This window comes from Blastococcus sp. TF02A-35, from assembly GCF_004571075.1.
Taxonomy (GTDB): Bacteria; Actinomycetota; Actinomycetes; order Mycobacteriales; family Geodermatophilaceae; genus Blastococcus.
This window is the reverse complement of sequence record NZ_SPQP01000010.1, coordinates 1-107,837: the sequence shown is the minus strand read 5'-3', so window position 1 is coordinate 107,837 and position 107,837 is coordinate 1. Positions and strand designations below refer to the sequence as shown.

The following is a 107,837-nucleotide window of genomic DNA, read 5'->3' as shown; positions in this document are numbered from 1 at the left end:
CCTGGCCGCAGGTGCGCCGGCGGAGGCGGCGTCGACCGCCGCGGCCGGCACGGCGACCGCGCCGGCCCCCAGCACCACGGCCCCCAGTACCACGGCCCCTGCTCTCCAGGAGGTGGCCGGCGAGGGCCTGCCCGAGGCGGCGGACCCGACCAGCGCGGGGGAGTGGGATGCGCTGGTCGGCGAGCTGTACCAGCGCCGGGCCGAGGCGTTCGAGGCGGCCGACCCGGCCCGCCTCGGCGAGGTCTACGCGCCGGGCAGCGCGCTGCTCGCCGCCGACCAGCAGCACGCCCGCTCCCTCGCCGAGGCCGGCGAGCGGCTGAGCGGGTTCGCACCCGTGGTCCGGGAGGTCACCGTCGAGGCCGCCACGGCCCAGCGGGCGCAGCTGCGGCTCACCGACCGCTGGCTGGACTACCTGGTGGTCCCGGCCGGCCACCCGGAGGGGCCGGTGCTGCGCACGGTGCCCGGCCGGTCCGACGCCCAGGTGCAGCTCGTGCTGGTGCGCACCGCTGAGGGCTGGCGGATCGACTCCGCCGTCCGGACCGGCTGAGTCAGCCCCGCGCGACCGCGGCCCGCAGGGCGGCCTCGACGTCGGTGTGGGTGAACCGGTAGCCGGCAGCGGTGAGGGCCGCGGGGACGGCCCGCTGCCCGGCCAGCACGCCGACCCGGGCGAACTCGCCCAGCGCCAGGCGGAGGGCCGGGGGCGGCACGACCAGCACGGCCGGCCGGTGGAGCACTCGGCCGAGCGCGGCGGTGAACTCGGCGTTGGTGACCGGCGCCGGACCGGACAGGTTCACCGGGCCCGCCACCGGTGCGGTGAGCAGGAACCGGATCGCGTCGACCTCGTCCCGCAGGCTGATCCAGGGCATGTACTGCTGCCCCGAGCCCAGCCGTCCGCCCAGGCCAGCGCGGAAGATCGGCAGGAGGCGGCCGAGCAGCCCTCCCCGGCCCAGGACCAGCCCGGTGCGCAGCCGCACCACCCGCACGCCGGCCTGCGTGGCCGGCTCCGTGGCGCCCTCCCACTCGACGCACACGCGGGCGAGGAAGTCGTCGCCGGCGGGGGCCGTCTCGTCGACCACCCGGTCACCGGTGTCGCCGTACCAGCCCACGCCCGACGCGTTGAGCAGCACGCGCGGGCGGCCCGGGTCGGCGGCGACCGCGTCGGCGAGGCCCTGGCTGAGGGTCGCGGTGGTGTCCACCCGGCTGGAGAGCACGGCCTGCTTGTGCTTCTCGGTCCAGCGGCGGTCGCCCACACCCACGCCGCCCAGGTTCACGACGGCGTCGACGTCGCTGAGCAGGCCGGCGTCGACCCGCCGGTGCTGCGGGTCCCAGCGGTGCTCCTCGGCCGTCCGCGGCGTGCGACGGACGAGCTGCAGGACCTCGTGCCCGTCCTCCCGCAGCGCGGGCAGCAGAGCGCTCCCCACGAAGCCGGACGCGCCGGCGACGGCGACCTTCATGCGGCACTCCCGGATGCGGAGAGGGGGCAGAACGGGCTCGGGGCCCCGGTGGTCACCGGGGCCCCGAGCGGGCGTGCATCAGGCGAGGCCGAGCTCGCCCTCGAACTGTCCGGCCTCGAGCCGCTCCTTCACCGTGGTGAGGAAGCGCGCCGCGTCGGCGCCGTCGACGATCCGGTGGTCGTAGGTGAGGGCCAGGTAGACCATCGACCGGATCGCGATGACCTCGCCGAGGTCGGCGTCCTGGACGACCACCGGTCGCTTCACCACCGAGCCGACACCGAGGATGGCGACCTGCGGCTGGTTGATGATCGGGGTGTCGAACAGCGCGCCCCGGCTGCCGGTGTTGGTCAGCGTGAACGTGCCGCCACCGAGCTCGTCCGGCGTCACCTTGTTGGTCCGGGTGCGCTCGGCCAGGTCCGCGATCTTGCGGGCGATCCCGCCGAGGCTGAGGTCGCCGGCGTCGTGGATGACCGGCACGAGGAGGCCGCGCTCGGTGTCCACCGCGATCCCGAGGTTCTCGGTGTCGTGGTAGGTGACGGTGCCGGCCTCCTGGTCGATGGAGGAGTTCACCGACGGGTGCACCTTCAGCGCCTCGATCGAGGCCTTGGCGAAGAAGGGCAGGAACGAGAGCTTGACGCCCTCGCGGGACTCGAAGTCCGACTTGGCCCTCTGCCGCAGCCGGGCGATCTTGGTGACGTCGGCCTCGACCACCGTGGTCAGCTGCGCGCTGACCTGCAGCGACTCCACCATCCGCCGGGCGATGACCGCGCGGAGACGGGAGAGCTTCTCCGTGCGGCCGCGCACCGAGGTGTCGGGCGTGGCGGCCGGGGACGGGGTCCGCGGAGCGGGGGGAGCGGCCTGAGCGGCAGCCGGCGCCGCCGCGGGAGCGGACTTCTGCTCGGCCGCGGCGAGGACGTCCTGCTTCCGGATCCGCCCGCCGACACCGGTGCCCTTGACGGTGGAGAGGTCGACGCCGTTGTCGGCCGCCAGACGGCGGACCAGCGGGGTGACGTACTGGCCACCGCCGTCGCCACCGCCGTCACCCGAGGGCGCCGGGGCCTGCGGGGCGACCTGGGGAGCGGGGGCGGAGGTCGGGGAGGTCGAGGGCTGGGCGCCGCTGGCGCCGTAGTCGCCACCGGGCTGGGCGGTCGAGGTGGCCGGTGCGGCCGGCTTGGCCTCGGGCGCGGCCTGCGGCGCGGGCTGGGCCGGGGCCTCCTGCTTGGGGGCCTCCTGCTGGGGAGCGGGGGCAGAGCCGCCGACGGCGGCACCGGTGCCGATGACGGCCAGCTGCGCGCCGACGTCGACCGTCTCGTCCTCGTTGACCGTGATCTCCAGGAGCGTGCCGCTCACAGGCGCGGGGATCTCGGTGTCGACCTTGTCGGTCGAGACCTCGAGCAGCGGCTCGTCGGCGGTGACCTCGTCGCCGACGGCCTTCAGCCAGCGGGTGACGGTGCCCTCGGTGACGCTCTCACCCAGCGCCGGCATGGTGACCGGGGTGCCCTCGCCGCCGCCGGAGCTGCCAGAGCCGCCGGAGTCGCTCTGCGCGGGAGCCGGCTCCGGCTCGGCCGCCGGCTCCTCCTGGGCGCCCGCACCGGTGTCGTCGACCTGCTGCGCCGGGGTCTCGGGCATGTCGGCGTCGTCGGCGGACGCCGCCTCGCCGCCGCCCCCGCTGCCGCCGTCGCCCTCGCCACCGATGACGGCGAGCTCGGCACCGACCTCGACGGTCTCGTCCTCCGCGACCAGGATCTTGGTCAGGACGCCGGCGGCCGGGGACGGGATCTCGGTGTCGACCTTGTCGGTCGAGACCTCGAGGAGGGGCTCGTCGACTGCGACCTGGTCACCCTCCTGCTTGAGCCATCGGGTGACCGTGCCCTCGGTGACGCTCTCGCCCAGGGCGGGCATGGTGACGGACGTCGGCATCGGGGCAGTGCTCCTTCTGGCGCTGGGTGATGGGGGGAAGAGCTGGTTCAGCCGTGCACGTGGAGCGGCTTGCCGGCGAGGGCCAGGTGGGCCTCGCCGAGCGCTTCGCTCTGCGTCGGGTGCGGGTGGATGAGGCTGGCGACGTCGTCGGCCTCGGCCTCCCAGTTGTAGATCAGCTGGGCCTCGGCGATGAGCTCGCCGACGCGGCTGCCGACCATGTGGATGCCCACGACCGGGCCGTCGGGGGCCTGGACGAGCTTCACGGCACCGGTGGTCTTGAGGATCTGGCTGCGGCCGTTGCCGGCCAGGTCGTAGGTCAACGTCTTGACCTCGCCGTAGCGCTCCTTGGCCTGCGCCTCGGTGAGCCCGACGGAGGCGACCTCCGGGTCGGAGTAGGTGATCCGCGGGACACCGGCGTAGTCGATGGGCGCGGGCTCCAGGCCGGCGACGCGCTCGGCCACGAGGATGCCCTCGCCGAAGCCCACGTGGGCCAGCTGGAGGGTGGGCACGAGGTCACCGACGGCGGAGATCGTCGGGATGTTGGTCCGCATGTACTCGTCGACGAGGACGTAGCCGCGCTCCATGGCGACCCCGACCTCCTCGTAGCCGATGCCCGAGCTGACCGGACCGCGGCCGACGGCGACGAGCAGCAGCTCGGCCTCGATCTCCTTGCCGTTCTCCAGCGACACCTTCACGCCGTTGTCGGTGGTCTGCACGCCGGAGAACCGGCTGCCGAGCTCGAAGCCGATCTTGCGACGGCGGAACGCGCGCTCCAGCAGCTTCGAGGAGCTCTCGTCCTCGAGCGGGACCAGGTGGGGGAGGCCCTCGACGATGGTCACGTCGACCCCGAAGGACTTCCAGGCGCTGGCGAACTCGCAGCCGATGACACCGCCGCCGAGGATGATCGCCGAGCTGGGCACCCGGTCGAGGTTCAAGGCGTGGTCGCTGGTGATGACCTTGGTGCCGTCGATCTCCAGGCCCGGCAGCGAGCGCGGGTAGGACCCGGTGGCCAGCAGCACGTGCTTGCCCTCGTAGGTCTGGCCGCCGACCTCGACGGTGGTGGCCGACGTGAGCCGGCCCTCGCCCTCGACGTAGGTGATCTTGCGGGCCTTCACGAGGCCCTGCAAGCCCTTGTAGAGCTTGGAGATGACGCCGTTCTTGTAGCTGTTGACGCCGTCCATGTCGATGCCGGCGAGCGACGTCTTCACACCGAACTGCTCGCCCTCGCGGGCGAGGTCGGCGACCTCGCCGGCGTGCAGGAGCGCCTTGGTCGGGATGCACCCGCGGTGCAGGCAGGTGCCGCCGACCTTGTCCTTCTCGATGAGCACGACGTTCAGGCCCAGCTCCGAGGCCCGGAACGCCGCGGCGTACCCACCGGAGCCACCCCCGAGGATGACCAGGTCGGCGGGGGAGGCAGGTGCGCTCACGGGTGCTCCTCGGGTGCGTCGGGCGGCGGCCCCGCTCGAGCGGGCGGGGGCTGAGGCCCATCCTGCCACTCCGGGAACGACCTGGCCGGGACCACCGTTGCTCTCGCGAGCGTCGTGGTGATCACGGGGCCGGGGCGGGGAGGGAGGCGGTCATGGGTCTGTTCGACCGGCTGCGCGGTCGGGGTGCCCGGCGGCGGGGCGCCGCCGAGGACGGCCGGCGCGCGACCCTCGACCGGGGGTCGGCACGGAGCGACCTGGCGCACCTCGAGCAGTTCGTCGGCACCCGTCGCGGCGTCGAGGGCTACGTCGAGCCGCGGACCGCCGTCACCGAGACGACGATCGTGCTGGTGGCGGCCGACGGCGAGTGGACCCGCCGCCGGATCGCCGGCCCCGAGGTCGCCCGGCGGCTGTCCCGCGAGCTGGGCATCCCGGTCTACGACGCGCAGGTGACCGGCTACCCGCAGCGGATGCGCGACTACTCCGCCCGCACCAGGAGCGGGCCGTCACTCGGCGATGAGCGCCTCGATGGTGGCCAGCAGGGTGCGCACGGGGACGCCCGTGCCGCCCTTGGGCGTGTAGCCCCACGGCCCACCGGTGTTGTAGCTCGGGCCGGCGATGTCGATGTGCGCCCACGGCAGCCCGGCCGGGACGAACTCGGCCAGGAAGTGGCCGCCGACGAGCATGCCGCCCATCCGGTCGGCGTTGGCGTTGACGAAGTCCGCCACCGTCGAGTCCAGGCCGCGGCGCAGCTCCGCCGGCAGCGGCATCGGCCACATGCTCTCGCCGCTGCGCCGGGCGGCGGCCACGACGGCGTCGCGCATGTCGTCCGATCCCATGACGCCGGCCGTCCGCCCACCCAGGGCCACCAGCTGGGCGCCGGTCAGGGTGGAGGTCTCGAGCAGCACGTCGGGGCGGTCCTCCGCTGCGCGGGAGATCGCGTCGGCGAGCACCACGCGGCCCTCGGCGTCGGTGTTGGTGATCTCGGCCTTCTTGCCGTTGCGGAAGGTCACCACGTCGGCCGGGCGGTAGGAGGTCCCGCTGGGCAGGTTCTCCGCGATCGGGACGGTGGCGGTGACCTCGACCGGCAGGCCGAGCTGGGCGACGAGGCAGACGGTGGCGATCACGGCCGCCGCGCCGGCCATGTCGCTCTTCATGTCCTCCATCTTGGCGGCGGGCTTGATCGAGATGCCGCCGCTGTCGAAGGTGATGCCCTTGCCGACTAGCGCGACCTTCTTGCGGGCGCCGGCGCCGGTGTAGGTCAGCCGCAGCAGCCGCGGCTTGCGGGCCGAGCCGCTGCCGACGGCCAGGATGCCGCCGTAGCCGCCCGCGGCCAGGGCCTCCTCGTCGAGGATCTCCGTGGCCAGGCCCAGCTTCTCGCCGGCCGCGGCCCCACGGGCGGCCAGCTCGGCGGGGAAGAGGTCGTTGGGCGGGGTGTTGACCAGGTCGCGCACCAGGGCGACGGCGTCGGCCACCGCGCGCACCCGGCGGAGGGCGGACTCCGCGGCGGCCGCGCCGGGGACGACGACGGTGAACTCCTGCGGCGGGGCCAGGCGGTCCGCCGGCAGCTGGGACTTGTAGGCGGTGAACTCGTAGGCCCCGAGCAGCGAGCCCTCGCCGACGGCGTGCAGCCGGTCGGCGTCGGGCGTGCCACCCACCGCGGCCAGCAGGGAGACCACCGAGCGCCGGCCGCGCAGGGCGCGGCTCGCGGCGCCCGCGGCGCGGCGGATCGCCTCGGGGGCGTAGCCGCCTGCGGCGTCGGGGGCACCGAGGCCGGTCACGGCGACGACGGGGAAGGGGCCCTGGCCGAAGGAGGGCAGTTGCGTCACCTCGTCCTCGCCACCCTTGGCGCCCAGGTCGGCCAGCGACGCGAACAGCCGGCCGCCGAGGAGGCGGTCGACGGCCTCGGCCCCGGGGGTCGGGAGCAGCCCGTCAGGGCCCTTGCCGACGGCGACGACGACGGCGTCGGCGGTCAGCTTCTCGAGCGGTTGGTCGGTCGCGGAGATCGTCGGAGGCACCCTGTGATCGTAGAAGGACCCCGTCGCCGTCCCGCCCTCGACGGGGCCGTTCCCGTCCGTCGCCACGCACTAGCGTGTCGCGGGTGACCCCCCTGACCTCGCCCCTCCACGACCGGCACCTCGCTGCCGGGGCCAAGCTCGCCGACTTCAGCGGCTGGTCGATGCCGCTCGAGTACGCCGGCGGCGGGGTCCTCGCCGAGCACGCGGCGGTCCGCGAGGGCGTGGGGCTCTTCGACGTCTCCCACCTGGGCACCGGCACCGTCCGCGGCCCCGGCGCGGCGGCGTTCGTGGACAGCTGCCTGACCAACGACCTGTCCCGCATCGGCCCCGGCCAGGCCCAGTACACGCTGTGCTGCGTCCCGGACGGCGAGCCGCAGGCCGGCGGGGTGGTCGACGACCTGATCGTCTACCTGCACGGGCCCGACGACGTGCTGCTCGTGCCCAACGCCGCGAACGCCGGGGAGGTGCTGGCCCGGCTGGCCTCCGCCGCGCCGGCCGGGGTGGCCGTGGAGGACCGGCACGCCGACGTCGCCGTCCTGGCCGTCCAGGGGCCGCGGTCGCTGCAGGTGCTGGAGCTGCTGGGCGTGCCCGGCGAGATCGGCTACATGTCGTTCGTGACCGGGACCGGCGGCGGCTCGGCCGAGGTGACCGTCTGCCGCACCGGCTACACCGGCGAGCACGGCTACGAGCTGCTGGTGGCGGCCGACCAGGCGGGGCAGATGTGGGACGCGCTGCTCGAGGCCGGCGCCGACCTGGGCATCCGCCCCTGTGGCCTGGGCGCCCGCGACACGCTGCGCACCGAGATGGGCTACCCGCTGCACGGTCACGAGCTCTCCCGGGACATCTCACCGGTGCAGGCGCGGGCGGGCTGGGCGGTCGGCTGGCAGAAGCCGGCGTTCTGGGGGCGCGAGGCGCTGCTGGCCGAGAAGGAGAGCGGGCCGGCCCGCCTCCTCTGGGGGCTGCGGGCCACCGGCCGAGGCATCCCGCGCGCCGGTATGGCCGTGCTGGACGCCGCCGGCACGCGGGTGGGGGAGACCACCAGCGGCACGTTCTCCCCGACGCTGCGGAGCGGGATCGCCCTGGCGCTGCTCGACACCGCGGCCGGCGTCACGGAGGGGACGGAGCTCGCCGTCGACGTCCGGGGCCGGCCGCAGCCGGTCGAGGTCGTCCGGCCGCCGTTCGTGGAGTCGCGCGTCCGCTGAGGACGCGGCCCTCCTACTTCCGGGTCGGGTCCGCCGCGTCCTTCCCCGGCTCGGGCGACTCGGGGAGGGTGTCGGCGACGACGGCGCCGCGGTCGCCCATCGGCTCGGGGTCGCCGTCGGTGGTGTCCCTCGCGGTCTGGTGCTCTGCCTCGGCGTTGATCTCCGCGCCGAGGAGCACCAGGTAGCACGTGAGGTACAGCCACAGCATCAGGACGATGACGCCGGCGATGGCGCCGTAGGTCTTGTCGTAGGACCCGAAGTTGTCCACGTAGACGGCGAAGCCGACGCTGACCGCCGCCCAGATCACGGTGACCACGACCGCGCCCAGGCTCACCCAGCTTAACCGCGGGGAGTCCCGGTCGGGCGCGACGCGGTAGAGCACCGAGAGGGCGCCGGCGAAGACGGCCAGCAGCAGCGCCCAGCGGGCGACCTGGGCCAGGACCGTCCCGACGACCCCCAGGGGCAGCGACTCGATCACGGAGGGGACCACCGCGACGAGGCTGAAGGTGATCAGCACGAAGACGATCGCGCCGAGCGTCAGCGCCAGCGAGAGCGCCTTGAGCTTGATGAAGTTCCGCGCCTCCACCTCGTCGTAGGCGATGTTCACCGCGGTGATCACGTTGCCCACGCCGCCCGAGGCGCTCCACAGCGCGGCCAGGATGGAGACGACCAGGCTGATGCTCAGCGCGCTGCCGCTGTTGTCGACGATCGCGGTGAGCTGGTCGGCGATGAGGCCGGCGGCGTCCTCGGGCAGCTGGGCGGAGAGGTCCTCGACCTGCCGGGCGACGGTCTCCTCGGAGGCGACGAGGCCGTAGATGGAGATGAGCGCGATCAGCGCCGGGAAGATGGAGAGGAAGCCGAAGAACGCGACGCCGCCGGCGATGATCGGCATGTTGTCGGCCTTGTTCTCGGCCCACGCCCGCTTGACGATCTGCTTCCAGCCGCTCCACGGGATCTGCGTCGGCTTCTCGGCGTGGATGCCGGGGAGCTGCTCGGGGGAGGGGGCGCCCGGGGGCACCTCGTCGGGGTGGGACCGGGTCGCCGGGCGGCGGGCCGCCTCCGCGGCGGCCGCGCGCCGCGCGGCCTTCTCCTCGACGCGCTGACGGATGCGCTCGACCGCGCTCTCGTGCTGCTTGGTGCCGGTCATCGCCATCCCCCTGGGTCGGTCACCGCCCGGAGGCGGCCTGCTGGTCGTGCGGGCTGGTCGGCGGTGGGCCGGGGGAGGCCCGGCCCACCGCCGGCGTCCTCAGTCGCCGGGCCAGGCGCCGGTGAGCTTGGTGAACCCGCGGGCGCCGGCGCGGTCGATGGCCGCCTTGGTCGCCGCGAAGATCGCGCCCTGGATGGCGGCGGCCAGGACGACCTCCCGCATCGGGTACTCGCTCTGCAGCGCCGAGGGCGCGTCGTCCTCGTTGGAGACGGCCTTCCAGATCTGCTTGAAGACGATCCCGGACAGGGACCCGGCCAGGATGCCGCCGATCAGGCCGATGGGCCGGTAGGCGAACTTGGCTCCCTTGCTCAACGCTTCCTCCTCCTCGTGGCGCGCCCGGCGCGCCTCTTCCGCAGCACGACGATCCCGGCGACCACGCCGGCGACGGCGAGGAGGCCGGCGATGGTCAGCGGCGGGCTCTCGCGGTAGGTCTCCACCGCGGTGTCCTTGGCCCGGAGCGCACTCTCCTTGGTGCGCGCGGGCACGTCCAGCCGGTGGCTGAGCTCGTCGACGGTGCGGGCGAGCTGGTCACGGGTGGCGTCGATGTCGGCCTTGATCGCGTCGACGTCGGTCGGCCCCTCGACGTCGGGTGCCCCGGGCCCGTGCGCGCCCTCGGGACGGGTGCTCATCGGCCGACCCCCCGCTTCACCGCGGCGATGTCCTCCTGGACGCTCGCGATCGTCTCGGTCGGCAGCGGCGGGGCCGCCTGCTGCACGTCCTTCTTCCCGACCAGCGCGAGCACGCCGGCGACCGCGAAGAGCACGAGGGCGACGGCGATCGCCGCGAGCCAGCCCGGCATGACGTTGGCCAGCCCGAGGACCGCCGCGGTCACCAGGGCCCCGAGGCCGAGGACGGCGAGGAGGCCGGCGCCGCCGAACAGGCCGGCACCGAGGCCCAGCCGCTTGGCCTTGGACGTGACCTCGGCCTGCGCGAGGCGGACCTCGTCGCGCACGAGGCGGGTGACGAGGTCGGGGAGGGCGCCGATCAGCTCACCGGTGGAGGCGGTGGCCGGGTCGGGCGGTGGGGTCTGCGCGCGCGTGGCGCCCGTGGCGGGCTGGGGCGTGGCGGTCATCGGTCCTCCGGTCGGCGGGTCGATGCACTCCCATGCCCCTCCGGGTGGGCCGGTAACCGGCGGGTGGATCACAGCGCGGCAACGACTCCCGGCCCGCTAGCCTCCGCCACATGACGTGGCACTGGCGCTTGGAGGACCCGTCCGGCTCGACCATGGACCCGGCGGCGGTCGGCGTCGAGGTGCCGGAGTCGGACAACCAGGGCGACGCGGAGTCGTGGCTGGGCGAGAACTGGCGCGAGCTGCTCGACCGCGGCGTCGCGACCGTGACGCTCTTCGACGGCGACGAGAAGGCCTACGGCCCCATGGGCCTGGCCGCGACGTGACCCTCAGGTAGAGCCTGAGGGTCACGTCGCCTCGGTCAGAACCCGCGGGCGGTCTTGCCCGGGTCCCGCTCGACCGTGTCGCCCAGGACCTCGTCGATGCGCGCCAGGACGTCGTCGTCGAGGGTCACCCCGGCGGCCTTGACGTTGTCGTGCACCTGCTCCGGGCGGGTGGCGCCGACGATGGCGGCGGCCACGTTGTCGTTCTGCAGCACCCACGCCAGGGCGAGCTGGGCCATCGACAGGCCCAGGTCCTCGGCGATCGGCCGGAGGTCCTGCACGCGGGCGAGCAGGTCGTCGCGCATGAACCGCTGCATCGACTGGCCCGCCTCGGCGTGCCCGGCGCGGCTGTCGGCCGGCGGCTGCTCGCCCGGGCGGTACTTGCCGGTCAGGATCCCCTGCGCCAGCGGAGACCAGACGATCTGGGACACGCCCTCGCGCTGCGAGGTCGGCACGACCTCGCTCTCGATGACCCGCCAGAGCATCGAGTACTGCGGCTGGTTGCTGATCAGCTGGATGCCGAGCTCCCGGGCCAGCGCGGCGCCGGCGGCGATCTGTTCGGCGTTCCACTCCGAGACGCCGATGTAGAGCGCCTTGCCCTGGCGCACCAGGTCGGCGAAGGCGGTCATCGTCTCCTCGAGCGGCACCGTGGTGTCGTAGCGGTGGGCCTGGTAGAGGTCGACGTAGTCGGTCCGCAGCCGGCGCAGCGAGGCGTGCGCGCTCTCGATGATGTGCTTGCGGCCCAGGCCGCGGTCGTTCAGGCCGGGGCCGGTGGGCCAGTAGACCTTGGTGAACAGCTCGATCGACTCCCGGCGCACGCCGGCCAGGGCCTCGCCCAGCACGGTCTCGGCGCGGGTCCCGGCGTAGACGTCGGCGGTGTCGAACGTGGTGATGCCGGCGTCGAGAGCGGCCCGGACGCAGGCGTTGGCCGCGTCCTCCTCCACCTGCCCGCCGTGGGTCAGCCAGTTGCCGTACGCGATCTCGGAGATGGTCAGGCCGGAGCGGCCGAGGCGTCTGAATTCCACGGAGGGCGACGTTAGGCGCCGCGCGGGACCGCCGCCCGCCCGGCCCCGACCCGGGCCCCGTCGGGGACCAGCCGCGCACCGCACGCCGCCAGCCGGGCGGCGAGCCGCGCGGCCGGTGGGTTGTGGTGGCTCAGGTGCACCGCGACGACGTCGGTCCGCCGCGTGACGGCGCCGACCGCGCGCAGCCGGTCCAGCTGCTCGGGGAAGGTGGCGAGGTCCAGGTGGCCGGTCCCGTGCCCGAGGTGGTCGCCGAAGGTCTCCTCCAGGAGGACGACGTCGAGGTCCGCGCCCCGGACCGCCTCGACCGTCTCCTCCGGCAGCGGGCCGGTGTCGGTGGCGTAGAGCAGGCGGCCCCCGTCGGGGCCGGAGACGTCGTAGAGCAGCGTCGGGACCTCGTGCGCGGCGGCGAGGGCCCGGACGGCGTACCCGTGCCGCTCCCACCGGTCGCCGGGCGCCAGCGCCACGAGCTCCACCGGGTCGCCGGGGGCCAGCCACGGCCGGACGGCGTCGAGCACCGGCGGCGGCCCCGCGACGGTGAGCGGCTGCTCGCGGCGCACCCACTGCCGCGCCAGGAGGACCAGCGGGGCGCAGTGGTCGGGGTGGTCGTGGGTGACCAGGACGGTGTGCACCCCGCCCAGCAGCACGTCGGCCGGCGGCGGGGCGGGGGAGAGGTCGAGCAGGAGCGCGTCGTCGACCAGGGCGGAGGTCGGGCGCCGCGCCGCACCGGTCAGGCGGGCGTCGGCGCACGACGCGCAGCTGCACCAGGGGTTGGGCCAGCCGTCCGCGGAGCCGGTGCCGAGCAGGGTGACGCGCAGGGCGGCGTCCCTCAGACCTGGGCGCCGAGCTCGACCTCGGGCTTGGGGAAGCGCCACCTGCGGACCATGGTCGAGCGGCTGATGCCGTACCAGACCAGGCCCTTCATCTTGTGGTCCTGGTCGGGGAACCGGGCGGTCACGGCGCGCTTCACCCGCCGGCCGAGCACCACCGAGTCCGCGATCAGCAGGAGGAAGTACCCGAACAGCACGAAGCTGGAGTAGCTCTTCACCGCGAGGCTCGGCACGAAGGTGCCGATGAGCGCGACGGCGGCGACGGCGAGGAAGAGCCCGCCGACGTTGCGGCGGCTGTCGACGACGTCGCGGACGAGCTTGCGCACCGGGCCGCGGTCGCGGGCGGGCAGGTAGGAGTCGTCACCGCGGGCCGCGCCCTGGCGCGTCTCGGCGCGGCGCAGCGCCTGCTGCTCCCGCATCCGCTTGTACGCCTCCTTGCGCGTGGTGGGCGGCGGCGGGGGCGGGCCCTGGCGCCGGCCCTGGGCCTCGCTGCGCTTGGGCGTGGGGCGCCCCTTGCCGCCGGCCTTGACCAGCTGCTCGGTCAGCTCGCCCGTGTCGCCGGAGGGGGCGGCGGGCGTCTGGTCGGGGTCGCGGCGGCCGGGCAGGCGGAGCTTCACGGGCCGGAAGTCTACGTGTGTGAGCAACGAGGCCCCGTGCGTCGCGCGCGGAGCCGTACAGTGGGGGCACGGGAAGAGGAGCCGTCCGGGCGGCGTTCGTCCGCCACGGAACGCGCGTGCGCGGACACCTCGGAGGGAGAGGACAGGAAAATGACGGTGCAGGACACTGCGGCCACCGGCGTCGTGCTCAGCGACCCCGCCGCTGCCAAGGTCAAGGCTTTGCTGGACCAGGAGGGCCGTGACGACCTGCGGCTGCGCATCGCCGTCCAGCCCGGCGGTTGCTCCGGTCTGCGCTACCAGCTCTTCTTCGACGAGCGGTACCTCGACGGCGACCAGACTTACGAGTACGGCGGCGTCGAGGTCATCGTCGACCGGATGAGCGGCCCCTACCTGGGCGGCGCCACGATCGACTTCGTCGACAGCATCGAGAAGCAGGGCTTCACGATCGACAACCCCAACGCGGGCAGCTCCTGCGCCTGCGGCGACAGCTTCAGCTGATCGCAGGACGCACGCAGCGCCCGGTTCCCCTCTCGGGGAGCCGGGCGCTGTCGCGTCCGGGGGTCAGAGCCGGACGGGGTAGACCGTCGCGGGGATCTCGGGCCGGATCCGCCCCTCGACGAAGATGCCGTGCCAGATCATGAAGACCAGCAGCGTCCAGAGCTTCCGGGAGTAGTCGACCGGGGAGCCCGACCGCTGGTTCTGCCGGTGCGCGTCCAGCATCGCCAGCACCTGGTCCCTGTCCAACCACTCGTCGGTCCCGCTGTCGGTGATCACCTGGCGGGCCCAGTCGTGCAGGTCCTCGGCCAGCCAGTGGCGGGTGGGGACGGGGAAGCCGAGCTTGCGGCGGTTCAGCACGTGCGCCGGCACGATCTGCTCCAGCGCCCGCCGCAGCGCGTACTTCGTCGTCTCCTTGGTGACCCGCTGGTCGACCGGGATCGTCGAGGCCACCCGGAAGACCTCCGGGTCGAGGAAGGGCACCCGCAGCTCCAGCGAGTTCGCCATGGTCATCTTGTCGGCCTTGACGAGGATGTCGCCGCGCAGCCAGGTGAAGAGGTCCACGTACTGCATGGCCGTGACGTCGTCGTAGCCGGCGGCGCGGGTGCGCTCGTACAGCTCCCGGGTGACGGTGGCGTGCGACAGGTCGGCGTCGCGGGTCCGCAGGAAACCGAGCTCGTCGTCGCGGAAGAGCCGCGCGTTGCCGTAGTACCGCTGCTCCAGCGGGATGGAGCCGCGGCGCAGCAGGTCCTTGCCGCGCATGCCGTCGGGCAGCCGCGTGGACAGCGCCCCCAGCGCCCGGCGCACGCCCCGGGGCAGCTTCTCGAACGCCGCCAGCGACAGCGGCTCCCGGTAGATGTTGTAGCCGCCGAACAGCTCGTCGGCGCCCTCCCCGGAGAGCACGACCTTCACGTGCTTCCGGGCCTCGCGCGCGATGAAGTACAGCGGCACGAGCGCCGGGTCGGCGACCGGGTCGTCGAGGTACCAGACCACCAGCGGGATCTCGGCCGCGAACTCCTCCGCCGTCACCACCTTGGTGATGTGCTCCACGCCGATGGCGGCGGCGGACTCGGCCGCGACGTCGATCTCGGAGAAGCCGCTGCGCTCGAAGCCGGTCGTGAAGGTGAGCAGCTTGGGGTTGTACCGCTTGGCCAGCGCGGCGATGGCCGTCGAGTCGATGCCGCCGGAGAGGAACGAGCCGACCGTCACGTCGGCGCGCATGTGCATGCGCACCGAGTCGTCGAGGACGTCGGCGATGCGGTCGTAGAGGGCCTGCTGCTCGTCCTTCGCCACCGGCGTGACCGGGAAGGTCGGGTGGAAGTAGCGCTTGGTCGTCAGCTCCCCGTCGACCACGGTGAAGCTCGTCCCGCTCTCGACGCGGCGGATGCCGCGGTGGAGGGTCGCCGGCTCCGGGACGTACTGCAGCGTCAGGTAGTGCTGCAGGGAGGCGGCGTCCACGCCACCGGCGGCCTCGCTGCCACCGAGGAGCTCGAGGACCGCCTTCTTCTCGGAGCTGAAGACCAGCCCGCCGTCGGCCATGCGCGCGGTGAACAGCGGCTTGATGCCGAACGGGTCGCGGGCGCCGAAGACCGCCTTCTCCTGGGTGTCCCAGATGAGGAAGGCGAACATGCCGCGCAGCCTCGGGACGACGTCCTCGCCCCACAGGTGGTAGCCGGCGACGATCGCCTCGGTGTCGCCCTCGGTGGCGAACGTCGCGCCGGCGGCCTTCAGCTCCTCGCGCAGCTCGAGGTAGTTGTAGATCTCACCGTTGAAGACGATCCGGTAGCGGCCGTCGGCGTAGGCCATCGGCTGGTGGCTGTGCTCGATGTCGATGAAGGACAGCCGGTTGAAGCCGAAGACCGCCCGGGTGTCCCACCAGGCCTCGTTCTCGTCCGGCCCGCGGTGCCGCACGCAGTTCTGGGCCGCCCGCACCGCCTCGACCGTGCCGTCGTCGACGCGGTCGGCGTCGGTGGAGAAGTAGGCGATCAGGCCACACATGAGGCGAGGGACTCCGGGGTGGTGAGGGGGCGGGGGACCGCCACGGTCAGACGCGCTCGCCGGCGCGCATCTTGGCGGTCGCGCGGCGCTCGGCGAAGAAGGACAGCACCGGCACCGTGCCGGCGACCACGGTGACCACGAAGCCCTTGAGGCTCCACTTGGCGCGCAGGGCGAGGTCCACGGTGGCGAGGAAGAACAGGCCGTACAGCCAGCCGTGCGCGGTGCCGAGCACCGTCGAGGGGCCCGGGATGCCCGCCAGGTGGTTGAGCGGCACCGCGACGAAGATCAGCGCGATGAGCAGCACGCCGACGATGTTGGCCATCACCCGGTAGCGCGTCAGCGCCGTCGGGACGTCCCGCCCCTGGGCGCGGGTCGGCTGCTCAACGGCCATTGCTGCTCCTCTGTCCCAGCGCCCGCTCGTTGAGCTCGGCGAGGTAGGCGTTGTAGGCGGCCAGCTCCGGGTCGCCCGTCGTGTCGATCCGCGGCTTCTGGTAGAGCACCAGGGAGTTGCCCGGGAGGTCCTCGTCGGGGTCGCGGCGGAGCTCGTCGCGCACCATGCGCACGTAGAACCACAGGCCCATGAAGCCGTAGAGCGGCCACTGCAGCGCGTAGCTCCAGTTCACGGCGCCGCCGCCGTCCTCGGCCTTGCCGAGCTGCCAGGCGCCGAGGAAGAACGTGGCGACGAACAGGGCGGCCACGAGCAGGTGCAGCAGCACCCACTTGGGGGTCAGCAGCCGGGTGTACACGCACCTGACTCTAACCGCCGTCGCCCGTGGCCCCGCCCGGCTCGCGGTCGCGGTGGCGGGGGAGGGGCCGCGACCCGCCGCAACCGTCTCCGGTGGTCGGCCCCGGAGGCGGGTCGGCTAGTCTCGGCCCACACTGTGATCGGCGTGGATCCGCTCCCCCGAGCACCGGTGGAGGACCCGCTGGAACGACCGCCCGGGACCGGGCGGAGGACGAGGAGGCAGCGAGCAGTGGCTCGAGGCAGCAGGCTCGCGCGGCTGGCCGCGCTCGGTCTCCTGGGGGTACTCACCCTCACTGGATGCGAGATGCCGAACAACGAATTCTGGCGCTTCGGGTGGCCCGAGGGGATCACCGAAGAGGCCACGGCCATGCGTGAGCTGTGGACGGGGTCGGTCATCGCCGCCCTGGTCGTCGGCATCATCGTCTGGGCCCTGATCGGCTACTCGGTGGTCCGCCACCGCAAGCGCGGCGACGAGCTCCCGCGCCAGACGGCGTACAACCTGCCGCTGGAGATCGGCCTGACCGTCCTCCCGTTCGTGATCATCGCGGGGCTGTTCTTCTTCACCGTGGTGACGCAGAACAAGGTGATGGAGCGCAGCGCCGACCCGGACGAGACCATCCAGGTCAACGCGTTCAAGTGGAACTGGGAGTTCGTCTACCCGGAGACCGCCAGCGAGGCCGACGGCGAGCCGGTCAGCACCGTCGGCAGCAGCACGGACATCCCGATCCTCGTGGTGCCGACCGACCGGTCGATCCGCTTCCAGGTCGCCTCGGCCGACGTCATCCACTCGTTCTGGGTGCCGGAGTTCCTCTTCAAGCTCGACGTCATCCCGGGCAACGAGAACGGCCGCGACAACGTCTTCGAGGTCACCGTCCAGGAGGAGGGTGCCTACGTCGGCCGCTGCGCCGAGCTGTGCGGCACCTACCACGCGTACATGAACTTCGAGGTCCGCGCGGTCTCCGGCGACGACTACGACGCCTACCTCGCCGCTCGCGAGGCCGGCCAGAACACCTACGAGGCCCTCGAGTCGATCGGCCAGCCCGGTGACGCCGGCACCACGACGCCGCTGGACCTCGCGCAGAACAAGACCGCCGACCAGCAGTCCGCTGGTGACTGACGCTCCCGTTCCCCGCACGGGCAACATGCACGAGGAGGCACGACCGTGAAGGTCGAGGCGCTGATCTTCAACTTGATCACGGTGTTCTGCATCGTGGCGGCGATCGTCTACGGCCTCTGGGCGCGTGAGCCCATCGGCACCACGGCGCTCGCCCTCTCCGGAGGGCTGACCGGTCTCATCGGTGGGTTCTTCTGGTTCATCTCGCGCCGCATCGACGCGCGACCGGAGGACCGCAAGGACGCTGACATCGCCGAGGGCGCGGGGGAGCTGGGCTTCTTCCCGCCGGCCAGCTACTGGCCGTTCACCCTGGCGCTGTCCGCCGCCCTCATGGGCCTGGCGCTGGCGTTCTTCTACTCCTGGCTGATCCTCATCGCCGGCGCGGCGCTGCTGATCAGCGTGGGCGGCCTGCTCTTCGAGTACTACGTGGGGCAGAACGCCCAGCAGAGCTGACCGGCTGCTCGGCACGACGAGGGCCCCTCCCGCCACTGGCGGGAGGGGCCCTCGTCGTCCACGGGGTCGTGCAGCGCGCGTCCTGAGGGGCGCTGAGGGGCGGCGACGCACTGCCAGGAGCGCCGACACGCCACCGCCGGCCGCTCAGCCGGCCCACTCCTCCACGGGGCGGGGGCCGTCGCCGGTGTGCAGGTGGATGCGGTGGCCCGTCAGCTCCGACTGGAGGTGCCGGGCCAGCCGTACCGTCAGCGGGCTACCGGGCCGGAACTGCCCCAGCGGAGAGCCGGTGACGGGGTCGTGGTCCCAGCCCTCCGCCCACGCCCGGAGGCGCTCCACGAGCGGGAGCGACACCCCGAGGGCCGCCAGCTCCGCTGCGCTGACGTTGCCGGACTCCTCGCTGTCGGGGCCGTGCCAGACCGGCACGTCGACCCCGTGCTCGGGCATCAGCGTGAGGCCGGGTCGTCGCTCCTCGACGTCGTCCGCATCCACCCACCCAGTCTGCGGTCCCTGGCAACCCGGTTCCTGCTCGGCGGCCGCCGGCGGACCCTCGGCCTCACCCCCGTCCCGGAGGCGCCGCGAGGGGTACAGGGAGCCTCAGGTCCGCTCAGGGCGGCTGGGGAAGCGGAGCTGCCGGGGGAGACCCGGCAACGCAGAAGGGCCCCGGTGGAAACCACCGGGGCCCGACTGGTCGTGCGGTCGGTCAGTCGCGCGCGTCCTGCGGGCGCCCACCGTCGGACGGGCGGCCACCGTCGGAGGGGCGGCCGGAGCTGGTCAGCTCCCGCGACGCCTCACCGGCGGCGAGCCCACGACCCTCACCCAGCTGCTCGAGCTCCACCGCGGACGGCTGCTCGATGGGGGAGAAGAAGCCGCGGATCGCCCGGCGGGCACCGCCGACCTGGTTCATCCGCTTGGGCACCGGAGCGCCGCCGTAGGCCAGCTGGCCGTGGCCGTGCTCGTCCACCGGGCCGAGCGGCTGGTGCACCTCGATGAACTCACCGTGGGGCAGCCGCCGGATGACGCCGGTCTCGATGCCGTGCTCCAGGACCTCGCGGTCGTGCTGCTGCAGGCCGAGGCAGATGCGGTACGTGAGCACGTACGCGATCGGCGGCAAGATGATGACGCCGATGCGCCCGACCCAGGTCATCGCGTTCAGGCTGATGTTGAACTTGTCGGCGATGACGTCGTTCCCACCCGCGAGGAGCAGCCACACGTAGAACGTGAGGGCCATGACGCCCAGCGAGGTGCGGACGGGAACGTCGCGGGGGCGCTGCAGCAGGTGGTGCGAGGCCGTGTCACCGGTGAGCTTGCGCTCGATCATCGGGTAGACGGCCAGGACCGTGAACATCAGGCCCGCGACGACGACCGTCGGCCAGAAGAGCGCCGGGATCGTGTAGTCGCCGGGGAGGTTGATGTCCCACGCCGGGAAGATCCGGGTCGAGCCGTCGAGGAACATGATGTACCAGTCGGGCTGCGACGCCGCCGAGACCTGCGCCGGGTTGTACGGGCCCCAGAGCCAGACCGGGTTGATCTGGACGAGGCCGGCCAGCGCGGCGCAGACACCGAAGACGACCAGCAGCAGCCCGGTGGCCTTGCCCGCGAAGGTCGGGAAGAGCCGGTTGCCGACCACGTTGTGCTCGGTGCGGCCCGGGCCGGGGAACTGGGTGTGCTTCTGCTTGACCAGGATCAGCAGGTGCACGGCGATCAGGGCGAGCAGGATGGCCGGGAAGATCAGCACGTGGGCGATGTAGAAGCGCCCGATGATCTCGGTGCCGACGAAGTCGCCGTTGAAGACCGCGAAGTGCGCCCAGGTCCCGATGACCGGGATGGACAGCAGGATCGCGCTGATGATGCGGAGCCCGGTACCCGAGAGCAGGTCGTCGGGGAGGGTGTAGCCGGTGACGCCCATGAGCAGCGACAGCACGAGCATGACCACGCCGATGAGCCAGTTGCTCTCACGCGGCCGGCGGAAGGCGCCGGTGAAGAAGATGCGGAGCAGGTGCACCACGATCGCGGCGACGAACAGCAGCGCCGCCCAGTGGTGCATCTGGCGCATGAAGAGGCCGCCGCGGACGTCGAAGGACAGGTCCAGCGCCGAGGCGTAGGCCGCCGACATCTGCGTGCCGCGCAGCGGGTCGTACTCGCCCTGGTACTCGACCTCGACCATCGACGCGTCGAAGAAGAAGGTCAGGTACGTGCCCGACAGCAGCAGGATGATGAAGCAGTAGAGGGCGATCTCCCCGAGCAGGAACGACCAGTGGTCGGGGAAGACCTTGTTCAGCGTGCGCCGGACCGGGCCGGCGACGATCATGCGGTCGTCGAACTCGGTCGCGGCCTTGCCCAGTCGGGAGGTCGGCGCACCCGGCGTCGTGGCGGTAGCAGCCATCAGATGCGCTCCCGGTTCCAGTAGGTGGGGCCCACGGCCTCAGGGTAGTCGCTGCGGGCGACGAAGTAGCCCTCGTCGTCGACAGTGATGGGCAGCTGCGGCAGGGACCGCGTCGCCGGGCCGAAGACCGGCTTGGCGCCCTGCGTGACGTCGAACTGCGACTGGTGGCACGGGCAGAGGATCCGGCTGGTCTCCTGCTCGTACAGCGACACCGGGCAGCCGGCGTGCGTGCAGATCTTGGAGTAGGCGACGTAGTCGCCGTAGCCGTAGTCCGCCTGGCCCTCGCGGGGACGGTCGGCCGCCACCTGCTCCGGGCGGAGCCGGATGAGCATCGTCGCGGCGTCGGACTGGAAGTTGCCGCCGGGGACGGCCGGGAAGACCGTCTCCAGGGAGCCGGGCTCCTGGTCGCCCGGGCGGACCGGGGTGCCGTCGTCGCGCACCAGCCGCACGCCCTCGGCCCAGCTGGTGCGGCCCAGCGGGTTGCCCTTGTTCGGGTTCTTGATCAGACCACCGAGCGGGGCGACGAGCATGAGGCCGAACGCGGCGCCCATGAAGCCGAGCGAGCGGGTGAGCAGCTTGCGCCGGGCCAGGCCGCTGTTGTGCAGGCCGCCGACCAGGGTGGCGCCGGTGGTCACGCGGTCGAAGTGGGAGCCGTCGTGCTTGTCCTGCACCGCGGTCTCGTGCGGGAGCAGCTTCTTCGTGTAGAGCACGAGGCCCACGCCGGCCAGGGCGAAGGCCAGGCCCATGAACAGACCCAGGAGCGGGTTGAACAGGGCGCTCCAGGTCGTCCCCTCGGTCGCCCAGTTCCACTCGGGGAGGAACCAGCCGGAGCCGGCGTAGACGACGAGGAAGAGGAACGCGGAGATGCCGGCCGCGGCGAAGGTCCAGCCGACCTGGCGGACCGCGCGCTTCTCCAGGCGGGAGCCGGGCTCGGGGCCCGGGTCGACGTGGAGGATCTCCACGCCGTCGTACCGGGCACCCAGGATGTCGAGCTCCTCGCGGCTCATGGCCGCGAGCTGCTCCGGGGTGTAGTCCTCGTCCGGGCCGCCGTGCAGGGGTCCCGGGGTGTCCGCGCCGCCGGCCGAGCCGGGGCGGGTGTCGTGCGTGGTCACGCCTTGCTCCCCATCCAGAAGATTCCGAACATCAGGGCGCCGATCCCGACGACCCAGATGACGAGGCCCTCGCCCACCGGGCCGATCCGGCCGATGCCGGCACCGCCGGGGTCGGCCTGGAACTTGACCGTCTGGACGTAGTTGATGATGGAGCGCTTCTCCTCGGGGGTCAGCTGGTTGTCACCGAAGACCGGCATGTTCTCCGGTCCGGTCAGCATCGCCGTGTAGATCTCGAGGTCCGTGGCGTCCTTGAGGCTCGGGGCGTACTTCCCGGAGGAGAGCGCACCGCCCTCGCCGACGAAGTTGTGGCACGAGGCGCAGTTGAGCCGGAACAGCTCACCGCCCTCCGCCAGGTCGCCGTCGCGGAGGTTGCCGCCCGGGGGCAGCTCCGGGCCGCCGCCGTTGGCCTGGACGTAGGCCATCAGCTGCTCGATCTCGGCGTCGGAGAAGACGGCCGGCTTGTCCGGGGCCTGGGCCTCCTGGCGCACGAGCGGCATGCGCCCGGTGTGCACCTGGAAGTAGACGGAGGCCTCGCCGACGCCGATGAGCGACGGGCCGCGGTTGGGCTCGCCCTCGAGGTTCTCGCCGTGGCAGGTGATGCAGCTGCGCTCGTACAGCTCGCGGCCCGCGGCCTCGGCGGCGGACTCGGAGGTGGTGTCCTCGGCGGCCTGGGCCGGCGCGAACACCGAGTAGAGCGAGCCGGTCAGCACGAGCGAGGCCATGAGGCCGGCGACGTTGGCGACGCGGCGGCGCTGCTTGGACCGGCGGCGGGCGCGGGCCCGGTCGACCGGGCGGCTCGTGGCGTCGGTCGGGGCGTCGGACTGCGGGTTCGTGGTGGACACCGGTTCCCTAGCGGATCAGGTAGATCGTGGCGAAGAGCCCGACCCACACGACGTCGACGAAGTGCCAGTAGTAGGAGACCACGATCGCCGAGGTCGCCTGCGCCGGCGTGAAACGGCCCATGGTGGACCTGATGAGCACGTAGACGAACGCGATGAGCCCGCCGATCACGTGCAGGGCGTGGAATCCCGTCGTCAGGTAGAAGACGGAGCCGTACGTCGACGAGGAGATCGTCGTGCCGTGCTCCATGACCAGGACGCGGTACTCGTTCGCCTGCGCGAGCACGAAGACCAGGCCCATCACGAAGGTGATGGTGAACCAGCGCCGGAGGCCGTAGACGTTGCCGTTCTCGGCCGCGAACACACCGAACTGACAGGTCACCGAGGACAGCACCAGGATGACCGTGAAGACGGTGGCGTACGGGAGGTTCAGCTCCGTCGGCTCCGGGGGCCACCCGTCGGTGGCCCGGGCTCGCGCGGTGAAGTACATGGCGAACAGTCCGGCGAAGAACATCAGCTCGCTGGCGAGCCAGATGATCGTGCCGACGCTGACCATGTTCGGTCGGGTCAGGGAGTGCACCCGCGAGGTGTCGAAGGTGCTGCTCGCCACGGGGGCCGTTGTCACGAGGGTCATCATGGCATCGGCAGGCCCCGGTCACGACTGCGGGTGGTGACGGCGTGGCGCCGATGTGACCAGCTCGATACCGACGCGCCGGTGGTGGCCTGCGGGGACGCGCCCGGGCACTAGGCTCGGCCGTGTGAGTGCCGCCGAGACGCCCGCCGCACCGGCCACCGTGCTGCTCTACAGCCACCGCCCGGAGGTGCGCGACGCCGTCCGCACCGCGGTCGGCCGCCGACCGGCCGCGGACGTCGGCCCGCTGACCTGGGTGGAGTGCGCCACGGCCGCCGAGGTCGTGGCCGCCGTCGACGCCGGGGGCATCGACCTGTGCGTCCTGGACGGCGAGGCGCAGCCGACCGGTGGCATCGCGCTCACCCGCCAGCTGGAGGTCGAGGTGGCCGACCGCCCGGCGGTGTGCCTGCTGATCGCCCGCCAGCCCGACCGGTGGCTGGCGCACTGGTCCCGCGCCGAGGCGACGCTCCCGCTGCCGGTGGACCCGCTCGTGGCTCCCCGCGTCGTCGCGGACCTGCTGCGCAGCGCCGCCCGGCGTCCGGCCGCGCGCCCGTGACGGCGACGCCCGCCGCTCGCACCTGGCCGGCTCTGCTCAACCGCCTGCTCGCGGGGGAGGACCTCACCGCCGAGGACACCCGCTGGGCGATGCGCGAGATCATGACCGGTGAGGCGACCCCGGCGCAGGTGGCCGGGTTCGCGGTGGCCCTGCGGGCCAAGGGGGAGTCGGCGCAGGAGGTGTCCGGGCTGGCGACCGAGATGGTTGCCCAGGCGACGGCGGTGGACCTGCCGCTGGACTGCGTGGACATCGTCGGCACCGGTGGGGACGGCGCGCACACGGTCAACATCTCCACGATGGCGGCGGTGGTGACGGCGGCGGCCGGGGCGCCGGTCGCCAAGCACGGCAACCGCGCCGCGTCGTCGTCCTCCGGGGCGGCGGACGTGCTGGAGGCCCTCGGCGTGGTCATCGACCTGCCGGCCGCGGCCGTGGCGCGCTGCGTGCGCGAGGCGGGCATCGGGTTCTTCTTCGCGCCGGTCTTCCACCCCGGCTACCGGCACACCGCGGCGGCCCGCCGGGAGATGGGCATCGCGACGGTCTTCAACTTCCTCGGCCCGCTGACCAACCCGGCGCGGCCGGTGGCCGCGGCCATCGGCTGCGCCAACGCCCGGATGGCGCCGGTCCTCGCCGAGGTGCTGGCGGCCCGCGGCGCCCGTGCCCTCGTCTTCCGCGGCGACGACGGGCTCGACGAGCTCACCACCGCCACCACCTCGGCGGTCTGGGTGGTCCGGGACGGCGCCGTCCGGCCCGACCGCGTGGACCCCTCGGCCCTCGGCATCGGGACGCCCGGCCCCGACGCCCTGCGCGGTGGCGACGCCCGGGCCAACGCCGACGTCTTCCGGCGGGTCGTGGACGGCGAGCGCGGGCCGGTGCGCGACGCGGTCCTGCTGAACGCGGCGGCGGCCCTGGCGGCCTTCGACGAGCGGGACGTGCGCCTGCACGACGCGCTGGCGGCGGGGCTGGAGCGGGCGGCCGTGGCCGTCGACGACGGGCGGGCGGCCGCGCTGCTCGACCGCTGGGTCGAGGTCAGCCGGAGCGCGGGGGCCGCGAGCTAGTCGGCGGTCTCGAAGCCGATGGAGAACGCGGCCTCGAGGTCGTGCTTGGAGTAGGCCCGGAACGCGATGTGCGTCTCGGTCTCGAGCACGCCGGGGACCTTGTTGATCCGGCCGGCGATGACCTCGGCGATCTGCTCGAACTCGCGCACCCGCACGACGGCGATCAGGTCGACCTCACCGGCGGTCGAGTAGACCTCGCTGACGCCGTCGAGGTCGGCGATCGCGCCGGCCACCTCGGGGATCGAGTCCGTGGCGGCGTCGATCATGACGATGGCGGTGATCACGCCGGGGATGCTATCCGCTCCGGCCGGGCCCGGGTCCCGAGCGCGCGGCCGTCGGCGAACGGGTCCCGCTCGGTGCGGCCCACCTCCACGCGGTCCAGGAAGCCGCTGTAGGCCCCCGTGCCCGGCGCGGGGCTGGCCAGGGTGCCGGTGAGCTGCACCAGCCGGGTGCCCGGCTTCTCCAGCCAGCGGAGCACCAGCTCGGTCTCGTCGACCGACGTCGTCGCCGCCCCGTCGGTGCCGGGGAGGGTCTCGGCGGTGGCCAGGAGGACCGGCAGCACGCTGCGGACCGTGGTCCCCCGCGGGGCGGTGCCGGCCGCGACCAGGCGGCCGTACCGGACGACCGACAGCTCCCAGCCGCCGGAGCCGTCGGGCCGGGCGAGCACCAGCTCGGGGACGGCGGCCAGCGACTCCAGCCGCTGGCGTCGCCGGACGGCGCGGACGAGCACCGCGACGCGGTCGCGCAGGACGGCGGCGTCCTCGTAGCGCTCCTCGGCGGCGAGCCGCTCGACCCGGTCCAGCAGCGGTGCCATCAGGGGCCGCGGGTCGTGGCTCACGGCTGCGGCGAAGACGGCGGCGATGTCGGCGTACTCCACCACCGTCTGCGCGCCGGTGCACGGTGCCCCGCAGCGCCCCATGCCGGCGAGCACGCAGGCGCTGGCCGGGGAGCGCGGGCTGAGCCGCGTGGTGCACTGCCGCAGGGGCAGCGCCTCGTGGACCGCGGCGACCGCGGCGTCGGCGGCGCGGCGGTCGGGGAAGGGCCCGAGGAAGACGCCGGCGTCGGGCCGGACCCGGCGCACCACGGACAGCCGCGGGAAGGGCTCCTCGGTGAGCCGCACCCAGAGGGCCCGCTCGGGGAACCGGGAGCGGCGGTTGTACCGCGGCTTGTGCTCGGCGATCAGGCGGAGCTCGCGGACCGCGGCCTCGAGCGCGTGCGCGCAGGAGATGGTGTCGACGCGCTGGGCCAGGCCCACCATCTCGGTGATGCGGCTGCGCTGCTCGCTGGAGGAGAAGTAGCTGCGGACGCGGCTGCGCAGGTCGGTGGAGGTGCCGACGTAGAGCGGCTCGTCGCGCGGGCCGCGGAAGAGGTAGACGCCCGGGCCGTGCGGCACGCCGTCGGCCAGGTGCCGCTTGCGCCGGCGCTCCGGGTCGATCTGGCGGGTGATGCCGGTGAGCTCCTCGAGCGTCGTGACGCCCAGCGGGCCCAGCCGCTCGAACAGGCCGTGCAGCACGTCCACGGTCGCGCGGGCGTCGTCCAGGGCGCGGTGCGTGGGGGAGGTGGAGGCGGAGAAGAACGGTGCCAGGGTGCCCAGCTTGCAGTTGGGGACCTCGTCGCGGCTCAGCAGCCGGCGGGCCAGCACGGCGGTGTCGACCGATGCCGGCGCGGGCCACGGGATGCCGCTGCCGGCGCAGGCGGCCTTGAGGAAGCCGAGGTCGAACGGGGCGTTGTGCGCCACCAGGACCGCGCCGTGGGCGAACTCGAGGAAGGCGGGGAGGACCGCGTCGATCCGCGGCGCCGTGGCGACCATCATCGAGGTGATCCCGGTGAGCACGCTGATGTAGGGCGGGATCTCGTGGCCCGGGTCGACCAGGGTCTGGAACTCGCCGAGCACCTGGCCGCCGCGGACCTTCACCGCGCCGATCTCGGTGATGGCGCTGTCCTTGGGCGAGCCGCCGCTGGTCTCCAGGTCGACCACGACGAAGGTCACCTGGGACAGCGGCGTCCCGAGCTCCTCGATCGAGACCTGCTGGAAGCCGGGTGCGGTGGAGGAGGGTGGCACGGGCCGGACGCTAGGTCGGGGTGCTGACAGTCCGGGGGACGCGCGCCGCGCGCGGCGTCCCTCGCACGGGGGGTTCGGCGGCGGAGCGGGACCCCCCGCCTGGCACTAGCGGCGTGAGCAGGACAACATTCCTGCTGGTGGCGGTCGCGCACGGGGCGGCCGTCCGACAGGTGAGGGTGGTCCGATGCTCGCGCGCTCCTGGAGGCGCCCCTCCGTCCCGTCGGGACACCGGGCCGTGGTGGCCGCCGCGGTCTCGCTCGCCGTCGCCCTCGCCGTCGCGCCGTCGACCGCCTCGGCCGCCCCGAGCGACCAGCCGGGCGGCACCACCGGCGTGCTCGACAGCCGCGACCTGGACCGCCTCCAGGACCGCGCCGCGGAGGTGCAGGACGACCTCCGCGCCCAGCAGGACGACGTGGCCGCCGCCCGGGAGGAGCAGGCGGAGGCCGAGCGGGCGGTCGAGGAGGCGCAGGCGGTCCTGGCCGACAAGCAGGGCGAGCTCTCCGTCCACCAGCGTGCCGTCGCCGGCTACGCCTCCGCCCTCTACCGCGACGGCGGGGCGCTGAGCCCGCTCACGCTGCTGCTGGCCAGCGGGGACCCCGGCGACGTGCTGTCGGCCATGGGCTTCCTGGACGCCGTGGACGCGCACGCGGCGCAGGTGATCGCCGTCGCCGAGAGGCACCGGCGGGCGGCGGTGGAGGAGCAGGAGCGCGCCCAGGCGGCCCTGGACCAGGCGGCGAGGCGGGCCGAGGAGGTCGCCGCGCGGGTCGCGGAGCTGGAGGCCGCGGCCGACGCCGTCACCGCCGAGCTGGACGAGGCGCTCGAGGTCGTGGACGGGCAGCTGGCACGGCTGCAGGCGGAGCAGGTCGACGTCAACGAGCGCACGGCCGCCAACTGGCGCGCCTACGTCGACCAGCTCGTCGCCGAGGGGCTGGCGGCCACGCCGGCGACGGCGCTGCGGGCGCCCGAGGGTGGTCTCCCCGCGGGGCTGGTGCCGGTCGCGGCGTCCGGCGGCGGGGCCCAGGCCGGCGCCGCCCAGCGGCCGGGGCAGCCGAGCTCGGTGCTCGTCCTCCCCGGCGAGACGCTCACCGCCGTCAGCGCGGCCATGGAGGCGTTGGGGAAGCCGTACGCCCCGGGGACGGCCGGGCCCGACTCGTGGGACTGCGGGTCCCTGGTGCAGTCGGCCTACGGGCGGGCGGGCATCGCGCTCCCCGGCACGCAGGGCGAGCTGTTCGCGACCACCGCACCCGTCGCCCCGGCCGACGTCCTCCCCGGGGACCTCGTGTTCCTCGGCACGGCCGAGGCGGGGCTGGGGCACGTGGGCATCGCGCTGGACCCCCGCACGATGCTGGCCGCCGACGGGCGGGCCGGAGCCGTCGTCGTGCGGACCCTGCCGGGGGACCAGGTGCTGGGGATCGGCCGGCCCAGCCTGCCGCGCCGGGCGGCGGTGGAGGTGCCCGGGCCGACCGGTGGCGCCCTGCGGGTGGAGTGCGGCAACACCGTCTACCCGCCGAGCTACGACGGCGCCCGGTCCTGGGGTGGCTACCCCAACGGCCTCATCCCGCCGAGCGCGATGTGCCCGCTGGGGGCCGCCGGGCACGTGCTGCGCTGCGACGCCGCGGCGGCCTACCGGGCCATGTCGCAGGCCTACGCCGCCACCTTCGGCGGGCCGATCTGCATCACCGACTCCTACCGCACCTACAGCAGCCAGGTGCGGCTCTACGGCGAGAAGCCCGCCCTGGCCGCCGTGCCGGGCACGAGCAACCACGGCTGGGGGCTGGCCGTGGACCTGTGCGGGGGCATCGAGCGCTTCGGCACGCCGCAGTACGCCTGGATGGTCGCCAACGCGGGCCGGTTCGGCTACCTCCACCCGACCTGGGCCGACCCGGGCAACGGGCGCGAGGAGCCGTGGCACTGGGAGTACGCCGGGACCTGACCCCGGTCCTCCGGACGGCGCGGGGACGGAATTGTCGGTGCCTCCTCCTAGCGTGCGGGACGACTCACGGAGGAGAAGAAGCGATGCTCATCGACTGCGACACCTGCACCGCCCGCGGTACCGGCTGCGCCGACTGCGTGGTCACCGTCCTGCTCGGTGCCCCTCCCGGCTGGCAGGGCGTGGACCCGGTGGTCGTCCCGATGACGGGGCGGCCCCGCACCGGCCCCGCGGAGGTCGCGGCGGAGGACGTCGTCGTCCCCCCGCCCGGCGTCGTCGTGGAGTTCGACGACGTGGAGCGGCGGGCGGTCCGCGCGCTGGCCGAGGGCGGTCTGGTGCCGCCGCTGCGGCACCGGGACGGCGCCGACGAGGGTCCCCGCGGCCGCCGGATCGGCTGACCGCAGCCCCCGCCGGAGGGGGCCGCGACCCCTACACCCGAGCGGCCCTACCACGGCGCAGGAACGGTGCGACACGCGGGCGCCCGTCACACGGGTATCTGCAGCCCCGGTTTGTCACGGTCGCATCACGGTCGTAGGGTCGTCGCCGTTCGGTCGGGCGGTCGTCATCCGCAGAGGGATGGCCTCGACCGGGCACCGCCTAATCGCCAGACGGCGCGCAGCACCGGCGCCCGAGGTGAACCGGGGACCCACCGCAGTTCTGGGGTGAGTTCTCCCGCGGCCGGCTCGCCGGTCCGGGGGATAGGGCCAGTCTTCCCAGCCCGAACCCGTCAGCTAACTCGGTAGGCGGTCGCAGAGGAAGAAACGGAGAGCCGCCGCTCGTGGCGACCCCTCACGCACTGACGCACGCCCGTGGACAGCTCCATACCGATCGCCTGGCCGGCTCCGCTCGTGGACGCCGCTTCGGGCCGCTGCGCACGAGCCTGCTGGTCGGCGCCACCGCCGCCCTGACCTTCACCGTCCTCCCCGGCACCGCGTCCGCCGTCCCCGGCGACGCGACGACCGCCGACCAGGCCGCCGCCCGCGTCGCGGAGGCCAGCCACCAGCTGGAGGTCGTCTCCGAGCAGCTCAACGAGGCGCGCGTCGTCCTCGCCGGGCACCAGGACGCCGCCCGCGCTGCCGACGAGGCCGCGGACGAGGCCGAGCGCCGCCTGGACGGGCTCGACGGGCAGATCCGCCAGCTGGCCCGGAGCGCCTACACCGGCAGCAAGACCTCCCGCCTCGACGTGCTGCTGACCAGCGACTCCGCCGACCAGCTGGTCTCCCAGCTGGGCACGCTGGACGCGATCGCCGGCCACACCAACGAGGTGCTGGCCGAGGTCTCCAGCGCGGCCGAGGACGCCGAGCGCTCGCGCGAGTCCGCCGAGCGCGAGGCCGCTGAGGCGCAGCGCAAGGTGGAGGAGATCAGCGCCGCGCAGCGGGACCTCGAGTCGAAGATCGCCGACTACCAGCGCCAGTACGACGCCCTGGCCGCTCCGCAGCGGGCCGAGGTCGACCGGGCGCACGGCGGCGACGCCGTCGCCGCGCCCAGCGGGGTCGTCGCCTCGAGCGCCGCGGCGCAGAAGGCCGTCGACACCGCGCTGGCCCAGGTGGGTGACCGCTACGTCTGGGGCGCCGGTGGGCCGGACGCCTTCGACTGCTCGGGCCTGACGTCCTACGCCTACGCGGCCGCCGGGGTCAGCCTCCCGCACTCCAGCCGGTCGCAGTCGCAGATGGGCACGCCGGTGTCCCGGAGCGAGCTGCAGCCCGGCGACCTGGTGTTCTTCTACAGCCCGGTCAGCCACGTGGGCATGTACATCGGCAACGGCCAGATGGTGCACGCCTCGACGTCGAGCCAGCCGGTGAAGGTGGCGAGCCTGGACTCGATGGGCGGCTACAACAGCGCCCGTCGCATCGCCGGCTGACAGCCGTCCGCACTGCCGGAGGCCGGCGGCCCCACCTGGGGCCGCCGGCCTCCGTCGTCGGCGGGGGCGCCGTCCCGCCGCCTTCTAGGATCGCCGGGTGAGCGCGGGAGATCGGCCAGCTGCCCGTGCCGCACTCGTGGTGGCGGCCCTGCTCGGCGTCGCCGCCCTGGTCGTCGTCGCCCTCAGCACCCCGTGGGACGTGCTCCCGGAGCCGCCCGGCGGCCACGCCGCCCTGGACCCGACGGCGGGCCTGTCCGCCGACCAGCTGGACCGCGCCGAGGCCTTCGCCGCGGCACTGCGGCCGGCGTCGCTGCTCTCCCTGGTGCTCGGGCTGGCCGTCTCCGCGCTGCTCGGACTGACGCCCCTCGGCGGCCGGCTGGTGCGGGCCGCCGGTGCCCGCGTGGGGGGCCGCTGGTGGGCCCAGGTCCTCCTCGGCGTCCCGGCGCTGCTCCTCCTCGGACGTCTGGTGACCCTGCCGGTGTCGGCCTACGCCGAGAGCGTGCGCCACCGGTACGGGCTGTCCACCCGCAGCTGGTGGCTGTGGCTGCGCGACGTGCTGGTCTCCGTGGCGATCAGCGCCGCGCTGACGGCTTTGGTCGTGCTGGCCGTGCTCTGGCTGGTCCGGCGCGCCCCCCGCACCTGGTGGGGGTGGGCCGGGGGCGCCGCCGTCGTCCTGGTCGTCGTGGGCTCGTTCCTCTACCCGGTCGTGATCGAGCCGGCGTTCAACCGCTTCGAGCCGCTGCCGGCGGGCGCCCTGCGGTCGGACCTGCTCGAGCTGGCCGAGGAGAACGGCACCCCGGTCCAGGACGTGCTGGTCTCCGACGCCTCACGGCGCACCACCGCGCTCAACGCCTACGTGTCCGGCTTCGGCTCCACCCGGCGGATCGTCGTCTACGACACGGTCCTCGACCGGCTGCCCGATGCCGAGATCGAGTCGATCGTCGCCCACGAGCTCGGCCACGTGGCCACCGACGACGTCCTGACCGGCACGCTGATGGGCGCGCTGGGCGCCGGCGCGGCGACCGCGCTGGCGGGCTGGCTGCTGTCCTGGGCGCCGCTGCTGCGCCGGGCCGGGGCCGAGTCGCCCGGTGACCCGAAGGTCGTGCCGCTGGTGCTGCTGCTCGTCTCCCTCGGCGGCCTGGTCGGCACCCCGGTGCAGAACCTCGTGTCCCGGCAGATCGAGGAGCGGGCCGACCTGCACGCGCTCGACCTGACGCGGGACCCCGACGCCTTCGTCGCGATGCAGCGACGGCTGGCCGGCACCAACCTGGGCGACCCCGACCCGCCCGCAGCGTGGCACTGGTTCTTCGGCAGCCACCCCACCGTCGCCCAGCGGATCGCGATGGCCGAGGACTGGCAGCGCCTGGAGGAGGCCCGGTGAGTCGCACGCTGGTCGTCACCAACGACTTCCCGCCCCGCCAGGGCGGCATCCAGACCTTCGTGGCGGCGCTCCTGGAGCGCCGCCCGCCGGAGTCCCTGGTGGTGCTGGCGTCGGACTCGCCCGGCTCCGCCGAGCACGACGCCGCGCTCCCGTACCCGGTCGTCCGCCGGCCCACGGGCATGCTGCTGCCGACCCGCGCCACCGCGAGTGCGGCCGTCGAGCTGGTGGGCAGCCACGGCTGCGACACCGCGTTCTTCGGCGCCGCGGCACCCCTGGGCCTGCTCGCACCCGCGCTGCGCGCGGCGGGTGTGCGGCACCTGGTCGGGGCGACGCACGGCCACGAGACGGGCTGGGTCGCGCTGCCGGGGAGCCGTCAGGTGATGCAGCGGATCGCGGGCGGCCTCGACGTGCTCACCTACATCAGCGAGTACACCCACCGGCGCCTCGCGCCGTCCTTGGCGGGCCGCACCCGGCTGGCCCAGCTCTCACCCGGGGTGGACGTCGACAGGTTCACGCCGGCGGTCGACGGCTCCGCGGTGCGGGCGCGCTGGGGTCTGGGGGATGCGCCCGTCGTCGTCTGCGTCTCCCGGCTGGTCGCCCGCAAGGGCCAGGACGTGCTGGTGGAGGCCTGGCCGCGGGTGCTCGCCCGCCACCCGCGGGCGCGGCTCCTCCTCGTCGGGGGCGGGCCGGACGAGCCGAAGCTCCGCCGTGCCGTCGCAGCCCGCGGGCTGAGGGAGTCGGTGGTGCTCACCGGGCCCGTCGGGCACGACGAGCTGCCGGCGCACTACGCCGCGGGCGACGTGTTCGCCATGCCGTGCCGCACCCGCCGCGGCGGCCTGGACGTCGAGGGACTCGGCATGGTCTTCCTCGAGGCGGCGGCCTGCGGTCGCCCGGTGGTCGCCGGGACCTCCGGCGGTGCGCCCGAGGCGGTCCGGGACGGCGTGACCGGCCACGTGGTCGACCCCCGGTCGCCCGACGCGGTGGCGAGGGCGCTGTCGGGGCTGCTGGACGACCCGGCGCGCGCCCGGGCCATGGGGGCCGCCGGCCGCGCCTGGGTGGAGGAGCGCTGGTCCTGGACGACCATCGCCGAGACGTTCGCCGCGCTGCTGCGGCCCGGGAAGCACTGAGCCCCCGCCCCGCGGGTCGCGGGACGGGGGCTCGGTGACGGTGGCTCAGCGGGTGTAGAGCGCGTCCACCTCGGAGCCGAACTCCTTGAGGACGACGTTCCGCTTGAGCTTCAGGCTCGGCGTCAGCATCCCGTTGTCCTCGGTGAAGTCGGTGGCCAGCACCGTCCACTTCTTGATGGCCTCGGCCTGGGACACCGCCTTGTTGGCGTCCTTGACGGCTGCCTCGATCTCGGCCAGCACCTCGGGGTCCTCGCGCAGCTGGTCGGCGGTCAGGCCGGCGTCCTTGCCCTTGGACTGCAGCCACTGCGGCAGGGCCTCCTCGTCGAGGGTGATCAGCGCCGCGATGAACGGGCGCTGGTCGCCGACGACGATGCACTGGCTGACGAGGCGGTGGGCGCGGATCCGGTCCTCGAGCACGGCCGGGGCGACGTTCTTGCCGCCGGCGGTCACCAGGATCTCCTTCTTGCGGCCGGTGATCTTGACGAAGCCCTCGTTGTCGATCTCGCCGAGGTCACCGGTGTGGAACCAGCCGTCGGCGTCGATCGCCTCCTTGGTGGCGTCCTCGTTCTTCCAGTAGCCGCGCATCACGATGCCGCCGCGGATCAGCAGCTCGCCGTCGTCGGCCACGGCGAAGGAGACGCCGGGCAGGGGCTGGCCGACGGTGCCGATCTTCAGGGCCGCGTCGTGGTTGACCGAGGCCGCCGCCGTCGTCTCGGTGAGGCCGTAGCCCTCGAAGACGGTGACGCCGATGCCGCGGAAGAAGTGGCCCAGGCGCTCGCCCAGCGGCGCACCGCCGGAGATGGCGCCGAGGCAGCGGCCGCCCAGCGCGGCGCGCAGCTTGCCGTAGACGAGCTTGTCGAACAGCGCGTGCTGGACCTTGAGGCCGAGCCCGGCACCGCCGTTGTCCTGGGCGCGCGACCAGTCGATGGCCACCTGGGCGGCCTTGTCGAAGATCTTGCCCTTGCCGTCGCCCTCGGCCTTGGCCTTGGCGGAGTTGAAGACCTTCTCGAACACGCGCGGCACGGCCAGGACGAAGGTCGGCTTGAACTCGCCGAGGTCCTCGACCAGGTTCTTGACGTCGGGGGTGTGCCCGATGACCGTGCGGTTCTTGATGGCCCCGACCTGCAGGACGCGGGCGAGGACGTGCGCGAGGGGGATGAACAGCAGCAGCGAGCCCTGCACGCCCATGAAGCGGTCGAGCAGCGTGATGCCGTTGTCGATCTCGAAGAGGAAGTTGCCGTGGGTGAGCTCGCAGCCCTTGGGCCGGCCCGTGGTGCCGCTGGTGTAGATCAGCGTCGCCAGGCTCTCGGCGCCCAGCGTCTTGCGGCGCGCCTCGAGCTCGCTGTCGGGCACGTCGCGCCCGGCCTGGGTGAGGGTGCCGACCGCGTCGTCCTCGATGACGTAGACCGACCGCAGCTCCGGCGCCTGGTCGCGGACGGAGTCCACGGCGGTGGCGTGCTCCTCGCGCTCCACGACGATGGCGGTGGCGCCGGAGTCGGAGAGGATCCAGGCGACCTGGTCGGCGCTGGAGGTCTCGTAGATCGGGACGACGACCGCGCCGGCGGTCCAGATGGCGTAGTCGAAGACCGTCCACTCGTAGCGGGTCTTCGCCTGCAGGCCCACGCGGTCGCCCGCGGCCACGCCGGCGGCGACCAGCCCCTTGGCGACGCCGGTGACCTGGTCGAGGAACTCCTGCCAGGTCACGTCGCGCCACTGGCCGTCGACGCGGCGCCGGAGCCCCACCTCGGAGCCGTACTGCCGGGCATTCGTGAAGATCATGTCGGTGAGGGCCGCGTCGGGGGCGACCTCGGTCCGGACGGGAACGCTGAACTCGCGCACGCTGGGTCCTCTCTTCCCCGTCCGCCACGTGGCGCCGTCGCCCGTGGCCCCGGCACGGGGTCGTCGGCGTCAATCTAGCGGCTTCTCCTACTGGGCAGTAGCCGAGGATCACACTCAGGACTCCCTGGTGGGCCGCGAGCCGCTAGCCTGCTGCCATGGCCGACCAGTCCACCCAGTCGATCGTCGTCGAGGCGCCTGCGGCCCAGGTCATGGCCGTCATCGCCGACTTCCCCGCCTACCCGCAGTGGGTCGCCGCCGCCAAGCAGGTGGAGGTGCTCGAGACCGGGGACGACGGACGCGCCCGTCGGGTCCACTTCGTCCTGGACGCCGGCGCGGTCAAGGACGACTACGTCCTCGAGTACACGTGGGACGGCGACCACCGGGTGTCCTGGACCCTGGTGAAGGGCCAGATGCAGCGGCGCCAGGAGGGCTCCTACACCCTTGACGAGCGCGACGGGCGCACCGAGGTGACCTACTCGATCACCATCGACCTCTCGATCCCCATGCTCGGGATGATCAAGCGCAAGGCGGAGAAGGTCATCCTGGACACCGCGCTCAAGGAGCTCAAGAAGCGCGTCGAGAGCTGAGCGGCGTGCGCACTCTCCTCGTCACCGGCCCGGGAGGGGCGGGCACGTCCACGGTGGCCGCGGCCGCGGCGGTGCGCTCCGCCCGTGCCGGTCGCTCCACGCTGCTGCTCGGCACCGGGGCCCCGCCGGTCGCGGGCCTCGACGCCGAGCCGCACCTGGAGGTCCGCCGGGTCGGCGGCACGCAGGCGACGGCGGCGCTGTGGGCCGAGCACGTCGAGACGCTGGCGGGCGCCGTCCCCTTCCTCGACCTCCCACCGGCGAGCTCCGTCGTCCCGATCCCCGGTGCCGACGCCCTGGCCCTGACGGCCGCGCTGGCCGGTGCCGAGGCCGAGGTCGTGGTGCTGGACGCCGGCCCGCTCGAGGGCGGCCTCGCGCTGGCCGCCCTGCCGTCCACGCTGCGCTGGTGGCTGGACCAGCTGCTGCCCCCGGCGGTGCGGGCCCTGGGCGCCGTCCGGACGGCCGGGGTCTCCGCCGGCGCGGTCCGCCGGGGGCCGGTCGACGCCGTCCTCGCGGCGCTGCCCGCCCTGGAGGGGCTCCTCGCCCGCGAGCGGCTGGCCGACCCCACGGGCACCGCGGTCTGGCTGACCGGTGAGGCCCGTGGCCCGGCCGCCGCCGCGCTGCGCCGAGCGGTGACGGTGCTCGGCCTGCACGGGATGCGGCCGGCCGCCGTCGTCGCGCGGGCCCTGCCGGCCGACGGCCCGGGGGACTGGTGGCGCGAGCGCTCCGCGGCGCAGGAGGCCGCGCTCGCCGCGCTGGCCGAGCTGGCGCCGGTGCACGCCGTGACCGAGGCCCCCGAGGGCCCGGCGGACGTGCCGGCGGCGCTGGCGCTGCTCGACGGCCTCGACCTCCCGGCGGCGGGCGGACCGGCCGCGCCCGGCCCGCGACGGGCCGAGGGGGGCTGGCAGCTGGACGTCCCGCTGCCCTTCGCCGAGCGCGCCACGGCGACCCTGACCCGGTGGGGCGATGACCTCGTGGTCGGGGTGGGGGAGGATCGACGCTCGCTGCGGCTGGACTCGCTGCTGCGCCGGTGCGTGGTGACCGGGGGCCGGCTGGCCGACCCGGGCACCGCCGCCGCGCGGCTCGAGGTCAGCTTCCGCCCGGATCCGCAGCAGTGGCCGGCCGATCTCCTGGCCGCCGAGGGGAGGACCTCATGACGACCGGTGCCGAGTGGCTGGACCAGGCGCGCCGCCTGCTGGACGCCGTCCGCGGCCCCGAGCCGGCGGCCGGTGGCGAGCACGCGTCCGACTGCCGCTGGTGCCCGGTGTGCCAGGCCGCGGCCGTGGTGCGCGGTGAGCGGCCCGAGGTCACCGAGGCGCTGGCCGACCTGCTGACCACCGCCGCGGCCGCGCTGCGCGAGTTCGCCGACGACGTCGCGGCTGCCCGGCCCACGCCGGGCGAGGAGCCGCCGGCCCGCACCGAGGCACCCGAGGTGCAGCGGATCGACATCGCGTGACCGTCGACGCTGGAGCGCTGCCCGCCCTCGGCATCGACATCGGGGGCACCAAGGTGGCCGGGGGCCTGGTGGCTCCCGACGGCATGATCCTGGCGACCGCCCGCCGGGCCACCCCGGGGGCGTCGGTGAGCGACACCGAGGACGCCATCGCCGCGGTCGTCGAGGAGCTCGCCGACGGCCACGACGGCGAGCTGGTGGGCGTGGGCGTCGGCGCGGCCGGGTGGTTCGACCGGACGGGGGACACCGTCCTCTTCAGCCCGCACCTGGCGTGGCGGAACTCGACGCTGCGCAAGGACCTGGGCGCGCGGCTGCAGCGGCCGCTGTGGGTCGGAAACGACGCGGACGCGGCGGCCTGGGCGGAGTACCGGTACGGCGCCGCCCAGGGCGCGGACCTGGCGCTGATGATCACGCTGGGCACCGGGATCGGCGGCGGCATCGTCCTCGACGGCCGGCTGCGCCGCGGCTCGCACGGCGTGGCGGGGGAGTGGGGGCACATGCGCGTGGTCCCCGACGGCCGGCTGTGCGCCTGCGGCAACCGCGGCTGCTGGGAGCAGTACGCCAGCGGCACCGCGCTCGGGCAGACCGCGCGGGAGGTGGCCCGCACCTCGCCGGCCGCCGCGGCGCTGCTGCTGGAGCGGGTGGACTGCGAGCCCGACCGGCTGACCGGCGAGCACGTCGCCCGGGCCGCCTACGACGGCGACCCGCTCGCGCTGGAGCTGGTGACCGAGGTGGGCTACTGGCTCGGCCAGGGCATCGCCGACCTCGCGGCGGCGCTCGACCCGGAGGTCGTCGTCATCGGCGGCGGCGTCAGCGTGCTGGGCGAGATGGTGCTGCGCCCGGCTCGGGAGCGGCTGGACCGCGCCCTGCCGGGGCGCGGCTTCCGGCCCGGCCCGCGGGTGGTCGCGGCGGCGCTGGGCGCGCAGGCGGGCATCGTGGGCGCTGCCGACCTGGTGCGGAAGGCCGTCGCCGAAGGCGAGGCGTGACGGCCGAAGGCGAGGCGTGACGGCCGAAGGCGAGGCGTGACGGCCGAAGGCGAGGCGTGACGGCCGAAGGCGAGGCGTGACGGCCGAAGGCGAGGCGTGACGGCCGAAGGCGAGGCGTGACGGCCGTCCCTGCAGCGGCAGCGGGTCAGACGACGGCGCCGTCGTCCCCGTCGTCGGAGCGGTCGCGCATGCGGGAGACGAGCATCGCGACCCCGCCGGCGACGACCGCCACCCCGAGCACGAGGCCGACGTCGGCGGAGAGCCCGAGCACCGCGGGCGCACCGATGAGCAGCACGCCGGCCACCACGAGCAGGACGGCGTAGAGGACGGCCGGGGCCGGGACGGGGAGCGGCGGCGGGGGCGGCGGCTCGTAGTGCTCGTCGGGCCGGTCGAGGACCGGCACCTCGTGCGGTGGCGGCGGCGGGGCGTCGGAGGGGGCCTCCTCGACGGTGGTGCGACCGTGCTCGGCCTCGAAGGCGGCAACGATGCGCTGCCACTCGGCGTCCTCGTCGACCTCCGGGCGGGGGGCGCGGGGCGCCGGCCGGACCGGTGCGGGGTGGTCGTCGGCGTGCTGCTCGATCAGCCCGTGCGCCTCCTCCCGGCGGGACCGGTCGACGAAGAGGCGGTCCGAGGGCGGGCTGGGGAGGGACACCTCGCGGGTGTAGGGGCCCACGTCGGCGGACGGCTCGAGGTAGGCGGCGATGCCGGCGACCTCGAGCACGTCGAGCAGGTACTCGCCGACCCGCGGGTCGACGTCCCGGATCGGGCTCCAGAGCGTCGCGTCGAGACCGTTGTCGCGGCGGCCGCGTCCCCGTCGGTCGGTCACCGGTGCTCGGCCGACGGGGTGTCGGGCTCGCCGGCCCGCACGTGGGCGCGGATCCACTCGGCGGAGCGGGCGAAGATCAGCGGGGCGTCGTTGTCCAGGGTGGCCACGTGGTAGCTGTCCTCCAGCACGACCTCCTCGGTGTCGGTGCTGGACACCCCCGCCAGCAGGATCGTGCTGTTGACCGGCTCGACCACGTGGTCCTCGGTGCTGTGGAAGACGATCACCGGTGCGGTGACCCGGCCGAGGTCGGCGCGGGTGAGGCCCCAGAGGGCGCGCAGCTGCATCATCGCCCGCGTCGGCAGCTTGGGGTAGGCGAGCTCGGTGACCCCGGGCTTCTTGATGTCGCTGGCGATCGGCGCCCAGCTCGGCGTGATGCGGGCCAGCAGCGGCAGCAGCTTGGCGTCCAGGCGCTGGGTGAGCAGGGCGGGGTTGACCAGGAGCAGCCCGGCGACGTCGGTGGGGCGGACCTCGGCCAGGCGGGTGGCGAGCGTGCCGCCCATGGACAGCCCGGCGACGAAGACCCGGTCGCACCGGGCCGCGAGGTCGTCGAACGCGCGCTCCACCGTCGCCGTCCACTGGTCGTGGGTGCTGGCGTTGCAGTCCTGCCAGCTGGTGCCGTGGCCCGGCAGGAGCGGGCAGCTGACGGCGAAGCCCTCGGCCGCCAGGTGCTCGCCCCAGGGCCGCATGCTCATCGGGTTGCCGGTGAACCCGTGCACGAGGAGGACGCCGGTGCGGCCGTCGGGACCGTCACCACCGGGGAAGTGGAAGGCCTCGGCGCCGGGCATGACCTCGGGTGCAGGGGTCGTTCCGGGCACGGTGGTCCTCCTCGGCGTCCGGCGGAACGCCGGTGTCGGATACGTCACGGTAGGTGCCCGATTGTGATTCGGACCCCAGGCTCCCTAGTCTGGCAGTCCCCGAGGGAGGCGTGTTGTTCTACTGGTTCCTGAAGTTCGTCGCCATCGGCCCGGTGGTGCGCCTGGTGTTCCGCCCGAAGGCCGAGGGCACCCAGCACGTGCCGGCGACGGGCGCAGCGATCCTGGCCAGCAACCACCTCTCGGCTGCCGACTGGATCTTCATGCCGCTGCAGCTGAAGCGGCGGGTCACCTTCCTCGCGAAGGCCGAGTACTTCACCGGCACCGGTGTGAAGGGCTTCCTCCAGCGGGCCTTCTTCACCGGCGCGGGCCAGGTGCCGATCGACCGGTCCAGCGCCTCCGCCGCGGAGAACGCCATCCAGACCGGCATCCGCACGCTCCGCGAGGGCAAGCTGCTGGGGATCTACCCCGAGGGCACGCGCTCGCCCGACGGCCGCCTCTTCCGCGGCAAGATCGGCGTCGCCCGGATGGCGCTGGAGACCGGCGTCCCGGTGATCCCGGTGGCGATGGTCTACAGCTCCCGGAAGCTGCCGTTCGGCAAGAGGATCACCCGGGTCTGCGTCCGCTTCGGCCGGCCGCTGGACTTCTCCCGCTACGAGGGGCTGGCGGGTGACCGCTTCGTCGAGCGCTCGGTGACCGACGAGATCATGTACGAGATCATGACGCTGTCGGGCCAGGAGTACGTCGACGTCTACGGCGCGACCGTGAAGAAGTCGATGGACGCCACCGGCGCCAGCGCCAACGAGGTCGTCGCGACCCTGCAGCCGCCGGCCGCCGAGGCCGCCGACCGCGCCCCCACGTCCCTCGCCGGCTAGCTGCGGCCGGTCCCGCGGCCGGTCATCGCTCGGTGACCTTGCGCAGCACGTCGCGCAGCAGCTCCAGCAGCTCGGGGCGGGGCGTCGTCGGCTCGTGCACCCACTGGCCGACCAGGTCCTCGGTGAAGGCGAACCAGGCGAGGAGCAGCTGCCGCCGCAGGGCGTCGTCCGGCAGCTCCAGCGCGGCCAGGGCCACCTCGACGAGCCGGCGCCGCGTCTCCTCGTAGACCTCCGACACCCACGGGTCCCCGCCCCCGGCGCCCCGGACGAACGCCAGGTGGCTCTCCCGGAAGGTCTCCACCCAGCCGACGTAGCGGTCGAGCATGCCGACGACCTGCTCCTCCGGCGGGGTGCCGGGGGCGGGGAGCAGGTGCTCCCACATCAGGTCGGCGGCCGCCCGCGTGACGGCCGTGTAGTACTCCCGCTTGTTCGCGAAGTAGTGGAAGAGCAGGCTCCGGCTGATCCCGGCCCGCCGCGCCACCTCGTCGATCGTGAGCTCCTGCACCGGCGTCGTCGGCAGCAGCTCCAGGCCGATCTGCACGAGCTGCGCCCGCCGGTCCTGCGCCGTGCGCCGCTCGCGCGGGTGCGGGGGACGGGACGACGCCGTCACCGTGGCGTCCTCAGCTCGCGTCCCGTCCGCCCGTGGCCTCGCCCACCAGGCGGAGCAGCCCGTCGACGACGAGCTGCGGCCGCTCCTGGGTGATCATGTGCCCGGTGCGCTCCGCCCGGTGCAGGCGGGCCTCCGGCAGGACCTCGGTGAGCTGGATGCTGTGCCGCTCGGGCGTGAGCTTGTCGCTGTCGCCGACGAAGATCTCGACCGGCACGCGGGAGAGGGCCGCCAGCTCGGTGCGCTTGTCGTGGTCGCCGAGCGCCGGCATGAACTCCAGGAAGGACCGCAGCGTCGACGCGTGCATGATCTTCGCGCCCTCGAGCACCATCTCGTCGGTCGCGTCGGCGCCGTAGAGCAGCTCGCGGACCATCTTCTGGTGCCGGGGGTGCGTCGGCGGCACCAGGTTGCGCAGCCGCTCGAGCACGCGGGCGCCGGCGAGCAGCGCGCTGAGCATGCCCGGCCTGAGCTTGGCCATCCGGCCACCGGCCGACCTCGGGTCCGAGGTGAGGTCGCCGGCCGACGTCGCCACCAGGGCGACGCCGCGCACCCGGTCCCCGAAGAGCTCGGGTCGGGCCGCCGCCAGGCACATGATCGTCATGCCACCCATGGAGTGCCCGCCGAGGACGACCGGGCCGGTGGGCGCCAGCTGGTCGAGCACCTCGGCGAGGTCCGAGCCCAGCTGGTCCACCGAGATCTCCGCCTCGCCCCAGGTGGAGCGGCCGTGCCCGCGCTGGTCGTAGCGGACCAGGCGGAGGCGGCCGTCGGCGACCTGGTCGGCCAGCAGGGTGGACACGTCGTCCCAGGCGGCCTGCGACAGGGTCCAGCCGTGCGCGAGGACCACGGTCACGGGGGCGTTCTCGGCCCCTTCGACGGTGGCGTGCAGCCGGGCGCCGTCGGCCGTCGCCACCGCGGCGGTGCGCTTGCAGACGGTGCGGTCCAGGGTGGCGGTCACGCTGCCTCCTCCGTGCCGGCCGGCGCCGCGGCGGGGACGCCGACGTAGTTCTCGCGGTCCAGGGACCGGGTGAGCTTGCGGAACCGGAAGGTGAAGTCCGGCCACAGCGTGGTGTTGTGCCCGTGCTTGTCCAGGTACCAGCTGGCGCAGCCGCCGCCGAGCCAGACGGTGCCCTTGGACTTCTCCGCGATGAGGGCGCGCCAGGCCTCCTGGGCCTCGGGCTTGGTCTCGAGGACGGCGAGGCCCTCGGCCTCCATCGTCCGCAGCGCGTCGTCGACGTAGGCCACCTGCGACTCGATCATGTAGACCATCGAGGTGTGCCCGACGCCGACGTTCGGGCCCACGAGCAGGAACAGGTTGGGGAAGCCGGCCACCGTGGAGCTGCGGTTGCTCACCATGCCCTCCTCCCAGACCTGGGCCAGGGAGCGGCCGCCGCGGCCGCAGATCTTCTCCGCGATCGGCAGGTCGGTCACGTGGAAGCCGGTGGCCATGATGAGCGTGTCCGTGGGCCGCTCGATGCCGTCGACGGTGACGATCGAGTGCGGCCGGATCTCGGCGATGCCCGCGGTGACCAGCTCGGCGTTGGGTGCGGCGACGGCCGGGAAGTAGTCGTTGCTGATGAGGATGCGCTTGCAGCCGATGGTGTAGTCCGGCGTGAGCGCCTCGCGCAGCTTCGGGTCGCGGACCTGGCGCTCGAGGTGGGCCTTGGCCAGCGCGCCGACCGGCCTGAGGAACATCCGCTTCTTGGCCATGCCCAACACCAGGAACTCGCGGAACGTGTAGAGGGCGCCGCGGATCGCCCGCTGCAGGCCCGGCAGCACCCGGTAGAGCCGGCGGGCCCAGGGCTTCACCGGGTGGTCGGTGCGGGGGACCACCCAGGCCGGGGTGCGCTGGTAGACGGTGACGCTCTCCACCTGCGGCTGGATGGCGGGGACGATCTGGATGGCCGAGGCTCCGGTGCCGATGACGGCGACCTTCTCGCCGGTGATGTCGTGCGAGGAGTCCCAGCGCGCCGAGTGCATCTTCGTGCCCTCGAAGGTCTCCAGGCCCGGGATCGCGGGGTAGGTCGGGTCGGCGAGCGCGCCGGCGGCGGAGACCAGGACCTGGGCCCGGAACTCGCCGGCCGTCGTCGTCACCAGCCAGCGGCGGGCGGTGTCGTCCCAGCGGGCGGCGGTCACCTCGGCGCCGAAGACGCAGTGCTGCCGGACGCCGTACCGGTCGGCGGTGGCCTGCAGGTAGGCCTGGATCTCCGGCTGCTCCGAGTAGGAGCGGGGCCAGTCCGGGTTCGGGGCGAAGGAGTACGAGTACAGGTGCGACTGCACGTCGCACGCCGCGCCCGGGTAGGTGTTGTCGCGCCAGGTGCCGCCGACGTCGTCGGCGCGCTCCAGCAGCACGAAGTCGGTCTCGCCGCGCTCCCGCAGCTTGATGCCCATGGCCAGGCCGGCGAACCCGGAGCCGATGACGGCGACCCGCACCTCGCGGGTCGCGGACGCCCCTGCTGCGGGGGAGGCCGCGGGCTGCTTCTCGATCGTGCTGGTCACCTCGGTCTGCTCCTTCCTCCGGCTTGCTGAGCAACGGTCAACAAGCTACAACGGCGGTTGAGCAGTGCTCAATTCGAGCGCGACGATCCCCGAGGAGCAGTCCCCATGGCGTCGGTATTCGGCAAGCGCACGCGAACGTCCCTGGCCGGGAAGTCGGTCCTCATCACCGGCGCCGCCCGCGGCATCGGCGCCGCCCTGGCCCGCAAGGCCGCGGCCCGCGGCGCCCGCGTGGCGCTGGTGGGGCTGGAGCCGGAGGAGCTCGCCCGCGTGGCCGACGACCTGGGCCCCGAGCACCTCTGGGTCGAGGCCGACGTCACCGACCCGGAGGCGCTGCGCGCCGCGGTGCAGCGGACCGTGGACACCTTCGGCGGGCTGGACATCGTCGTGGCCAACGCCGGCATCGCCCCGCTGACGACGGTCATGACCAGCTCCGCCCACGCGCTGGCCCGCACGATCGAGGTGAACCTCATCGGCACGATGCTGACCACGCACGCCGCGCTGCCGGAGATCGCCAAGCGCAAGGGGCACGTGCAGCTGATCAGCTCGGCGGCCGCCTTCACCGTGCTGCCGGGGATGAGCGCCTACTGCGCGTCCAAGGCCGGCGTCGAGCGCTTCGGCGACGCGCTGCGCCTCGAGGTCGCCCACCGCGGCGTGACCGTGGCCAGCGCGCACCCCACCTGGATCGACACCGACATGGTGCGCGACACCGAGGCGGCGCTGCCCACCTTCAAGGAGACGCGCAGGCAGCTGCCCGGCCCGCTGGGCGCCTTCACCTCGGTCGAGGCGTGCGCCGAGGCGCTGGTCGAGAACCTGGAGACCCGGGGCCGGCGCGTGTTCGTGCCGCGCTCGGTCGGCACGGTCGCGGCCCTGCGGCAGCTGGTCACCGGCGTCGTGGCGGAGAAGGTCGCGATGGCGGTCTCGGCCAAGCGGGTGCCGCAGCTGGAGCGCGACATCGCGGCCCTGGACGGCCGGGAGTTCGGGCCGAACTCCGTGGGCAACCGCGCCAAGGGTGCCGCCTGAGCCGCGGCTCCGCCGAGCGACGCCGGCCGACGTCGCCCAGACTGGTCGGGTGCTGACCACCGGCCGGTCCTGACGCGTGGAACCGACCGGGGTCGCGTACGCCGCCGCTGGCGGGGCGGCGCTGCTGGCGGCGCTGCTGCCGCGGCTGACCAGCCGGGCACCGGCGTCGATGCCCATGGTCTTCGTGGGGCTGGGCGTCCTCGCCTTCGCCCTGGTGCCCGGGCTCCCGTCGCCCGATCCGCTCGAGCACAGCACGACGACGGTGCACCTCACCGAGCTCGTCGTGATCGTGAGCCTCATGGGCGCCGGTCTCGCGCTGGACCGCCCGCTCGGGTGGCGGGGATGGGGCTCGACCTGGCGGCTGCTGGCGGTGACCATGCCGCTGACCGTCCTCGCCGCCGCGTGGCTCGGCAGCTGGCTGCTCGGGCTCGGCGCGGCCGCAGCGCTCCTGCTCGGTGCCGCCCTCGCGCCCACCGACCCGGTGCTGGCCACCGAGGTGCAGGTGGGCGAGCCGACCGACGACGAGCAGAGCGAGGACGAGGCGCGCTTCGCCCTCACCTCGGAGGCGGGGCTCAACGACGGCCTGGCGTTCCCGTTCACCTACGCGGCCATCGCCGTGGCGGGCGCCGGGCTGGCGCCGTCGGGCTGGCTGGGGGAGTGGCTGGCGGTCGACGTCCTGTGGCGGCTGGCCGCGGGCATCGCCGCCGGTGCCGCGACGGGGTGGGTCCTGCGCCGGCTGTTCTTCTCCCGCGCCGGCGAGCGGGCCCGGCTGGCCGAGCGCGCCGAGGGCTTCGTGGCGCTCTGCGCGATCTTCCTCGCCTACGGCGTCGCGGAGGTGGTCGAGGGCTACGGGTTCGTCGCCGTCTTCGTCTGCGCGCTGACCATCCGGGCGGCCGAGCGCACGCACGACCGGCACCAGGTCCTGCACGCCCACGTCGAGCAGCTCGAGCGGCTGCTCACCGTCCTCCTCCTGCTGCTCGTGGGCGGGGCGGTGGCGCGGGGGATCCTCGACGGGCTCGGCTGGCGGGAGTGGGTCTTCGCGGCCGTCTTCCTCCTCGTCGTCCGCCCGCTGGGCGGGCGGCTGGCGTTCCTGGGCAGCTCGACCGGGACCCGGGAGCGGTGGGTGGTCTCGTTCTTCGGGGTCCGCGGCATCGGGTCGCTGTACTACCTGGCGTACGGACTGGCGGAGGCCGACATCGCCGGGGCCGAGCAGCTCTGGCGGGTCACGGTCCTGGTGGTGGTGGGCTCGGTCGTGCTGCAAGGCGTCACGGCGGGCCCGGTCATCCACCGGCTGGACCGGATGCGGGAGCGCCGCGCCCGCGACGTGCACGGCTCGGCGGACCGGGCGCCGGTCACGCCGGTCTGACGGCTGCGCACGACACCGGCCCGCCGGTGCCCCATGATCGGCCGGTGACCATCGAGCTGGTGCGCCCGCCGGGCCTGACCGACTCCGCATCCCACGCCCACGCGGCGGTGACCGACCCGGGCCGGATGGTCTTCACCGCGGGCGCCCGCCCCATCGACGCCGGCGGCGGGACCGTGTCGGTCGGCGACGTCGCCGGCCAGGCGCGCCAGGTCATGGTCAACCTGGCCGCGGCGCTGGAGGCGGCCGGCGCGACGCTGCGCGACGTGCTCCGCACGACGGTGTACGTCGCCACCACCGACCGCGCGGACCTGCTGGCCGCCGCGGAGGTCGTCCGGGAGGCGCTGGGCACACACCTGGCACCCAGCACGCTGGTCGGCGTCACGGTGCTGGCGGGCCCGGACCAGCTGGTCGAGGTGGAGGCGGTGGCCGTCCGGGACTCCTGGCAGGAGCCGGGGCCACCCGACGACGCGGCTACGTTGGACGAATGACCGTCCGCCGCTTCTTCTACGACACCGAGTTCATCGAGGACGGCACGACGATCGACCTCGTCTCCATCGGCGTCGTCGACGAGACCGGCCGCGAGTTCTACGCCGTCAGCACGGAGTTCGACGAGCGCAGGGCCATCCCCTGGGTGCGGCGCAACGTCCTGGACCAGCTGCCGCCGCCCGCGGACCGGGCGTGGCGCAGCAGGGAGCGGATCCGCGAGGACCTGCTGGCCTTCCTGACCGGCCCGGGGGAGGAGATCGAGCTCTGGGCCTGGTTCGCCGCCTACGACCACGTGGCGCTGTGCCAGCTGTGGGGTGCGATGCCCGCCCTGCCGCGGCCGATCCCGCGGTTCACCCGCGAGCTGCGGCAGCGGTGGGACGACCGCGGGCAGCCGCCGCTGCCGCCCAAGCCGGCGGGGACGCACGACGCCCTGGTCGACGCCCGGTTCAACCTGGCCCGCTGGAAGGCGATCGAGGCGGCCGGCTGAACGCGCGAGAGCCCCTCCCCGGGCGGGCCGGGGAGGGGCTCTGGTGCGTGGTGCGGTCAGACGGTGAAGGCCGCCAGCAGCCGGTTGAGCTCCTTGGACAGCCCGTCCAGCTCCTGCGCCGCCGAGCGGGCCCGCTCCACGTCGGCCGCGCTGTCGTCGGCGTCCTGGCTGACGGTGGTGAGGGTGGTGGTCACCGTGCCCGCGCCCTGGGCGGCCGTGGCCACGCTGCGGGTGAGCTCGCGGGTGGTCGCCGTCTGCTCCTCGACCGCGCTGGCGATCGTCGTCTGGTGGTCGTTGATGGACCGGACCACCTCGGCGATGCGGGAGATGGAGCCGACCGCGGCCGTGGTCTCGGACTGGATGCCCTGGACCCGCTGCGCGATCTCCTCGCTGGCCTTGGCCGCCTCCTGGGCGAGCTCCTTGACCTCGTTGGCGACGACGGCGAAGCCCTTGCCGGCGTCACCGGCCCGCGCGGCCTCGATCGTGGCGTTGAGCGCGAGCAGGTTGGTCTGCTCGGCCACCCCGGAGATCACCTTGACGACGTCGCCGATCTCGGCCGAGCTGGCGCCCAGCGCGGCGATCGTGCTCTCGGTCTGCTCGGCGAGCGACGCGGCCTGGCGGCCGACCTCCGCCGCCTCGGCGGCGCTGCGGGCGATCTCGGTGATGGAGACGCCCATCTCCTCCGCGCCGGCGGCGGCCGAGGAGACGCTCGCGCTGATGTCCGCCGCGACGCCGTGGGCGCCCTGCGCCTGGTCCCGGCTGCGCGCCGCGCGCTTGGCCAGCCCGTCGGCCACGGTCGAGACGCCGGCGGCCGACGAGGCCACCTCCTGCGCGCACCGGTGGATGTCGCGGACCGTGGAGGCCACCTTCTCGACGAACCGGTTGAACGCGCCGGACAGCTGGCCGACCTCGTCGTCGCGGGAGTCGTCCATGCGCTGGGTCAGGTCGCCCTCGCCGTCGGCGATCTCGGCCATGCGGTCACGCAGGTCGGTCAGGGGCTTGGTCAGGCGGCGACCGACGAGCTGGGCGATGACGCCGCCGAGCAGCGCGATCAGCACGGCGGCGACGACCAGTGCCCAGACCATCGAGGAGCGGCCGTCGGCCAGCGCGTCCTTGGGGCCGGTGAAGTCGGCGTCGCGGGCGTTGGTGACGATCACCCAGTCCCACGGCTTGTAGTAGGACACGCGGGCCGTCGTCGGGCCTGCCTCCGGGTCGACGTAGCGGACGGTCGCCTGCGCGCCGGGATCCAGGGCGACGGCGGCCTCGACGATCTCCTTGACGTAGGGCCGGCCGTCGGCGTCGGTCGCCTCCAGCATCGGCTCGCCGTCACGGGCGCCACCGGGGCTGATGAGCACGGTGCCGGTGATGGCCCCGGTGCCCCCGTAGACCTCGACGTGGCCGGTCTCGCCGACCGCGGTGGACTCGAGGCTCTCCCGCAGGGCGGGGAGGTTCTGCTGCTTCTGGCCGACGTAGAGCATGCCGATCACGTCGCCGGCGGGGCCGAAGATCGGCGTGTAGGCCGAGACGTACCAGGAGTCGACGACCAGCGCGTTGCCGCGGTAGGTCTGCCCGCTGGTCACGGTCGACACGACGGCGTTCGGCTTCCCCTCGGGCGTGGTCGCCGGGATGTAGGTGCCGATGGCCCGGGCGCCGCTGGCGGCCACGACGTTGGTGGCGACGCGGAGCATGTCGCCGCTGGGCAGCCGCTGGAAGATCGTCGCGGTGCCGCCGACCATCTGCTTGATGGTGTCGACGACCGGCGTCGGCACGTTGACGTCGCTGTTCTTGCCGAGCCACTCGGGGCCGGCCAGCATCCGGGGCACGGTGACCGGCGTGACCTCGCTGGTCAGCTGGTTCTTGGCGTCCCAGGTGACCGAGTTCCGCGGGTCGAGCTGGAGCCCACCGGACTGGCCCACCACGTACTGGGCGACGTTGAGGTCGGAGTCCACCTTGGCCGAGGTGGAGGCGCCCTGCGTGGAGACCACGTCGTAGACGCCGTCGGCGACGCGGGTGATGTCCTCCTGGACGAGGGCGTCCATGTCGCGGCCGGCGTCGTCGGCGAAGCCGCTGCTCTGCCAGGCGCTGACCCCACCCATGGCCACGCCGGTGACGGCCACGCTCGCGACCGCGAGCGCGACCACCTTGGTGCGGATGCCCCAGTGAGAAGGAACCGCCCAGGTGGGCAGGCTCGTCCGACGCATGTTCGGCCTTCCGTTCGACTGCTGCGGTCCGGCGCCGCCGCTCACCTCCCTGTCTCGGCAGGTCGGCGACGTATCGGCACGGAACCGGCCGTTCGTGACCCGTTCGACACCGGATGTGGCTGGTGGTGCGCAACGGTGGGGTGGCTCCACCGTGGTGCAGCTCGCTTGCGCACCTGCTCACGACTTGGGACGCGTCTCTCGGAGCGGGACGGCGGCGCCGTACCCTCGGGGTCGTGAGCCTCGCCGAATCTGCCCAGCTGGTACCCGGTCTGGACCGCTGGCGGGAGCTGCCCGCCGCCCAGCAGCCGCGCTGGCCGGACCGGGCCGCCCTCGACGCCGTGCTCGGCACGCTGTCCACCGTGCCGCCGATCGTGGCGCCCGCCGAGGTCGACGCGCTGCGCGCCCAGCTGGCCGACGTCGCCCACGGCAAGGCGTTCCTGCTGCAGGGCGGGGACTGCGCGGAGACCTTCGACCTCAACACCGAGCCGCACCTGCAGAGCACCACCCGGACGCTGCTGCAGATGGCCGTCGTCCTCACCTACGGCGCCAGCGTGCCGGTGGTCAAGGTCGGCCGGGTCGCCGGCCAGTACGCCAAGCCCCGCTCGTCGGACACCGACGCCCTCGGGCTGCCCTCCTACCGCGGCGACATGGTCAACGACCTGGAGCCGGTCCTGGAGAAGCGCATCCCGGACCCGAACCGCCTGGTCCGCGCCTACGCCAACTCCGCCGCGGCCATGAACATGATCCGCGCCTACGCCCGCGGCGGCCTGGCCGACCTGCACGCCGTCCACGACTGGAACAAGGACTTCGTCGCCAGCTCGCCGGCCGGCGTGCGGTACGAGGTCATCGCCCGGGAGATCGACCGGGCGCTGGCGTTCATGAAGGCCTGCGGCATCGACTCCGACGCGCTGCGCGGGGTGGAGCTCTACAACTCCCACGAGGCGCTGATCCTCGACTACGAGCGGGCGCTGCTGCGCATCCACGAGGGGCGGCCCTACGCCCTGTCGGCCCACTTCGTGTGGGTGGGGGAGCGGACCCGCCAGATGGACGGGGCGCACATCGAGTTCGTCTCGAAGCTGGCGAACCCGATCGGCGTGAAGATCGGCCCGACGACGACCCCGGAGCAGGCGACCGAGCTCGTCGAGCGGCTCGACCCCGATGGCATCCCCGGCAGGCTCACCCTGATCAGCCGCATGGGCAACGGGAAGATCCGCGACGTGCTGCCCGGCATCGTCGAGAAGGTCACCGCCAGCGGCCACCAGGTCGTCTGGCAGTGCGACCCGATGCACGGCAACACCCACGAGTCCTCCACCGGCTACAAGACCCGGCACTTCGACCGCGTCGTCGACGAGGTGCTCGGCTTCTTCGACGTCCACCGCGCGCTGGGCACCTGGCCGGGCGGCATCCACGTGGAGCTGACCGGCGAGGACGTCACCGAGTGCCTGGGTGGCGCCATGGAGATCAGCGACGAGGACCTCAACAGCCGGTACGAGACCGCGTGCGACCCGCGGCTGAACACCGGTCAGTCGCTGGAGCTGGCGTTCCTCGTGGCGGAGATGCTGCGCGGCTGATGTCGGAACTCATCGATCTGCGGTCGGACACCGTCACCCGGCCGACCCCCGGCATGCGCCGGGCCATGGCCGAGGCCGAGGTGGGCGACGACGTCTACGGCGAGGACCCCACCGTCACCGCGCTCGAGGAGCGCGTCGCCGCGCTGTTCGGGCACGAGGCGGCGCTGTTCGTGCCGTCCGGGACGATGGGCAACCAGATCGGCATGCGCCTGGTCTGCGAGCCCGGCCAGGAGGTGCTCTGCGACGCCGACGCCCACGTGGTCACCTACGAGATGGGTGCCGCGGCGGCGATCTTCGGCATCTCCACGCGGACCGTGGTGTCCGACCGGGGCCTGCTGGACGCAGGTGCGCTCCTCGCCCAGGTGCGCCCCAGGGACGACTGGCACCTGACCGCCACCGCCGCGATCGCCGTGGAGAACACCCACAACCGCGGCTTCGGCCGGGTGCAGCCCCTCGCCGAGCTGCAGGAGCTGTGGGACCGCACCCGCGAGGCCGGGGTCGCCGTCCACCTCGACGGCGCCCGCATCTGGAACGCGCACGCGGCCACCGGTGAGGACCTGGCCACCTACGGCCGGCTGGCCGACACCGCGTCGGTCTGCTTCTCCAAGGGCCTCGGGACGCCGATCGGCTCGGTGCTCGTGGGCTCTGCGGAGCGCATCGCGGCCGGCCGCCTCTGGCGCAAGCGGCTGGGCGGCGGCATGCGGCAGGTCGGCGTCATCGCCGCGGCCTGCCTGTACGCGCTGGACCACCACCTGCCCCGGCTGGGCGAGGACCACGAGCACGCGCGGCTGCTGGCCGAGCGGCTCGGCGTCGACCCCGCGACGGTCGAGACCAACATGGTGGTGCTCGACGACGTCGCCGCGCCGCTGGTCGCCGAGGCGGCCAAGGCCCAGGGCGTGCTGGTCGGCCGGGTCAGCCCGCGCCGCATCCGGCTGGTGACCCACCTCGACGTCGACCGCGCCGCGGTGGAGCGTGCCGCCGAGGTGCTGAACGGCCTGCTCGACCGCTGACCTGCGCGGTGCCGTAGCCGGTGCCACCGGGCCTCCGGCGAGGCCGAGGACGTGCAGGGTGCCGGCCCGTCACCGGTCGCCGGTTCCCACCCGGGCGGACACAATCCGAGGATGCAGGGGCGCGTCCGGGGGCACCCGTCCCCACGCGGCCGGCTCCGCCCGTCGTCCCACCCGCACCCTGCCCGGCTGGGCCCGGGCCATCGTGAGCGCCGTCGGCTCCCTCGGCCGCGACCTGGGTCTCCTCGTCGTGGCCGAGGGCATCGAGACCGAGGACCAGCGGATCCTGCTGCTGTCTCTGCACGTCACGCAGGGACAGGGGCTCGGGCTGGCCCGGCCGCTGCCGCGGGAGGAGGCGTACGTCCTGGTGGCCCAGGTCGCGACCTGCGCCTCCCGCCGGCCGGGAGCCGGTCGTGAGCCGGTCGCTGGTGACCGCGACGGCGCCGAGTCGCACGATGTCGTGGCGATCAGGGGCTGACGGCCCCGAGATCGTGTGACCCGCGGCCGGCCCGGGGCTCAGCCGGGGAAGCCCTCCGAAGGGTCGCCGATCAGGGAGTTGAGCAGCTTGATGTCGGCCGCGTGCCCGCCGCACGGGTCGCCGTCGCGCTCGCTGGGCGTCTCCACCACCATGGCCACGCCGGCCGTGGTGCGGTGCCGCAGCAGCTCGGCGAACGGCCCGGTGCCGTAGGGCCCCGAGCCGATCGTGCCCTCGCCGATGGTGGTGTGCCGGTCGCGCTTGGAGCCGCACGGGTCGAGCGAGTCGTTGACGTGCACCAGCCCGAGCCGGCCGGGGCCGACCGTGGCCTCCAGCGCGTCCAGGGTCGCGCTCATGCCGCCGGGGACGGACAGGTCGTGCCCGGCCGCCCACGCGTGACAGGTGTCGAAGCAGACGCCGAGCAGCGGGTGGTCCTCCAGCGCCGCGAAGTAGGGGCCGAGGTCCTCGACGGTCGCCGCCAGGGCCTTCCCGCCGCCCGCCGTGGGCTCGACCAGCAGCCGGGGCCCGTCGGGGTCGGCGGCCTCGAGCACCGGCAGCAGCTTCTCGTGCAGCTGGCGCAGCGCGTCCTCGTAGCGGTCCTCGCCGACGGAGGACCCCGCGTGCACGACGACGCCCTCGCAGCCGAGCTGCGCGCCGCGGCGCAGGTTGTGGGCGATGGAGGCGATCGACTGCTCCACGGTCGCCTCGGTGGGGGACCCGACGTTCACGAGGAACGGCGTGTGGATGAACGAGGGGACGCCGCGCTCGGTGCAGCCCGCGGTGAACAGCGCGTCCTGCTTCGGGTCGCCGTCGGTCAGCTTCCACCCGCGGGGGTTGCCGACGAAGACCTGGACGGCGCGGGCGGCGACGGCGTCGGTGTAGGCGAGGCCGCCCTTGGCCAGGCCGCCCTTGATCTGGATGTGCGCGCCGACGGGCGGCACACCGGGGGAGGTGTTCGACACGAGAGAGGGGAGCGCCTATCCGAAGGTGAGCAGGATGGTGACCGACGTGCCGAGCTCGACCTGCTCGCCGGCGGCGGGCGTCTGCCGCAGCACGCTGTTGCCGAAGAAGCGGGTCGCCTCGACCTGGAGTCCGGCGGCCTGCAGGATCTGGGTCGCCTCGTCGCCGCTCTTCCCGACGACGTCGGGCACGGTGACCAGCGGGACGCCGGCGGACACCTGGATCCGCACGGTGCTGGCGAAGGGGATCGGCCCGGCCGCGGGGCCCGGGTCGATGGCCATGACCTCGCCCTTGTCCACGGCGTCGCTGCGGCCGTCGGGGACCCGCTCGACGGTGAAGCCGAGGTCCTGGAGGTTCTTCGTCGCCTGCTCCGGGGACTGCCCGGTCACGTCCGGGACGGCGACGGGCGCGCGGCCCTGGCTGACCACGACGGTGACCACCTGGTCCCGCTTGAGGTCGGTCCCGGCCGCGGGGTCGAACCGGATGACGTGCCCCGCGGGGATCTCGTCGTCGTAGTCCTCGCCGCGGGTCACCTGGAGGGGGAGGTCCTCGAGCTCGGCCTCTACCTGCTCGACGGGCAGGCCCGCGAGCTCGGGGTCGACCGAGTACCGCTCCTGGCCCTTGGAGACCACGATATCGACGTCGGTGCCGCGGATGACCTCGCCGGTGGCGGGGTCGGTGGAGATGACCACCCCGGCGGGCACGGTCTCGCTCCACTCGCCGACCGGCTGCTGGGGGTCGAGCCCGGCGTCCCGGAGCAGGTCCAGGGCGGCGACCTCCTCCTTGCCGGCCACCGAGGGGACCTGGGTCCACCGGCCCTCGCCGAACCACCAGCCGATGGCGCCGGCGGTCACCGCCAGCAGCAGGACCACGGCGATCGCGAGGCGGGCGCGGCGGCGGCGGATGTGGTCGGGGACACCGGGGCGCGGGCGGGCGGGCCCGGGCCGGCGGCCCTGCACGTCGGTCGTGGGGCCGGCGCCCATGCCCGGCAGCATGCTGGTGCGGCCACCCCGCGGCGCGCGGCCACCGAGCACCTCGGTGCCCGGGTCGCTGGGGTGCCGGTCGTGCGGGCGCGGGCGCGTGGGCCGGTTGGTCGGGCGCAGCGTGTTCGGGCCGGCGGTGCTCTGCCCGGTGGGCACCGGGACCGGGTCGATGCCCAGGTCGCGGCGGACGTCGTTGAGCTCGGCGAGGAACGCGCCGGCGTCGATCGGCCGGCCGGCCGGGTCGCGGCGGGTGGTGCGGGCGACGAGCTCGTCGACCTGCCAGGGCAGGCCGGGGACCTCGGCCGACGGCGCCGGGACGTCGTGGTGGACGTGCTGGTAGGCCACCGCCAGCGGGGTGTCACCGCCGAACGGCGGGTGCCCGGTCAGCATCTCGTAGAGCACGATGCCGGCGGCGTAGATGTCGGAGCGGGCGTCGGCGCGGCCGCGCTCGAGCTGCTCGGGGGAGAGGTAGGCGACGGTGCCGATGAGCACCCCGCCGGTCTGGCTGGTCTGCCCGGTGCCGACGACGGCGCGCGCCAGGCCGAAGTCGGCGACCTTGACGACGCCGTCCACGCCGATGAGCACGTTCTCGGGCTTGATGTCGCGGTGCACGATGCCGGCCCGGTGCGCGGCGGTGAGGCCGCTGAGCACGGGCTCCAGCACGGCGAAGGCCTCGGCGACGGTGAGCCGGCCCCGGGCGCTGAGCAGGTCGCGGAGCGTGCGGCCCCGCACCAGCTCCATGACCAGGAAGACCAGGCCCTGGTCGCTGCCCTGGTCGCTGACGCCGACGACGTTGGGGTGGCTCAGCATCGCGGCGGCGCGCGCCTCGCGGGTGAACCGGTCGACGAACGTCGGGTCGTGGGCGAGGTGCTCGGCCATGACCTTGACCGCGACGGTCTTGTGCAGCCGGAGGTCCGTGGCGGCGTAGACGGTGGACATGCCGCCGCGCGCGAGCCGCTCCTCGAGGCGGTAGCGCCCCTCGAGGACGACCCCGACCACGGGGTCGGTCACGGCAGTCTCCACAACGGATGAGTGTAGGAGCGCCTCGGCCGGGGGGCGCCCCACCACGCGGCACGGGGGGCCGCCGTGGCCCGTGGTGCGGATGAACCGCGGAAGGGCCTCCCTGCCGCCCACCGCTCGCGAGCTCGCGGCGGGCCCCAGCAGGGAGGCCGCTCACGCAAGATCGAGGCCGGGATACAGGGGGTGCTCCGCCAGCAGCTCCGCCGCCGCCGAGCGGGTCCGGTCCGCCACGCCGTCGGCGATCGAGTACCTGGCCTGGGACGGCGTGCCCGCCGAGGTGGAGGTGGGGGTGGTGGCGCCCAGGACGTCGGCGATGAGGCCCGCGACCCGGTCGAACTCCTCGGCCCCGAAGCCACGGCTGGTCAGCGCCGGGGTCCCGATCCGGACCCCGGAGGTGTACCAGGCGCCGTTCGGGTCGGCCGGGACGGCGTTGCGGTTGGTGACGATCCCGGCGTCGAGCAGCGCCGACTCCGCCTGCCGGCCGGTGAGGCCGAAGCCGCTCACGTCCAGGAGCACGAGGTGGTTGTCGGTGCCGCCGGTGACCAGCCGCACGCCGCGGCGGGACAGCCCCTCGGCCAGGGTGAGGGCGTTGTCGGCGACCGCCCGGGCGTACCCGGCGAACGCCGGCTGGCGGGCCTCGGCGAAGGCGACGGCCTTGGCGGCCATGACCTGGGGGAGCGGGCCGCCCAGCACCATCGGGCAGCCGCGGTCGACGGCGTCGGCGAACTCGGGCTGGGCGAGGACGAAGCCGCCGCGCGGCCCGCGCAGCGACTTGTGGCTGGTGCTGGTGACGACGTGCGCGTGCGGCACCGGGTCGAAGTCGCCGGTGAGGACCTTGCCGGCCACCAGCCCGGCGAAGTGCGCCATGTCGACCACGAGCGTGGCACCCACCTCGTCGGCGATCTCGCGCATCGTCGCGAAGTTGACCCGCCGCGGGTAGGCGGAGTAGCCGGCCATGAGGATCAGCGGGCGGAACTCCCGGGCCCGGGCGCGGACGGCGTCGTAGTCGAGCAGCTCCGTGGCCGGGTCGGTGCCGTAGGAGGACTGCTCGAACATCTTGCCGCTGATGTTGGGGCGGAACCCGTGGGTGAGGTGGCCACCGGCGTCGAGCGACATGCCGAGCATCCGCTGGTCGCCGAGCGCGTGCCGCAGCGCCGACCAGTCCTCGTCGGTGAGGTCGTTGACGTGCCGGACGCCGGCCTTCTCCAGCGCGGGCAGCTCGACGCGCTGCGCCAGGACCGCCCAGAACGCCACGAGGTTGGCGTCGATGCCCGAGTGCGGCTGCACGTAGGCGTGCGGGGCGCCGAACAGCGCCCGGGCGTGCTCGGCGGCCAGCGCCTCGACGGTGTCGACGTTCTGGCAGCCGGCGTAGAAGCGGTGGCCGACGGTGCCCTCGGCGTACTTGTCGCTGAACCAGTTGCCCATGGTGAGCAGCACCGCGGGGCTGGCGTAGTTCTCGCTGGCGATCAGCTTGAGCGAGGCCCGCTGGTCGGCCAGCTCGGCGCTGATCGCGTCGGCCACCCGCGGCTCGACGGCGCCGATCACGGCCAGCGCGTTGCGGTAGGCCGCCGACGCGGCGCCGGCGTCGAACGGGGTGGCGTGGGAGGGGGTGGTGCGGACGGTGTCGGTCATGAGGGCTCCTGCGCGCGACGGTCGTTAGGTGCCCAGGCGCACGGCGTCGGTGGTGCGAGCCGCTCCCCGGTGGTGGCCCACCTCGACGCGCCAGTCACGGCCCTCCCCGAGGTTATCGCGCCGGCGTCACCGAGTCGCGGGGCACCGAACGGACGTCGTCCAGCCCGCACAGCGCCATGGTGTGCGCCAGCTCCTCGGTCAGCCCGGCCAGGACCCGCGCGACCCCCTCGGCGCCGCCGCCGGCCAGCCCCCAGATGGTCGGCCGGCCGACGAACACCGCCGAGGCGCCGAGCGCGAGCGCGGTCAGGACGTCGGACCCGGACCGGATGCCGCCGTCGGCGTAGACCTCGACGTCGTCGCCGACGGCGTCGACCACCTCCGGGAGGGCGTGCGCGCTGGCGACGGCGGGGTCGACCTGGCGCCCGCCGTGGGTGGAGACCTAGACCGCCGAGGCCCCGGCCTGCACGCAGCGGACGGCGTCGTCGCCCCGCAGCACGCCCTTGACCACCACCGGCAGCCCGGAGAGCTCGCCGAACCGGGCGATGTCGTCGAACGTCCAGGTGGCCGTGGCCAGGTCGTCGAGGGTGGGCCGGTCCTCGCCGGTGGCCGGGTGGTTGGCCATGCGCAGCCCGGCCGGCAGCGCGAAGGAGTGCCGCAGGTCGCGGTGGCGGCGCCCGAGGAGGGGCAGGTCGACGGTGAGCACCAGCGCCCGGTATCCGGCGTCGCCGGCGCGGCGGGCGAGGTCGTCGGTGTGGCCGGGGGAGTGCAGCCGGTAGAGCTGGAACCAGGCCGGCGTCCCGGTGGCCGCGGCGGCGACCTCCTCGAGGGTGTGGGTCGCGCTGGTGGAGGCGGTCATCAGCGCGCCGGTGGCGACCGCACCGCGGGCGGTGGCCAGCTCGCCGTCGGGGTGCGCCATGCCCTGGTAGGCCCAGGGGGCGACGCCGACGGGCGTGCGGACGGCGCTGCCGAGGAGCTCGGTGCCCAGCGCCACGGTGGAGACGCCGCGCAGGACCCGGGGCCGCAGCCGCCACGACCGCCAGGCCCCGGGGGCCTCGCGCAGCGTCGTCTCGGTCTCCGAGCCGCCGGCGTAGTAGTCGTAGACGTCGGCGGGCAGCCGGTCGCGGGCGGCTGCCTCCAGCCGGTCCAGGTCGAGGAAGGGCGGCTCGGCGCCCGGGTCCTCGGGCGTGGCATCCCCGGGGGCACGCCGTCGCTGCCCCGGCAACCGGCTGTCGGTCCCGCTGTCGCTCGCCATAGGCTGGCACCCTATGGACACGCTCACCCCCGCGGAGGTCGCCCAGCTCCTGGGCACCTCGCCCAACCGGGTCCGCCAGCTCCTGCGCGACCGGAAGCTCATGGCCGTCCCGGGCAGCGGCAACGGCAAGATCCCCGCCGACTTCGTCCAGGACGGCGTGATCCTCAAGCACCTCCCCGGTCTGCTGACGGTCCTCCAGGACGGCGGCTTCACCGATCAGGAGGCCTTCGACTGGCTCTTCCGCGAGGACGAGTCGCTGCCGGGTACGCCGGTCCAGGCCCTGCGCGACAACCGGCACACCGAGGTCACCCGCCGCGCCCAGGCCCTGGCCCTCTAGGCCCCGGCCCGCGCGATGGAGCGGTTCACCTACCTCGGCCTGCTCGTCGGCTGCCTGGTGGTGACCGCGCCGCTGGAGCTGTTCCTGCGGGTGCGGGTCTACGCCCGGTGGCGCCGGCTGCTGCTGGCCGTCGTGCCCGAGTTCGCCGTCTTCGTCGTCTGGGTCCTCTACGCCATCGCGCAGGGGCACTGGGACTACTCGGCGACCCGGACCCTCGACGTCCGGCTGCCCGGCGGCATCCCGGTCGAGGAGGTGCTGTTTTTTCTCGTCGTCCCGCTGTGCTCGGTGCTGGCGCTGGAGGCGGTGCGCAAGGTGACCGGCTGGGACGCGGGCTACCCGGCCGAGGAGGCCGGGAGCGGGCGATGAGCTACTCGGCCCTGGCGGTGCTGGCGGTGCTGGCCGTGCTCGTCGTCGACCTGGCCGTGTACCGCACCCGGATGGTCACCCGGCCGGTCTTCTGGGTCGCCTACGCGATCGTGGTGACGTTCCAGCTGCTGATGAACGGCGTGCTCACCGGCCTGGACGTCGTGGTCTACGACGAGCGCACCATCTGGGGCCCGCGGATCGCCTACGCGCCGGTCGAGGACCTGCTCTTCGGCTTCGCGATGGTCACCCTGACCCTGGCCAGCTGGGCCGCGGTCAACCGGCGGGCGAACACGGCCAGGCGCCGTGGCCTGGACACCGACACCCGCCGGTCGAGCACCCGGTAGTCGGCCCTCTCGATCTCGGTGAGGATCCCGCCGTAGAGGGCGGTCGCGGCGCGCACGCAGTCCCGGCTCTCCGGCGCGAGCATCGGGGTGCCGGGCGCCGCGTCGTCGTAGCGGCGGCGCACGATCGCCACCATCTCGCGCATCAGCTGCCGGAACCGGTCGTCGAACCGCTTCTCCGCCAGCTGCTCGCGCGTCACCCCGTGCGCGGCCATGAGGTCGGCGGGCAGGTACACCCGGCCCCGGTCGACGTCCTCCCCGACGTCGCGCAGGAAGTTGGTCAGCTGGAAGGCCTCGCCCAGCGCGATGGCGTGCGGGGCGGCCTCCTCCCGGGGCACGCCGGGGGCGGTGCCCAGCACGGGCAGCACCTGGAGCCCGATCACCGACGCCGAGCCCCACATGTACCGGTCGAGGGCGTCCATGTCCGCGTAGCCGGTGACGTCGAGGTCGCTGGTCATCGCGGCGAGGAAGTCGACCAGGTGCTCCAGCGGGATGTCGTAGCGACGGTAGGTGTGCACCAGCGCCAGCCGCACCGGGTCGTCGGACCACCCGGTCTCCAGCTCCTCCAGCAGCGCCTTCGACCAGGTCATCAGGTCGCCGGCCGGGTCGGCGCCCGGGTGGTCGACGAAGTCGTCGGCGACCCGCGCGGCGGCGTAGAGCGCGTGCACCGCCGGGCGCCGGTCGGCGGTGAGCAGGCGGGTGGCCAGGTGGTAGCTCTTCCCGTGCTCCGCGGCGATGGCGGCGCAGCGTCGGTAGGCGGCGTCCAGCTGCGCCTGCCGGTCGTCGGCCGCGGTCATCCGGTGATCCTCTCCGCGGCGAGCCGGCCGCTGATCAGCACCATGGGCACGCCGACGCCGGGCTGCACCGACGAACCGGCCAGCACGACGTTCTCCGGCCCCCGGCGGGGGAGGGTGCTCGGCCGGAAGGGGCCGGTCTGGCCGAACGTGTGCGCGAGCGCGAACGGCGTCCCCGCGGCCATGCCCTGGGCGGCCCAGGAGCGCGGGGTGTCCATGTGCTCGACCTCGACGTGGTCGCCCACGCCGCGGAAGCCGCGCGCCTCCAGGGTGGCCAGCAGCTCCTCCCGGTAGCGCGGGGCCAGCTCGTCCCAGTCCAGGTCGGGGTTGCCGCCGCTGCGCCGGTCGAGGTTCGGCGTCGGCGCGACGACGCTGAGCACCTGGCCGTGCTCCCCGTCCGCGGAGCCGGGCGCCAGGGACCGGTCGGTGACCGACGGCATGCTGATGAGGAGGCTCGGGTCGCTCATGGGCCGGCCGTCGCGGGTCAGCTCGTCGAACACCCCGCGCCAGGAGTGCCCGAAGCTGATCGTGTGGTGGGCCTGCCCGGGCAGCTCGGCGCGCACGCCGAGGTGCAGCGCGACGCACGAGGGGGAGTAGACGGGCCGACGCGGCCCGCGCAGGCCGGGCACCAGGGTGTGCGGCGCGTCGGTGGTGACGACGACGGCGTCCGCGGGCAGCCGCTCGCCGTCGGCCAGGAGCACCCCGGTGACCCGCGACCCCGACGTTTCCAGCTCGGCGACGCCGGAGCCGTACCGGAAGGTGACCCCGGCGTCGGCCGCCGCGCCGGCCAGCGCGCGCGGCACCGCCCCGATGCCGCCGACCGGGTGCCAGACGCCCGCGCCGATGTCGAGCTGGGCGATCACCGCGTACGCGGCGATGGCGCGGAAGGGGGAGACGCCCGCGTAGAGGGCCTGGAAGCTGAACAGCCGGCGCAGCCGGTCGTCGGCGAAGTACCTGGCCACGTGCGAGGACAGCCGGCCGAAGCCGCCGCGGCGGGCCAGGGTCAGCAGCTGGGGTCCCAGCAGGTCCAGCGGCGAGTCGAGGTTCCGGTCGATGAAGGTGGTCAGCTGCAGGCGGTAGAGCTCGGCGAGGTCGGCCAGGTACCGGCGCAGGGCCGCGGCCTCCGCCGGGCCGCACAGCGCGGCGACCTCGTCGGCGAACGCCCCGGGGTCGGCGTGCACGTCCAGGTGGCTGCCGTCGGCGAACTGCGCCCGGTAGCTGGTCTCCAGCGGCCGCAGGTCCAGCCGGTCCTCCAGCTTCTCGCCGACGGCGGCGAGCGTGTCGGCCACGACCTCGGGCGCGGTGAACACCGAGGGGCCGGTGTCCAGCACGTAGCCGCGCTCCTCGACGCGCCCGGCCCGGCCGCCGGGGCCCCGCCCCCGCTCGACCACGGTGACCTCCCGGCCGGCGCCGCGCAGCCGCAGCGCCGCGCCCAGCCCGGCGAGGCCGGCCCCGACGACGACGACGCGGTCGGTGCGGCCCGGGACGGTGCGGACCATCAGGCGGCGCGGGTGGTGGCGGCGACGGCGAGCGCGTCGAGGGCGGCCCGGGCGTCGTCGGCGATCGGCGCCTCGGCGATGGCATCGCGCGCCTCGGCGGTGCGGCGGGTGATCCGCTCCTCCACCCGGTCGCGCGCGCCGGTGCTCACCAGCAGGTCGCGCAGGGCGTCGAGGTCCTCGGTCCGGGCGTCGGGGTTGCCGAGGAGGTCGGCCAGCAGCCGGCGGCCGGCGTCGTCCGCGGCCTCCTCGGCCAGCGCGATGAGCAGCGTCTGCTTGCCCTCGCGGAGGTCGTCGTCGGCGGACTTCCCGGTCACCGCCGGGTCGCCGAATACGCCGAGGACGTCGTCGCGCAGCTGGAAGGCCTCGCCCAGCGGCAGGCCGATGGCCGTGCACGCCTCGACGACCGCCGGCCCGCCGCCGGCGAGGGCGACGCCGAGCTGGAGGGGGCGCTGCACGGTGTAGCCGGCGCTCTTGTAGCGGGCCACGGCCAGGGCGCCGTCCGGCCCGGGGAACCCGCCGGCCGCCCGGAGGAGGTCGAGGTACTGGCCGGCGGTGACCTCGGTGCGCATGGTGTCCCACACCGGCCGGGCCCGGCCGAGGGCCGCCTCGGAGATGCCGGAGCAGCGGAGCAGCTCGTCGGACCACACGAGCGCGAGGTCGCCCACGAGGATGGCCGCGCCGGTGCCGAAGAGCTCCCGGTCGCCGTTGAGCTGCTCGGCGGCGTGCTTGGCGGCGAAGCCGACGTGCGTGGTGGGCCGTCCGCGCCGGGTGCCGGCGGCGTCCATGACGTCGTCGTGCACGAGCGCGCTGGCGTGCACGAACTCCAGGGCCGCGACCGCCCGCAGCACCGCCGCGTCGTCCTCCCCGCTGCCCTGGCCCTGGCCGCGCGCGGCGCGCCAGCCCCAGTAGGCGAAGGAGGGGCGCAGCTTCTTGCCGCCCTCGGCCAGGGCGCAGACCTCGTCGGCGACGGGGGCCAGCCGGGGGTCCATGGCGGCCAGCGTGGTCCGCTGGCCCTCGAGGAAGGCGGTGAGCGCCTCGGCGACCGCGCCGCGGATGCGGTCGAGGTCGGCGGCCGCCAGGCGGGCGGCGGGGCGGGCGGACTCGCGCTGCTGCGCCCCGGCGATCATGTGGTCAGTATCGCCCAACCCGGTGGTGGTCCACCCCGCGAGCGGGGCAACTGCCGTGCTCCGGTCCATCGCCGATCTCCTGTCCGCGCTCCGACGTGCTGCTGCTGGGGGTCCTTCCGTCCCGGACCGCGCCGTGGATGCACCCCGCGGGGGGAGATCCGGCGGCCGCCGCGCCGCACGCCCGTACGCTTCGGTTCCGTGACCCCGACCGTGCGCGAGCTGCTGGCCACCGAGCGGCCGACGTGGTCGTTCGAGTTCTTCCCGGCGAAGACGCCCGAGGGGGACGTCCAGCTCTGGACCGCGCTGCGGGAGCTCGAGCGGCTGCGGCCCTCCTTCGTGTCGGTGACCTACGGGGCCGGCGGCTCCACCCGCGAGGGCACGCTCGCGGTGACCGAGCGGATCGCCACCGAGACGACGATGACGCCGCTGGCGCACCTGACGGCGGTCGACCACAGCGTCGCCGAGCTGCGGCACATCGTCAGCCGGCTGGCGGCGGCCGGCGTCCGGAACGTCCTGGCGCTGCGGGGTGACCCGCCCGGCGCCGACCCGCAGGCCGACTGGGTCGCCCACCCCGAGGGGCTGCAGTACGCCGCCGAGCTCGTGGAGCTGATCCGGTCGATCGGGGACTTCTCCGTCGGCGTGGCCGCCTTCCCGGAGCGGCACCCGCGCTCGCCGGACCTGGACTCCGACGTCGACCAGTTCGTGGCCAAGTGCCGGGCCGGTGCCGACTTCGCGATCACCCAGATGTTCTTCCGGGCCGAGGACTACCTGCGGCTGCGCGACCGGGTCGCCGAGCGGGGCTGCGACGTGCCGATCCTGGCCGGGGTCATGCCGGTCACGAACGTCCGCCAGATCACCCGCATCGTGCAGCTGTCCGGCCAGGCCTTCCCGGCCGACCTCGCCGAGCGGTTCGCGGCGCTCGACGGCGACCGCCCCGAGGACAGGGCGGCCGTCCGCGCCCTGGGCGTCGAGGTCGCCACCGACCTGTGCCGCACCCTGCTGGACGAGGGCGTGCCGGGCATCCACTTCATCACCATGAACCGGTCGACGGCGACCCGTGAGGTGTTCACGAACCTCGTCGACCGGTCCGAGGCCGTCACGCCCTGACGGGGCCCTCCAGCAGGTCCGCCGCCCGCGCCGCCGCGCGGCGCAGGCCCTCGCGCTCGGCCAGGTAGCCGCCGGCGAGACCGACGACGGGCAGGTTCGACAGCGCGCGGGCGGCGAGCCCGCCCTTGGGCCGCACGTCGAGGGCGTCGTCGATCCGGCCCAGCAGCCGGGCGGCGCGCCACAGGGTCCGGGCAGCGCCGGAGACCCCGCTGCGCTCCTCCCGCGGGCCCAGCGTCCCCTCGACGTAGGCGCCCTTGGTCCGGGTGAGCAGCGGCGTCACCCGCTCGGCGGGCAGGTCGCGGCCCAGCAGCACCCGGGCCAGCAGCGACACCCGCTCGGCCGGGGCCTCGACCCCGTGCTCACCGGCGACCCCGAGGACGACGAGCGACTGCACCGCCGTCCCCACGGTGTTCTGCAGCGGCAGCAGGTCGGCCAGCTTGCCGGCGAAACGAGGGGCAGCGGAGACGCCCGCCGCGACCCGGGAGACCTCGTCGGCCCACCACCGGTCGCGCTCCTCCCGGGGGAGGGCCGGGGGGCGGCCGAGCCGGGTCGCCAGCGGGGTGAGCAGCCGGTCGACCCGGCGCAGGACGTCGACGACGACGGCGTCGGAGAGCGGAGCAGCCATGCGCCGGTCCTGCCCGGGATCGGCGCGGCTGACACGCGGGCGGTCAGCCGCCGAGGCCCGAGCAGTCCGCCGCGGTGAAGGTCTCGACGTCGCCGGTACCGAGCTGCGCGAGCACCATGGCCTGCACGACCGCGTCGGAGGGCAGCTGCTCGTGGCTGACCTGCCGCTCGGCGCACACCGCCTGCACCGTCAGGTTCAGCGCCCCGTCGAGGTGGGCCGAGTCCGGCGGGGTGACGACCGTGTCCTGCCTCGTCCAGATCGACACCCAGTCGACGCCGTCGGGGGTCTCGTCCTCGGCCAGCGTCGTGAGGAGCTCGTTGCCGGGCACCATCTGCTGGCAGGCCGCCGGGCACTGCTCGGGTGCGAACGCGGCGGCGAGCTGGGAGACCTGCGTCCCGTGGTGCGGGGACCCCAGGGTGACGACGCGGCGGGCGATGTCGGCGTTGCCATCGGTGACCCACAGCCGGGTGACCAGCCCGCCGGCGGAGAACCCGACGACGTCGACGCTGCTCGCGCCGGTGCGCTCCACGGCGTCGCGGGCGGCGGCGTCGAGGTTGCCGGCGACCTCCCGCAGGTCGCCGGTGCCCGGGGCGGGCCAGGCGACGATCGTCGCGTCCCGGCCCTCGGCCCGGAGCCGCTCGGCCAGCGGCTCCATGCTCGGGACGCTCCCGCCGTACCCGGGCACGAGCAGCACCGGCCCCGGCTCCTCGGTCAGCGCCTCCTGGACCGGCGCGGGCGCGTCCCCGCGGGTGAGCAGGACGGCGGCGGTGACCCCCGCGCCGAGCAGGACCAGGACGAGGAGGGCGAGCAGGAGACGACGCTTCCGAGGGGCGGCAGGCACACCCCTACTGTCCCTGGTGGGGCGCCGCACCGGCGCACGGCGTACGGAGGGGGCCGCGTTGCTCGACCGGGACGAGTACCTCGCCGCGTGGTCCCGCTGGCACGGCGGGGCCGACACCGACGCGCCGCTGGTGCGCGGCTGGCTGACCCTCGCGCACACCCTGGCCCGGCCGCTGGCCGCGCTCCCGCCGGTGGTGGCCACCCTGGCCGGGGTGCTGGTCGCCGCGGGCGCGGTCGGGCCGGCCGCCGCCGGCGGTGCCTGGCTGGTGGCCGCGGGAGTGCTCGTCGGGCTCTCGGGGCTGCTCGACAGCCTCGACGGCGCGCTGGCCATCGGCACCGGGCGGGCCTCCCGCCGCGGGTACGTGCTCGACTCCGTCGTCGACCGGCTCACCGAGGTCGCCTACGCGGCGGCGCTGTGGGCCGCCGGCGCGCCGGGCTGGCTGGCGGTGGTGTTCGGGGCGCTGTGCTGGCTGCCCGACTACCTCCGCGCCCGCGCCGGGCAGGCCGGCCTGCGCCGCACCGGCCCCATCTCGGTGTGGGAGCGCCCGACCCGGGTCGCGATGGCCGGCTTCACGCTCGGCGGGGCCGGCGTGGTCTCCGGGCTCGACGTCGCCGGCCTGGACGCGGCGGTCGTCGTCGTCACCGCCGGCACCGCGGTCGGTGCGCTGCTGGGCGCGCTGGGCACCGCGCAGCTGGGGCGCTGGCTGCACGCGGAGCTGGCCGGGCCGGAGGACGCGGGCAGCGCACCACCCCTCTGAGGCACCTGGGCACCGCGTTCCCGGCCCGGAACTCCTAAGGTGTGCGTTGCCCGAAACCCCTCGCAGGCCCTCGCAGCCGGCTCTCCGCCGCCGACGCCGGCCACCCCCCAGGAGTGCCTCCCGTGCCCGTCGTCGTCACCGGCTCCATCGCCACCGACCACCTCATGACCTTCCCCGGCCTGTTCACCGAGCAGTTCGTGGAGGGGCAGATGGAGAACGTCTCGCTGTCCTTCCTGGTCGACGACCTGGTGCAGCACCGGGGCGGTGCGGGCGCGAACATGGCCTACGGGCTGGGGCTGCTCGGGCAGTCGCCGGTGCTCGTCGGCGCCGTCGGCAGCGACTTCGCCGACTACGAGGCCTGGCTGGCCCGGCACGGGGTGGACACCGGCAGCGTGCACTGGTCGGAGCTCAAGCACACCGCCCGGTTCGTGTGCACCACCGACGAGGCGAACAACCAGATCGCGTCGTTCTACTCGGGCGCGATGGCCGAGGCGTCCCAGATCGAGCTGGCCCCCGTGGTCGCCCGCGTGGGCGGTCCCGACCTCGTCGTCGTCGGCCCGAACGACCCGACCGCGATGGTGCGCCACACGCAGGAGTGCCGGGAGCGCGGCTACCCCTTCGCCGCCGACCCGAGCCAGCAGCTGGCCTGGGCCGACGGCGAGATGATCCGCGAGCTGGTGCACGGCGCCGAGGTGCTGTTCACCAACGAGTACGAGTCGGCGCTGCTGCTGCAGAAGACCGGGTGGACCGCCGAGGAGGTGCTCGACCGGGTCGGCTGCTGGGTCACCACGCGGGCGGCCGACGGCGTCCTGGTGCGCCGGGCCGGCGAGGAGCCGCTGGAGGTCATCGCGGTCCCGGAGACCAAGCCGGTCGAGCCGACCGGCGGCGGCGACGCCCTGCGCGCCGGGTTCATCGCCGGCCGGATGTGGGGGCTGTCCCTGGAGCGCGCCACCCAGCTCGGGTCCGCCGTCGCCACCGCGGCGGTCGAGGTGGTCGGCACGCAGGAGTACGACCTGCCGCGGGAGAGCTTCCTCGCCCGGTTCGCCGAGGCCTTCGGCGCCGAGGCCGCCGCGGAGATCGCCGCCCACCTACCGGGCTGATCAGCCCTCCCTGAGCCGCTCCCCGATGGAGGGGTCGGCGGCCCAGGTGCGGTAGGGGATGCGCGGGATCTCGCGCACCTCGCCGATCGTCGCCCACTCGTTGCCGCCCAGCCGGGCCAGCGGGCGGAGGTGCTCGATCCGCGGGCGCCCGTCGCGCACCGCCTCGGTCCAGGCGCTGACGTGCACGACCCGGCCGAACACCACGGTGCTGTCACCCAGCCGCAGCGTCGAGTGCAGCGTGCACTCGAGCGTCACGGGGGAGTCGGCCACGCGCATCGCGCCGACCTTGTCCGCCGGCTCCAGCCGCACGCCGGCCTCCTCGGCCTCGCTCCGGTCGGCCGGGAAGTCGGTGCCCGTGGCGTTGATCCGCTCGAACAGCGCCTCCGGCGTGAGGCTGACGGTGAACTCGCCGGTGGCCTCCACGTTGCGCAGCGAGTCCTTCCGGCCCACCGAGGTGAACTGCACGACCGGCGGGTCCACGCAGGCCACCGTGTAGAAGGAGTGCGGCGCCAGGTTGTGCACGCCCTCGGCCGAGCGGCTGCACACCCAGGCGATCGGCCGCGGGACGACGACGGAGTTGAGCACCCGGTAGAAGGCGCCCACCTCCATCTCTGCGGGGTCGAACGAGGTGCGCGGCCGGGACGGGTCGGGGGAGGTCACCGGCCCATCGTCGCCGAGCGCTCCGGACCGGGCGCGGCCAGGGCAGCCGGACGGGTGAGACACCAGGCCGCCGCCCCGAACCCGAGAGCCACCGCGAGCTGCCACGGCCACGGCGCGGCGCCGGGGGAGTTGACCTGGCACCAGTCGTCGAGCCCGTGCAGCAGCACCAGCGGCCAGACCGAGACCGTGTGCAGCCGGAGCGCGGCGAACCCGGCACCGAACGCCGTCGTGGAGATGACCTGCACCACCGTGTCGTCGACCGGCCGGCCGAAGGCGACCGCGGAGAGCACGTGGCCCAGGCCGAACAGCACGCCGACCCACAGCACGCGGGCGCGCGGCCGGAGCGGCGCCAGCACCTCCTGCACGGTGCCCCGGCTGAGCAGCTCCTCGCTGAGCCCGACGGCGAGGAAGAGCGCGGCGCTGGAGAGCAGGACCGTCCGGGAGCCCTCGATGCCGGGCAGCGCGTAGCTCAGCGCCACCAGGAGGACCGGCACCAGCAGGAGCGGCCTCCGCGGCCGGACGGAGCGCAGCCAGGGTCGGCGCCACCAGCCCCTCCGCGCGATGACCGCCAGCGGCACGAGCAGGGCGACCAGGTTGACCACGGTCGGCCCGAGGTCGGGGAACCACGAGGGAGCCATCGGCGGCAGCTCGAAGGCGGCGGCGAACAGCACCAGGTGCCAGGCCACCGTCAGCAGGGCGGCGCGCAGCAGCGCCTGCCGGGCCGGGGTCACGGACCAGGGACTACAGGTCGCGGCCGCGCCAGCGCAAGGTGCCCCGCCGCCGGCCGTGGACCGAGCGCAGCACCAGCAGGTCGAGGACCAGCACCGACAGCGGGTGCGCCAGCGCGTCCGGCCACGCGCGGCTCCCGGACGCCCGCGCGCCGAGGACCCGGCCGGCGACGCCGGCGAGGTAGCCGACCACCCCGGCGCGGGACCCGCCGAGGGCGGCCACCGGCGGGACCACGTAGACGGCGGTGAGCGCCGCCGCGGCCGCGACGCCCGCGGCCGGGCGGCCACCGACGGAGGCCCACAGCGACTTGGCGTAGCCGTCGCGCACCTGCGGCCAGCCCTCGTACATCCGGCAGGCGGCCAGCCTGGACCCGTCGACGGGCGCGCCGCGGCCGCCGGCCCGCTTCACCGCGCGCAGCAGGGCGATGTCCTCCAGCACCTCGCCGCGCACCGCGGCGTGGCCGCCGGCCCGCTCGTAGGCCTCCCGCCGGAGCACGAGGAACTGCCCGTTGGCCGCGGCCAGCGAGGGACGGGGGGAGCGCTCGGCGGTCCGGAGCGGCAGCGTCGTCAGCCAGAGCCAGGGCGCCAGCGGCTGGACCAGGCGCTCCGCCGCCCCCTCGGCGAGCGGCCGCGGCCAGGGGGACACCAGGTCCAGGCCGCTGCTGTCGAGCAGCGCGACGGCGGCGGCGACGGCGTCGGGGAAGAGGCGCACGTCGGCGTCGACGAAGACCAGCACCTCGTCCTCCCGCGGCTCCACGGCGGCGACCCCGGTGGCGCAGGCGTGCGGCTTGCCCAGCCAGCCCGCGGGCAGCGGGGGAGCGGTCACCAGCCGCACCCGGTGGTCGTGCACGGCCCGCACCACGTCGGCGGTGCCGTCGGTCGAGCCGTCGTCGACGACCACCACGCGCAGCCGGTCGACCCCGCGCTGGTCCAGCAGCGCGGCCAGGCAGCCGGCCACCTGGCCGGCCTCGTCGCGCACCGGCAGGACGACGGTCACCGGCCGCGTGCTGGGCGGCGGGTCGGCGGGGGGACGGCGCAGCAGCACGGTGTTGACGGCGGCGTGCACGGCCCCGGCCACGGCGGCCGCCGCGAGCGCCCGGACGGCGCGGCTCACCGGCGCCGCCGCCGGGCCGCGAGCACGGCCAGGACCGGCACGGCGAGCGCGGCGCCCCAGGCGGCCGAGCCGGGCAGGCCGAGCCAGCCCGCGTGCGCCAGCGCCCCGCCGAGGGTCATCCAGCCCAGGGCCAGCAGCGGGCCGGCCGGGCCGGTCCGGGGCGGCTGCCCGGTGCGCGCGACCAGCAGGTCGAGCAGCGTCATGAGAACCGCGCCGGCCAGCAGCCAGCCGGCCAGGTTGGTCAGCGGCACGGTGTCGATCCCCGGCAGCCCCGGGGAGGGGTGCGCCCAGGTCCAGTACCCGGCCTGGACCATCTGCGGGTCGAGCACGACGTCCCAGGCGGCGAAGACGGCGGCCGCCCAGGCGATGCGCGCCACCCGCCCGTCGGCGAGGTGGCCGGCGAGCAGCCAGCTGGGCCAGGCCATCATCAGCCAGGCCAGCGGCACGAGGAAGGGGACGCCGAGGAGCGTCGGGCCCAGGGCGTCGCTGTAGGTGTAGCTGCCGTACGGGTAGCCGGTGGCCAGGCCGACGGACTCGAAGGCGATCGCGGTCAGCGCGACGACCACCAGCACCCCGACGCCGGTGCGCAGCCCCCGGCTGACCGCGGCGTGCGCCACCGAGAGCGTCGCGCCCAGGAGCACGATCGTCCACGAGACGACGTTCCGGGCCGTGCCGGAGACCAGCGGGTAGGCGATCGCGGTCGCCACCAGGGCACCGGCCAGGGCGAGCGGGACCAGGCGGCCGAGGGCGGCGGGCCGTGCCGGGGTCCTCGTGGCCGTCATCCGCGCACGGCCCGCAGCCGCTGCAGCGCGCGACCGGCCGCCCGCCGCAGCGGGGCCCGGTCGGCCAGCAGCACGCGCGCCGCCGACCGACCGGAGTTGCCCGACACCCCGCCACCGGGGTGGGTGGAGGCGCCGGCCAGGTACAGCCCGGGCAGGCCGGGGACCTTGTAGCCCGACAGCCCCGGCGCGGGCCGGAACATGAACATGCTGGCCAGGCCCATCTCGACGTGCATGACGTTGCCGCGGGGCAGGGACAGCTCCCGCTCCAGCGCCAGCGGCGTCTGCACGTAGGTCCGCTGCACCGACGCGGCGAAGCCGGGGGCGTAGCGGTCCACGGCGTCGACCAGCCGGCGGGCCTCGGCGTCGGCGATCGCGTCCCAGTCGCCGCCGTCGGCCAGGGCGTAGGGGTACCACTGCCCCCAGATCGTGACGACGTGCTGCCCGGGCGGGGCCAGGGTCGGGTCGCTCGCCGAGAAGGACATCGCCAGGGGGACCGGCTCCCGTGGCACCCGGCCGGCGCCCCAGTCGCCGTGCGCGGCCGCGAGCTGCCCGCGGTCGGTGCACAGCAGCTGCAGCCCCTGCAGGGCCAGCTCGGGGTCCACGCCGGGGTAGGCGGGCAGCGCGTCGGTCAGCGCCCGGACGACGAGGCCGAAGCCATTGCCGACCGGGGGCGCGGCGTCGGCCAGCACCGGCGGGGCGTCGTCCCCGGCCAGCCGCCGGGTGACGTCGACGTGGCAGGCGGCGACGACGGCGCCGGCGCGCACCGTGCGGCCGGACCGGGTGCGGACGCCGGTGACCCGGCCGTCCTCCACCAGCAGCCGCTCGGCGCCGTCGCCGAGGGTGACGCGGCCGCCGTCGTGCTCCAGCCGGCGGCGCAGCGCGCGGGTCAGCCCTCCCGAGCCGCCGACCGGGTGACCGGGCGGGACGTCGTGCAGCAGCGCCACCCAGGCGACCATCGCCGCGGTGCCCGGCTCCGACATCGGGGGGCCGGACTGGGCACCGAACCAGGCCAGCGCCGCCTTGAGCCGCTCGCTGGTGAACCACCTGTCCAGCAGCGCGTCGCCGGAGCCGAGGAAGTCGACGGCCAGCTCGGCACCCGGGGTGCGCGTGCGGCCCTCGGCGGGGGCGCCCAGCGGCCAGAAGGAGCGGACCAGCCCGCGCGCGTCCGGTGCCCGCCCGAAGGAGGCGACGACGGCGCGGCTGCGCGGGCCCCACACCTCGACGAAGCGGCGGTAGGCGGCGGCGGCGTCGGCACCGCAGGCGGCCTCGATGGAGGCGCAGGTGGCGTCCAGGTCCACGGAGAGCACCAGGGGCCGGCCGTCGGGGCCGGGGTCGCCCGGCCGCGGGGCCGGGGCGAACCCCCACGGGTCGCAGTCGATGTAGCGCAGCCCGTGCGCGGCGAGGTCGAGCTCCTCGACGATGCCGCTGTGCCGCACGATCACGTGCGCGCTCGAGCCGCGGTCGACCTGCACGCCCGGCCAGCGCTCGACCGTGGACACGGCGCCGCCGAGCACGTCGTCGGACTCGACCACCTCGACCGACAGGCCCTCGCGGGCCAGGTAGCAGGCGGCCACCATCCCGTTGTGGCCGGAGCCGATGACGACGACATCGACGACGGCATCCACGACGGCATCGGCTGTGTCGGGTGCGGTGCTCACGCCTGGGTGTTCGCCGGGGAGCCGTCGCGCGGATGCAGCGGCAGCCGGGCGCCGAGGATGGCGAAGGGGCGGCTGTCACCGGGGAAGTGGTAGTTCCGGGCCAGGTCGACGAAGCCGTCGGCCTGGTACAGCCGGAAGGCCTTGGTGTCGGCGTCCGGGGTGGAGAGCAGGGCGACCGGGTGCGGCACTTCGACCAGCGCGTGCAGCAGCTGCCGGCCCAGGCCCTGGCTCTGGTGCGCCGGGGCCACGTGCAGCTCGCAGACCTCGAAGGCGCCGGGCAGCCACTTCTTCGCCGTCCGCCGGTCCAGCGCGGCCCGCACCTGGTCGTGCCACCACTGCCCGGGGGCGATGAGGTAGCCGTAGCCGAAGCCGACCAGCTGCTCGCCCTCCGGGGTCTGCGCGAAGGCGCCCACGGCGCGGAAGCCCGGCCGCTCGGTGTGCTGGACGGCGTAGCCGTAGCGGCCGGCGACGATGCCGGAGTCGTAGCCCATCGCCAGCCCGTAGATGGCCAGCACCTCGTGCATGTGCTCGCGCATCCACGGCGCGGGGAGCTCGAGGATGCGGGTGGTCGGGCGGGTGCCCGTCACGGGGCGACCACCTCCGGGGTCTCGGTGACGAGGCCGTCGCCCACCTCGGCGGCGGTGCCCGCGGTGATGCGGAGCAGTTCCTCGTAGCTGGTGGGGAACACGGCGGAGGGGTGCCCGGCGGCGGCCCAGACCCGGTCGTACCGGGCGAGCTCGACGTCGACCAGCGTGCCGAGGGGGGCGGGGTGGCCCAGGGGGGCGACGCCGCCGACGGGCTGGCCGGTGTGCCGGCGGACCTCGTCGGCGGGGGCCGGGGCCACCGAGAGCACGCCGAGCAGGGCGGCGACCTGGGCGACGTCGACGCGGTGCGCGCCGCTGGTCAGGACCAGCAGGGGGGAGCCGTCGGCGAGGAACACCAGGCTGTTGACGATCGCGCCGACGGGCACGTCCAGCGCCGCGGCGGCGGACGCGGCGGTGCGCACCTCGGTCGGGAGGACGCGCACCTCACCCCCGGCGCCGGCCTCGGCGAGGGCGCGGGCGACGGCGGCCACCCGGGGGTGCGGTGGTCGGCTCATGCGCTGATCCTGCCACCGCCCCCGCGGCGGCGCGCCCGGCCGTGCCGCGGCTTGACGGCGGCAGGGCGCTCCGGTCTACTGGACATCGTTCGAACACGCGTTCGAACGATGCTCGGCCCGTTCGACCCGGCTCTTCCCCGCCGGGCGGACGCCCGGGCCGGTGTACGCGCGGGGCGAGGCGTGGGGAGGCTGTCATGAGCCGGGTGCTCGGTGAGGTCGTCGGTCGGACCGGCGAGGAGGTGCAGGTCGAGCGGGGGCCGCTCGGGCCGGTGCAGTTCTGGCGCGGGCAGTCGCGGTACGTCGTGGGCGAGCTGCTCGACTCCTGGGTCGAGACGGCGCCGTGGTGGCTGCGCGGTGGGGACGCCGCGGGTGGCGCCTCGGCCGAGCTGGTGGCCCCCCGCGAGGTCTGGCGGGTCGAGGCGGTCCGGGCCGGGCGGTCGCGGATGAGCTTCGCCGGGGTCTTCGACCTGACGTGGGACGCGTCGGCCAACCGCTGGTGGCTCGTCCGGGTGCACGACTGATGGGCGCCGCACGAGCCGTGCCGGCCGGCCAGCTGCCGCTGCCTCCCGCACTCCCCGCCGCGGCCACCGCGCTGCTCGACCAGGCGCACCGCGGCCTGGGCGAGGCGGCGTCGGCCACCGACCCGCGGGAGCGCTACGCCACCGCGCACCTGGCGGCGCTCCGTGCCGCCGCTGCGGTGCTGGCCGCCCGCACCCGCCCCGAGGGCGGCCGTCGCCGGCCGCGCAGCGCCTGGGTCCTGCTCGGGCAGGTCGCCCCGGAGCTGGGGGAGTGGGCCACCTTCTTCGCCGCGGGGGCGGCCAAGCGCGCCGCGGCCGAGGCCGGGCTGTCCCGGGCGGTCACCGAGCGGGAGGCCGACGACCTGGTCCGCGACGTCCGCAGCTTCCTGGCCGTCGTCGAGGCGGGGCTGGGTGCGCTGCCCGAGCCTCCGCGGTACCCCCGGCCGCACGTGGTCGGAAGCTCCTCCCGGTCCACCCGGCGGTGAGCGACCCCTTTGTCCACCTGCACGTCGCCTCCGGCTACTCCATGCGGTACGGGGCCAACCACCCCGCCGACCTGGTGGCCCGCGCCGCCGAGCACGGCATGTCGGCGCTGGCCCTCACCGACCGGGACGGGCTCTACGGCGCGGTGAAGTTCGCGCTGGCCTGCCGCTCGGCGGGTATCCGGCCGATCTTCGGGGTCGACCTCGCGGTGGCACCCACGGTCGAGACCACGGTCCCGCCGTCCCTGGCCCGTGCCCTGGACGGCACGGCGGCCGGCGCCCGGTCCCCGCGGTCCCGCGCGACGGGGCCGGCTGCTCGCCGCGCCCCCGCCCGGGGCGGGGCGAGCGTCGACCCGCGGCTGCCCTGGGTCACCTTCCTGGCCCGGAACGGCGCCGGCTGGCGGTCGCTGTGCCGGCTGACCAGCGCCACCCACCTGCGCGGCACCCGCGGTGAGCCGGTGAGCTCGCTGGCCCTCGCCGCCGAGCACGCCGAGGGCCTGGCCCCGCTGCTGGGCCCCGGGTCGCCGGTAGGCCGGGCGCTGGCGGCCGGGCGGGCCGACCTCGCCGCGGCGGTGCTCGACGCGTGGCGGGCGGTCTTCGGCTCGGGGCTGGCGGTGGAGGTGGTGCACCACCGCGGCCGGGGGGACCGGCAGCGCGCGCAGGCGATGCTCCGGTTCGCCGCCGAGCACCAGGTGCCGGTGGTCCTCAGCAACGCCGTCCGCTACGTCGACGCGCTGGACGCGCCGACCGCCGACGTCCTCGACGCCGCCCGCCGGCTGGTCCCGCTCGGCGACCGGCACGTCGGCCGCACCACGGCCGAGGGGTACCTGAAGTCGGGCAAGGAGATGGCCGAGGTCGCCGAGGACCTGATGGGCCCGGACCGGGATGCCGCCCTGCGGCTGCTCGAGCGCACCGCGCGGCTGGCCGAGCAGTGCGCCGTCGACGTCGCCGGTGACCTGGGGGTGGGCAGCGTCCGCTACCCGGAGCTCGACGTCGTCACCACGCCGGCGGAGCGGGGGATGAGCTCCGCGCAGGTGCTGCGGGCCCGGTGCGAGGCCGGCCTGGGGCGCCGCGGGATGGCGCCCACGGCGCGGGTGCGCCAGCGGCTCGCCGAGGAGCTGGGGGTCATCGAGTCCCTCGGCTACCCCTCCTACTTCCTCACCGTGGCCGACGTCGTCGACCTCATCAAGAGCTTGAGGGTCCGGGCGGCGGCGCGCGGGTCGGGTGCGGGCAGCCTGGTCACCTACCTGCTCGGCATCTCCGACGTCGACCCGCTGCGGTACGGGCTGCTGATGGAGCGGTTCCTCTCCCCGCTGCGCCACCAGCTGCCCGACATCGACATCGACGTCGAGTCCGCACGGCGCATGGAGGTCTACGACGCGGTCATCGACCGGTTCGGCGCCGACCGGGTCAGCTGCATCTCGATGATGGACACCTACCGGGTGCGGCACGCCATCCGCGACGTCGGTGCCGCGCTCGGGCTGCCGCAGGCGGAGGTCGACGCCGTCGCCAAGGCGTTCCCGCACATCCGCGCCAACCAGGTGCACGCGGCGCTGCGCGACCTGCCCGAGCTGCAGGCGAGCAGGTACGGGTCGCGCCGGGCCGGGGGCACGGGTGACCTCGACCTGCTGTTCGACCTGGTCTCCCGGCTCGACGGGCTGCCCCGGCACATCGCGCTGCACCCGTGCGGCGTGCTGCTCTCCGACACCACGCTGCTGGACCGCACGCCGGTGGAGAGCAGCTACCTCGGCTACCCGATGAGCCAGTTCGACAAGGACGACGTCGAGGAGCTCGGGCTGCTCAAGCTCGACCTGCTCGGCATCCGGATGCAGTCGGCGATCGCGCACGCGCTCTCCGAGGTGCAGCGGGTGGACCACGAGCAGGTGGACATCGACGCCGTCCCCCGGGACGACCCGACGACCTTCGAGCTGATCCGCTCGACCCGCACGCTCGGGATGTTCCAGATCGAGTCGCCGGGGCAGCGGGAGCTGGTCGGCAAGTTCGGGCCGCAGACGTTCGAGGACATCATCATCGACATCTCGCTGTTCCGGCCCGGCCCGGTGAAGAGCGACATGGTCACCCCGTTCCTCCTGGCCCGGAACGGCTGGCAGGACGCCGAGTACCCGCACCCCGACCTGGAGTTCGCCCTCGCCGAGACCGCCGGGGTGGTGGTGTTCCACGAGCAGGTGCTGCAGGTGGTGTCCCGGATGACCGGCTGCACGCTGGCCGAGGCCGACGAGGTGCGCCGGGCGCTGGGGGAGAAGGACGCCCACGCCGAGGTGCGGGCCTGGTTCATGCCCCGGGTGCTGGACGCCGGCTACCCGGTGGAGGTGGCCCGGCGGGTGTGGGAGGTGCTGGTGGCCTTCGGGTCGTTCGGCTTCTGCAAGGCGCATGCGGCGGCCTTCGCGCTGCCCACGTACCAGTCGGCGTGGCTGAAGACCCACCACCCGGCGGCGTTCCTGGCCGGGGTGCTCACCCACGACCCGGGCATGTACCCGAAGCGGCTGATCCTCGACGACGCCCGCAACTTCGGCATCCGGGTGCTCGGGCTGGACGTGAACGCCTCCGCCGGCTCCTACCGGGTCGAACGCCTCGACCTGGACCCTGAGGTGGAGGGTGAGGGTTGGCGCCGCCCGGAGTGGATGCCGACGGCGATGCCCGACCCGTCCCGGTACGGGATCCGGCTGTCGCTGGCCGACGTGAAGGGCATCTCCGACGACGAGGTGGCCCGGATCGTCAGCGGGCAGCCCTACCGGTCGCTGACCGACTTCTGGTCGCGGGCATCGGTGTCCCGGCCGGTGGTGGAGCGGCTCGTGCTGGCCGGCGGGTTCGACTCGCTCTACGGCTTCGGGATGCGCGACCGCGAGGCCGGCCGGCCGACGCGTCGGCGGCACCAGGTGACCCGCCGCGACCTGCTGCTGCAGATCAGCGAGCTGGACCGGTGGAGCCGCAGCGGTGCGCGGGCGAGCTCCGACGGTCAGCTCAGCCTGGACCTCATGGGGATGGAGGACGCCGAGCCGGAGATCCCCGGGCTGGAGCTCGCCGGGCCGGACGGCCCTGCCGCCGCGGTCGGGCCGTCGTGGGCGGAGGGCAGCGGGCTGCCCGAGTTCACCGACGCCGAGCTGGTGCGCGCCGAGCTGGAGGTGCTCGGGCTGGACGCCAGCCGGCACGTCGTCGACTTCTACCGGCCGTTCCTCTCCGCGCTGGGCGCGGTGCCGGCCGGGGAGCTGCTCGGCTGCCGCAGCGGCTCGGAGGTGCTGGTGGCCGGGGTGAAGGTGGCCACCCAGACGCCGCCGATCCGCTCCGGGCGGCGGGTGGTGTTCGTGACCCTCGACGACGGCAGCGGCTGCACCGACTCGACGTTCTTCGAGGACGCGCAGGGGCCCTACGCGGCGACGGTCTTCCACTCGTGGCTGCTGGTCGTCCGCGGGGTGCTGCGCCGGACCGGACCGCGCGGGGTGTCGCTCCGGGCGACGGGCGCGTGGGAGCTGCCGGCGCTGCACGAGGCGTGGGAGGCCGGCGGGCTGGAGCAGGTGGCCGAGCTGATGGCGGCCCCGGGGGAGATCACCGAGCAGGCGATCAGCGGGGCGGCGGCATCGCGCAGCAGCCGGCCGGTCGTGGTGCGGCCGGTGCTCGTGCACCCGACCGGCTTCCGCATGTCGCCCTACGCCGACATCAAGCCGGCCGGGGACGACGCCGCCACCGCCGCCCGGCGCGCGGCCGCCGCGCCGCCGCGCAAGCTGTGGCACTCCAGCCCGGGCAGCTCCGGCCACTGAGGCACGGCCCCCGGACCAGGAAAGCCCAGCTCAGAGACGCGGAACTGTCATACCCCCTCCGTAGGTTCGGGGTGTGTTCGAGGGCTGGGGAGTGGGGCTGGCGGTGGCCGAGCTGCGGCCCGCCGCGCCCGTCGATGCCCCGGGGAGGCCCGCCCGGCTGTCCGACGTCCTCCCGGTCGCCGTGCGCAGCCCCGAGGGGAAGGTGCACGAGCTCGGCCGGGTCCAGCAGCTGAAGTCCGCGATCGCCGCGTACGAGGCGGACCTCATCGCCGGGCTCGCCGCCGACCGCCCGGCCACCGCCGACCTCCCCGCCGGTGCACCGGGCGCCGCGGCCGAGCGGTGGTGCGCGCCCGACGCCGCCGAGCTGGCGCGGCTCGGTGGGGTCAGCGAGTTCTTCCCCGACGAGCTGGCGCAGGTGCTCCGCTGCTCGCGGGCGCAGGCCACCACGGTGGCCGTGCACGCGCTGACCCTCGTGCACCTGCTCCCGCGGACCTGGGCGGCGCTCGCCGACGGTCGCATCGACTGGCCGCGGGCCCGAGGCCTGGCCCAGCAGCTCGGCCTCCCCGGCGAGGACGTCGACCCCGCCGTCCTCGCGGAGGTGGAGGCCGCGGTCCTGCCGCGGGCCGAGGAGCTGTCGGTGACCGGGCTGCGCGCCCTGGCCGAGCGCGAGCTCGTCCGCCGCGACCCGCGGGCGGCCGAGCGGCGGCGGCGCCGGGCGCAGCGGGCCGCCGACGTCGTGCTCCGGCCGGCGCCCGACGGGATGGCCCAGCTGTCGGTCTTCCTGCCCGCCCCGGACGCCGCAGCCGTCCTCGACACCGCGGACCGGTACGCCCGCCTGGAGAAGGAGGCCGGTTCCGCCGAGCCCATCGGGGTGCTGCGCGCCCGGGCGGTCACGGACCTGGCGCTCCGGCCCTGGGACACCAGCCGCCCACCGGTCACCGCCCACCTGACCGTCCTCGCCCCGCTTCCCGTCCTCGCGGGGGACGACGGCGTCGCCGAGGTGGAGGGACGACCCATCACCGCGAGCGGGCTCCGCCGGGTGCTGGAGCAGCTGGACTCGCTGTGCCCTGGCGGTCTGCAGGCACCCAGCGGCGGCACGCTGCTCCTGGCGCTCACCGACCCGGTCACCGGGCGGTTGCGGGCGACCGTCACCCGCCGCGAGCTGGAGACGCGGGCCCGCCGCGGGTGCCCGCAGCACCCCGCTGCCGACTGCGGCTGCCCGCTGCTCGCCGAGCCGGCTGCGCCCGGCCGCTACCGGCCCACCCCCGCGCAGCGCCGCTTCCTCCGGGTCCGCGACCAGCGGTGCCGCATGCCCGGCTGCTCGACCCGACCCGGCTGGGCGGACCTGGACCACGTCGTGCCGCACGACCAGGGCGGCGAGACCTCCTGCGACAACCTCTGCTGCCTGTGCCGCCGGCACCACCGGCTGAAGACCTTCGCGCCGGGGTGGTCCTTCGTCATGGACGACGACGGCGTGCTCACCGTGACCACGCCCAGCGGCGTCACGCGCGTCACCAGACCGCCGGGTCTCGACCGCCGGCCGTTCCCGCCGTCCGCCGGGCCCGACGGCGAGGGCGACGACCCGCCGCCGTTCTGAGCCGCCGCACCGGTCGGCACCACTGGCGACAGCCGAGGGGCGCCCGGACGAGGATGGCTCCGTGGACGAGCCCCGTGACCTGCGTGTGTGCTTCCTCGGGGACTCCTTCGTCGCCGGGGTCGGGGACCCGGAGCACCGTGGCTGGGTTGGCCGGCTGTGCGCTCGCAGCGCGCGCACCGGCCTGCCCCTGACCGCCTACAACCTGGGCGTCCGCCGCGAGACGAGCACCGACGTGCTCCGTCGCTGGCGCGGGGAGTGCGCACCCCGGCTCTCCACCGGGGACGACCGCCGGATCGTGGTCTCCTGCGGGGTCAACGACACGACCGTCGAGGCGGGGCTCCCGAGGGTTGCGGCCGAGGAGTCGGTCGCGGCGCTCACCGCTGTCCTGCACGGCGCCGAGGACGCCGGCTGGTCCGCGCTCGTGGTCGGCCCGCCGCCGGTCGCCGACCCCGGCCAGAACCGCCGCATCGCCGACCTGGACCTCCGCTTCGGGGAGCTCTGCGCCGCCCGGGGCGTTCCGTACGTCCCCGTGCTCCCGTCGCTGGAGGGCTGCGAGACCTGGCGGCGGGAGGTGGCGGCGGGCGACGGGGCGCACCCCGGAGCGGCCGGGTACGAGCGCCTCACCGACCTCGTGTGGCCGGTCTGGTCGGCCTGGACGGGCGTGCCGGGCCACCGATGAGTTCTCGGGCCGGCCGTGGTCTCACCTCCGACAGCCCCACCCTCACCGGCGCCCGGCCGGCGCCCCGCGAAGGAGACCCGCGATGCCCAAGCAGATCCCCTGCATCTGGATGAACGGCACGGCCGAGGAGGCCGCGACGCTCTACACCTCGGTGTTCCCGAACAGCTCCATCGGGGACGTCACCCGCTACGGCCCCGGGCAGCCGATGCCCGAGGGCACCGCGATGACCGTGAGCTTCACCCTCGACGGCCAGGAGTACGTCGCGCTCAACGGCGGTCCCCAGTTCCCGCACAGCGAGGCGATCAGCTTCCAGATCATCTGCGCCGACCAGGAGGAGGCCGACCACTACTGGGACCGGCTGACCGAGGGCGGCGAGGAGAGCATGTGCGGCTGGCTGAAGGACCGTTTCGGCGTCTCCTGGCAGGTCATCCCGACCGAGCTGCCGGCCCTGCTCGGCGACCCGGACCCCGGCCGCGCCCAGCGGGCGGCCCAGGCCATGTTCCAGATGCGCCGCATCGACATCGCCGAGATCCGCCGGGCCGCCGACGCCGTCCCCGCCTGAGCGGAAGGGCAGCGCGCCCGCCACTAGGCTCCGGTGGGTGCCGACAGTTCCCACCTCGCCGACCGCGGCGCAGCTGCCCGCCCGCACCGCCGCCGTGTGGGCCGCGCTCGACCCGCTCGTGGGCGCGGGCACCCCGTTGCGCATCCTCGACGTCGGCGGAGGCAGCGGCATGTTCGCCGTCCCGCTGGCCCGCCTGGGGCACTCGGTCACCGTCGTCGACCCCAGCGCCGACGCCCTCGCCACCCTCCACCGCCGCGCCCAGACCGACGGCGTGGGGGAGCGGGTCCGAGGCGTCCAGGGTGACGGTGACCTGCTGCACGAGGTCCTCGCCGACGACGGCGGCTACGACCTGGCGCTGTGCCACTCCGTCCTCGAGGTGGTCGACGACCCCGCCGTGACCCTCCGCGAGGTCGCCGGCGCCCTGCGGCCCGGCGGCACGGTGAGCCTCGCCGTCGCCAACCGGGCCGGGGCCGTCCTCGCCCGAGCCGTCGCCGGCCACCCGGTCGAGGCGCTCGCCGTCCTGCGCGACCAGGAGACGGTCCCCGGCCGGGGCGGCCGCCGCCGGTTCACCCACGGCGACCTGCTCGTCCTCGTCGACGGCGCCGGGCTCACCGCCGGGGAGTGGCGCGGGGTCTCCGTGGTCGCCGACCTGCTGGAGGCGGCCTCGGGCGCGGACCCCACCGCCGTCCGCAACCTCGAGCTCGCCCTCGCCGAGACCTCGCCCTACCGGGAGGTCGCTGCGGGCCTGCACCTGCTGGCCACCCGCCCGTGACCCTCCCGGCCGACCTGCGGCGCCCCGCCTACGGCGCCGCCAGCCTGGCCGACGTCCTCCCGAGCGCGGTCGCGGCGCTGGGCTCGCCGGTCCCCAGGGGCGAGCTCCCCGCCGACCCGCTCGGCCTCACCGACGCGCTGCACGGCGCCCGTCGCGTCGCGGTCCTGCTGGTGGACGGCCTGGGCGCCGACCTGGTTCGCGCGCACGCCGACCTGGCGCCCACCCTCGCCGCCCTGTCCAGCCCGGCCGGCGACCTCGCCGCCCCCTGCCCGAGCACCACCCCGGTCAGCCTCACCACCCTGGGCACCGGCCTCCCGCCGGGCAGCCACGGCGTCCTCGGCTTCGTCACCGAGGTGCCGGGGAAGGGGCGCACCCTCAACCACACCCAGTGGGCCGACGACCCCGACCCGGCCGACTGGATGGCGCAGCCCACGGTCTTCCAGCGGGCAGCTGCCGACGGCATCGCGGTCACCGCCGTCGGGCCGTGGGCCTACGCCGGCTCCGGGCTCACCGAGGCCGCCTACCGCGGTGGCAACTACACCGGCAGCGTCGGCCCGGGCGACCTCACCGCCCTGATGCGCACCGCGCTGGACGCCGGCCCGAGGGCGCTGGTCTACGGCTACCTGGCCGAGCTCGACCTCACCGGCCACGTCCGCGGTGTCGACTCGCCCAGCTGGCGCGCCCAGCTCCAGCAGGTCGACGCCCTCGTCGCCCAGCTCGTCGACGGCCTCCCCGACGACGCCGCGCTGCTCGTCACCGCCGACCACGGGATGGTCGACGTCCCGGCGCACACCCGCTTCGACCTCGACGACGAGCCCGACCTCGCCGACGGCGTCCGGCTGCTCGCCGGGGAGCCGAGGGCCCGCTACGTCCACGCCGAGCCCGGGGCGGAGGCCGACCTGCTCGACCGCTGGCGCGGCGTCCTCGGCGACCGCGCCTGGGTGGTGTCCCGCGAGGAGGCGGTCGCCAGCGGGATCTTCGGCCCGGTCGACGACGGCCTCGCCGCCCGCATCGGCGACGTGGTGGCGCTGGCCCGCGGCAGCTGGGCGCTGGTCACCCCGCGCCTGGAGCCCGGTCCCAGCCGCCTCGCGGCCTACCACGGCTCGCTGACCGCCACCGAGCTCGCGATCCCGCTGCTGGTCGCCCGGGGGCGTGGGCTGGCCTGAGCCTCAGCCGGCGGGCTGCAGCGGGCGGGTGGCCAGCGAGAGGTGGTGCCACGTGCGCACGCGGCCGGGCCGCGCGGCCTGGCAGGTGAGGTGCACCAGCTCGGGCGAGGGCCGGCTCTCCACCACGACCACCACGGCCTCGCCCGGGCCGGCGAGCGTGACCTCCCAGCGCTCGGCGCCGTCGCCGGGGGAGTCCAGGGCGCGCACCCCGAGCGGCGGCAGGTCGTCCACGCCGAGCAGCGACAGCTCCTCGCGCGCGTAGTGCTGGGCCGCCTGCACCGGCGCGGCCAGCCCGGCGCGGCCGCGCAGCCACGGCAGCGCCACCTGGCCGTCGTCGTGCGCCGCGACCACCAGCGAGCCGTCGCCGGGCACCTGCCCGTAGTAGAAGCCGTGCGGCAGCACCAGCAGGTTGGCGGCGAACCGGTCGCCGCCGAGGTGGCTGCACTCCCACACCTCGTCGGCGCCGCGCGCCGGCAGGTTGCGGGCCAGCGGACGCCCGCGCAGCGCGCAGCACGCGTCGTGCCCGCCGTGCGTGCACACCAGGTACGCCCGCCCCGCGGCCCGCTCGCCGACCGAGCCGTCCCAGGGGGCGGTCAGCAGGTCGGCGTCGGAGGAGCGCACCGACCACCAGAGCCCCTCCCGGCCCGGCCGGCTGTCGGCGTAGGCCCAGCGGCGGGCGGAGTCCGCCAGCCGGTCGCCCGGACGGCGCACCAGCAGCACCCGCACGCCCTCGCGGGCAGCGCGCTCGGCCAGCAGCGGCGCGACCCGGGCGTCGAACCGGGACTGCGGCAGCGCCTGCCGGCCCCACGGCCCGGGCTGCTCGATGAGCAGCCAGCGGTCCACCGGCGAGGCGGTGGCGACGCCGGAGTCCGCGCGGGCGAGGGCCTGCACGGAGCAGCGGCCCTCGTCGAGGCGACCCAGCGGACCGGCGGGCAGGTCGGTCCGGCAGAAGTCGTCCGCCGGGGAGGGGAGCGGGTCGGTCACGGCGGCGGGCTCGGGACCTGCGCGTCGGGGACGGTGGCGATCGACTCGGTCACCAGCCGGCGGGCCAGGGACAGCCGCTCGTCCGGCTCGAGCCCGGGGAGGTCGCCGACCTTCAGCTCCCCGACCGCGAGCAGCTCGACCAGCGCCGCCCGCTCGGAGGCGCCGAAGGCGTGGGTGCGCCGCCCGCCGATGAGCAGGACCTGGCCGTCGGCGCCGTCGCGCAGGGAGCAGCGGAGACGGGCCCGCAGCCGGAGCACCGTGTCCTGGGTCAGCGAGGCCGCGGCGGTGGCCTGGGCGAGCGGGGCCACCGGCTCGGGGCGCACCTGCGCCCAGGTGCGGGCGCGCAGCCGGTCGGCCACCTCGGTCGGGTCCACCCGGCCCAGCCACTCCTGCAGGCCGGCGACCACGGCGGCGACGTCGTCGCGGACCGAGTCGGGGCGGCTGAGGTCCAGCCCGAGCGGCAGCGACCCGCGCAGCTGCGGGTCCTCGGCGGCCAGCGTGCGGACCAGGTCGAGCGCCGACTCCGCGGCCGCCCAGCGGGTCACGGAGTGGATGCCGACGGTCAGGTGCGCGCTGATCTCGCCCAGCGCCCGGGCCGAGTGCAGGTAGCCGCGCGGCAGGTAGAGCGCGTCACCGGGGCGCAGCACGGCGTCGATGACCGGCTCGCGCTCCGCGGCGGCGGCGACCTCGGCGGCCCGGTCGGTCCAGACCTGGGTGCGCAGCGGTGCGGGGAGCACCGGCTCGTGGATCGTCCAGTGCTTCTCGCCGGCCACCTGCAGCACGAACACGTCGTGCACGTCGTAGTGCGGGCTGAACCCGCGGGAGGACGGCGGCGTGACGTAGGCGTTGACCTGCGTTGGGTGGCCCAGGTCGGCGGCGAGCTGGTCGGCGAACTCGATCAGCGGCGGCCACAGGCGGTGCAGGCCCTGCAGCACGACGGTGCTGCCGTCGGCGAACAGCCGCAGCACGGAGTCCGAGCTCACCTGGTCGGCGATCTCCGCGCCGGCGCCGCCGGAGGTGGTGAAGCGCTTCGCGTCGACGACGGCGCCGTCCTTGGCGATGCGGAGGAACGGCGTGCGCAGCCCCCGGCGGGAGAGCAGCTCGTCGACCGCGGGCAGGTCGAGGAGGTCGGTGAAGGAGTTGCCGGTCTCCTCGGCGCGGGTGAGCAGCGGCCGCTGCGCCCAGTACCGCTCGCCGAACTCCTCGGCCGGCATGTTCGTGCACCGCCGCAGGGCGGGGCGGAGCAGCTGCTCCGCCCCGCCCTGCGGGGTCGGGTTCTCGGTCAGGCCGAACCGTCCGCGCCGCCGTCGGCGCCACCGTCGGCACCGCCGTCCGCGCCGCCGTCGGCACCACCGTCAGCGCCGCCGTCGGCACCGCTGTCGGCGCCACCGTCAGCACCGCCGTCGCTCACGCCGGGCGTCCCGCCGCCGGAACCGGCGTCCATGGGGCCCTCGTGGCCGTTGTCGGCGCCGGTGGCACCGCCACCCACGCCGCCGTCGGCACCGCGGTCCGCGCCGCCGTCAGCGCCGCCGTCGGCACCGCCGTCCGCGCCGGCGTCGCCGGTCGTCATGTCGTCGTCCAGAGCCATGGCTCCTCCGATCAGGTCGGTCCGGGCCGCCGGACGGCGGCCCCTGCGGGCTGCTTACCTCGGTGATCACGACCTCACACCTGGGGCGCGACCAGCCCGATGAGGCGTGCGGCACCACTCCCGCGCGGCACCGGGTCGGCCGGCGGGCCGGGCGCTACCCTGTCGAACACGCGTTCGACAGGAGAGGGGGAGCGGTGGACCGAGCGGCGGGGTGCACCGTCCTGCACGTCGACATGGACGCGTTCTTCGCCAGCGTCGAGGTGCGGCGGCGGCCGGAGCTGGCCGGGACGCCGGTCATCGTCGGCGGGGCGGGCAACCGCGGCGTGGTCACCTCGGCCACCTACGAGGCCCGCCGCTACGGCGTGCACGCGGCCATGCCCACCGCCCGGGCGCTGCGGCTGTGCCCGACGGCGACCGTCCTGCCGGGGGACATGGCGCTCTACACCGAGGTGTCCCGCTCGGTCATGGCGCTGTTCCGCTCGATCACCCCGCTGGTGGAGCCGCTGAGCCTGGACGAGGCGTTCCTCGACGTCTCCGGGGCCGGGCGCCGGCTGGGCGACGCCGCCGAGATCGGCGAGTACATCCGGGCCCGGGTCTACGACGAGCAGGGCATCACCTGCTCGGTCGGCGTGGCCGGGACCAAGTTCGTGGCCAAGCTCGCCTCCACCCGGGCCAAGCCCGACGGGATGCTCGTCGTCCGCCCGCCCGAGGTCATGGGCTTCCTGCACCCGCTGCCGGTCAGCGCCCTCTGGGGGGTGGGGCCGAAGACGGAGGAGACGCTGGTGCGGTTGGGCCTGCGCACCGTCGGGGACCTGGCGCACGTCCCGGCGCGGACGCTCCAGCGGGCGCTCGGCCCCGCGGCCGGCAGCCACCTGCACGAGCTGGCGTGGGGACGCGACCCCCGGCGGGTGGTCCCCGACGAGCCGGAGCGCTCCACGGGCGCGGAGGAGACGTTCTCCACCGACGTCGACGACCCCGCCGTCATCCACCGCGAGCTGCTGCACCTGTCCGAGCGCACCGCCGGCCGGCTGCGCTCGATCGGCTGCCTGGCCCGCACGGTGACCATCAAGGTGCGGTTCGCCGACTTCGCCACGATCACCCGCAGCCGGACGCTCGGCACGCCCACGGACGTGGGCAAGGAGCTCTACGACACCGCGCGCGCCCTCTACGACGCCCTGGGGCTGGAGCGGGCCCGCATCCGGCTGGTCGGGGTGCGCGCCGAGCGGCTCGTGGACGCCGCCGAGGCACCCCAGCAGCTGGAGCTCGGCGCCCGCGAGCACGGCCGCCGGGACGCCGAGCTCGCCGCGGACCGCGCCGCCCGCCGGTTCGGGGCCGGCGCCGTCCGTCCCGCCACTCTGCTGCACCGCTCCGGGCGCCCCGGAGGCGCGGGCCGCTGACCTGCACGGACGCGCCCTGCCGCCCACTCGGACGAGTGATCGGCCCACGCGCTCGGCGGGTCGCGGTCTCGTCGCCTTTCGCAGCCTGCAATCGGCTCGTATCCTCGGTGGCACCGTCGGAGGAAGCCTTCGACGGAACTGGCATTTGGAGGTCGACGTGCCGCTCTCCGAGCACGAGCAGCGTCTGCTGGAGCAGATCGAGCGCGCCCTCGTCGATGACGACCCGAAGTTCGCTTCCTCGGTCCGCACCGGCGACCGCCGGCTGAAGGCCCGGCGCAAGCTGCAGCTGGGCGCCCTGCTGGTCGTCGTCGGCCTCGCCGTCCTGGTGGCCGGCCCGGCGACCGGCTCGGTGCCCCTCGGCGTGCTGGGGTTCCTCGTCGCCTTCGGCGGCGTGACCCTCGGCGTGCTGAACTACCGCGCCGCCACCGGCGCGGTCGAGGCGGCCGGGCCCGCCGGCCCGCGCGGCGCCTCCGCCCCCGGCCGTGGTGGCCGCGGCCGAGGCCGCCAGCCGATGAAGAACCGCCTCGAGGAGCGCTTCCGCCGCCGCTACGACCAGTAGCCCGCAGCCACTCCGACCCCGGCCGCCGTCCTCACGGGACGGCGGCCGGCGTCGTTCCCGGCCGCCGTCCCAGCGCGTCCCGCAGCCCGTCGAGCAGCGAGGCCGGCCACACCCGGGCAGCGAGCCGCCGGCGCCACGGGAGGGCCGCGGCCAGCGCCTCCCGCGCCGTGCCCAGGGCCGACCGCAGGTCCGGGCCGGCGCCCGGCCCGCCTGGCCGGCCGTAGCTCGCCGCCTCCTCGGCGCGGGCCAGCGCGGCGAACGCCGGGCCGGCGCCGGGACGCGCGGCGGCGGTGAGCTGCTCGGCGACCCGCCGCGGCGTCCACGCGGGGTCCAGCGGCACCCCGAGGTCCACCGCGCCCGCCCGCAGCTCGTCCCACAGCCCGGACGCCGACCCGTCGGCGAGCCGCCGGCGCCGCTGCACCGTCCGCAGGCCGGCCGGCAGCGCCAGCAGGCCGAGAGCGCCGGCCACCGCGCCGGCGCCGACCAGCAGCGGGCGCAGCGAGCCGGTGCCCTCCTCCGCGGCCTGCGCCTGCGGCACCGCCTCGGGGACCCGGTCCTCGCGCGGGGCCTCGACCGCCGGCGCCTGGGTGGGCGCGGCCTCGGTGGGGGTCTCCTCGACCTCCTCGCGCCGGTCCGTCGCACGCGGTGACCAGGGCAGGTCCACCCGCCGGTCCAGGGCGATGGGGGTGGGGTCGAACGGCACCCAGCCGTAGCCGTCGAAGTAGACCTCGACCCAGGCGTGCGCGTCGTCGCTGGTCACCAGGCGGCTCCCGTCGCGCTGCACCTCCCCGGGGGTGTAGCCGAGCACGACCCGGGAGGGCAGGCCCGCCTGGCGCACCAGCACCGCCATCGCCCCCGCGTACTGCTCGCAGTAGCCGCGCTTGAGCCGGAGGAAGTCCAGCAGGTCGTCGCCGCTGGTGCCCGGGGTGGTGGCGAGGCTGTACGTGAAGCCGTTGGCCCGGTCGGTCAGGTAGTCCTGGATGCGGCGCACCCGCTCGTACGGGCTCGCCGCACCAGCGGTGAGCTCCGCGGTCAGCCCGCCGATCTCCGGGGCCATCGCCGGCAGCGCGCCGAAGCGCTGCTGGAGGCGGTCGTCCGCCGGCAGCGGGTCGGCGCGGGCGAGCAGCTCGGGGGCCGGGCGCGGCTCGGTCGCGGTCACCCGGTACCGCAGGTCCTCGCTGGAGACGCCGCGGCCGAACACCGTCCCGGTGGCGGAGTCGTAGCGCCAGCCGCCCTCGTCGCCGTCCACGCGCACGGACAGCGGGGAGCTCGGCACCGGCAGGAACCGGTCGTCGTGCTCGAGCACCTCGACGTCGGTGGTCACCGGCCGCCCGGGCTGCCGGGGCGGCAGGGGGGAGAGGGCCTCGTCGCCGGCCACCGCGCGCTCCCCGTCGAGGTTGCTCAGCGTCCAGCCCTCCTCGGCGTCGTACTCGTCCAGGGCCACCGAGCGCAGGTAGCCCAGGTCCTCGACGGAGGAGTCGACGCGCAGCAGCTCGATCGGCTGCGGCCGGCTCAGCTCGCCGCGCAGCTCGGCCACCGGGTCCAGCGCGGTCCCGGTCGCCCCACCGCTGCCACCGCCCAGCCCGGTCCCGAACGACCCCTCCTCCAGGGTCGGCACGAGGGGGCCGAGGAGCACCCCGGCCACCAGGGCGACGGCGCCGATCCGCACCGCGGCCGCGCCACCACCGGCCCACCCGTGCAGGCCGATGAGCGCGCGCCGCTGGTCGGCCCAGAGCAGCACCGCGAAACCGGCGGCCGGGGCCACCAGGGCAGCCAGCCCGACCGAGCCGGTGATGGTCCCGACCGGTACGCAGAACAGCACCAGCAGGACCAGCCCGGCCGGGGCGGCCCGCCGCGCGGAGACGGCGAGGACGTCGACGGCGACCGCGACCAGGCCGACGAACAGGGTGGTGAGCGCGAGCAGCCCGTTCAGGGGCAGGGCCGGCGTGGCCTGCTCGCGGACCTCCGCCGCGCCGTCGGCCAGGACCTCGGCCAGCCCGCGCAGGCTCTCCGGCGTCGGCACCACCCCGGCGACGGCGCCGTCCGGGGCGAAGACGGCGGTGAGCACGCAGGCGACCAGCGCGAGCTGCCCGACCGGCACCAGGACCGCCCAGGCGTCGTCCGGCACGCGGACCCGGCCGTCGGCCGCCTTGCCGGCGGCGGCGCGCACCAGCAGCCCGCCGACCACGACGGCGAGGACGGTGGCGAGGACCGGGGGGAACCAGTCGGAGGAGGTGAAGACCGGCGTCAGGGCGAAGGCGCCCAGCAGCGTGGCGGCCCCGGCGGCCCAGGCGGTGCGGGTGTCGGCGCGGGTCACGCGGGCACCTCCGCGGGCGCTCCGGTCACGGCGGCCCAGGCGTCGGCGACGCCGCAGCCGGCTCCGGCGACGGTCACCCGCCAGCCGGCCTCGGTGAGCAGCGCCGCGGCCTGCTCCCGCTGGAGGGCCAGCGCGTCGTGCGCCTGGACGGGCCGCCGGCCCCGGCCCGCGGGCGCCGCCCACCCGGTCACGTCCAGGAGCACGGCCACGTCGTGGCCCGTCCCGTGCCGCAGCTGGGTCAGCGGTGCCACGTCGTCGGGGCCCACGGCGCCGAGCAGGCAGATCAGCGGTCCGTCGCCCGTGGCCCGGCAGGCCGCCTCGAACGCCCCGCCGAGGTCGGCCGCGCGGGAGGGCCCGACGACGGCCAGCCGGTCGAGGAGCTCGTCGGCGCCCAGCCCGGAGCGGCCGGGGCCGGGCGACAGCTCGCCGGTGTCGGTGAGGACCCGGACGGTCGAGCCGCGGCGGGCCAGCGCCACGCCGATGCTGGCCGCCGCCTCCACCAGCCACTCCAGGCTGTCGGTGGGCGGGCAGTCGTCGCCGGGCGGGCCGGGGACCGTGGCGGCGTCGGGCCGGGACGGCGTCAGCAGGTGCGCCCGGGCCCGGGTGTCGAGCAGCAGCGTGCCCCGGGGGTGCCAGGGGCGCTCCTCCATGCGCACCATCAGCTCGCCGGTGCGGGCGGTCGCGCGCCAGTGCACCTTGCGCAGGTCGTCGCCGCGCCGGTACTCCCGGACGCTGACGTCGTCGTCGCCGTGGACGGCGATCGAGCGCCGCGCGCCGTCCCCACCCCGGCCCTGCTCGGCGCCGGGACCGCCGGGGCCCAGCGGGCGGACCCGGGGGACGACGACGAGCGGGGCGGTGCCCGTGCCCGCCGCGGTCCGCTCGACGAGGCCGAACGGGTCCACCACCCGCAGGCGCAGCGGCCCGAGCTCGTAGCGCCCGCGCGAGCGGCCGGTGACGGCGTACCGCAGCGCCGTCCTGCCGCCGGCGGGCAGCCCGGACACGGTGTAGCGCGGGGAGGGGCCCAGGGCGGGCGGTAGCTGCTCGGTCAGCAGCCACAGCCCCCCGCGCCGGGTGTCGGTGCTGCCCAGCTCGACGACGACCTGCGCCGGGGTCCCGCGGGGAACGCGTGCCGGCGTCGTCGTGCGCCGGGAGGTGATGCGGAACCGCCCCCGGGCGACGCTGAGCGCGGCCAGCACCGGCAGCGCGAGGACGAAGACGGCGAGCTGCACGAGCGACCCCTCGCCGAGCACCGCACCGGCCGCGCCGAGCGCGAGGCCGCCGCCGACCAGGCAGCGGCCGCGGCCGGTGAGGGCGGACAGCGCCCGCCCGGGAGCCCTCCGCACCCGTCAGCGCCCGCGGGGGACGGGGACCGTCGCCAGCAGCTGCGCGACCACCTGCTCGGTGCTGCGCCGGCCGACCGCCGCCTCGCTGCCCAGCAGCAGCCGGTGGGCCAGGACGGGGACGGCCAGGGCCTGCACGTCGTCGGGAAGCACGTGGTCGCGGCCGTCCAGCGCCGCCGAGGCCCGAGCGGCGCGCAGGAGCTGCAGCCCCGCGCGCGGGGAGGCGCCCAGGCGCAGGTCGGGGGAGCGGCGGGTGGCCTCCACCAGGGAGACGACGTAGCGCCGCACCGCCTCGGAGACGTGCAGCCGGCCGGCCGCCGCGACCATGGAGCGCACCAGGGCGGCGTCAGCGACCGGCCGCACGTCGGCCAGGGGGTCGGTCGTCGCGCGGTCGTCGAGCATGGCCAGCTCGGCGGCGGGGTCGGGGTAGCCCATGGAGACCCGGGCGGTGAACCGGTCGCGCTGCGCCTCGGGGAGGGGGTAGGTGCCCTCCATCTCCAGCGGGTTCTGGGTGGCCATCACCAGGAACGGCCGGGCCAGCTCGTAGCTGACGCCGTCCACGGTGACCTGGCGCTCCTCCATGCACTCCAGGAGGGCGGACTGGGTCTTCGGGGAGGCGCGGTTGATCTCGTCGGCGACGACGATGTTGGCGAAGACGGCGCCGGGCTTGAACTCGAACTCCCGGGTCTCCTGGTCGTAGACGGCCACACCGGTGACGTCGCTCGGCAGCAGGTCCGGGGTGAACTGGATGCGCCGCACGCTGGCGTCGACGGAGGCGGCCAGGGCCTTGGCCAGCGTCGTCTTGCCCACGCCGGGCACGTCCTCGATCAGCAGGTGCCCCTCGGCGAGGAGGACCACCAGGGCCAGCCGCACCACGTGGTCCTTGCCCTGCACGACGCGGCCGACGCTCGCCGCGATCCGGGCTCCCTCCGCTGCGACGTCGGCCGACGCGTCGGCCGTCCCGTCCGCGGCCCGTGTCGTCTCCGTCACCGCCCCACCGTACGTCGGGAACGGGCCGTGACGGGCTGTCGCGATCGCGCTGCGGACCGCTTCCGGAACCGGAGGGGGCCGGGTGTGGGCCGGTGGGTCACGACACGGCCTCAGGTGGTGTCTGGTGGGGGCTAGTGGGTTAGTGTGGCGACCGGTGGAGAGGCAGGGGCCGTCCAGGGTGCCTGTGCAGGCCACGGGAGGACAGATGCAGGGGGTGATCCGGTGTTCGTCGGCAGCTATCCGTTGCGGCTCGACGAGAAGGGCCGGCTCGCCCTGCCCGTCCGCTTCCGCGACCAGGTGGCCGACGGCATGGTGATCAAGAAGGGCCAGGAGCGCTGCGTCTACGGCCTCACCATGGCCCGGGTCGCCGAGCAGAGCGCCGCGATGGCCGCCATGGCCCCCTCCGACACCGCCCGCGCGCGCATGGCCGCCCGCATGAGCTTCGGGTCGATGGTCGAGATCGAGCCGGACAAGACCGGCCGCATCACGATCCCGGCGAGCCTGCGCGAGTACGCCGGGCTGGACCGCGACGTCGTCGTGGTCGGTGTCGACACCCGCTTCGAGATCTGGGACGCCGGCAACTGGGAGGCCTACGTGGCCGAGCTGGAGGCCGCCTACGCCGACCTGGAGAGCGAGGGGATGCCGACGCTGTCGTGATCCCGGGCAAGCCCCACCCGCCCCCACCGGCCCTCCGAGCCGCCGAACGAGCCGCCTTCCCCGCGGCTCGACCGGCCCGGGCCCCAGCCGCCTTCCCCGCGGCTCGGTCCCACCAGCGGAGGTCCGCCAGGACAGCGGGAACCGCCGGCCTCCACCGGCGTGGGTGACCCCACCGGCCCCGCGGGGCGCCACCTGACGCTCTTCCCCGACGCCAGGCGGACCCCGTGGGGCCGGACACCATCCCGGACCGACCTCCCGCGCCCCACTCCGCCCCACCGACCCCACTCCGCCCCACCCGCGGCGCGGCCCCCGGCCGCAGCGCCCCACCGCCCCCCTGCGCCCCACCCGCCCGATCCCGCACAGCGCGCGGCGAGAAGTCCCCCCGGGACCCCGCAGCGCGCGGCACCATCGCGGGTACCGCCCGGACCCCCGAGAGGCAGCAGACGATGACCAGCACCGGCCCCGCCGCGGCGGGCTCGCCGCCGCCGGTGCACGTGTCGGTCCTCCTCGACCGCGTCACCGAGCTCCTCGGCCCGGCCTGCGAGGCCGACGGCGCCGTCCTCGTCGACGCCACGCTCGGCCTCGCCGGCCACACGATCGCCATGCTCGACGCCCACCCCGGCCTCCGGGTCGTGGGCCTCGACCGCGACCCCGAGGCCCGTGCCGAGGCCGCCCGCCGGATCGAGGCCGCCGGGCACGCCGACCGCGCCACCCTCGTGCCGGCCGTCTTCGACGAGCTGCCCGAGGTGCTCGAGCGCCTCGGCATCGACGAGGTGCAGGGGGTCCTGTTCGACCTCGGCGTCTCCTCGCTCCAGCTCGACCGCCCGGACCGCGGCTTCAGCTACTCCGCCGACGCGCCGCTGGACATGCGCATGGACCCCACCACCGGCCGCACCGCCGCCGAGGTGGTCAACACCTACCCGCCCAAGGACCTCGCCCGCGTGCTGCGCGTCTACGGCGAGGAGCGCTTCGCCTCCCGCATCGCGTCGGCCATCGACCGCGAGCGCGCCCGCGAGCCGTTCACCGGCACCGCCCGGCTGGCCGAGCTGGTCCGCGAGTCCATCCCGGCCGCCACCCGCCGCACCGGCGGGCACCCCGCGAAGCGCACGTTCCAGGCGCTGCGGATCGAGGTCAACGACGAGCTCGGCGCGCTGGAGCGCGCCCTCCCCGCCGCGATCGACGCCCTGGCCGTGGGCGGCCGCATCGCAGTCATCACCTTCCACTCCTTGGAGGACCGGATCGTGAAGCAGACCCTCGCCGCCGGCGCGGCCGACCGCACCCCGCCGGGGCTGCCGGTGCCCCTGCCGGAGTACGGCCCCGTGCTGAAGCTGCTGACCCGCGGGGGAGAGGCCCCGGGCGACGCCGAGACGGCCGCCAACTCCCGTGCCGCCTCCGCCCGGGTCCGGGCCGCCGAGCGCATCCGGCGCGCGGCATGAGCCGCACCGCCGCCGTCGGCGCCGCCGTCCGCACCCCCACTCCACGGGTGGCACCGCGCGTGCCCTCGTCGGGCGCGGCCCGGGTCACCGGTGCCCGCTCCCCGCGGGCCACCGCGCGTCCCGAGCTGAGGCTCGTCCCGACCGGGAGCACCGCGCGGCCGCGCAGCCGTGCCCGCGGGGCCCTGCTGTCCCGCAAGGCGACCTTCGTCCTGCTCGTCGTGGCGCTGCTCAGCCTGACCACCGTCGGGCTGCTCGTGCTCAACACCGCGATCGCCGTCGACTCCCTCCAGGCCAGCAAGCTGCGCGAGGCCAACGCCGAGCGGGCCCAGGAGGTGCAGCGGCTCGAGCAGGAGGTCGTCCGGGCCGAGACGCCGGCCGAGGTGGCCCGCGCCGCCGCGGCCGCCGGGCTGGTCCCCGCGGGGGTGGCCGGCTACCTGGTGATCGGCCCCGAGGCGACGGCGATGCGCGGCACCCCCGAGCCCGCCCCCGAGCCGGAGCCGCTGCCGGAGCCGCCCGCGGGCGCGCCGGGCGGGAACTGACCCGTGCCGAACAGCGTGCGCGGACCCGGCGGCAGCTCCCGCCCGGTCCGGTCGACGGTCGGCGTGCGCGGCGAGACCGGGCCGTTCGTCTCCCGCCGCGCCCCCGGCACCCGGCGCACCCGCGGCGCCGGGCTGTCGGTGGACCAGCGCGGCCGGCGCAACCGGTGGGGCCTGGCCGGCCTGATCACCCTGCTGGTGCTCGTCGTCGGCCGGCTGGTGATCGTCCAGGGCATCGACGGCGGCGCCTACGCCAACGCCGCCGAGCAGGACCGGCTGCGCAACTACACGATCGCCGCGCTGCGCGGCCAGGTGCTCGACCGCGACGGCAACCCGCTGGCCTACACCGTCGACGCCTCCCGCGTGGTGGCCGACCCGGAGGTCGTCAAGGACCCCCGGCGCACCGCGCTGGCGCTGACCACCCTGCTCGACGTCCCGGTACCGGAGCTGACCGAGAAGCTGTCCCAGGACCGCCGCTACGTCGTCCTCGCCAGCCGGGTGCCCCCGGAGACCAGCGACGCGATCGAGGAGCTGGAGCTGTCCGGCGTGTTCCTCGAGGACGACCCGGAGCGGCTGTACCCGGCCGGCGCGGTGGGTGGCCAGGTCGTGGGCTTCGTCGGGCGCGAGGGCGCCGGCCTCGCCGGGATCGAGCGGACCTTCGAGGACCAGCTCTCCGGCACCGACGGCAAGCGCACCGTGGAGGTCGGCAGCGGCGGGCACCCGATCCCGTCCGGCATCGACGAGTCCACGCCGGCGACCGACGGCCACGACGTCACGCTCACCCTCGACCAGGACCTCCAGTTCGTCACCGACCAGCGGCTGGGCCAGGCCTGCTCGGACGGCGCCACGACCCAGGCCTCCGCCGTCGTCCTCGACGTCCGCACCGCCGAGGTCGTCGCCATGGGGTCCTGCCCCGGCTACGACCCCGGCCGGTACTCCGAGACCGACCCGGACCTGCTCGGCAACCCGGTCGTGTCCGACGTCTTCGAACCCGGCTCGATCATGAAGGCGGTCACGCTGGCCGCCGCCATCGAGGAGGGCAAGGCGACCCCGGACCGGGTGCTCACCGTGAACGGCCACATCGACGCCGGCGACCGCGTCGTCACCGACGCGCACGACCACGCCCCGGTCGACTGGACCGTGACCGGCATCCTCGCCAAGTCCAGCAACGTCGGCACGATCATGCTGGCCCGCGAGGTCGGCGACGCGGTGCTGGAGAAGTACCTGCGCGCCTTCGGCGTCGGCGAGGCGACGGGCATCGAGCTCCCCGGGGAGAGCCGCGGCATCCTCCAGGAGTCCGGCGAGTGGACCGCCAGCCGCGCCGCCAACGTGCCCATCGGCCAGGGCGTCTCGGTGACCACGCTGCAGATGGCCTCGATCTACCAGGCGATCGCCAACGGCGGCGTCCGCGTGGAGCCGCGGATCGTGCGGTCGGTGACCAGCCCTGGCGGGAAGGTCACGCCGACGGCGGAGCCGGAGAGCACCCGCGTGGTCAGCGAGTCCACCGCCGAGGACCTCGCGTACATGCTGGAGGCGGTGGTCGGCCCCGGCGGGACCGCGCCCCTGGCGCAGGTCGAGGGGTTCCGCGTCGCGGGCAAGACCGGCACGGCCCAGCGGGCCAACCCCGAGACCGGCAGCTACGCCGGCGGTGGCTACATCACGACGTTCGTCGGCTTCGCCCCGGCCGACGACCCGCAGTACGTCGTCGCCGTCGACCTGGAGCGGCCGACGAGCTCGGCCGAGGGCGGGCAGGTCGCCGCCCCGGTGTTCGCCGACATCATGCGGGCGGCGCTGACCGGCCGCGCCGTCGTCCCCTCCGGCACCCCGCGACCCGAGTTCGACCTCACCGGCTGAGCGCCCGCCGCCCCCGCTCGCGGCCCCGGCGGCGGTCCGCGCCGCACGGCCGGGCCCCGGCACCACGCCGGGCCCGTGGGAAGGCGCTGACCTGCGGACCGCCGCCGGTAGATTGGAACCCCGTGACCACGCTGTCCCTCGCCGCCCTGGCCGACCTCGTCGGCGACCCGGTCGGTCCGGCAGCCGCCGACGGCCCCGCGGTCAGCGGCGTCACCCTCGCCTCGAACGAGGTCCGCCCCGGGGACCTGTACGCCGCGCTCCCGGGCGCGCGCACGCACGGGGCCCGGTACGCCGCCGACGCGGCCGCGCGGGGCGCCGTGGCGCTGCTGACCGACCCGACCGGCCGCGAGGAGGCCCTCGCGACCGGTCTCCCGGTCTGCGTGGTCGACGACCCGCGCGCCGTGCTCGGTGCCGTGGCCGACCGGGTCTACGGCGCGCCCAGCGCCCGGCTGACCGTCCTGGGCATCACCGGGACCAACGGCAAGACGACGACCAGCTACCTCGTCGAGGCCGGCCTCGCCGCCGCCGGCCGCTCCACCGGCCTCATCGGGACGGTGCAGACGCAGACCCGGGCCGCCGACGGCTCGGTGACCGCGCTGCCCAGCGTCCGGACCACCCCGGAGGCCCCCGCGCTGCACGCCCTGCTGGCCGGGATGGTCGACGCCGGGGTCTCCGCGGTCGTCATGGAGGTGTCCAGCCACGCGCTGGTCATGGGCCGCGTGGGCGGCGTGCGGTTCGCCGCCGCGGGGTTCACCAACCTCGGCCGCGACCACCTGGACTTCCACGCCGACATGGAGGACTACTTCCAGGCCAAGGCGCTGCTCTTCGACGGCCGCGCGGCCGTCGAGGTCGTCGACGTCGACGACGCCCACGGCCGCCGGCTGGCCGAGCGGCCCGGGCGGCGGGTGGTGACCGTCGCGACCAGCGAGGGCGCGACGGCCGACTGGACCGCGTCCGACGTCGCCACCGCCCCCGGTGGCGGGTCGACCTTCACGCTGCACGGCCCCGGCGGGCGGGCCTGGCCGGCGCGGCTGCGGCTGCCCGGGCGGTTCAACGTGGCCAACGCCGTGCTGGCCGTCGCGCTGCTCGACGGCGTCGGGATCCCGGTCGAGGACGCCCTCACCGGCCTCGCGGCCACCGTCGTCCCCGGCCGCATGGAGCCGGTCGACGCCGGCCAGCCGTTCGTCGCCGTCGTCGACTACGCCCACACGCCCGACGCCGTCACCACCGCGCTGGCCGCGCTCCGGCCGGCCACCTCCGGCCGGCTGATCACCGTGCTGGGGTGCGGCGGCGACCGCGACCCGGGCAAGCGGCCGGGGATGGGTGCGGCCGCGGCCGAGGCCAGCGACGTGCTGGTCGTCACCGACGACAACCCGCGCTCGGAGGACCCCGCCGTGATCAGGGCCGCGATGCTCGCCGGCGCCTCCGAGGTGCCGGAGGACCGCCGGGCGGAGATCATCGAGGTAGCCGGACGCCGGGATGCGCTCGCCGCCGCCGTGCGCCTGGCCCGGGCGGGGGACACCCTGCTCGTGGCGGGCAAGGGGCACGAGACCGGTCAGGAGGTCGCAGGGACGGTGCACCCGTTCGACGACCGCTCGGTCCTGCGCGAGCTGCTCACCGACGCCGGGGCCCCGGCATGATCACCCTCACCCTCGCCGAGGTCGCCGAGGCCACCGGCGGGCGCCTGGAGGGTGCCGGCGACGTCGTCGTCACCGGCCGGGTCACCCTGGACTCCCGCGCCGTCGAGGCCGGCGACCTGTTCGTCGCCGTGCCGGGCGAGCGGGTCGACGGGCACGACTTCCTGCCCGCCGCCGCGGTGGCGGGCGCGGTCGGCGCGCTGGTCACCCGCCCCGACCCGGCCCTGCCCTGCGTCGTGGTCGAGGACCCCGTCGTCGCCCTCGGCCGGCTGGCCGCCCTGGTGCACGGGCGGCTCACCGCCGGCGGCCTGCGGACCGTCGGCATCACCGGCTCCTCCGGCAAGACCTCGACCAAGGACCTCCTCGGCCAGGTGCTCGCCTCGGTCGGCCCGACGGTCAGCCCGCCGGGCTCCTACAACAACGACATCGGGATGCCGCTCACCGTGCTCTCGGCCGACGAGGGCACCCGCTACCTCGTGCTCGAGATGGGCTCGCGGGGTGTCGGGCACATCGCCCGCCTGTGCCGCGTCGCGCGCCCCCAGGTCGGGGTCGTGCTGAACGTCGGCTCGGCGCACCTCGGCGAGTTCGGCTCGGCCGACGGCATCGCGCTGGCCAAGGGCGAGCTGGTCGAGTCGCTCCCCGAGGACGGCACCGCCGTCCTCAACGCCGACGACCCGCGGGTGATCGGCATGGCGCCGCGCACGCGGGCGCGGGTGCTGGCCACCGGCCGCGGGGAGGACGCCGACGTGCGGGCCACCGACGTCGCCCTGGACGACTCCGCCCGCCCCCGGTTCACGCTGGTGGCCGCGGGGGAGGCGCACCCCGTCGCGCTGCAGGTCGTCGGCGAGCACCAGGTGGCCAACGCGCTCTCCGCGGCCGGGGCGGCGCTGGCCGTCGGCCTGACCCCGGAGCAGGTCGCGGCCGGGCTGTCGGCCGCCGCTCCGCGCAGCCGCTGGCGGATGGAGGTCGCCCGCCGCGACGACGGCGTGACCGTCGTCAACGACGCGTACAACGCCAACCCGGAGTCGATGCGCGCCGCCCTGGCCGCGCTGGCCGGCCTGCCCGGCCAGCGCCGGATCGCGGTGCTCGGCGGCATGGCCGAGCTCGGTCCGGACGCCGCCGCCGAGCACGAGCGGCTGGGCCGGGACGCCGTCGCGGCGGGGGTCGACCTGGTCATCGCCGTGGGTGCCGATGCGGTAGGCATAGCGGAAGGCGCGACCGCCGCGGGGCGGCGCGCAGGAGAGGAGTCGGTGCACGTGCCGGACCGGGCCGCTGGCCTCGCGAAGCTGTCGGAGGTGCTGCGCCCCGGGGACGTCGTCCTCGTCAAGGCGAGCCGCTCCTACGGCCTGGAGCTGCTCGCGGCCGACCTGCTGGGCGGTGCCGCGCAGTGAGGAGCGTCCTCATCGCCGCGGCGGTCGGCCTGATCGTCTCCATCCTGACGACGCCGCTGGCCATCCGCGCGTTCCGGCGGCAGGGCCTGGGCCAGGAGATCCGCGACGACGGGCCCGAGAGCCACCTGTCGAAGAAGGGCACGCCCACCATGGGCGGCACCGTCATCGTCGGGGCCACGGTGCTGGGCTACGTCGTCGCGCACCTGGTCTTCGTGGGGCAGTCCGGCTGGGGCTTCACCGCCACCGGCCTGCTGCTGCTCTTCCTCATGGTCGGCATGGGCACCGTCGGCTTCCTCGACGACTACCTCAAGATCCGGCACCGGCGCAGCCTCGGCCTGAACAAGACCGCCAAGCTGGTGGGCCAGCTCGTCGTCGGCGTCACCTTCGCGGTGCTCGCGATCAACTTCCCGCACAACGGCGTCACGCCGGCGTCGACCGTCGTCTCCTACGTGCGCGACATCGCCCCCCTGACGCTGGGCCCGGTCGCGTTCGTGATCCTCGCCTACCTCTTCATCGCCGGGTTCTCCAACGCCGTGAACCTCACCGACGGGCTCGACGGCCTGGCGGCCGGCTCCTCGGCCATGGTGCTGGCCTCCTACGTGGTGATCTCGTTCTGGCAGTTCACCCACGACTGCGCCAACGAGCTGATCGACGGCTGCTACACCGTGCGCGACCCCCTGGACATCACGCTCATCGCCGCCGCCGGCATGGGCGCCTGCCTGGGCTTCCTGTGGTGGAACACCAGCCCGGCGCGGATCTTCATGGGCGACACCGGCTCGCTGGCGCTCGGCGGCCTGCTCTCCGGCCTGGCGATCGTCACCCGGACCGAGCTGCTGCTCGTGGTCCTGGGCGGCCTCTTCGTCGCGGTCACGCTGTCGGTGGTCATCCAGGTGGCGTTCTTCCGCGCCACCCGCAGGCGGGTCTTCCGCATGGCCCCGCTGCACCACCACTTCGAGCTGGCCGGCTGGACGGAGAGCACCGTCATCGTCCGGTTCTGGCTGGTCACCGGCATGGCGGTCGCCTTCGGGCTCGGCCTGTTCTACGCCGACTGGCTCAGCTTCGTGGGCCTGTGAGCGGGGACCTCGCCGGCCGCACCGTCCTCGTCGCCGGTCTCGGCGTCTCCGGGGTGGCCGCCGCCCGCGTGCTCCTCGACCAGGGCGCCCGTGTGCTGCTCACCGACGCCGCGCAGGTGCCGGCGGTCTCCGAGCTGACCGCGGCCGGGGCGACCTGGCTGGGGGCGGCCGACTCGGCGCCGGACGGCGTCGACCTGGTGGTCACCTCGCCCGGCTGGCGGCCGGACAACCCGCTGCTGGCCGACGCCGCCGCGCGCGGCATCGAGGTGGTCGGGGAGCCGGAGCTGGCGTGGCGCCTGCGCATCCCGGGCCCCGACGGCACCCCCGCGCCGTGGCTGGCGGTCACCGGCACGAACGGCAAGACGACGACGGTCACCATGCTGGAGGCGATCCTGCTGGCGGCCGGCCGGCGCGCGGTGGCCGCCGGCAACGTCGGCCGCCCGCTGGTCGAGGTGGTCACCGCGCGCGCGGACGACGGCACCCCGGCCTACGACGCCATCGCCGTCGAGCTCTCCAGCTTCCAGCTGCACTGGTCCTCGTCCCTGGCCCCCGCCGCCGCCGCGGTCCTCAACGTCGCCGACGACCACACCGACTGGCACGGCTCCTTCGCCGCCTACCGCGACGCGAAGGCGCGCATCCTCGAGCGGGCGCCGGTCGCGGTGGCCGACGCCGGTGACCCGGTGGCGGCGCGGCTGGTCTCGGGGCACGCCCGGCCGGTCACCGTCACCCTCGGCGAGCCGGCGCCCGGGCAGCTCGGCGTCCGCGCCGGCGTCCTGGTGGACCGGGCGTTCGCCGGCGACCCGGCGGGCGAGGTGCTGATGGAGCGCACCGACCTGCCGGTGCCGGGCCCGCACAACACCGTCAACGCCCTGGCCGCCGCCGCCCTGGCGCTCTCCGTCGGCGTGCCGGCCGACGCGGTGGCGCGGGGCCTCGGGGGCTTCCAGGGCGGGGCGCACCGCAACGTCCTGGTCGCCACCGTCGACGGCGTGGACTACGTCGACGACAGCAAGGCCACGAACCCGCACGCGGCCGGCGCCTCGCTCGCCGCCTACCCGCGGGTGGTGTGGATCGCCGGCGGGCTGCTCAAGGGTGCAGACGTCGACCCGCTCGTCGCCGCCGTCGCGCCCCGCCTGGCCGGCGTCGTCCTCCTCGGCCGGGACCGCGCCGAGATCGCCCGCTCCCTGGCGCGACACGCACCCTCGGTCCCGGTCGTCGAGATCGCCAGCGGCGACGATGGCCGGATGGACACGAGCCGGCCCGACGCCGCGACGACGATGACCCGCGTCGTCGCCGCCGCCGCCGAGCTGGCCCGCCCCGGTGACACGGTGCTGCTCGCGCCCGCGGCGGCGTCGATGGACGTCTTCCGCGACTACGGTCACCGCGGCCAGGCCTTCGCCGACGCGGTGCGGGCCCTGGGCTGACCCGATGACGTGGGGAACGCGATGACCAGCACCGAGACCCGACCCCGGACGGCGCGCGCCGACCGGGAGCGCACCGGCTCGCGCCCGACGGGGGGCCGGCGGCCCGCACGCCGCCGGGTCGGCCCCGCCTGGCTCGACGGCCCGATGACGAGCTGCCACCTGGTGCTCGGCTCGGCCGGCCTGCTGCTGCTCATCGGGCTGGTCATGGTCTTCTCGGCGTCGGCGATCGAGGCGGCGCTGGACGACCAGCCGGCCTGGGCGCCGGGCGTGAAGCAGCTGGTCCTGGCGTGCATCGGCCTCGGCGCGCTGGTGGTCGGCATGCGGCTGCCCGTCGGCCTGGTCCGGCGGCACGCCCCCAAGGCGCTGGTCGTCGTCTTCGCCCTGCTGCTGCTCGTGCTGATCCCGGGGATCGGCCTGGAGCGCAACGGCGCCCGCCAGTGGATCCCGCTCGGCGTCACCGACTTCCAGCCCTCCGAGCTGGGCAAGCTGGTCTTCGCCCTCTGGGGCGCGCACATGCTGGCGCTGCGCGAGCGGTACATGACCACGCGGGCGCTGCTGGTCCCCGTGCTGCCGGTGTTCGGGGTGCTCGCCCTGCTGCTGATCGCCGAGCCCGACTTCGGCGGCGTGGTGAGCCTCGGCCTGGTCCTGGTCGGCCTGCTGTGGGCCGGCGGGCTGCCGCTGCGCTGGTTCGGCGCCTTCGCCGCGGCCGGCGCGGTCCTGCTCGCGCTGATGGTGCTCGTCGCGCCGTACCGCATGGAGCGGGTGACGGCCTTCATGGACCCGTTCGCCGACCCCACCAACACCGGATTCCAGGCGATCCGCGGCTTCTACGCGCTGGCCAGCGGCGGGCTCTGGGGCGTGGGCCTGGGCAACAGCAAGATGAAGTGGAACATCCTCCCGGAGGCGGAGTCCGACTACATCTTCGCGATCATCGGAGAGGAGCTGGGCTTCCTCGGCTGCCTGGTGGTCGTCACCCTGTACGGCGTGCTCGCCTACGCCGGCTTCCGGATCGCCCGCCGCTCGGCCGACCGGTTCGTCCAGCTGGCCAGCGTCGCCATCACCGTGTGGCTCATCGGCCAGGCCACCATGAACATGGGCTACGTGGTGGGCATGCTCCCGGTGACCGGCGTGACGCTGCCGCTGATCTCGGCCGGCGGCACCTCGCTGATCCTGACCCTGTTCATCGTGGGCCTGCTGGCCCGCTTCGCCTGCTCCGAGCCGGCCGCCGTGGAGCACCTCCGCGCCGCGGACCGCAGCCGTCTGGCGCGGCTGCTCCTGCCGGCCCCCGCGAGCGCCGTGGAGCCGGCCCGCCCTCGCCGCTTCCCGGACGAGCCGGCCGGCCCTCCGCCCGCCACCGGCGCCGCCCGCACCCTGCTGCACAGCCGGGGGACCTCGGCCCGCCGGTCCCCGGCCCGCACGGAGCCGGCGCGCCGCGGCGCCCCCGCCCGGGGGTCGGGCGCCACCACGCGCGGCGGGGCGCCGGCCCGCCGCGACCCCGCGCCGCGCCGTCGTCCCGGCGGTGACCGGTGAGCGGCCCCCGGTCGGTCGTCCTCGCCGGCGGCGGCACCGGCGGGCACATCGAGCCGATGCTCTCCCTGGCCGACGCGCTGCGCCGCCGGGGCGGCCCGGACCTCCGGATCACCTGCCTGGGCACCGCCCGCGGCATGGAGACCCGGCTGGTCCCCGCCCGCGGGTACGACCTGCGGCTGATCCCGCCGGTGCCACTGCCGCGCAAGCCGACGCCGGACCTGCTCCGCGTCCCCGGCCGGGTGCGCCGCTCGGTGGCCGAGACGCGGGCGGTCCTGGACGAGGTGGCTGCCGACGTCGTGGTCGGCTTCGGCGGCTACGTCGCGCTGCCGGCCTACCTCGCCGCTCGCCGGGCGAAGGTCCCCGTCGTCGTGCACGAGCAGAACGCGCTGCCCGGGCTGGCCAACCGCATCGGGGCGCGCATCGCCGCCCGCGTTGCGGTGACCTCGCCGGGCACGCCGCTGCACCGCGGTGAGCACGTGGGCATGCCGCTGCGCCGCAGCATCTCCACGCTCGACCGGGCGGCGCTGCGGGCGGAGGCCCGGAGGACCTTCGGCCTGGACGACGACCGCCCGACGCTGCTGGTCTTCGGTGGCTCGCAGGGCGCCCAGTCGCTCAACCGGGCCGCCGTCGCCGCCGCCGACTCGCTCACCGACGCCGGGGTGCAGGTGCTGCACGCCCGCGGCCCGAAGAACACCGGCGTCGTGGTGCCCGAGCGCCCGGCCGGCCGCGCGCCCTACGTCGTCGTCGACTACCTGGACCGGATGGACCTCGCCTACGCCGCGGCCGACCTGGCGCTGTGCCGCTCGGGCGCGGTCACCGTGGCCGAGCTCTCCGCGGTGGGCCTGCCCGCCGCGTTCGTCCCGCTGCCGATCGGCAACGGCGAGCAGCGGCGCAACGCGCTGCCGGTGATCGAGGCCGGGGGAGGGCTCCTGGTCGAGGACGCCGACCTCTCGCCGGAGTGGGTCGCCTCGACGCTCCTGCCGCTGCTGACCGACCCGGCAGCCCTGGGCTCCCTGGCCCGCCACGCCGCCGCGGCCGGGGTGCCCGACGCCGACGAGCGGCTGGCCGACATCGTCTGCGAGGTGGGGAGCGCATGAGCGCGTCCGACGTGGCCGCCTGGAGCGGCCCGGTGCCGTCACAGCCCGAGCTGGGCGCGGTGCACTTCATCGGCATCGGCGGGGCCGGCATGAGCGGGATCGCCCGGATCCTGCTGTCCCGCGGGGTGCGGGTCTCCGGCAGCGACCGCCGGGACAGCCCCACCCTGCTGGCGCTGCGGGCCCTGGGCGCCCGGGTCGAGCTCGGCCACGCGGGGGAGAACGTCGGCGACGCCGACACCGTCGTGGTCTCCACCGCGATCCGCCCGGACAACCCGGAGCTCGTGGCCGCCCGCGAGCGGGGGCTGCGCGTCCTCCCGCGCGCGGTGGCGCTGGCCGCGGTGATGGCCGGGCGGCGCAGCATCGCCGTCGCCGGCACCCACGGCAAGACCTCCACCACCTCGATGCTGACCGTGGCGGTGCAGGCCTGCGGGGTCGACCCCTCCTTCGCCATCGGCGGGACGCTCAACGAGTCGGGCAGCAACGCGCACGCCGGCGAGGGCGACGTCTTCGTGGCCGAGGCCGACGAGAGCGACCGCTCCTTCCTGCTGCTGGCGCCCTTCGGCGGGATCGTCACCAACGTCGAGGCCGACCACCTGGACAACTACGGCGACCTCGCGGCCGTCGAGGCCGCCTTCGACCGCTTCCTCCAGACGGTCGACCCCGCCGGGTTCGTCGTGCTCTGCCTCGACGACCCGGGCGCGGCGCGGCTGCGCACGGTGCCGACGCCCGCGCGCGTGCGGACCTACGGGACGGCGGAGGACGCCGACCTACGGCTCACCGGCCTGCAGGTGGCGGCCGACGGGACCAGCTACACCGCGGTGCTCGACGGCGCCGAGCTCGGCCGGGTGCGCATCCAGGTGCCGGGCGAGCACATGGCCCGGAACAGCGCCGCCGCGCTGCTCGCGGGGCTCGAGCTGGGGCTGCCGGCCGACGCCCTGATCGACGGCCTCGGCCGGTTCGGCGGGGTGCACCGCCGCTTCGAGCTCAAGGGCGTCGCCGGCGGCGTCCGGGTCTACGACGACTACGCCCACCACCCGACCGAGGTCGCCGCCCAGCTGCGGGCCGCGCGCGCGGTGGCGGGGGAGGGGCGCCTGGTCGTCGCCTTCCAGCCGCACCTCTACAGCCGGACGCAGGAGTTCGCGCAGGCGTTCGGGGCCGCCCTGGGCCTGGCCGACGAGGTCGTGGTCATGGACGTGTACGGCGCCCGTGAGGACCCGGTGCCCGGCGTGACCGGCGCGATGGTCGCCGACGCGGTCCCCCTCCCGGCCGACCGGGTGCTGTTCGAGCCGTCCTGGTCGGCGGCCGGGCCGGCACTGGCCGCGCGGGCCCGTCCCGGCGACCTGGTGATGACCATGGGCGCCGGGGACGTGTCGATGGTCGGTCCGGAGGTCCTCGACGCCCTCCGGGCCGCCGACGCGGCGCCCGGGGGCGACCGCTCGCCGGCGGAGGAGGACTCCGCGCCGGACGCCGGACGGTGAGCCGGGCCGGCAGAACCACCCGGGACCGCACCGGTGGCCGGGGCCGGGCCGCGGGGCGGCGCGGAGGTGTCACCTCGGCGTCCGGCCGGCGGCCGCCGTTGCGGCCCGCGCAGCGCCGGGCGCTCCAGGCGGCCAGCGCGGTGACCGTGCTCGCCGTCCTCGGCTGGCTGCTCTGGCTGGGGCCGGTGCTCGCGGTGCGGACGGTGCAGGTCGACGGGCTCGGCACGCTCAGCGCCGACCGGGTGCGGGAGGCCGCCCAGGTCCCCGACGGCGAGCCCCTGCTGCGGGTCGACGTCGCGGCGGTGGAGCGCCGGGTGGGGAAGCTGCCGCAGATCCGGTCGGTCCAGGCGGCGCGCGGCTGGCCGGACCGCATCGTGATCACCGTGTCGGAGCGGATCCCGGTGGCCGTGGTGGGGGAGCGCGGACGGCGGTCGCTGGTCGACGCCGACGGAGTGCTGTTCGACACCGTGACCGGCGAGCCGCCGCGCGGGGTGGTGCCTCTCGAGGTGGCCGAGCCCGGGACCGACGACCCGGCCACGCGCGCGGGCATCGCGGCGATCCGGGCGCTGCCGCGGGACCTGCGGGACGACGTGACCCGGGTGGCCGTCCCCGCCCCGGAGTCGATCGAGCTGACGATGACCGACGGCACGGTCGTGCGCTGGGGCAGCGCGGAGGAGTCCGCCACCAAGGGCCGCGTGGTCGTGGCCCTGCTGGACCGCATCGGTGACGGCCAGCTCGAGCCGGCCGGGCTCATCGACGTGAGCGCGCCCGACGCCGTCGTCCTCCGCTAGGCCCTGGCGCACGCCCCGGCGGGTCTCCGCCCGGGGCCGTAGCGCACCGTGGCGCCGCGCCTCCAGAGGGCTGCTGACCGGCCCGGCCACCGACACGCCGGTCGCTGCGACACGCCCGACACGCACCACGGTCCGCGATGTTTCTCGTCTTGCGCGTCCAGCCGCCCTCGACCACGGCATGAGACGTTTCGGGCGCGAGTCGTCACACCCAGTGGTGCGGTTGTGACCAGTGAGTCGTCAGCGATTGGTGCGATCCGTTCGCACCGACACGCCGAGCCGGACGGGGTGCTTGTGACCCCTCCGTGACCACACCTAGCTTTCTCCACGTCGACCGAGTTGACATAACTGTAAGGCTGAACTTGAGGATGAGGGTCCAGTTGGGGAGCGCCGCATGACACCTCCGCACAACTATCTAGCGGTCATCAAGGTCGTCGGCATCGGCGGCGGCGGGGTGAACGCGGTCAACCGCATGATCGAAGTCGGCCTCAAGGGGGTCGAGTTCATCGCGATCAACACCGACGCCCAGGCGCTGCTCATGAGCGACGCCGACGTGAAGCTCGACGTCGGCCGCGAGCTGACCCGCGGCCTCGGGGCGGGTGCGCAGCCCGACGTGGGCCGCCAGGCCGCCGAGGACCACCGCGAGGAGATCGAGGAGGTCCTCAAGGGGGCCGACATGGTCTTCGTGACCGCCGGCGAGGGTGGTGGCACCGGGACCGGTGGCGCGCCCGTCGTCGCGTCGATCGCGCGCAAGCTGGGAGCGCTGACCATCGGTGTCGTCACCCGCCCGTTCGCCTTCGAGGGCAAGCGGCGCGCGGTGCAGGCCGAGTCGGGCATCGACGAGCTGCGCAACGAGTGCGACACGCTCATCGTGATCCCGAACGACCGGCTGCTGCAGCTGGGCGACCGGAACGTGAGCGTCATGGACGCCTTCCGCACCGCCGACCAGGTGCTGCTGTCCGGTGTCCAGGGCATCACCGACCTGATCACCACGCCCGGCCTGATCAACCTGGACTTCGCCGACGTGAAGTCGGTCATGTCCGGTGCGGGCTCGGCGCTCATGGGCATCGGCAGCGCGCGCGGTGACAACCGCGCGCTGCTCGCCGCCGAGCAGGCGATCGCCAGCCCGCTGCTGGAGGCCTCCATGGAGGGCGCCCACGGCGTCCTGCTGTCGATCTCCGGTGGCTCGGACCTGGGCCTGTTCGAGATCAACGAGGCCGCCTCGCTGGTGTCCGACGCCGCGCACCCCGACGCCAACATCATCTTCGGCGCCGTCATCGACGACGCCCTGGGTGACGAGGTGCGGGTGACGGTCATCGCCGCCGGCTTCGACGGCGGGCGGCCGAACGTGCGCAAGGACGGCGCCACCCCCGGCACGGTCCCGGGTGGGGTGTCGGCCGGTGCCGCGTCCCCGTTCGCGACGCACCGCCGGTCGGTCGCGGCTCCGCCCGTGGCCACGACGCCGCCGCCCGCACCGGCCCCGGCCGCCGCGCCGCAGGCCGCCCAAGATC

The 107,837-nt window shown here is 75.3% G+C and carries 102 protein-coding genes, 3 pseudogenes and 2 riboswitches; of the genes and pseudogenes, 54 read left to right on the top strand and 51 right to left on the bottom strand.

Annotated features, from left to right (window positions below):
* Positions 1–547 (top strand): annotated as a pseudogene (locus E4P43_RS19835) (serine/threonine protein kinase); the annotation flags it as partial.
* Between the two features lies 1 nt (position 548).
* Here E4P43_RS19835 and E4P43_RS07375 read toward each other — a convergent pair.
* The 5 genes from E4P43_RS07375 to E4P43_RS07355 form a co-directional block, all read right to left on the bottom strand.
* A complete protein-coding gene (locus E4P43_RS07375) occupies positions 549–1,454 on the bottom strand; it encodes a TIGR01777 family oxidoreductase (RefSeq protein ID WP_135144761.1) in 906 nt (301 codons plus the stop codon).
* A 78-nt stretch (positions 1,455–1,532) separates the two neighbouring features.
* Positions 1,533–3,374, bottom strand: a complete 1,842-nt coding sequence (gene sucB, locus E4P43_RS07370) for a 2-oxoglutarate dehydrogenase, E2 component, dihydrolipoamide succinyltransferase (RefSeq protein WP_135144760.1) — start codon at positions 3,372–3,374, stop codon at positions 1,533–1,535.
* A 47-nt stretch (positions 3,375–3,421) separates the two neighbouring features.
* Positions 3,422–4,801, bottom strand: coding sequence for a dihydrolipoyl dehydrogenase (lpdA, locus tag E4P43_RS07365; RefSeq protein WP_135144758.1), 1,380 nt, complete (start codon positions 4,799–4,801; stop codon positions 3,422–3,424).
* Positions 4,802–5,102: 301 nt separating this feature from the next.
* Positions 5,103–5,228 (bottom strand): hypothetical protein, encoded by a 126-nt coding sequence (locus E4P43_RS20795; RefSeq protein ID WP_280790941.1) that lies wholly within the window; start codon positions 5,226–5,228, stop codon positions 5,103–5,105.
* A 76-nt stretch (positions 5,229–5,304) separates the two neighbouring features.
* Positions 5,305–6,816: a leucyl aminopeptidase gene (locus E4P43_RS07355; RefSeq protein WP_135144757.1), complete on the bottom strand. Its 1,512-nt coding sequence runs from the start codon at positions 6,814–6,816 to the stop codon at positions 5,305–5,307.
* Between the two features lie 83 nt (positions 6,817–6,899).
* On the opposite strand from E4P43_RS07355, the gene gcvT reads away from it, so the two are divergent.
* A complete protein-coding gene (gene gcvT / locus E4P43_RS07350; protein ID WP_135144756.1) occupies positions 6,900–8,018 on the top strand; it encodes a glycine cleavage system aminomethyltransferase GcvT in 1,119 nt (372 codons plus the stop codon).
* Positions 8,019–8,031: 13 nt separating this feature from the next.
* Here the strand turns inward: gcvT and E4P43_RS07345 are convergent, their stop codons facing one another.
* From E4P43_RS07345 to E4P43_RS07330, 4 genes are all read right to left on the bottom strand, one after another.
* The gene (locus E4P43_RS07345) at positions 8,032–9,165 is read right to left on the bottom strand and encodes a YihY/virulence factor BrkB family protein (RefSeq protein ID WP_135144755.1); all 1,134 of its coding nucleotides are present in this window, start codon (positions 9,163–9,165) and stop codon (positions 8,032–8,034) included.
* Between the two features lie 99 nt (positions 9,166–9,264).
* A complete protein-coding gene (locus E4P43_RS07340; RefSeq protein WP_113800653.1) occupies positions 9,265–9,537 on the bottom strand; it encodes a DUF4235 domain-containing protein in 273 nt (90 codons plus the stop codon).
* On the bottom strand, positions 9,534–9,854 hold the full coding sequence (locus tag E4P43_RS07335) for a DUF3618 domain-containing protein (protein ID WP_135144754.1): 321 nt from the start codon (positions 9,852–9,854) through the stop codon (positions 9,534–9,536). Before E4P43_RS07335 ends, E4P43_RS07340 begins: the two co-directional genes overlap by 4 nt.
* Positions 9,851–10,297, bottom strand: coding sequence for a phage holin family protein (locus E4P43_RS07330; protein WP_135144753.1), 447 nt, complete (start codon positions 10,295–10,297; stop codon positions 9,851–9,853). Before E4P43_RS07330 ends, E4P43_RS07335 begins: the two co-directional genes overlap by 4 nt.
* Before the next feature lie 110 nt (positions 10,298–10,407).
* Here E4P43_RS07330 and E4P43_RS07325 point away from each other — a divergent pair, with 110 nt between their 5' ends.
* The gene (locus E4P43_RS07325) at positions 10,408–10,620 is read left to right on the top strand and encodes a hypothetical protein (protein ID WP_135144752.1); all 213 of its coding nucleotides are present in this window, start codon (positions 10,408–10,410) and stop codon (positions 10,618–10,620) included.
* Positions 10,621–10,655: 35 nt separating this feature from the next.
* On the opposite strand, the gene E4P43_RS07320 is transcribed toward E4P43_RS07325, so the two are convergent.
* The 3 genes from E4P43_RS07320 to E4P43_RS07310 are packed head-to-tail and all read right to left on the bottom strand — an operon-like array spanning position 10,656 to position 13,086.
* The gene (locus tag E4P43_RS07320) at positions 10,656–11,642 is read right to left on the bottom strand and encodes an aldo/keto reductase family protein (protein WP_135144751.1); all 987 of its coding nucleotides are present in this window, start codon (positions 11,640–11,642) and stop codon (positions 10,656–10,658) included.
* Positions 11,643–11,653: 11 nt separating this feature from the next.
* Positions 11,654–12,514 (bottom strand): MBL fold metallo-hydrolase, encoded by an 861-nt coding sequence (locus E4P43_RS07315; RefSeq protein ID WP_209313768.1) that lies wholly within the window; start codon positions 12,512–12,514, stop codon positions 11,654–11,656.
* Positions 12,469–13,086: a DUF3043 domain-containing protein gene (locus E4P43_RS07310; RefSeq protein ID WP_135144749.1), complete on the bottom strand. Its 618-nt coding sequence runs from the start codon at positions 13,084–13,086 to the stop codon at positions 12,469–12,471. Before E4P43_RS07310 ends, E4P43_RS07315 begins: the two co-directional genes overlap by 46 nt.
* Positions 13,087–13,236: 150 nt before the next feature.
* Here E4P43_RS07310 and E4P43_RS07305 point away from each other — a divergent pair, with 150 nt between their 5' ends.
* A complete protein-coding gene (locus tag E4P43_RS07305) occupies positions 13,237–13,584 on the top strand; it encodes an iron-sulfur cluster assembly accessory protein (protein WP_135144748.1) in 348 nt (115 codons plus the stop codon).
* Positions 13,585–13,647: 63 nt separating this feature from the next.
* On the opposite strand, the gene asnB is transcribed toward E4P43_RS07305, so the two are convergent.
* The 3 genes from asnB to E4P43_RS07290 are packed head-to-tail and all read right to left on the bottom strand — an operon-like array spanning position 13,648 to position 16,325.
* Entirely contained in the window at positions 13,648–15,579 is a 1,932-nt protein-coding gene (asnB, locus tag E4P43_RS07300) for an asparagine synthase (glutamine-hydrolyzing) (RefSeq protein WP_135144747.1), read from the bottom strand.
* A gap of 46 nt (positions 15,580–15,625) precedes the next feature.
* Complete coding sequence (locus E4P43_RS07295; protein WP_135144746.1) at positions 15,626–15,970, bottom strand: DUF3817 domain-containing protein; 345 nt, start codon at positions 15,968–15,970, stop codon at positions 15,626–15,628.
* Entirely contained in the window at positions 15,960–16,325 is a 366-nt protein-coding gene (locus E4P43_RS07290) for a metalloprotease (RefSeq protein WP_135144745.1), read from the bottom strand. Before E4P43_RS07290 ends, E4P43_RS07295 begins: the two co-directional genes overlap by 11 nt.
* 303 nt (positions 16,326–16,628) lie before the next feature.
* Between E4P43_RS07290 and coxB the strand changes: the two genes are divergently transcribed.
* Both coxB and E4P43_RS07280 read left to right on the top strand, forming a co-directional pair.
* Positions 16,629–17,441, top strand: coding sequence for a cytochrome c oxidase subunit II (gene coxB, locus E4P43_RS07285; RefSeq protein WP_135144744.1), 813 nt, complete (start codon positions 16,629–16,631; stop codon positions 17,439–17,441).
* Positions 17,442–17,486: 45 nt separating this feature from the next.
* Positions 17,487–17,891: a cytochrome c oxidase subunit 4 gene (locus E4P43_RS07280; RefSeq protein WP_135144743.1), complete on the top strand. Its 405-nt coding sequence runs from the start codon at positions 17,487–17,489 to the stop codon at positions 17,889–17,891.
* Between the two features lie 144 nt (positions 17,892–18,035).
* On the opposite strand, the gene E4P43_RS07275 is transcribed toward E4P43_RS07280, so the two are convergent.
* The 5 genes from E4P43_RS07275 to E4P43_RS07255 form a co-directional block, all read right to left on the bottom strand.
* Positions 18,036–18,380, bottom strand: a complete 345-nt coding sequence (locus E4P43_RS07275; RefSeq protein WP_135144742.1) for a hypothetical protein — start codon at positions 18,378–18,380, stop codon at positions 18,036–18,038.
* Between the two features lie 211 nt (positions 18,381–18,591).
* On the bottom strand, positions 18,592–20,274 hold the full coding sequence (locus tag E4P43_RS07270; protein WP_135144741.1) for a cytochrome bc complex cytochrome b subunit: 1,683 nt from the start codon (positions 20,272–20,274) through the stop codon (positions 18,592–18,594).
* Positions 20,274–21,386, bottom strand: a complete 1,113-nt coding sequence (locus E4P43_RS07265) for a Rieske 2Fe-2S domain-containing protein (protein ID WP_135144740.1) — start codon at positions 21,384–21,386, stop codon at positions 20,274–20,276. Before E4P43_RS07265 ends, E4P43_RS07270 begins: the two co-directional genes overlap by 1 nt.
* Positions 21,383–22,228 carry a cytochrome c gene (locus E4P43_RS07260; RefSeq protein WP_245158985.1) on the bottom strand — a complete coding sequence of 282 codons (846 nt, stop codon included), beginning with the start codon at positions 22,226–22,228 and terminating at the stop codon, positions 21,383–21,385. The genes E4P43_RS07265 and E4P43_RS07260 overlap by 4 nt, the downstream gene beginning before the upstream one ends.
* Before the next feature lie 7 nt (positions 22,229–22,235).
* Positions 22,236–22,859 (bottom strand): heme-copper oxidase subunit III, encoded by a 624-nt coding sequence (locus E4P43_RS07255; RefSeq protein ID WP_209313766.1) that lies wholly within the window; start codon positions 22,857–22,859, stop codon positions 22,236–22,238.
* Positions 22,860–22,983: 124 nt separating this feature from the next.
* On the opposite strand from E4P43_RS07255, the gene E4P43_RS07250 reads away from it, so the two are divergent.
* On the top strand, positions 22,984–23,412 hold the full coding sequence (locus E4P43_RS07250) for a hypothetical protein (RefSeq protein WP_135144738.1): 429 nt from the start codon (positions 22,984–22,986) through the stop codon (positions 23,410–23,412).
* The gene (gene trpD / locus E4P43_RS07245; protein ID WP_135144737.1) at positions 23,409–24,467 is read left to right on the top strand and encodes an anthranilate phosphoribosyltransferase; all 1,059 of its coding nucleotides are present in this window, start codon (positions 23,409–23,411) and stop codon (positions 24,465–24,467) included. Before E4P43_RS07250 ends, trpD begins: the two co-directional genes overlap by 4 nt.
* Here trpD and E4P43_RS07240 read toward each other — a convergent pair.
* On the bottom strand, positions 24,464–24,751 hold the full coding sequence (locus E4P43_RS07240; protein ID WP_135144736.1) for an Lrp/AsnC ligand binding domain-containing protein: 288 nt from the start codon (positions 24,749–24,751) through the stop codon (positions 24,464–24,466). The two genes, trpD and E4P43_RS07240, sit on opposite strands and share 4 nt — an antisense overlap.
* Positions 24,748–26,529, bottom strand: coding sequence for a DEDD exonuclease domain-containing protein (locus tag E4P43_RS07235; protein WP_135144735.1), 1,782 nt, complete (start codon positions 26,527–26,529; stop codon positions 24,748–24,750). Before E4P43_RS07235 ends, E4P43_RS07240 begins: the two co-directional genes overlap by 4 nt.
* 238 nt (positions 26,530–26,767) lie before the next feature.
* On the opposite strand from E4P43_RS07235, the gene E4P43_RS07230 reads away from it, so the two are divergent.
* From E4P43_RS07230 to E4P43_RS07210, 5 genes are all read left to right on the top strand, one after another.
* Positions 26,768–28,462 (top strand): D-alanyl-D-alanine carboxypeptidase family protein, encoded by a 1,695-nt coding sequence (locus tag E4P43_RS07230; protein WP_135144734.1) that lies wholly within the window; start codon positions 26,768–26,770, stop codon positions 28,460–28,462.
* Between the two features lie 83 nt (positions 28,463–28,545).
* Positions 28,546–28,857, top strand: a complete 312-nt coding sequence (locus E4P43_RS07225; protein WP_135144733.1) for a hypothetical protein — start codon at positions 28,546–28,548, stop codon at positions 28,855–28,857.
* A 186-nt stretch (positions 28,858–29,043) separates the two neighbouring features.
* Positions 29,044–29,221: riboswitch (cyclic di-AMP (ydaO/yuaA leader) on the top strand.
* A 16-nt stretch (positions 29,222–29,237) separates the two neighbouring features.
* Positions 29,238–30,320, top strand: coding sequence for a C40 family peptidase (locus E4P43_RS07220; RefSeq protein WP_135144732.1), 1,083 nt, complete (start codon positions 29,238–29,240; stop codon positions 30,318–30,320).
* Positions 30,321–30,417: 97 nt separating this feature from the next.
* Entirely contained in the window at positions 30,418–31,701 is a 1,284-nt protein-coding gene (locus E4P43_RS07215; protein WP_135144731.1) for a M48 family metallopeptidase, read from the top strand.
* Positions 31,698–32,828: a glycosyltransferase family 4 protein gene (locus E4P43_RS07210; RefSeq protein ID WP_135144730.1), complete on the top strand. Its 1,131-nt coding sequence runs from the start codon at positions 31,698–31,700 to the stop codon at positions 32,826–32,828. The genes E4P43_RS07215 and E4P43_RS07210 overlap by 4 nt, the downstream gene beginning before the upstream one ends.
* 45 nt (positions 32,829–32,873) lie before the next feature.
* Here the strand turns inward: E4P43_RS07210 and E4P43_RS07205 are convergent, their stop codons facing one another.
* Positions 32,874–34,667, bottom strand: a complete 1,794-nt coding sequence (locus E4P43_RS07205) for an AMP-dependent synthetase/ligase (protein WP_135144729.1) — start codon at positions 34,665–34,667, stop codon at positions 32,874–32,876.
* Positions 34,668–34,822: 155 nt separating this feature from the next.
* On the opposite strand from E4P43_RS07205, the gene E4P43_RS07200 reads away from it, so the two are divergent.
* The 4 genes from E4P43_RS07200 to E4P43_RS07185 are packed head-to-tail and all read left to right on the top strand — an operon-like array spanning position 34,823 to position 37,690.
* Positions 34,823–35,254, top strand: coding sequence for an SRPBCC family protein (locus E4P43_RS07200; protein ID WP_135144728.1), 432 nt, complete (start codon positions 34,823–34,825; stop codon positions 35,252–35,254).
* Positions 35,255–35,259: 5 nt separating this feature from the next.
* Positions 35,260–36,408 (top strand): ion transporter, encoded by a 1,149-nt coding sequence (locus tag E4P43_RS07195; protein ID WP_135144727.1) that lies wholly within the window; start codon positions 35,260–35,262, stop codon positions 36,406–36,408.
* Positions 36,405–36,707 carry a hypothetical protein gene (locus E4P43_RS07190; protein WP_135144726.1) on the top strand — a complete coding sequence of 101 codons (303 nt, stop codon included), beginning with the start codon at positions 36,405–36,407 and terminating at the stop codon, positions 36,705–36,707. The genes E4P43_RS07195 and E4P43_RS07190 overlap by 4 nt, the downstream gene beginning before the upstream one ends.
* Complete coding sequence (locus E4P43_RS07185; protein WP_135144725.1) at positions 36,704–37,690, top strand: ROK family glucokinase; 987 nt, start codon at positions 36,704–36,706, stop codon at positions 37,688–37,690. The genes E4P43_RS07190 and E4P43_RS07185 overlap by 4 nt, the downstream gene beginning before the upstream one ends.
* Before the next feature lie 145 nt (positions 37,691–37,835).
* Here E4P43_RS07185 and E4P43_RS07180 read toward each other — a convergent pair whose 3' ends face one another.
* Together E4P43_RS07180 and E4P43_RS07175 are read right to left on the bottom strand one after the other, a co-directional pair.
* Positions 37,836–38,516: a hypothetical protein gene (locus E4P43_RS07180; protein ID WP_135144724.1), complete on the bottom strand. Its 681-nt coding sequence runs from the start codon at positions 38,514–38,516 to the stop codon at positions 37,836–37,838.
* Positions 38,513–39,331 carry an alpha/beta fold hydrolase gene (locus tag E4P43_RS07175; RefSeq protein ID WP_135144723.1) on the bottom strand — a complete coding sequence of 273 codons (819 nt, stop codon included), beginning with the start codon at positions 39,329–39,331 and terminating at the stop codon, positions 38,513–38,515. Before E4P43_RS07175 ends, E4P43_RS07180 begins: the two co-directional genes overlap by 4 nt.
* 110 nt (positions 39,332–39,441) lie before the next feature.
* On the opposite strand from E4P43_RS07175, the gene E4P43_RS07170 reads away from it, so the two are divergent.
* On the top strand, positions 39,442–40,203 hold the full coding sequence (locus E4P43_RS07170; RefSeq protein WP_245158984.1) for a lysophospholipid acyltransferase family protein: 762 nt from the start codon (positions 39,442–39,444) through the stop codon (positions 40,201–40,203).
* Between the two features lie 22 nt (positions 40,204–40,225).
* Here the strand turns inward: E4P43_RS07170 and E4P43_RS07165 are convergent, their stop codons facing one another.
* Genes E4P43_RS07165 through E4P43_RS07155 form a run of 3 tightly spaced genes read right to left on the bottom strand, consistent with a single transcriptional unit; the run spans position 40,226 to position 43,306 of the window.
* Positions 40,226–40,813, bottom strand: coding sequence for a TetR/AcrR family transcriptional regulator (locus tag E4P43_RS07165; RefSeq protein ID WP_135144722.1), 588 nt, complete (start codon positions 40,811–40,813; stop codon positions 40,226–40,228).
* A 10-nt stretch (positions 40,814–40,823) separates the two neighbouring features.
* On the bottom strand, positions 40,824–41,765 hold the full coding sequence (locus E4P43_RS07160; RefSeq protein ID WP_167759097.1) for an alpha/beta hydrolase: 942 nt from the start codon (positions 41,763–41,765) through the stop codon (positions 40,824–40,826).
* Positions 41,762–43,306 carry an NAD(P)/FAD-dependent oxidoreductase gene (locus E4P43_RS07155; RefSeq protein ID WP_135144721.1) on the bottom strand — a complete coding sequence of 515 codons (1,545 nt, stop codon included), beginning with the start codon at positions 43,304–43,306 and terminating at the stop codon, positions 41,762–41,764. Before E4P43_RS07155 ends, E4P43_RS07160 begins: the two co-directional genes overlap by 4 nt.
* A 105-nt stretch (positions 43,307–43,411) precedes the next feature.
* Here E4P43_RS07155 and E4P43_RS07150 point away from each other — a divergent pair, with 105 nt between their 5' ends.
* The 4 genes from E4P43_RS07150 to E4P43_RS07135 all read left to right on the top strand — a co-directional run bounded on the left by E4P43_RS07150 (position 43,412) and on the right by E4P43_RS07135 (position 46,665).
* Positions 43,412–44,326: an SDR family oxidoreductase gene (locus E4P43_RS07150; RefSeq protein ID WP_135144720.1), complete on the top strand. Its 915-nt coding sequence runs from the start codon at positions 43,412–43,414 to the stop codon at positions 44,324–44,326.
* Between the two features lie 76 nt (positions 44,327–44,402).
* A complete protein-coding gene (locus E4P43_RS07145; protein WP_135144719.1) occupies positions 44,403–45,692 on the top strand; it encodes a cation:proton antiporter in 1,290 nt (429 codons plus the stop codon).
* 44 nt (positions 45,693–45,736) lie between these two features.
* Positions 45,737–46,180, top strand: coding sequence for a RidA family protein (locus E4P43_RS07140; protein WP_209313765.1), 444 nt, complete (start codon positions 45,737–45,739; stop codon positions 46,178–46,180).
* Complete coding sequence (locus E4P43_RS07135) at positions 46,177–46,665, top strand: polyadenylate-specific 3'-exoribonuclease AS (protein ID WP_135144718.1); 489 nt, start codon at positions 46,177–46,179, stop codon at positions 46,663–46,665. The genes E4P43_RS07140 and E4P43_RS07135 overlap by 4 nt, the downstream gene beginning before the upstream one ends.
* A gap of 56 nt (positions 46,666–46,721) precedes the next feature.
* Here E4P43_RS07135 and E4P43_RS07130 read toward each other — a convergent pair whose 3' ends face one another.
* Positions 46,722–48,866 carry a methyl-accepting chemotaxis protein gene (locus tag E4P43_RS07130; RefSeq protein ID WP_135144717.1) on the bottom strand — a complete coding sequence of 715 codons (2,145 nt, stop codon included), beginning with the start codon at positions 48,864–48,866 and terminating at the stop codon, positions 46,722–46,724.
* A gap of 233 nt (positions 48,867–49,099) precedes the next feature.
* Here E4P43_RS07130 and E4P43_RS07125 point away from each other — a divergent pair, with 233 nt between their 5' ends.
* The 3 genes from E4P43_RS07125 to E4P43_RS20160 all read left to right on the top strand — a co-directional run bounded on the left by E4P43_RS07125 (position 49,100) and on the right by E4P43_RS20160 (position 51,922).
* Positions 49,100–50,437, top strand: coding sequence for a 3-deoxy-7-phosphoheptulonate synthase class II (locus tag E4P43_RS07125; RefSeq protein WP_135144716.1), 1,338 nt, complete (start codon positions 49,100–49,102; stop codon positions 50,435–50,437).
* Positions 50,437–51,447 carry a GntG family PLP-dependent aldolase gene (locus E4P43_RS07120; protein WP_135144715.1) on the top strand — a complete coding sequence of 337 codons (1,011 nt, stop codon included), beginning with the start codon at positions 50,437–50,439 and terminating at the stop codon, positions 51,445–51,447. The genes E4P43_RS07125 and E4P43_RS07120 overlap by 1 nt, the downstream gene beginning before the upstream one ends.
* 202 nt (positions 51,448–51,649) lie before the next feature.
* On the top strand, positions 51,650–51,922 hold the full coding sequence (locus E4P43_RS20160) for an EAL domain-containing protein (RefSeq protein ID WP_209313764.1): 273 nt from the start codon (positions 51,650–51,652) through the stop codon (positions 51,920–51,922).
* A gap of 38 nt (positions 51,923–51,960) precedes the next feature.
* On the opposite strand, the gene E4P43_RS07110 is transcribed toward E4P43_RS20160, so the two are convergent.
* From E4P43_RS07110 to E4P43_RS07095, 4 genes and pseudogenes are all read right to left on the bottom strand, one after another.
* Positions 51,961–52,881 carry a deoxyribonuclease IV gene (locus tag E4P43_RS07110; protein WP_245158983.1) on the bottom strand — a complete coding sequence of 307 codons (921 nt, stop codon included), beginning with the start codon at positions 52,879–52,881 and terminating at the stop codon, positions 51,961–51,963.
* Between the two features lie 15 nt (positions 52,882–52,896).
* Positions 52,897–54,873, bottom strand: a complete 1,977-nt coding sequence (gene pknB, locus E4P43_RS07105; protein ID WP_245158982.1) for a Stk1 family PASTA domain-containing Ser/Thr kinase — start codon at positions 54,871–54,873, stop codon at positions 52,897–52,899.
* A gap of 162 nt (positions 54,874–55,035) precedes the next feature.
* A complete protein-coding gene (locus tag E4P43_RS07100) occupies positions 55,036–56,514 on the bottom strand; it encodes a glycine hydroxymethyltransferase (RefSeq protein ID WP_135144713.1) in 1,479 nt (492 codons plus the stop codon).
* Between the two features lie 23 nt (positions 56,515–56,537).
* Positions 56,538–56,622: riboswitch (ZMP/ZTP riboswitch) on the bottom strand.
* Between the two features lie 4 nt (positions 56,623–56,626).
* Positions 56,627–57,766: pseudogene (locus E4P43_RS07095) on the bottom strand (alpha-hydroxy acid oxidase).
* A 13-nt stretch (positions 57,767–57,779) separates the two neighbouring features.
* Here E4P43_RS07095 and E4P43_RS07090 point away from each other — a divergent pair.
* The 3 genes and pseudogenes from E4P43_RS07090 to E4P43_RS20450 all read left to right on the top strand — a co-directional run.
* Positions 57,780–58,103, top strand: coding sequence for an Rv2175c family DNA-binding protein (locus E4P43_RS07090; protein WP_135144712.1), 324 nt, complete (start codon positions 57,780–57,782; stop codon positions 58,101–58,103).
* 15 nt (positions 58,104–58,118) lie between these two features.
* Positions 58,119–58,469, top strand: a complete 351-nt coding sequence (locus tag E4P43_RS07085; RefSeq protein WP_135144711.1) for a lycopene cyclase domain-containing protein — start codon at positions 58,119–58,121, stop codon at positions 58,467–58,469.
* Positions 58,466–58,675, top strand: a pseudogene (locus tag E4P43_RS20450) (lycopene cyclase domain-containing protein); the annotation flags it as partial. The gene E4P43_RS07085 and the pseudogene E4P43_RS20450, both read left to right, overlap by 4 nt.
* Here E4P43_RS20450 and E4P43_RS07075 read toward each other — a convergent pair.
* The 3 genes from E4P43_RS07075 to E4P43_RS07065 are packed head-to-tail and all read right to left on the bottom strand — an operon-like array spanning position 58,672 to position 62,230.
* On the bottom strand, positions 58,672–59,607 hold the full coding sequence (locus E4P43_RS07075) for a phytoene/squalene synthase family protein (protein ID WP_209313763.1): 936 nt from the start codon (positions 59,605–59,607) through the stop codon (positions 58,672–58,674). The pseudogene E4P43_RS20450 and the gene E4P43_RS07075 sit on opposite strands and share 4 nt — an antisense overlap.
* Positions 59,604–61,103, bottom strand: a complete 1,500-nt coding sequence (crtI, locus tag E4P43_RS07070) for a phytoene desaturase family protein (RefSeq protein ID WP_135144709.1) — start codon at positions 61,101–61,103, stop codon at positions 59,604–59,606. Before crtI ends, E4P43_RS07075 begins: the two co-directional genes overlap by 4 nt.
* Complete coding sequence (locus tag E4P43_RS07065) at positions 61,103–62,230, bottom strand: polyprenyl synthetase family protein (protein ID WP_135144708.1); 1,128 nt, start codon at positions 62,228–62,230, stop codon at positions 61,103–61,105. Before E4P43_RS07065 ends, crtI begins: the two co-directional genes overlap by 1 nt.
* A 198-nt stretch (positions 62,231–62,428) precedes the next feature.
* Here E4P43_RS07065 and metF point away from each other — a divergent pair, with 198 nt between their 5' ends.
* The gene (metF, locus tag E4P43_RS07060) at positions 62,429–63,337 is read left to right on the top strand and encodes a methylenetetrahydrofolate reductase [NAD(P)H] (protein ID WP_135144707.1); all 909 of its coding nucleotides are present in this window, start codon (positions 62,429–62,431) and stop codon (positions 63,335–63,337) included.
* Here the strand turns inward: metF and E4P43_RS07055 are convergent.
* Both E4P43_RS07055 and E4P43_RS07050 read right to left on the bottom strand, forming a co-directional pair.
* Positions 63,327–63,962, bottom strand: a complete 636-nt coding sequence (locus E4P43_RS07055) for a hypothetical protein (RefSeq protein WP_135144706.1) — start codon at positions 63,960–63,962, stop codon at positions 63,327–63,329. The genes metF and E4P43_RS07055 overlap by 11 nt on opposite strands.
* Positions 63,963–64,005: 43 nt before the next feature.
* On the bottom strand, positions 64,006–64,803 hold the full coding sequence (locus E4P43_RS07050; protein WP_209313762.1) for a lipase: 798 nt from the start codon (positions 64,801–64,803) through the stop codon (positions 64,006–64,008).
* 58 nt (positions 64,804–64,861) lie between these two features.
* Here E4P43_RS07050 and E4P43_RS07045 point away from each other — a divergent pair, with 58 nt between their 5' ends.
* Both E4P43_RS07045 and E4P43_RS07040 read left to right on the top strand, forming a co-directional pair.
* Entirely contained in the window at positions 64,862–65,560 is a 699-nt protein-coding gene (locus tag E4P43_RS07045; RefSeq protein ID WP_209313761.1) for a CDP-alcohol phosphatidyltransferase family protein, read from the top strand.
* Positions 65,561–65,682: 122 nt separating this feature from the next.
* Complete coding sequence (locus E4P43_RS07040; protein ID WP_135144703.1) at positions 65,683–66,660, top strand: carbohydrate kinase family protein; 978 nt, start codon at positions 65,683–65,685, stop codon at positions 66,658–66,660.
* Here the strand turns inward: E4P43_RS07040 and E4P43_RS07035 are convergent, their stop codons facing one another.
* From E4P43_RS07035 to E4P43_RS07005, 7 genes are read right to left on the bottom strand one after another with little or no spacing between them, the layout of a single operon-like run.
* Entirely contained in the window at positions 66,661–67,320 is a 660-nt protein-coding gene (locus E4P43_RS07035; RefSeq protein ID WP_209313760.1) for a flavin reductase family protein, read from the bottom strand.
* Positions 67,317–68,051, bottom strand: a complete 735-nt coding sequence (locus tag E4P43_RS07030; RefSeq protein WP_135144702.1) for a CPBP family intramembrane glutamic endopeptidase — start codon at positions 68,049–68,051, stop codon at positions 67,317–67,319. Before E4P43_RS07030 ends, E4P43_RS07035 begins: the two co-directional genes overlap by 4 nt.
* Before the next feature lie 10 nt (positions 68,052–68,061).
* Positions 68,062–69,162 (bottom strand): glycosyltransferase, encoded by a 1,101-nt coding sequence (locus E4P43_RS07025; RefSeq protein ID WP_135144701.1) that lies wholly within the window; start codon positions 69,160–69,162, stop codon positions 68,062–68,064.
* The gene (locus E4P43_RS07020; RefSeq protein WP_135144700.1) at positions 69,159–69,944 is read right to left on the bottom strand and encodes a carotenoid biosynthesis protein; all 786 of its coding nucleotides are present in this window, start codon (positions 69,942–69,944) and stop codon (positions 69,159–69,161) included. The genes E4P43_RS07025 and E4P43_RS07020 overlap by 4 nt, the downstream gene beginning before the upstream one ends.
* Positions 69,941–71,602 (bottom strand): NAD(P)/FAD-dependent oxidoreductase, encoded by a 1,662-nt coding sequence (locus E4P43_RS07015; RefSeq protein WP_245158981.1) that lies wholly within the window; start codon positions 71,600–71,602, stop codon positions 69,941–69,943. Before E4P43_RS07015 ends, E4P43_RS07020 begins: the two co-directional genes overlap by 4 nt.
* Complete coding sequence (locus E4P43_RS07010) at positions 71,599–72,189, bottom strand: GNAT family N-acetyltransferase (protein ID WP_135144699.1); 591 nt, start codon at positions 72,187–72,189, stop codon at positions 71,599–71,601. The genes E4P43_RS07015 and E4P43_RS07010 overlap by 4 nt, the downstream gene beginning before the upstream one ends.
* A complete protein-coding gene (locus tag E4P43_RS07005) occupies positions 72,186–72,701 on the bottom strand; it encodes a YbaK/EbsC family protein (RefSeq protein WP_135144698.1) in 516 nt (171 codons plus the stop codon). The genes E4P43_RS07010 and E4P43_RS07005 overlap by 4 nt, the downstream gene beginning before the upstream one ends.
* Positions 72,702–72,895: 194 nt before the next feature.
* Between E4P43_RS07005 and E4P43_RS07000 the strand changes: the two genes are divergently transcribed.
* The 8 genes from E4P43_RS07000 (at position 72,896) to E4P43_RS06965 (ending at position 82,253) form a co-directional block, all read left to right on the top strand.
* The gene (locus E4P43_RS07000; protein ID WP_135144697.1) at positions 72,896–73,222 is read left to right on the top strand and encodes a DUF6504 family protein; all 327 of its coding nucleotides are present in this window, start codon (positions 72,896–72,898) and stop codon (positions 73,220–73,222) included.
* The gene (locus tag E4P43_RS06995; protein ID WP_135144696.1) at positions 73,222–73,704 is read left to right on the top strand and encodes an SAV_6107 family HEPN domain-containing protein; all 483 of its coding nucleotides are present in this window, start codon (positions 73,222–73,224) and stop codon (positions 73,702–73,704) included. Before E4P43_RS07000 ends, E4P43_RS06995 begins: the two co-directional genes overlap by 1 nt.
* Complete coding sequence (locus tag E4P43_RS06990; protein WP_135144695.1) at positions 73,701–77,477, top strand: DNA polymerase III subunit alpha; 3,777 nt, start codon at positions 73,701–73,703, stop codon at positions 77,475–77,477. Before E4P43_RS06995 ends, E4P43_RS06990 begins: the two co-directional genes overlap by 4 nt.
* Before the next feature lie 73 nt (positions 77,478–77,550).
* The gene (locus tag E4P43_RS06985) at positions 77,551–79,074 is read left to right on the top strand and encodes an HNH endonuclease signature motif containing protein (protein WP_135144694.1); all 1,524 of its coding nucleotides are present in this window, start codon (positions 77,551–77,553) and stop codon (positions 79,072–79,074) included.
* Positions 79,075–79,135: 61 nt separating this feature from the next.
* On the top strand, positions 79,136–79,753 hold the full coding sequence (locus E4P43_RS06980) for a GDSL-type esterase/lipase family protein (RefSeq protein WP_209313759.1): 618 nt from the start codon (positions 79,136–79,138) through the stop codon (positions 79,751–79,753).
* 82 nt (positions 79,754–79,835) lie between these two features.
* Entirely contained in the window at positions 79,836–80,315 is a 480-nt protein-coding gene (locus E4P43_RS06975; protein WP_135144693.1) for a VOC family protein, read from the top strand.
* A 37-nt stretch (positions 80,316–80,352) separates the two neighbouring features.
* Positions 80,353–81,087: a methyltransferase domain-containing protein gene (locus tag E4P43_RS06970; RefSeq protein WP_135144692.1), complete on the top strand. Its 735-nt coding sequence runs from the start codon at positions 80,353–80,355 to the stop codon at positions 81,085–81,087.
* A complete protein-coding gene (locus E4P43_RS06965) occupies positions 81,084–82,253 on the top strand; it encodes a nucleotide pyrophosphatase/phosphodiesterase family protein (protein WP_135144691.1) in 1,170 nt (389 codons plus the stop codon). Before E4P43_RS06970 ends, E4P43_RS06965 begins: the two co-directional genes overlap by 4 nt.
* A 3-nt stretch (positions 82,254–82,256) precedes the next feature.
* Here E4P43_RS06965 and E4P43_RS06960 read toward each other — a convergent pair whose 3' ends face one another.
* The 3 genes from E4P43_RS06960 to E4P43_RS06950 all read right to left on the bottom strand — a co-directional run bounded on the left by E4P43_RS06960 (position 82,257) and on the right by E4P43_RS06950 (position 84,825).
* Positions 82,257–83,237 carry a sucrase ferredoxin gene (locus tag E4P43_RS06960; RefSeq protein WP_135144690.1) on the bottom strand — a complete coding sequence of 327 codons (981 nt, stop codon included), beginning with the start codon at positions 83,235–83,237 and terminating at the stop codon, positions 82,257–82,259.
* Entirely contained in the window at positions 83,234–84,451 is a 1,218-nt protein-coding gene (locus E4P43_RS06955; RefSeq protein ID WP_245158980.1) for a cupin domain-containing protein, read from the bottom strand. The genes E4P43_RS06960 and E4P43_RS06955 overlap by 4 nt, the downstream gene beginning before the upstream one ends.
* 68 nt (positions 84,452–84,519) lie before the next feature.
* Positions 84,520–84,825: a BatC protein gene (locus tag E4P43_RS06950; protein ID WP_135144688.1), complete on the bottom strand. Its 306-nt coding sequence runs from the start codon at positions 84,823–84,825 to the stop codon at positions 84,520–84,522.
* A gap of 194 nt (positions 84,826–85,019) precedes the next feature.
* Between E4P43_RS06950 and dinB the strand changes: the two genes are divergently transcribed.
* Entirely contained in the window at positions 85,020–86,222 is a 1,203-nt protein-coding gene (gene dinB / locus E4P43_RS06945; protein ID WP_135144687.1) for a DNA polymerase IV, read from the top strand.
* Between the two features lie 157 nt (positions 86,223–86,379).
* Positions 86,380–86,781, top strand: coding sequence for a DUF3040 domain-containing protein (locus E4P43_RS06940; protein WP_135144686.1), 402 nt, complete (start codon positions 86,380–86,382; stop codon positions 86,779–86,781).
* A 31-nt stretch (positions 86,782–86,812) separates the two neighbouring features.
* On the opposite strand, the gene E4P43_RS06935 is transcribed toward E4P43_RS06940, so the two are convergent.
* Genes E4P43_RS06935 through E4P43_RS06925 form a run of 3 tightly spaced genes read right to left on the bottom strand, consistent with a single transcriptional unit; the run spans position 86,813 to position 91,428 of the window.
* Entirely contained in the window at positions 86,813–89,098 is a 2,286-nt protein-coding gene (locus E4P43_RS06935; RefSeq protein ID WP_135144685.1) for a DUF3488 and transglutaminase-like domain-containing protein, read from the bottom strand.
* A complete protein-coding gene (locus tag E4P43_RS06930) occupies positions 89,095–90,441 on the bottom strand; it encodes a DUF58 domain-containing protein (RefSeq protein WP_135144684.1) in 1,347 nt (448 codons plus the stop codon). The genes E4P43_RS06935 and E4P43_RS06930 overlap by 4 nt, the downstream gene beginning before the upstream one ends.
* A gap of 3 nt (positions 90,442–90,444) precedes the next feature.
* The gene (locus tag E4P43_RS06925) at positions 90,445–91,428 is read right to left on the bottom strand and encodes an AAA family ATPase (RefSeq protein ID WP_135144683.1); all 984 of its coding nucleotides are present in this window, start codon (positions 91,426–91,428) and stop codon (positions 90,445–90,447) included.
* Positions 91,429–91,650: 222 nt separating this feature from the next.
* On the opposite strand from E4P43_RS06925, the gene mraZ reads away from it, so the two are divergent.
* The 13 genes from mraZ to ftsZ form a co-directional block, all read left to right on the top strand.
* Positions 91,651–92,085, top strand: coding sequence for a division/cell wall cluster transcriptional repressor MraZ (gene mraZ / locus E4P43_RS06920; protein WP_135144682.1), 435 nt, complete (start codon positions 91,651–91,653; stop codon positions 92,083–92,085).
* 446 nt (positions 92,086–92,531) lie between these two features.
* Entirely contained in the window at positions 92,532–93,521 is a 990-nt protein-coding gene (gene rsmH / locus E4P43_RS06915; protein WP_135144681.1) for a 16S rRNA (cytosine(1402)-N(4))-methyltransferase RsmH, read from the top strand.
* Positions 93,518–94,060 (top strand): hypothetical protein, encoded by a 543-nt coding sequence (locus E4P43_RS06910; protein WP_135144680.1) that lies wholly within the window; start codon positions 93,518–93,520, stop codon positions 94,058–94,060. Before rsmH ends, E4P43_RS06910 begins: the two co-directional genes overlap by 4 nt.
* A gap of 3 nt (positions 94,061–94,063) precedes the next feature.
* On the top strand, positions 94,064–95,911 hold the full coding sequence (locus tag E4P43_RS06905) for a penicillin-binding protein 2 (RefSeq protein ID WP_135144679.1): 1,848 nt from the start codon (positions 94,064–94,066) through the stop codon (positions 95,909–95,911).
* A 122-nt stretch (positions 95,912–96,033) separates the two neighbouring features.
* On the top strand, positions 96,034–97,551 hold the full coding sequence (locus E4P43_RS06900; RefSeq protein WP_245158979.1) for a UDP-N-acetylmuramoyl-L-alanyl-D-glutamate--2,6-diaminopimelate ligase: 1,518 nt from the start codon (positions 96,034–96,036) through the stop codon (positions 97,549–97,551).
* Positions 97,548–98,939: a UDP-N-acetylmuramoyl-tripeptide--D-alanyl-D-alanine ligase gene (murF, locus tag E4P43_RS06895; protein ID WP_135144678.1), complete on the top strand. Its 1,392-nt coding sequence runs from the start codon at positions 97,548–97,550 to the stop codon at positions 98,937–98,939. The genes E4P43_RS06900 and murF overlap by 4 nt, the downstream gene beginning before the upstream one ends.
* Positions 98,936–100,012 carry a phospho-N-acetylmuramoyl-pentapeptide-transferase gene (gene mraY / locus E4P43_RS06890; RefSeq protein ID WP_135144677.1) on the top strand — a complete coding sequence of 359 codons (1,077 nt, stop codon included), beginning with the start codon at positions 98,936–98,938 and terminating at the stop codon, positions 100,010–100,012. Before murF ends, mraY begins: the two co-directional genes overlap by 4 nt.
* Positions 100,009–101,433, top strand: a complete 1,425-nt coding sequence (gene murD, locus E4P43_RS06885; RefSeq protein ID WP_135144676.1) for a UDP-N-acetylmuramoyl-L-alanine--D-glutamate ligase — start codon at positions 100,009–100,011, stop codon at positions 101,431–101,433. Before mraY ends, murD begins: the two co-directional genes overlap by 4 nt.
* Before the next feature lie 21 nt (positions 101,434–101,454).
* Positions 101,455–102,963 (top strand): putative lipid II flippase FtsW, encoded by a 1,509-nt coding sequence (gene ftsW / locus E4P43_RS06880; RefSeq protein ID WP_245158978.1) that lies wholly within the window; start codon positions 101,455–101,457, stop codon positions 102,961–102,963.
* Between the two features lie 56 nt (positions 102,964–103,019).
* Positions 103,020–104,060 carry an undecaprenyldiphospho-muramoylpentapeptide beta-N-acetylglucosaminyltransferase gene (murG, locus tag E4P43_RS06875; RefSeq protein ID WP_348522174.1) on the top strand — a complete coding sequence of 347 codons (1,041 nt, stop codon included), beginning with the start codon at positions 103,020–103,022 and terminating at the stop codon, positions 104,058–104,060.
* On the top strand, positions 104,057–105,538 hold the full coding sequence (murC, locus tag E4P43_RS06870) for a UDP-N-acetylmuramate--L-alanine ligase (protein ID WP_135144674.1): 1,482 nt from the start codon (positions 104,057–104,059) through the stop codon (positions 105,536–105,538). Before murG ends, murC begins: the two co-directional genes overlap by 4 nt.
* A 98-nt stretch (positions 105,539–105,636) precedes the next feature.
* Positions 105,637–106,329, top strand: a complete 693-nt coding sequence (locus E4P43_RS06865; RefSeq protein WP_245158977.1) for an FtsQ-type POTRA domain-containing protein — start codon at positions 105,637–105,639, stop codon at positions 106,327–106,329.
* Positions 106,330–106,720: 391 nt separating this feature from the next.
* Positions 106,721–107,837, top strand: a 1,117-nt coding sequence (gene ftsZ, locus E4P43_RS06860; RefSeq protein WP_245158976.1) for a cell division protein FtsZ, incomplete at its 3' end; no start/stop codon positions are given.

Excerpts from the sequence above, each read along its gene's own strand:
- asnB (WP_135144747.1), bottom strand. The coding sequence starts at position 15,579 with ATGTGTGGCCTGATCGCCTACTTCTCCACCGACGCCGACCGCGTCGAC.
- E4P43_RS07225 (WP_135144733.1), top strand. The coding sequence starts at position 28,546 with ATGCTCATCGACTGCGACACCTGCACCGCCCGCGGTACCGGCTGCGCC.
- coxB (WP_135144744.1), top strand. The coding sequence starts at position 16,629 with ATGCCGAACAACGAATTCTGGCGCTTCGGGTGGCCCGAGGGGATCACC.
- E4P43_RS07085 (WP_135144711.1), top strand. The coding sequence starts at position 58,119 with ATGGAGCGGTTCACCTACCTCGGCCTGCTCGTCGGCTGCCTGGTGGTG.
- murF (WP_135144678.1), top strand. The coding sequence starts at position 97,548 with ATGATCACCCTCACCCTCGCCGAGGTCGCCGAGGCCACCGGCGGGCGC.
- E4P43_RS06950 (WP_135144688.1), bottom strand. The coding sequence starts at position 84,825 with ATGGCTCTGGACGACGACATGACGACCGGCGACGCCGGCGCGGACGGC.
- E4P43_RS20795 (WP_280790941.1), bottom strand. The coding sequence starts at position 5,228 with ATGCCCAGCTCGCGGGACAGCCGCCGGGCGACCTCGGGGCCGGCGATC.
- E4P43_RS07150 (WP_135144720.1), top strand. The coding sequence starts at position 43,412 with ATGGCGTCGGTATTCGGCAAGCGCACGCGAACGTCCCTGGCCGGGAAG.
- E4P43_RS07190 (WP_135144726.1), top strand. The coding sequence starts at position 36,405 with ATGACGACCGGTGCCGAGTGGCTGGACCAGGCGCGCCGCCTGCTGGAC.
- E4P43_RS06910 (WP_135144680.1), top strand. The coding sequence starts at position 93,518 with ATGAGCCGCACCGCCGCCGTCGGCGCCGCCGTCCGCACCCCCACTCCA.
- murC (WP_135144674.1), top strand. The coding sequence starts at position 104,057 with ATGAGCGCGTCCGACGTGGCCGCCTGGAGCGGCCCGGTGCCGTCACAG.
- E4P43_RS07345 (WP_135144755.1), bottom strand. The coding sequence starts at position 9,165 with ATGACCGGCACCAAGCAGCACGAGAGCGCGGTCGAGCGCATCCGTCAG.
- E4P43_RS07090 (WP_135144712.1), top strand. The coding sequence starts at position 57,780 with ATGGACACGCTCACCCCCGCGGAGGTCGCCCAGCTCCTGGGCACCTCG.
- E4P43_RS07200 (WP_135144728.1), top strand. The coding sequence starts at position 34,823 with ATGGCCGACCAGTCCACCCAGTCGATCGTCGTCGAGGCGCCTGCGGCC.
- rsmH (WP_135144681.1), top strand. The coding sequence starts at position 92,532 with ATGACCAGCACCGGCCCCGCCGCGGCGGGCTCGCCGCCGCCGGTGCAC.
- ftsW (WP_245158978.1), top strand. The coding sequence starts at position 101,455 with ATGACCAGCACCGAGACCCGACCCCGGACGGCGCGCGCCGACCGGGAG.
- murG (WP_348522174.1), top strand. The coding sequence starts at position 103,020 with ATGCTCTCCCTGGCCGACGCGCTGCGCCGCCGGGGCGGCCCGGACCTC.
- E4P43_RS07075 (WP_209313763.1), bottom strand. The coding sequence starts at position 59,607 with ATGACCGCGGCCGACGACCGGCAGGCGCAGCTGGACGCCGCCTACCGA.
- E4P43_RS07255 (WP_209313766.1), bottom strand. The coding sequence starts at position 22,859 with ATGACCCTCGTGACAACGGCCCCCGTGGCGAGCAGCACCTTCGACACC.
- E4P43_RS07020 (WP_135144700.1), bottom strand. The coding sequence starts at position 69,944 with ATGACGGCCACGAGGACCCCGGCACGGCCCGCCGCCCTCGGCCGCCTG.
- E4P43_RS07270 (WP_135144741.1), bottom strand. The coding sequence starts at position 20,274 with ATGGCTGCTACCGCCACGACGCCGGGTGCGCCGACCTCCCGACTGGGC.
- E4P43_RS07000 (WP_135144697.1), top strand. The coding sequence starts at position 72,896 with ATGAGCCGGGTGCTCGGTGAGGTCGTCGGTCGGACCGGCGAGGAGGTG.
- E4P43_RS07100 (WP_135144713.1), bottom strand. The coding sequence starts at position 56,514 with ATGACCGACACCGTCCGCACCACCCCCTCCCACGCCACCCCGTTCGAC.
- E4P43_RS07135 (WP_135144718.1), top strand. The coding sequence starts at position 46,177 with ATGACCGTCCGCCGCTTCTTCTACGACACCGAGTTCATCGAGGACGGC.
- E4P43_RS07295 (WP_135144746.1), bottom strand. The coding sequence starts at position 15,970 with ATGGCCGTTGAGCAGCCGACCCGCGCCCAGGGGCGGGACGTCCCGACG.
- E4P43_RS07065 (WP_135144708.1), bottom strand. The coding sequence starts at position 62,230 with ATGATCGCCGGGGCGCAGCAGCGCGAGTCCGCCCGCCCCGCCGCCCGC.
- E4P43_RS07120 (WP_135144715.1), top strand. The coding sequence starts at position 50,437 with ATGTCGGAACTCATCGATCTGCGGTCGGACACCGTCACCCGGCCGACC.
- E4P43_RS07005 (WP_135144698.1), bottom strand. The coding sequence starts at position 72,701 with ATGAGCCGACCACCGCACCCCCGGGTGGCCGCCGTCGCCCGCGCCCTC.
- sucB (WP_135144760.1), bottom strand. The coding sequence starts at position 3,374 with ATGCCGACGTCCGTCACCATGCCCGCCCTGGGCGAGAGCGTCACCGAG.
- E4P43_RS06955 (WP_245158980.1), bottom strand. The coding sequence starts at position 84,451 with ATGCCGGCCGAGGAGTTCGGCGAGCGGTACTGGGCGCAGCGGCCGCTG.
- E4P43_RS07305 (WP_135144748.1), top strand. The coding sequence starts at position 13,237 with ATGACGGTGCAGGACACTGCGGCCACCGGCGTCGTGCTCAGCGACCCC.
- E4P43_RS07330 (WP_135144753.1), bottom strand. The coding sequence starts at position 10,297 with ATGACCGCCACGCCCCAGCCCGCCACGGGCGCCACGCGCGCGCAGACC.
- E4P43_RS06995 (WP_135144696.1), top strand. The coding sequence starts at position 73,222 with ATGGGCGCCGCACGAGCCGTGCCGGCCGGCCAGCTGCCGCTGCCTCCC.
- crtI (WP_135144709.1), bottom strand. The coding sequence starts at position 61,103 with ATGGTCCGCACCGTCCCGGGCCGCACCGACCGCGTCGTCGTCGTCGGG.
- E4P43_RS07130 (WP_135144717.1), bottom strand. The coding sequence starts at position 48,866 with ATGCGTCGGACGAGCCTGCCCACCTGGGCGGTTCCTTCTCACTGGGGC.
- E4P43_RS07055 (WP_135144706.1), bottom strand. The coding sequence starts at position 63,962 with ATGGCTGCTCCGCTCTCCGACGCCGTCGTCGTCGACGTCCTGCGCCGG.
- E4P43_RS07335 (WP_135144754.1), bottom strand. The coding sequence starts at position 9,854 with ATGAGCACCCGTCCCGAGGGCGCGCACGGGCCCGGGGCACCCGACGTC.
- E4P43_RS07375 (WP_135144761.1), bottom strand. The coding sequence starts at position 1,454 with ATGAAGGTCGCCGTCGCCGGCGCGTCCGGCTTCGTGGGGAGCGCTCTG.
- E4P43_RS07325 (WP_135144752.1), top strand. The coding sequence starts at position 10,408 with ATGACGTGGCACTGGCGCTTGGAGGACCCGTCCGGCTCGACCATGGAC.
- E4P43_RS06975 (WP_135144693.1), top strand. The coding sequence starts at position 79,836 with ATGCCCAAGCAGATCCCCTGCATCTGGATGAACGGCACGGCCGAGGAG.